We start from the raw sequence: 112,426 nt of genomic DNA on the forward strand, positions 1-112,426 counted from the left end.
GCACCGCCGAGCTCCGCCGGGCCGACGACATCACGTACATGAAGGGCGACGAGGCCTTCTGGCGGGCCTCCATGACCTCCCAGGGCATGCCCCCGGCCCAGATCGACACCGTCGTGGAGCTCGTCAAGGGCCGCTGGCTGAAGATCGCCCCCGGTCAGGCGGGCAGCGGCGACCTCAGCGGCGTCTGCGACCTGAAGGGGCTGCTCGCCGACCTCGACGACGACAAGGCGGACCGCGCCGGGCTGGTCCGGGGGAACGACGGCGAGGTGAACGGCACACCCGTCGCCACCCTCGTGCAGAAGAAGGCCGACGGCGAGACGACCACCGTCTCCGTCTCCCAGGAGGGCAAGCCGTACATCCTCAAGATGGTCAAGACGGGCGGCGACGGCCCCGGCTCGATGGTCCTCTCCGACTACGACAAGCCGGTCCAGGTGACCGTACCGCCGGCCTCCGAGACCGTGGACCTCGCGAAGCTGGAGCAGGGCACCTCGACGTAACCGCAGCTCAGAGGCGTACACGGCGGGACTGTCAGTCGGCCCCGTTAGCCTCTTTGGGGTGACCATCGCACGTATCGGCGACCCCGAGGAGCTCAAGGAGCTGCTCGGCATCCCCTTCACCCCGGAGCAGACGGCCTGCATCACCGCGCCGCTCGCCCCGCAGGTCGTCGTGGCCGGAGCCGGTTCCGGCAAGACGACGGTGATGGCCGCCCGCGTGGTCTGGCTGGTGGGTACGGGACAGGTGGCCCCCGAGCAGGTCCTCGGCCTCACCTTCACCAACAAGGCCGCGGGCGAGCTCGCCGAGCGCGTCCGCACGGCCCTGGTCCGCGCCGGAGTCACCGACCCCGACGTCATCGACCCCGACAATCCTCCGGGCGAGCCCCGCATCTCCACCTACCACGCCTTCGCCGGGCAGCTCCTCACCGACCACGGCCTCCGCATCGGCCTGGAGCCCACCGCGCGGCTCCTCGCCGACGCCACCCGCTACCAGCTCGCCGCGCGCGTGCTGCGCGAGGCCCCCGGCCCGTACCCCGCCCTGACGAAGTCCTTCGCGACCCTCGTCACCGACCTCCTCGCGCTCGACGGCGAGCTCGCCGAGCACCTCGTACGGCCCCAGGAGCTCATGGCGTACGACTCCGAGCTCCTCACCGCCCTCGCCGGGGCCAAGCTGACCAACGCCGAGCTGCGCAAGATCCCCGAGGCCACCGCCGCCCGCCGCGAGCTCCTCGACCTCGTCGCCCGCTACCGCGCCGCCAAGCGCTCCCGCGACCTGCTCGACTTCGGCGACCAGATCGCCCTCTCCGCCGAGCTCGCCACCACCCGGCCCGAGGTCGGCACGATCCTCCGCGACGAGTTCCGGGTCGTCCTGCTCGACGAGTACCAGGACACCTCCGTCGCCCAGCGGCTGCTGCTCTCCGGCCTCTTCGGCCGCGCCCCCTCCGGTACGGCCACCGGCCACGCCGTCACCGCCGTCGGCGACCCCTGCCAGGCCATCTACGGCTGGCGCGGCGCCTCCGTGGCCAACCTCGACGACTTCCCCGAGCACTTCCCGCACGCGGACGGCACCCCCGCGAGCCGGTACTCGCTCTCCGAGAACCGCCGCAGCGGCGGCCGCCTCCTCGACCTCGCCAACCGCCTCGCCGCCCCCCTGCGCGCCATGCACGCGGGCGTGGAGGCGCTGCGGCCCGCGCCGGGCGCCGAGGCCGACGGCAGCGTGCGCATCGCGCTCCTGCCCACCCACGCCGAGGAGATCGACTGGCTCGCCGACTCCCTCGCCCATCTCGTCCGCACCGGCCGCGAGCCCGGCGAGATCGCCGTCCTGTGCCGGACCGCCACCGACTTCCCCGCGATCCACGCCGCCCTCGTCGCCCGTGACGTGCCGGTCGAGGTCGTCGGCCTCTCCGGTCTGCTCCACCTCCCCGAGATCGCCGACCTCGTCGCCGTCTGCGAGGTCCTCCAGGACCCCGGGGCCAACGCCTCCCTCGTCCGCCTCCTCACCGGCCCCCGCTGGCGCATCGGCCCCCGCGACCTCGCCCTCCTCGGCCGCCGCGCCCGCCTCCTCGTCCACCGGGGCGGCGACGCGCCGGACCCCGAGCAGCGGCTCGCCGCCGCCGTCGAGGGCGTCGACCCCGCCGAGGTGATCTCGCTCGCCGACGCGCTCGACACCTTCCTCGACTCCGGCGGCGCCACCGACGACGGCCTGCCCTTCTCCGCCGAGGCCCGCGTCCGCTTCGCCCGGCTCGCCGCCGAGCTGCGCGCCCTGCGCTCCTCGCTCGCCGACCCGCTCATGGACGTCCTGCACCGGATCCTCGGCGCGACCGGCCTGGAGGTCGAGCTCTCGGCCTCCCCGCACGCCCTGGCCGCGCGCCGCCGCGAGACCCTGTCGAACTTCCTGGACATCGCCGCCGGCTTCGCCTCCCTCGACGGGGAGGCGAGCCTGCTCGCGTTCCTCGGCTTCCTGCGGACGGCCGTCCAGTTCGAGAAGGGCCTCGACAACGCGCTCCCCGGCGGCGAGAACACGGTGAAGGTCCTCACCGCCCACAAGTCCAAGGGCCTGGAGTGGGACGTCGTCGCCGTCCCCGGCCTCGTCGCCGACGCGTTCCCCAGCGCACGCGCGCGCGAGGCGTGGACCTCGCAGCCGCAGGTCCTCCCCCACGCCCTGCGCGGGGACGCCCCGACGCTCCCCGCGATCGACACCTGGGACGCCAAGTCCCTCACGGCCTTCAAGGCCGCGATGAAGGACCACCAGCACACCGAGGAGCTCCGCCTCGGCTACGTCACCTTCACCCGCCCGCGCTCCCTCCTCCTCGGCTCCGCCCACTGGTGGGGCCCGGCGCAGAAGAAGCCGCGGGGCCCCTCGGAGTTCCTCCAGGCGCTGTACGAGCACTGCGAGACCGGCCACGGCGACATCGAGGCCTGGGCGGAGGAACCCGAGCCGGACGCCGAGAACCCGTCCCTGACGGAGAACCTCCAGGACCAGGCCTGGCCGCTGCCCCTGGACGAGGAGGCGCTGCGGTGGCGCCGCGCGGCGGCGGAGGCCGTACACGCCAAGCTGTGGGCCGTCGCTCCGCAGGGCGGAACAAGTGGGCACAACCCCGGTAGCGCAGCGCCCGACCTCCAGGACCCGCACCCTGAGGACCTGTGGCCGGACGAAGACGAACCCGTCTGGGACGAGGACGAAGAGGCCCTCCCCGAGGACACCCACAGGGACGCCGTCCCCGCACCCCGGGGCGAGGTCAGGGAGCCCGAGCCGCCCTCGGAGCCGTACGAGGAACAGGCGCCCGACCTCACCCCCGAGGACGCGAGAACCATCGCCTCCTGGGACCGCGACCTCACCGCCCTCACCACCGAGCTCCGCCGCACCCGCGCCACCACCCGTGACGTCCTGCTCCCCGCGTACCTCTCCGCCTCCCAGGTGCTGCGCCTCGCCGACGACCCCGACGGCTTCGCGCGGGACCTGGCCCGCCCCATGCCCAAGCCGCCGCAGCCGGCGGCCCGCCGGGGCACCCGTTTCCACGCGTGGGTGGAGTCCCGCTTCGAGGAGCTCCCGCTGCCGTTCCTCGGCCCGGAGGAGCTGCCCGGCGGCGAGGACTTCGCCGGGGAGCCCGAGATCCTCGACGAGCGGGACCTCGACGCCCTCAAGGAGGCCTTCGCCCGCACGCCGTACGGCCACCGGACCCCGTACCGCGTGGAGGTCCCCGTCCACCTGACCCTCGCGGGCCGGGTGGTCAGGGGCCGGATCGACGCCGTCTACCGGGACCCGGAGTCGGGGGCGTACGAGATCGTGGACTGGAAGACCAGCCTGCACCGCACCGCCGACCCCCTCCAGCTCGCGATCTACCGCCTCGCCTGGGCCGAGCAGCACGGCCTCGCGCCCGAGGAGGTCACGGCCGCCTTCGTGTACGTCCGAACGGGTGAGGTCGCCCGCCCGGCGCGGCTCCCCGGCCGTGCCGGGCTCGAAGCGATCCTGCTGGGCGGGGCACCCCCGGAGGGCGGCTAGGCTCGTGGGCATGAGCGAGACCCCGGACAGCGTCGTCCACGCCGTACGCACGTACATCGAGCAGCACCGCGCCGCCTTCCTCGGCGACCTGGCGGAGTGGCTGCGCATCCCCTCCGTGTCGGCGCAGCCGGACCGGGCGGGAGACGTGCGGCGCAGCGCCGAATGGCTGGCCGGGAAGCTCAAGGACACCGGCTTCACCGCGGTCGAGGTGTGGGAGACGGACGGCGCCCCGGCGGTCTTCGCCGAGTGGCCCTCCGACGAGCCCGGCGCCCCGACCGTCCTGGTCTACGGCCACCACGACGTGCAGCCGGCGGCCCGCGAGGACGGCTGGCACACGGAGCCCTTCGAGCCGACGGTGGCCGACGGCCGGATGTACGCGCGCGGTGCGGCCGACGACAAGGGCCAGGTGTTCTTCCACACACTCGGCGTCCGCGCCCACCTCGCCGCGACCGGCCGCACGGCCCCCGCCGTCAACCTGAAGCTGCTGATCGAGGGCGAGGAGGAGTCCGGCTCGCCGCACTTCCGCGCGCTCGTCGAGGAGCGCGCCGACCGGCTCGCCGCCGACGCCGTGATCGTCTCCGACACCGGCATGTGGTCCGAGACGACCCCCACCGTGTGCACGGGCATGCGCGGGGTCGCCGACTGCGAGATCGAGCTGTACGGCCCCGACCAGGACATCCACTCCGGCTCCTTCGGCGGCGCCGTGCCGAACCCGGCGACCGTCGCGGGCCGGATCGTCGCGGCCCTCCACGACGAGAACGAGCACGTCGCGATCCCCGGCTTCTACGAGGGCGTCACCGAGCTCTCCGACGCGGAGCGCGCCCTCGTCGCCGAGCTGCCCTTCGACGAGGACGCCTGGCTGCGCACGGCCAAGTCCCACGGCACCCTCGGCGAGGCCGGCTTCTCCACCCTGGAGCGCGTCTGGGCCCGCCCGACCGCCGAGGTCAACGGCATCGGCGGCGGCTACCAGGGCCCCGGCGGCAAGACGATCGTCCCCGCCTCCGCCCAGCTGAAGCTGTCGTTCCGCCTCGTCGCGGGCCAGGACCCCGACAAGATCGAACTGGCGGTACGGGAGTGGCTCGCGGGCCTCGTCCCCGCCGGCATCCGGTACGAGATCGTCTTCGGCGCCCCGACCCGCCCCTGCCTCACCCCGCTCGACCACCCCGCCCTCAAGGCGGTCGCGGGCGCGATGAGCCGGGCCTTCGACGGCGCCAAGGTCCGCTACACCCGCGAGGGCGGTTCGGGCCCGGCCGCCGACCTCCAGGACGTGCTGGACGCGCCCGTCCTGTTCCTCGGCATCTCCGTACCGTCCGACGGCTGGCACGCCCCCAACGAGAAGATCGAGCTCGATCTCCTCATGAAGGGCGTCGAGACGACCGCGTACCTGTGGAGCGGTGACCTGCCCGCCGCCCTCCACAGCGCCCAGCGCTGAAATAACACACCGATCCGGGGGAGTTGGAAGCACCTGTGAGCACCTTGAAGAACACCTCGACGGGCGACCGGCCGGACCGCCCGATCTCGCTCACCGCGCCCAGCGGCATCGACCGGGCCGCCCACCACCGCCTCGACGAGGCGTGGCTCGCGGCGGCCTGGAGCCACCCCACCACCCGGGTCTTCGTGGTCTCCGGCGGCCAGGTGCTCATCGACGACCGCGCCGACGGCACGACCGAGCTCGTCATGACCCCGGCCTTCGAGGCACCGGTCACCGAGACCCACCGCTACTTCCTGGGCACGGACGCCGAGGGCGTCTCGTACTTCGCGCTCCAGAAGGACACCCTGCCGGGCCGCATGGACCAGTCCGCGCGCCCCGCCGGGCTCCGCGAGGCGGGCCTCCTCCTGTCCGACCGGGACGCGGGCCTCATGGTGCACGCGGTGGCCCTGGAGAACTGGCAGCGGCTCCACCGCTTCTGCTCGCGCTGCGGCGAGCGCACGGTCATCGCGGCGGCCGGCCACATCCGCCGCTGCCAGGCCTGCGGCGCCGAGCACTACCCGCGGACCGACCCGGCCGTGATCATGGCCGTCACCGATGAGGAGGACCGCATCCTCCTCGGCCGCCAGGTCCACTGGCCCGAGGGCCGCTTCTCGACCCTCGCGGGGTTCGTCGAGCCCGGCGAGTCGATCGAGCAGTCGGTCGTCCGCGAGGTCTTCGAGGAGGCCGGCGTCACGATCGGCGAGGTCGAGTACATCGGCAGCCAGCCCTGGCCGTTCCCGTCCAGCCTGATGCTGGGCTTCTTCGCCCGCGCCACCTCCGCGGAGATCAACGTCGACGGCGAGGAGATCCAGGAAGCCCGCTGGTTCTCCCGCGAGGAGCTGGCGACCGCCTTCGAGACCGGCGAGGTCCTCCCGCCGTACGGCATCTCGATCGCCTCCCGCCTGATCGAACTCTGGTACGGCAAGCCGCTCCCGAAGCCGGGCGACGTGGTCTGAGGCGCGTCGGGCGCGCGGGAGGTCAGCCGAGCCAGAAGCGCCAGCGGGCGTGCGGAGGCTCGCAGTCCCCGGCGCCCACGGCCGCGTAGTACCCCCGCTCGACGGCTTCGTCCTGCTGGGCGGGGGGCCCGAAGGTGGTCACGGCATAGGAGCAGTCGGGTCTGACGGTCTCGCCGGCGTACCAGCCGACGGACCCGGCGACGAGGGCCGTGACCGCGCAGGCCACGAGGAGGAGCCGACGCGTGTCGGCGGGCAGGGAAGAGAGCATCCGCGCATCGTACGAGTGCCCTCGGACACACGAGCGCCCCTGGACGCGCGAAAGCCCCCGGACACGCGAGAGCCCCCGGCCGTGACGGCCGGGGGCTCTCGTGTCGTCGCGTCGGCGCGGTCTCAGACCGCCAGCGCCTGCTTGACCTGGGCGAGCGACGGGTTGGTCATCACCGACTCGCTGCCCTGGGGGGAGACGACCAGGACGGTCGGGACCGTCTGGTTGCCGCCGTTGGCTTTCTCGACGAACGCCGCCGAGTCGGGGTCCTGCTCGATGTTGATCTCCGTGTACGCGATGCCCTCGCGGTCCATCTGGCTCTTCAGCCGACGGCAGTAGCCGCACCAGGTGGTGCTGTACATCGTCACAGTGCCCTGCATGGCCTGGCGCTCCTCTTGTTCGCGGACGGGTGCCGAGAAGGAGAACGTACGACGCCGCGACCCCATTCCCTCAATTCGTATGACCGGCGTCTCCCGCCTGTGGACAACGCGCGGCCCGTGCCGCGGGGGACCTGGCAGCATGGAGAGCGTGACAGCAGCAACGCACTCCACTCTCTTCCCGCAGGTCCCGGAGACGGCCGACGCGGTGCTCGACGGGCTCGACCCCGAGCAGCGCGAGGTCGCCACGGCCCTGAGCGGCCCGGTGTGCGTGCTGGCGGGAGCCGGCACGGGCAAGACGCGGGCCATCACGCACCGGATCGCCTTCGGGGTGCGGTCGGGCATACTCCAGCCCGCCAGCGTGCTCGCCGTCACCTTCACCAACCGGGCCGCCGGAGAGATGCGCGGGCGGCTCCGGCAGCTCGGCGCGGGCGGTGTCCAGGCGCGGACCTTCCACTCCGCCGCCCTCCGCCAGCTCCAGTTCTTCTGGCCGAAAGCCGTCGGTGGCGATCTGCCCCGGCTCCTGGAGCGCAAGATCCAGCTCGTGGCCGACGCCGCCGCCCGCTGCCGGGTGCGGCTGGACCGCAACGAACTGCGGGACGTCACGGGCGAGATCGAGTGGGCCAAGGTCACCCAGACCGTCCCCGCCGACTACCCGGCGGCGGTCGCGAAGGCCACCAGGGACGCCCCGCGCGACCCGGCGGAAATCAGCCAGATCTACGCGATGTACGAGCAGCTCAAGCGCGACCGCTCGGTGATCGACTTCGAGGACGTGCTCCTGCTCACCGTCGGCATCCTCCAGGACCGGCACGACATCGCGGACCAGATCCGCCGCCAGTACCAGCACTTCGTGGTGGACGAGTACCAGGACGTCTCGCCGCTCCAGCAGCGGCTGCTCGACCTGTGGCTCGGCGAGCGCGACAACCTCTGCGTGGTCGGCGACGCCAGCCAGACGATCTACTCGTTCACCGGCGCCACCCCCGACCACCTGCTGAACTTCCGCCACCGCCACCCGAACGCGACGGTGGTCAAGCTCGTCCGCGACTACCGCTCCACCCCGCAGGTCGTCCACCTCGCCAACGACCTCCTGAACCAGGCGAGCGGCCGCGCCGCCGAGCACCGCCTGGAGCTGATCTCCCAGCGCGACCCGGGCCCCGAGCCGGTCTACACGGAGTACGCCGACGAGCCCGCCGAGGCCGAAGGCACCGCCCGCCGCATCCGCGACCTCATCGCCGCCGGCGTCCCCGCCGGGGAGATCGCCGTCCTCTACCGGATCAACGCCCAGTCGGAGGTCTACGAGCAGGCGCTCGCCGACGCCGGCGTGCCGTACCAGCTGCGCGGCGCGGAGCGCTTCTTCGAGCGCCAGGAGGTACGGGAGGCGGGCATCGCCCTGCGCGGCGCGGCCCGCGCCGGGGGCAACGACTCCCTCCTCGACGACGCCGAGGACCTCCCCGCGCAGGTCAGGGCCGTCCTCTCGACCAAGGGCTGGACCACTCAGCCGCCGTCCGGCTCCGGCGCCGCCCGCGACAAGTGGGAGTCCCTCGCCGCCCTCGTCCGGCTCGCCGAGGACTTCGCCCGCGCCAAGCCCGGCGCCACCCTCTCCGACCTGGTCGCCGAGCTCGACGAGCGGGCCGCCGCCCAGCACGCCCCGACGGTCCAGGGCGTCACGCTCGCCTCGCTGCACTCGGCGAAGGGCCTGGAATGGGACGCCGTGTTCCTCGTCGGCCTCAGCGAGGGCATGATGCCGATCACGTACGCCAAGACGGACGAGCAGGTCGAGGAGGAGCGTCGCCTGCTGTACGTGGGCGTCACCCGGGCCCGGCTCCACCTCGCGCTCTCCTGGTCGCTCTCCCGCGCCCCCGGCGGCCGCGCCTCCCGGCGCCCCACCCGCTTCCTCAACGGCCTGCGGCCCGGCTCGGGCTCCGCCGGCCGGAGCAGGCCCCTGGCCGTCGGCGGCGTCGAGCGGAGCCTCGGAACGGCCCGCCGCAAGCCGCGAGGCCCGGTCCTGTGCCGGGTCTGCGGGGTGACGCTCACCGAGGCCGGCGCCATGAAGCTGCTGCGCTGCGAGGACTGCCCCTCGGACATGGACGAGGGTCTGTACGAGCGGCTCCGCGACTGGCGCGCCGAGCAGGCCCGCGAGCTCGCCCAGCCGGCCTACTGCGTCTTCACCGACAAGACACTCATGGCCATCGCGGAGCGTGTCCCCACCACCGACGGAGAGCTCTCGGCCATCTCCGGGGTCGGCACGCGCAAGCTCGTCCGCTTCGGGGCCGACGTCCTGGCCATCTGCGCAGGTGGGGAGGGAGGGGCGGGCGAGATCGAGGTCTCTTGAAAACTCGTGGGAAAAATAGTTTGCGCCTGCCCCGTCAAGCGCCATAGGTTCTTAACCACGGAAACGGCGGCTTCTTCGAAGCCCTGTCTTCGTGCTGTACTTGTCCAAATAAAGACTTGAGGGTCCGGCTCGCACCCGAGCCCTCCGAGACGCCGAGAGGAGGCGATTCCCCGTGATCAGCAGCTGCATCAAGACCCGCACCGTCAGCTCCGCCGACGTTGCCGTCGTTGCCGCCAACGCCAAAATGACCGATCGCTCGATCGTCTCCGCCCGCACCCTCGGCCTCTCCGCCTCGGCCTTCATTGGCACCGGTCTGTCCGTCGCCGGCTCGTCCGCCGCCGCTCTGACCGTCGCCCATGTCCCGGCCACCGGTCTGCCCGTCGCCGGTCTGCCCGTCGCCGTTCTTACCGGCCGCGGCTTTGCCGTCTCCGTGGAGCGGGGCAATGAGCGACCGACCAAGGCACTGGAAGCAGCTGCAGGCAAGGCCACGGCGTATGGCTTTGCGGCGACCGGTGCCGGCAAGCAGCAGACGCAGCAGACGACGACGCACGACCACATGATGTGGGCCTTCCGTGGGCTCGAACCCTGGAGTGATCCAGTCTGATCCAGGATCAGACAGGCGCCTTCAGGGCCGCGGAACCCCACCCGGGATCCGCGGCCCTTTTGTTTGTCCCCGAACGGGGACGACGGAGCGAAGGGGCCTCGGCCGAAAACCCGGTACCAGCCGAAACCCCGGCCAACAGGCCGGAACGACCAGACGAGGAATGACCACCGTGCATCTCGAAGCGCACGCCCCGTCCGTACCGCCTTCCGACTCGAACTCCCTGCCCGGCCTCACGGAGGACCCCGCTTTGACCCCCCTTACCGCGCTCACCGCGCTCGACGACGCCATCGAGAACCTCGGCGTCCCCGTTCCCTGTCGCACCTTCGACCCCGAGGTCTTCTTCGCGGAGTCCCCGGCCGACGTCGAGTACGCGAAGTCCCTCTGCCAGACCTGCCCCCTCGTCACCGCCTGCCTGGCCGGCGCGAAGGAGCGCCGCGAGCCCTGGGGTGTCTGGGGTGGCGAGCTCTTCGTCCAGGGCGTGGTCGTCGCCCGCAAGCGGCCCCGTGGCCGTCCGCGCAAGAACCCGGTCGTCGCGGCATGAACGGCACCGGAACCATCGACCGCCCCCTCACGCACGATCCCCAGAAGCAGGACCCGATGACCTCTTCCGCCAGTGAGCCCCTCGGCTCCGCGACCTCACTCTTCTCCACTGCCGGCGCGCCCGCCTCGCGTCAGAACAGGACCCGCGAAATGCAACTCATCCCCGAAGCCCTGGCCCGTGCCCATATGCATGAGCGACACCGCGAGGCCGAGGCGGAACGCCAGGCCGTGCGCCTGGTCGCCGCCCGGCGCATGCAGCGTCGCGCCGAGCGCGTCTCGCTGCGCGCCCGCCGCGCCCTGGCCATGGCCGTCATGAACTGACCCTCACGGGTCGGAGCCACGCACACCCCGCGCCCCTCCGGGGCGCCCCCACGGGGGCCGGTCCGAACGGACCGGCCCCCGCGGTGCGTTGACCGCTCCGCGGACCGCCCGCCGGGCTATCGTCACGAGGATGAACGACGCCCGTACCCCCGAGGCGCCCCTCGCCTGCGCGCGCTGCGGAAAGACCGCCGACACCCTCCCCCTGACCTGGACGTGCTCCGTGGAGAACGGCCGGCGCGAGTACTTCTGCGAGGAGTGCGCCCGCGCCAACATCCGCGCGATCGAGGGCCGACTCGACTCGGCCTGGTGGTGACCCCGGAAGGGCGGCCTCAGCCGGCGTCCGGGGCGACGAAGCCCGGCAGCCACTCCTCCAGCTCGTCCCGCAGCCGCACCGTCGCGTTCAGCTGACAGAGCACCCCGATCGTGCTGAGCGTCACACGGTGTATCAGCAGGTACGACGGAGGCAGGTTGAGCTGCTTGCCCAGCTGGTGCGCGGGGGAGCGGGGATCGGCGATCCGGGTCGCCTGGGTGCGCAGCCAGCCGCGCGTGAAGAGGAAGGACTCCTCGTCGGCCGGTTCGATGATCGGCAGCAGGTACTCCAGGACGGCGTCCGGGTCGAGGGCGACGGACTCCTTGACGAAGCCCTCCCCGCGCAGCAGCTCGTAGACGGTCTCGGCCTCGCCGCCGAGCGCTCCGCGCAGACAGACGCCGATCGTCTCCGGCAGCCCGCCGGGCAGCCGGTCCACGGTCCCGAAGTCGAGGACGCCGAGCCGCATGCCCGCCGGATCGTCCTCGCCCCCGGGCCCGGGCAGCAGCCGGAAGTTCCCCGGGTGGGGGTCGGCGTGCAGCAGCCCGGTTCGCGAGGGGCCGGAGAAGAGGAAGCGGGCCAGGAGCTGCCCGGCCCGGTCCCGCTGGGCCTGCGTGCCGTCCGCGATCACCTCCGAGAGCGGGGTCCCGTCCATCCACTCCGTCACGAGGACCTGCTCCGACTGGTGCACCACCGCCGGCACCACCACGTCGGGGTCCGCCGCGAAGGTCTCCGCGTGCGCCCGCTGGGCCGAGGCCTCCAGCTCGTAGTCCAGCTCCTCGGCGACCCGGTCCCGCATCTCGGTGATCAGCGGCTTGATGTCCATCCCCGGCACCAGCGGCCCGAGGAGCCGGGCGAAGCGGCTCAACTGTGTCAGGTCCGAGAGCAGGGCCTCCCCGGCGCCCGGGTACTGCACCTTGACCGCGACCTCGCGCCCGTCGTGCCAGACGGCCCGGTGCACCTGACCGATCGAGGCGGCGGCGGCCGGCTTGTCCTCGAACTCCAGGAACAGTCCCCGCCAGTCCTCGCCCAGCCGCTCCCCGAGCACCGTGTGGACGGTGCTCGTCGGCATGGGCGGCGCCGCTTCTTGAAGCTTCGTCAACGCCACCCGGTACGGCCCCGCGACCTCTTCCGGAAGGGCGGACTCGAAGACGGACAGCGCCTGTCCGAGCTTCATCGCCCCGCCCTTCAGCTCGCCCAGGGTCTTGAACAGCTGGTCCGCCGTCCGCTCCTTGAGCTCACGGGCCACGAGCTCGGCGGACTTCCCGCCGATCCGCTTGCCCAGACCCCAGGTGGCCCGGCCGGCGAAGCCCAAGGGCAACGCGGCCAACTTGGCGGTCCGGGTGACCGCCTTCCGGGGAAGATCAGACATTGCGCCCCTCCAAATCCCAGACTGCCGTGTCCCGCAGGGCTGTTACCCCGCCATTGTGTCCTGCGCGCCTCGGGCCCCGGTGGTGCCCTCCCGCTCCGCGCCGCGCGCAGCCCCGCAGGGGCAGGCCGGGTGCGGCCGCAGCTGTTCGGCACGCCACTCCAGCAGCGGCAGGGACACCTCCCACCGGGTGCCGGTGCTCGCGGGCAGGTCCCCGTCGAGGAAGGCGAGCGCGTGGGCCGCGGCGAGCCCCGCCACCGCCGTGGCGAGCGCCAGGTCACAGGCGGGCAGCGGGTGCGGCGGCCCCGAGCGCCACTGCGCGAGCAGCAGTGGCCGGAACGGCTGCCGGTCCGTCAGGTGCTCCTGGAGGCAGCGGGCGCAGCCCGTCCCGCCGGGCAGGACGAGCGGCCCGACCGTCCCCGTCGCCTCCACCACACCCGCGTACAGATGGGGGGTACCGGTGGCGATCCACGGCTCGGCGGGGAGCGGGTCGGGGACGTACGCCCCGAGCCCGTCCCGGGGTGTCACCACGACGAGTGACAGCGGGGGAGCGCCGCGGTCGCCGTCCTTCCGGGGCGGGCAGCCCCGGCCGGTGTTCCGGCCGGTGCCCCGACTGGTGCCCGGTCCGGTGCCCGGTCCGGTGCCCGGTCCGGTGCCCGGTCCGGTGTCCCGGGCGAAGCCCCGGGCCCAGCGGCCGACCAGGCGTCGGGCGGCCGTCACCCGGCGCTCGCCGACGGACTCGGCGGGCAGTCCGCCGGGGGCCGTCTCCCAGGGCTCCACGCGCCCGGAGTCCACCACCTCGACCGCTCCCACCCCCGCCGCCGAGAGCAGGGCCGCGACCATCGTCCCGACCCGCCCGGCGCCCCGGACCTGGACGCGCATCGCCCGCCGGGCGCCCAGCGTCCGTACCGCGCTGTCCGGCTCGCGGTGGACGACGGAGAGGGAGGCGAGGTCCGCGCGGAGCGGGTCGAGCGCGGTGTCCACCGCCCCGGCCCCCGGACCCGCCCTGCCCGGCCGCCCGGTCGCCGCGTCGGCGAGGAGCCCGGAGGCCGCGAGCCGGTCGACGCACTCCTCCAGGTGTCCGTCCGGCACCCCGAGCTCCCGCGCCTCGGCCCTCAGCCGCTCCATCCCCCGGGTGCCGTCGAGCAGCCCGAGGACCGCCCCGGTGTGCGTCGTGACCGGACTCATCACCACCGCGTGCGCGGGAGTGATCCCGAACTGGACGCACCGCAGACCCCGCCAGGCGCGCCGCAGCGCCGGCTTCACCATCGGATGCATTTCCCCCGCCCCCGCTCTGACCTTAGGTTTCGGACCACATTTCATGATCGGCAACGGTCGTTCCGTCGCTCTGAGGAGAGAATGCCCCGGCGTCACGACGGGCGCCGAAAGTTGTCCACAGGGCAGGGGAATAGTCATTCAAATGATCAATCTGGGGGTCGTGGCCTCCCCGAAAACCGCCCGGAACCGACCCGGAGACGGGACTTCCGCCGCCATCGCCGGGTAACGTCGGGGCCGTGCCCGCCGACCCACAGCGCAGCGTGACCAGTCAGCCGCCCCGCGGCTCGGGGACGAACGCGGTCGAGGTCCGCAGAAGCCCACGGCGGAGCAGAACCGTCTCGGCCTACCGCGAGGGCGACCGGACCATCGTGCTCATCCCGGCCCGCATGTCCGAGGCCGAGGAACGCCGCTGGGTCACCGTCATGCTCGACAAGCTCGCCGCCCAGGAGAGCCGCGGCGTCCTCGGCGACCGCGAGCTCACCGAGCGGGCCCTCAGCCTGTCGGAGCAGTACTTCGGCGGCAGGGCCCGCCCCCGCTCCGTCCGCTGGGTCACCAACCAGAACACCCGCTGGGGCTCCTGCACCCCCTCCGAGGGCAGCATCCGCCTCTCCCACCGGCTCCAGGGCATGCCCGAGTACGTCGTCGACTACGTCCTCCTGCACGAACTGGCACACCTTCTGGTCCCCGGCCACGGCCCCGGGTTCTGGCGCCTCCTGGAGGCCTACCCCCGCACCGAGCGCGCCCGGGGCTATCTGGAGGGCGTCGTCGCCGCCTCCCGCCTCCCGCACCTCCCGGCCGCCCGCGAGGAGTGACGGCGCGGATACCCCGAGGTGAGAGCGAGTGCGTCAAGTTCGCGATTCCGTACCGATAAACGACCCGCCCTGTCTCAATGTCGTACTCAGCCGTTAGCCTGGCGCGAACATTCGCCATTCGGGATGGGGGACGGTCGTTACGCATGGCCAGGGAATTCCAACGCGGCCACAAGGCCAAGATCAGTGATCTGACCGCCGGAACGGATCTGTACGTCGGCGTGCAGATCGCGGCGCCCGGACTCACCTTCGACATCAGCTGCTTCGGGCTCGACGCGGAGGAGCGGCTCTCCGACGACCGCTACTTCGTCTTCTTCAATCAGCCGAAGTCGCCCGAGGAGTCCATCCAGCTCCTCGGTGCCCAGTCCGGTGACACCGAGTCGTTCCGCGTCACCCTCGACCGCATCCCCGCGAACATCCACAAGCTGTCGTTCACCGCGACCATCGACGGCGCGGGCCAGATGTCCCAGATCGGCCCCGGCCACCTGCGGATCGTCGCGGGCGGCGAAGAGGTCGCCCGGTACGCGTTCACCGGCTCGGAGTTCAGCACCGAGCGCGCCGTGATGCTCGGCGACTTCTACCTGAAGGACGTGTGGCGGTTCGCCGCCGTCGGCCAGGGCTTCGACGGCGGCCTGGACGCGCTCCTGCGGAACTTCGGCGGCGAGGTCGCCGAGGAGGAGCCGACGGCTCCTCAGGCCCAGGCCCCGGCCCCCGGTTTCGCCGCGCCGCCGCAGGCCGCGGCACCGCCGGCCTTCGGCGCGCCCCCGGCCCCGCCCGTCGCCCCGCAGGCCCCCGCGCCCGCGTTCGGCGCCCCGGCCGCGCCCGCGCAGCCGGTCCACGCGGCACCGACGATGGTCGCGCCCGTCGCACCAGCGCCCGTCCCGCCGCAGGCCCCCGCCCCGTACGGGCAGCCGCCGCAGCAGCCGTACGGCCAGGTCCCGGGCCAGATCCCCGGTCAGATCCCGGGCCAGTACCCGGGCCAGGGCCAGCCGCCGCAGCCGTACGGCCAGGCCGCCCCCGCCCCGTACGGGCAGCAGCCCCCGGCCTTCGGCCAGCAGCCCCCGGCGTACGGCCAGCCGGCCGGCGTCCCGCAGGGCGTACCGGCCACCGGCGCGGGCCTCGCCGCCGCGCTCGCGCCGTACAAGGAGACCGCGACCGGCGCCCGCTGGACCCCGCAGAACCAGCAGCTCATGCGGGTCGACCTCGCCATGGGCGGCGTCCCCGTCCTGGCCCGCCAGGGCTCCATGGTCATGTACCAGGGCAAGGTCGACTTCTCCTACAAGAGCGCGGGCTTCTCCGGCCGGATCGTCGGCAACGCCACCGGCCAGGAGATGCAGCTCATGAAGTGCACCGGCCGCGGCCAGGTCTTCCTGGCCGAGGAAGGCGCGCACCTCCACCCGATCGAGCTCCAGGGCGACGGCATCTGCGTCTCCGCGGAGAACGTCCTCGCGTTCGACGAGTCCCTCCAGTACGAGGTCCGCCGCATCGAGGGCCACGGCATCCCCGGCGGCGCCCTCTTCACCATGCAGTTCCAGGGCACCGGCACCGTCGTCGTGAAGACCCACGGCGTCCCCGTCGTCCTGCCCGTCACGCCGACCACCTTCGCCGACTGCAACGCGGTCGTCGCCTGGTCGTCCGCGGCCCAGGTCATCCTCTCCAGCCAGGTCCGGCTGCGCCGCAACGCGTACCCCGGCCACAGCGGGGAGACCGTCAACCTCCAGTTCCGGGGCGCCCCCGGCAACTTCATCGTCGTCCAGCCCTACGAGGTCTGAGGGAGCCCGAAGTCATGAACCAGCAACTCGCGGGCTACGCCCCGACCCCCGTCGCGGCCCGGATGGAGAACCACGGCCGCACCATGCTGAAGGTCGCCATGGCCTCCGGCCAGGACCTGTACGCCCGAGCCGGCTCGATGGTCGCCTACGAGGGCTACATCACGTACGAGCCCAACCCGCCCGCCGCCCGCCAGGTCGCGAAGGAGTGGGCCACGGGCGAGGGCGCGCCGATCATGAAGTGCTCCGGCGACGGCCTGCTCTACCTCGCCGACTACGGCGCCGACGTCGTCGTGATCAACCTCCAGAACGACTCCCTGTCCGTCAACGGCACCAACCTGCTCGCCTTCGACGCCCACCTCCAGTGGGGCGTCGAGCGGGTCAAGGGACTCGCCAAGTTCGCCGGCCAGGGCCTGTTCAACGTGGAGATCGCCGGCACCGGCTGGGTCGCGCTCACCTCGCGCGGCACGCCGATCGTCGTCGACTGCGGCCGCGGCGACGACGAGACGTACGTCGACCCCGACGCGCTCGTCGCCTGGTCCCCGGCGCTCAAGGTCAAGGCCAAGCGCAGCTTCAAGGCCTCCTCCCTCATCGGGCGGGGCAGCGGCGAGGCCATGCAGATGGCCTTCTCGGGCCAGGGCATCGTCGTCGTACAGCCGAGCGAGGACAGCACCGACCGCCTCCGGGTCCGGGGCTGAGGGGGAGCGAGAACACACCATGCAGAGCCCGCTTTTCAACCACGCCGAACAGCAGAGCCAGGAGCGGTACGTCATCCAGAACCCGCAGCTCCTGCGGGTCGCCCTGAACGGGCAGGAGGACATCCTCGCCCGCAAGGGCGCCATGGTCGCGTACCAGGGACTCGTCGACTTCGACGGCGAGTACCAGACCCCCAGCCAGCGCCGGGCCCGCGCCCGCACCGGCGAGGGTCTCGACCTGATGCGCTGCTCCGGCCAGGGCACGGTCTACTTCGCCAACCTCGCCCAGCACATCCACGTCGTGGAGGTCGAGCAGGAGGGCCTCACCGTCGACAGCGCGTACGTCCTCGCGCTCGACTCGACCCTCCACACCGAGGTCATCGCCGTGGACAGCCAGTACGGCATCTCCGGGTCCGGCAAGTACCAGCTCAACATCTCCGGCCGGGGCAAGGTCGCGCTGATGACCTCCGGGCAGCCGCTGATGATGCACGTCACGCCCGACAAGTACGTGAACGTCGACGCGGACGCGATCGTCGCCTGGTCCACCGGGCTGCGCGTCCAGATGCAGGCGCAGACGACGAACTCCAGCGTCATGCGCCGCCGCGGCAACACCGGCGAGGGCTGGGAGCTCAGCTTCCTCGGCCAGGGCTTCGCCCTGGTCCAGCCCAGCGAGGTCATGCCCCCGCAGAACGCGGGCATCGGACAGGGCATCGCCGCCCAGTTCGGCGCCGGCCAGCACGGCTCCCACGCCCAGAACCAGAACAACGCCTGGAACTGAGCGGGTACGGAAAAGGGGCGGCCTCCCACGCGGGAGGCCGCCCCTTTCCCGTACTCAGGAGAGACGCGCGAGCGTGCCCTTCAGCAGCTCCACCACGGACTCGTCCGCGACCCCCGCCACCTCGTCGTAAGCGAACCAGCGCAGGTCCAGCGACTCGTCACTGATCGCCGCCTCGGCGCCGGCCGGCGCCAGCGCCGCGTACTGCACGTCCAGGTGCCAGTTGCAGGGCGCCGGGATCGGGTGCCGGTCGAGCCGCACGGGGCCGCCGGGCAGCAGGGTGAGCCCCGGAATCCCGGACTCCTCCGTCGCCTCCCGCAGCGCCGCCGACTCCACCGTCGTGTCGTCCGCCTCGCAGTGGCCGCCCATCTGCAGCCACATGTTCAGCTTCTTGTGCAGCGTGAGCAGCACCCGGCCCCGCGAGGGGTCGATGACCAGCGCGCTGGAGGTCAGGTGCCCCGCCTCGCACGGCTTGTACATGCCGTCGGGGTGCTCGGCGAGATGCGCCAGATAGACATCGCGCAGCTCCGGCTGGCCCTCGTACCCCTTCAGGACGAGGACCGCGTCGTCGTACAGGCTCACTTCTCGGCGTCCCCGTCTTCCTCGCCGTCACCCTTGGCGGCCTCGCCGAGCAGCTTGTCCAGCTCGGAGAAGTCGAGGGTCTCGCGGTGCACGAAACCGTCCGGGTCGTCCAGGTCCGTCGCCGTCGGCAGCATGTCGGGGTGCTCCCACAGCGCGTCCCGGCCGTCGGCCCCGCGCGCGTCCGTCAGCGAGGCCCACAGGCGCGCCGCGTCCCGCAGGCGCCGCGGACGCAGCTCGAGACCGATCAGGGTCGCGAAGGTCTGCTCGGCGGGACCGCCCGAGGCCCGGCGCCGGCGCAGTGTCTCGCGGAGCGCGTCCGCCGAGGTCAGACGCGACTTCGCGGCCTCGTGGACCACCGCGTCCACCCAGCCCTCGACCAGCGCGAGCGCCGTCTCCAGACGGGCCAGGGCCGCCTTCTGCTCCGGGGTGTCCTCCGGCTGGAACATGCCCTGCTGGAGCGCCTCCTGCAGCTGCTCCGGGTGCGTCGGGTCGAGCTGACCGACGGCCTCCTCCAGCTTCGAGGTGTCGACCTTGATCCCGCGCGCGTACCCCTCGACCGCGCCGAAGAGATGGGCCCGCAGCCACGGCACGTGCGCGAAGAGCCGCTGGTGGGCGGCCTCGCGCAGGGCCAGGTAGAGCCGCACCTCGTCCGAGGGAACGCCCAGGTCCTTGCCGAAGGCCTCGATGTTCAGCGGGAGCAGCGCCGCGCGCCCGGCCGGGCCGAGCGGCAGACCCACGTCGGTCGAGCCGACGACCTCGCCCGCGAGCGCGCCGACGGCCTGCCCGATCTGCTGGCCGAACATGGCGCCGCCCATGGAGCGCATCATGCCGATCAGCGGGCCGGCCATGGCCTGCATCTCCTCCGGCAGGACGTCGCCCATCGCCGCGCCGACCCGCTCCGCGACCGGGTCCACGAGCTGCTGCCACGCCGGCAGGGTCGCCTCGACCCACTCCGCGCGGCTCCACGCCACCGCCGTGTTCGCCCCGGAGGGCAGCGAGGTGACCTGGTCGAGCCAGAGGTCGGCGAGGCGCACGGCCTCCTCTACGGCGGACTTCTCCGCCGGGCCGACGCTGGCGTCCTTGGTGCCGTCGGGGGTGCCCTGGGCCACCACCTGGCGGGCGATCTGCTTGGCCATGTCCCAGTTCACGGGACCGCCCTCGTAGCTCAGCATCTGGCCGAGCTGCTGGAAGGCCGCGCCCAGGTCGTTGGGGTTCAGCGAGCCGAACATCGCCGCGAACGGATTGTCCGCGCCGCCGCCCGCACCGCCCATGCCCGGCAGCCCGCCGAAGCCGAAGGGGTTCGCCCCGAAGGGGTTGCCGCCCTGGCCAGAGGAGCCCTGGCCACCGCCTGCGGGGTCCTTCTTCTTGCCCTCGTCGCCGTTCTCCGGCTCCTCCGGCGGAAGGCCGAATCCGAATGGGGTGTCACTCACAGGTTTCCTCGGCTCGTAGGGCCGCCGGCCTTCTGCCGACGGCGACTGCCCGACCAGGCCTGTCAGACAGACCCGCACACCACCAGCGTAGACATCCGGGCCGGAAATAGGCTCGGTGCTCCGCCGGGGCGTGCCCTGCGGCAGGATGGACGCCACCTGGTCCGTACGCGTCATGCGGCGTACGTACTGAAGACAACCGCTGGAGACGCCCGGTGAGTTCCCCAGATCCTCAGGTTCGCGGAGCGCGAAACCCCTCAACCCGGTCCGCCGCGCGCGGACCCGTCGTCGCGGTCACCGGCGCCGCGTCCGGCGTCGGTGACCTGCTGACCAGGCGCCTGGCCGCCTCCGACGAGATCAAACAGGTCGTCGCCATCGACGAGCGCCGGGGCGAGGTCACCGAGGCGACCTGGCACATCCTCGACGTGCGCGATCCGGCCATCGCCGAGAAGCTGCGCGGCGCGGACGTCGTCGTCCACCTCGCCGTCGACCTCGACCTGGAGACCGACCCCGCCGCCCGCACCGCCTACAACGTGCGCGGCACGCAGACGGTCCTGACCGCCGCCGCGGCCGCCGGCGTCCACCGCGTGGTGCTCTGCACCTCGGCGATGGTCTACGGCGCCCTGCCCGACAACGACATCCCGCTCTCCGAGGACGCCGAGCTCCGGGCGACGGCGGAGGCCACCGGCGTCGGCGACATGCTGGAGATCGAGCGGCTCGGCCGCCGCGCCCCCCGCGCGCACCCCGGCCTGAACGTGACCGTCGTCCGGCCCGCCGTCCTCGTCGGCGGTACGGACACGGCGCTGACCCGCTACTTCGAGTCGCCGCGCCTGCTCGTCGTCGCCGGATCCCGTCCGACCTGGCAGTTCTGCCACGTCGACGACCTGGTGAGCGCCCTGGAGTACGCGGCCCTGGAGAAGGTCGACGGCGAGTTCGCGGTCGGCTGCGAGGGCTGGCTGGAGCAGGAGGAGGTCGAGGAGCTCTCGGGGATCCGGCGCATGGAGCTGCCCTCCGCCGTCGCCCTCGGCGCGGCGGCCCGGCTGCACCGGATCGGGCTCACGCCCTCCCCGGCGGGCGACCTCGCGTACACGATGCACCCCTGGGTGGTCAGCGTCGGGCGGCTGCACGACGCCGGCTGGCGGCCGAAGTGGACGAACGAGGAGGTCCTCACCGCGCTCCTGGAGGAGGCCGCGGGCCGTCACACGGTCGCGGGCCGCCGCCTGGGCCGCAAGGACGCGACGGCGGCGGGCGCGGCCGGCGCGACGGTGGCCCTGCTCGGCACGGCGGCGCTGGTCCGGCAGATGCGGAAGCGGCGCGGGCTGTGAGCGCGCGCTTCTTGTAGGACCCTCCTACGGAGGGTCCCGTCCACAGGTCGAAAGCTCTTCTACCGGATCGTCGGTGCCGTACGGCACCATGGGCACATGGCGCACAAGCACGACCACCCCGGTGAGCAGGCGGCGGACGACCCGATCAAGCTGCTCGCGATCCGTGACACCCCGCTCTCGGTCGACGAGGTCTTCCGGGCCGTCGGCGACGACGCCTCCGGCGGTACGACCCTGTTCGTCGGCACCGTGCGGAACCACGACGGGGGCGCGGACGTCGACGCGCTCGGGTACTCCTGCCACCCCACGGCCGAGGAGGAGATGCGGCGCGTCGCCGAGAAGGTCGTCGCGAACTACCCGGTCCGGGCCCTGGCCGCCGTCCACCGCGTCGGTGACCTGCGGGTCGGCGACATCGCGGTCGTCGTCGCCGTCTCCTGCCCCCACCGCGGCGAGGCGTTCGAGGCCTGCCGGCAGCTGATCGACGACCTGAAGCACGAGGTCCCGATCTGGAAGCACCAGACCTTCTCGGACGGCACCGAGGAGTGGGTGGGCGCCTGCTGAGGGGTTCCGCGGAGAGCTTCCGCGGAGAGCTTCCTCGGAGGGCAAGGCGACGCGCCGACAGCGTGTAGCCGAACGCCCGATTTGCGTAACCGGCCCCCAGGCGCGAGCGTTGATGCCACAGATGAATAATCTGCTGATCAACTCTCTGGGGATGGGAGGTCGGGATGGCAGCGCTGGCCTGGTTGCTGATTCCGCTTTTCGCAGTCGTCGGCGCGGCGATATGGGGAAGCTGGGCATCGAGGAACAGGACGATAGGCGACGGCGCCGAGCTCGCCGGATACGCCAGGTTCAGGGACGCCATGGAGCGGTCCCACACCCCCACGGCCACCGGATCCGCCCCTGTGGAGCGTGAGACGGCCGCGGCCGCGACCCCCGTCCCGACGGTCCCCTCCGGCTGACACTCCGGCCGATTCCGGTCGATCCGGCGCCCGGCCGCCCCGTACGGACCGCCCCAGGGGTGCACCCACAGACGAGTCCCGTACTGTCGTTCCATGCCACGCCGCACCGCGACGATGCTCGCCTCCACCCTGGTGTTGATCTGCCTGCTCATCGCGGGTGTCCTGATCCCGGTGCCGTACGCGGAGATGAGCCCCGGACCGACGGTCAACACGCTCGGAGAGGCCAGGGGAGAGCCCGTCCTCAAGATCTCCGGTCACAAGACCTACCCGACCGACGGTCACCTCAACATGACGACGGTCCGCGTCACCAGCGCGGACTACAAGATGAACGCCGTCGAGGCCGTCTACGGCTGGCTCGCCCACGACAACGTCGTGGTGCCGCACGACACCCTCTACCCGGACGGGAAGACCGAGGAGGAGTCGAGCCAGGAGAACGCCGAGGAGTTCAGCCAATCCCAGGAGAGCGCCAAGGTGGCGGCCCTCGGGGAGCTGGGCATCCCGGTCACCAGCCGCGTCGTCGTCGCGACCGTGGTCAAGGGCTCCCCGGCCGAGGGCAAGCTGCACGCCGGTGACGTCATCAAGGCCGTCGACGGCGTCGCCGTCACCGAGCCGGGCGACGTCGCCAAGCAGGTCACCAAGCGCAAGCCCGGCCAGGACGTGGTCTTCACGATCGTCCCCGCCAAGGAGGCCGCCGAGGCCGAGAAGGCCGGCAAGGAGCCGACCGTCACCCGGAAGGTGGTCATCAAGACCGCCACCTCGGAGGAGGGCGACCGGGCGATCGTCGGCATCCAGGCCGGGACCGACCACGTCTTCCCGTTCACCATCGACATCAACCTGGCCGACGTCGGTGGCCCCAGCGCCGGTCTGATGTTCGCCCTCGGCATCGTCGACAAGCTCACGCCGGAGAGTCTCACCGGCGGCAAGTTCATCGCCGGCACGGGCACCATCGACGACAAGGGCCGGGTCGGCCCGATCGGCGGCATCGAGATGAAGCTCGTCGGCGCGCGCGACGCGGGCGCGGAGTACTTCCTCACCCCGGCCGACAACTGCGCGGCCGCCGCCTCCGACACGCCCGACGGACTGACCCTGATCAAGGTCGACACCATCGACGACGCCACGAAGTCGCTGGAGAAGCTCCGCAAGGGCGACACGGCGGGCCTGCCGCACTGCGCGAAGGGCTGAGGGAAGGCCGGGAGACGAAAAGACGCGACACGCGCGAGGGGCGCCCGTTCGGCCGACCGGGCGCCCCTCGCGCGCGTGGTGCGGGACGACTCAGGAGAAGGTCGCCGCCAGCGCCTCCGCGAGCCCCGGCACCAGGTCGGGGCCGGTGAGGACCTCGGTCGCCGTGTCCTTCTCGCGCAGCCGGATCGCCGCCTCGCGCGCGCCGCTCCGCAGCACCGCCACGGTCATCCGGACCTCCTGGCGGTCCGGGTGGGAGGCCACCCACTTGGCGAGCTGCTTCTCGTTCAGCCCCTGCGGGACCTGGGCCTCGGCCGACGGAGGCAGCATCAGCCGCTCCACCGTGAGGGCGCAGCCGGCCACGCCGTCCGGCCAGGCGATCGTGCCGAGGAAGTCGTCGAGGGGCTTGCCGCGCGGCAGCTTGTCCTGCTCGATCGGGGTGTAGGCGGTGGTGGTGGCGTCGGCGGACAGGCCGAGCTGGGAGGCGAGCCGGGGCTCCTGCGCGCGCAGCCTCGCGGTGTCGACCAGGGCGAAGAGGCGGGCGGGCTGGTCCCAGCCGAGACCCGAGGCGTACTCGTCGATCTCGAGCACCGCGCGGGTGAGGGGGCTCGCGGCCATCGCCGGGCCGGAGGGGGAAACGTTGGACATGACCAATATCCTGCCTCGTCTTCCACGGAACACGGGAACTAGGTAAAGCCTCAGTAAGTTGCACCAGTGGGCTCTACGATCGCGGGGCCTGCATTCAGACCCATCAAGACCCATCAAGACGCATCAACATCGAGGGGCGCACGTTGGCTTTCCAGATGCCGGACCGCGGCGGGAGCCCGTCCGGGCCGAGGGTGAGAGTCGGCCGGCCGTCCCGGCGGGCCCGCACCCTGCTCATGACACTCGGGGTGCTGGCCGTCCTGGCCATGGCGTTCGTGATGTTCGCCGGGTTCTGGACGGACTGGCTCTGGTACCGCTCCGTCAAGTACTCGTCCGTGTTCACGACCACCCTGTGGACCAAGATCGGACTCTTCGCCGTCTTCGGTCTCCTCATGGGGCTCGCGGTCGGTTTCAACATCTGGCTGGCGTACCGGCTGCGGCCGCCGCTCAGCGCGATGTCGGCCGAGCAGCAGAGCCTCGACCGCTACCGCATGGGCGTCGCCCCCTTCAAGAAGTGGGTGCTCCTCGCGGTCACGGTCCTGGTGGCGCTCATCGCCGGCGCCTCCGCCTCGGGCCAGTGGCGCACCTGGCTCATGTGGGTCAACGGGGTGAAGTTCGGCCAGAAGGACCCGCAGTTCGACCTCGACGTGGCGTTCTACGCCTTCGACCTGCCCTGGTACCGCTTCCTTCTCGCCTTCGGCTTCGCCGCCGCCGTCCTGTCGCTGATCGCCGCCGCGCTCACGCACTACCTGTACGGCGGACTGCGGATCTCCAGCCCCGGCGCCCGCGCGACCGCCGCCGCCACCGGTCACCTCTCGGTGCTCCTCGGCGTCTTCGTGTCGCTCAAGGCCGTGGCGTACTGGCTCGACCGGTACGGCCTCGCGGTGAAGTCCAGCGACTTCAAGGCCACCGGCAACTGGACGGGCCTGCGGTACGTCGACGCCAACGCGTACCTGCCGGCGAAGACCATCCTGTTCTGCATCGCGGTGATCTGCGCCGTGCTGTTCTTCGCGACGCTCTGGCGCCGCACCTGGCAGCTGCCGGTGATCGGCTTCGGCCTGATGGTCCTGTCCGCGATCCTGATCGGCGGCCTGTACCCGGCGATCGTGCAGAAGTTCCAGGTCCAGCCGAACGAGCAGGCCAAGGAAGCGCCGTACATCCAGAAGAACATCGACGCGACCCGCAAGGCGTACGCGATCGACGGGACCAAGCCCGAGAACTATTCGGGCAAGTCGACGGTGAAGAACAAGGACCAGCTCCGCACGGACGCCGACACGGCGGCCAGCTACCGCGTCCTCGACCCGAACATCGTCTCGCCGACGTTCCAGCAGCTGGAGCAGAAGCGGAAGTACTACCAGTTCCCGACGACCCTGGACGTGGACCGCTACCAGGGCCAGGACACCGTCGTCGGCCTCCGCGAGCTCAACATCAAGGGCATCCCGAAGCGGAACTGGATCAACGACCACTTCACCTACACCCACGGCTACGGCGCGATCATGGCCAAGGGCACGCAGACCGACGCCAACGGCTCCCCGGTCTTCACCGAGTCCGGCCTGCCGACCACCGGTGACCTCGGTACGTACCAGCAGCGGATCTACTACGGCGAGAAGACCGACCAGTACTCGATCGTCGGCGGCCCGCAGAAGGAGCTGGACTACGAGGACAACGGCGAGAAGACCACCAGCTACAAGGAGAAGAGCGGCGTCAGCCTCTCCGGCGCGTTCAACCGCGCCGCCTACGCGGTGGCCTTCAGCGAGCCGCAGATCCTCTACTCGGGGGCCATCGGCGAGGGTTCCCGGATCCTCTACAACCGCACCCCCAAGGAGCGCGTCGAGGCCGTCGCCCCCTGGCTGACCATCGACGGCGACGCCTACCCGGCGGTCGTCGACGGCAAGATCCAGTGGATCGTCGACGCCTACACGACGACGAACGGCTACCCGTACGCCTCGCGCACCACGCTCGGCGACACGACGGCCGACTCCCTGACGGTCGGCAACCAGCAGCGCGCGGTCGTCGCCCAGCAGAACCAGGTCAACTACATCCGCAACTCGGTGAAGGCCACCGTCGACGCCTACGACGGCACGGTGACCCTCTACCAGTGGGACACCCAGGACCCGGTCCTGAAGACCTGGATGAAGGCGTTCCCGGACACGGTCAAGGCCAAGTCCGAGATCAAGGGCGACCTGATGGCGCACCTGCGGTACCCGCAGGACATGTTCAAGGTCCAGCGCGAGCTGCTGACCCGCTACCACGTCACCGACCCCGCGCAGTTCTACAGCGGTTCGGACGCCTGGCAGGTGCCGGACGACCCGACCAACAAGGACGGCAACGCGGTCCCGCCGTACTACCTGAGCATGAAGATGCCCGGGGACACGGCGCAGCGCTTCTCGCTGACGACGACGTTCACGCCGAACGGGCGGCCCAACCTGGGCGGCTTCATGGCGGTCGACGCCGACGCCACCAGCAAGGAGTACGGGCGGCTGAGACTGCTGCGGGTCACCGAGGACGTGCCGGGCCCCGCCCAGGTGCAGAGCAAGCTCAACGGCCTCCCGGACGTCGCCCAGTTCGTCCGGGACATGAAGGGCGCCGACTCTGACATCCAGTACGGCAACCTGCTCACCGTGCCCCTCGACGGCGGCTTCCTGTACGTGGAGCCGGTGTACGCCCAGGGCCGCAACGCGCTCTACCCGCTCCTGAAGAAGGTCGCCGTGTCCTATGTGGACGCGGACCAGCCGGACGGTGACACGACCAAGGACACGACCGTGTTCGAGGACAACCTCACCGCGGCGCTGAACGCGGTCTTCGGGGTGGAGGGGCCGACGAAGCCCACGACCCCGCCGAAGGACGGCACCACGCCTCCGCCGGCCACGTCGAACGACGCCGCCCTGAAGTCGGCGATCGCCGACGCGCAGAAGGCGTACGACGCGGGCGAGGCGGCGCTCCAGAAGGGCGACTGGACGGCCTACGGCAAGGCGCAGGAGGACCTGCAGGACGCCCTCCAGCGCGCGGCGGAGGCCGGAGCGAAGCTCAAGACGACGGGGGCAAGCGGCTGACCTGAGGTTTTGCCCCCTCGCGTCGTGATACTGTGGTTTCACCGACGCGGGGTGGAGCAGCTCGGTAGCTCGCTGGGCTCATAACCCAGAGGTCGCAGGTTCAAATCCTGTCCCCGCTACTCAGAACGAGGGCCCGGATCCTTAAGGATCCGGGCCCTCGTCGTGTGTCGACGTGACGGAGGGCGCGAAGGGCGGTGCGGAGGGGGCGGGTTGGCGTGAGCCGTGTTTGACTTGTCTCTCTGTGGGCATGTCGACAAAACGCTGAGGGACCTCACTGGCTGCGGTATACCAGGTGTGCTCGGGTTGCGGGTGGTGCGACGATGGTATTTATGGGGGACAGGGCAACTCTGTTGGAGACAGGGCGGTTTGTGCAGCGGCATGCCAGAAACGCCGCGGACGAGATCATCGAGACGGTGGCGGCCGTCGACGCTGCCGTCCACACCGCCACCCAGGCCGCGAGCAAGGCCGCTGCCGACGACGTCACCGATACCGACACCGACACCGACACCGACACCGAGACGGAAACCGAGAGCGAGGCGCGGCACCGGCGTGCCGCCGAGCGCGGTGACGTCGCCGCGATGAGCGCGCTCGGCGCACTGCTGCTGCGCCGCGGCGACCTCGACGGCGCCGAGCCCTACCTGCGCGGTGCCACGGCCGAGGGGGACCGGGCCGCCGCCAACAACCTGGGCGTCCTGCTGCACCAGCGCGGATACGCCGACGAGGCCGCCGGCTGGTGGCGGGTCGCCGCCGTCGCGGGCTCCGCGCCCGCCGCCCACGCGCTGGGCCGCCACCACCGCGAGCGCGGCGACGAGCCGGCCGCCGAGTACTGGCTGCGCCAGGCCGCCGAGCAGGGCCACGCCCTCGGCGCGTACGCCCTCGCCGACCTCCTGGAGCACCGCAGCGACGTCGGCGCCGAGCGCTGGCTGCGGGCCGCCGCCGAGCAGGGCCACCGCGAGGCCGCGTACCGGCTCGCCCTCGCCCTGGAGCGCCGCGCGACCGAACCGGGCCGCGGGCCGCACGACACGGGCCGCCCCGACGGCGGCCGCCCCGGCGCGGGCGTCGTCGGCACGCCCGCGGGCGTACTCGGCGCGGTTCCGCCCGCCGGCGCAGCGCCCGGGGGAGTGACGGACACCCAGCCGCCCAAGGGCGAACTCACCGAGGCCGAGCAGTGGTTCCGCCAGGCCGCCGCCCGGGGGCACCAGCGCGCCGCGCTGCACCTCGGCGCCATCCTGGAGAAGCGCGGTGAGCTCAAGGAGGCCGGCCGCTGGTACCTGAGCTCCGCCAAGGAGGGCGAGTCCAAGGCCGCCTGCGCCCTCGGCTTCCTGCTGCGCGACGCCGGTGACCAGGAGAGCGCCGCCGTGTGGTGGCTGCGCGCCGCCCAGGACGGCGACGGCAACGCCGCCAACGCCCTCGGCGCGCTCCACGCCGCCCGCGGCGAGCAGCAGACCGCCGAGCGCTGGTACCGCGCCGCCATGGACGCGGGCGACGTGAACGGGGCGTACAACCTCGGGCTGCTCTGCGCCGCCCAGGACCGCATCCCGCAGGCCGAGCAGTGGTACCGCCGCGCCGCGTACGCGGGCCACCGCGAGGCCGCCAACGCGCTCGCCGTCCTGCTCCTCCAGGCCGGGGACGCGGGCGGCGCCGAGCCGTGGTTCTCCAAGGCCGCCGAGGCCGGCAGCGTCGACGCCGCCTTCAACCTGGGCATCCTCCACGCGGGCCGCGACGACGACCGCAAGGCCCTCGACTGGTACGAGCGGGCCGCCGCCGCGGGCCACACCGAGGCCGCCCTCCAGGTCGGCATCGCCGCCCTCCGCGACGGCGACGAGCGGACCGCCGAGCGCCACCTGCGCTGCGCGGCCGGCGGCGGCAGCGCCGAGGCGGCCTTCCGGCTCGCCACCGTCCTCGACGCCCGCCGCCCCGAGCCCGGCCCCGCCGTGCTCGGCGCGCCCCGGGAGGAGAAGACGGAGTGCGAGGAGTGGTACGAGCGGGCCGCCCAGCAGGGCCACCGCCGTGCCCAGGTCCGGGTCGGCATGCTCGCCGCCGGACGCGGCGACCTGGTCGAGGCCGACCGCTGGTACCGGGAGGCGGCCGAGGCCGGCAGCCGTAACGGCGCCTTCAACCTCGGTCTGCTCCTCGCCCGCGAGGGCAGCGAGCGCGAGGCCGCCCTCTGGTGGACCCGCGCCGCCCGGGCCGGGCACGGGCGCGCCGCGCTCCGGCTCGCGCTGCTCGCGGCGCGCCGGGGCGAGCTCACCGAGGGGCGCCACTGGTGCGCCCGCGCGGTGGAGCTGGGCCCGGCGGAGGTGGCCGAACGCGCGGCCCGGCTGAGCGAGGCGCTGCGCGAGGAGCTCACCGCTTAAGCGATTTGCTCTGTCCTGACCAGTCCCGTAAGGTTGTGTTTACCGACGCGGGGTGGAGCAGCTCGGTAGCTCGCTGGGCTCATAACCCAGAGGTCGCAGGTTCAAATCCTGTCCCCGCTACTCAGTAGCAACGAAGGCCCGGATCGTGAAGACGATCCGGGCCTTCGTCGTATGCGCATAGGGCGAAGCACGAAAAACGAGCCCCCTGAAGGGGCTCGTCTTCGTGGAATCTCAGGCCGTCGTCGCGCAGTTCGGGCAGAGGCCCCGGTACGTGACCTCGACGTTGGAGATCGTGAAGCCGAAGCGCTCGGTGTCGGGCAAGTCCGCCAGCGGGTCGCCCGACGGGTGCACGTCGCGGATCGCGCCGCAGTTGCCGCAGACCAGGTGCTGGTGCGGGCGGTGGGCGTTGGGGTCGTACCGCTTGGCGCGGCCGTCCGTCGCGACCTCGATGACCTCGCCGAGCGTCACCATCTCACCCAGCGTGTTGTACACGGTCGCGCGCGAGATCTCGGGCAGCCTCGTCACGGCGCGCGCGTGGACCTCGTCGGCGGTCAGGTGCACATGGTCCCCGTCGAGGACTTCGGCCACGACACGCCGCTGCGCGGTCATCCGCCAGCCGCGTCCGCGCAGTCGTTCCAACAGGTCACTCATGGGGGCCAGCCTAACAGTCGGGGGACACCTGTCCCGAACGGGTGTGACTTTGGAAGTTCACTTGACTTAGACATTGTCCATTGTAGGATCGAACCCGGCACTGGCCAAGGACCCGAGGAAGGGTTCCCGGGCTGAGGGACAGGACGGGCAGGACATGACGCAGGAGGCGCACGTGACGCAGGGACCGCTCACCACGGAGGCCGGCGCGCCGGTGGCCGACAACCAGAACAGCGAGACCGCCGGCCTCGGCGGCCCCGTTCTGGTCCAGGACCAGCTCCTCCTGGAGAAGCTCGCCCACTTCAACCGCGAGCGCATCCCGGAGCGCGTGGTCCACGCGCGCGGCGCGGGCGCCTACGGCACCTTCACGCTCACTCGTGACGTCTCGCAGTGGACGCGCGCGAAGTTCCTGTCCGAGGTCGGCAAGGAGACCGAGACCTTCCTGCGGTTCTCCACCGTCGCCGGCAACCTCGGCGCGGCCGACGCGGTCCGCGACCCCCGCGGCTGGGCGCTGAAGTTCTACACCGAGGAGGGCAACTACGACCTCGTCGGCAACAACACCCCGGTGTTCTTCATCAAGGACGCCATCAAGTTCCCCGACTTCATCCACACCCAGAAGCGCGACCCGTACACGGGCTCGCAGGAGGCGGACAACGTCTGGGACTTCTGGGGCCTCTCGCCGGAGTCGACCCACCAGGTCACCTGGCTCTTCGGCGACCGCGGCATCCCCGCCTCGTACCGCCACATGAACGGCTACGGCTCGCACACGTTCCAGTGGAACAACGAGGCCGGCGAGGTCTTCTGGGTCAAGTACCACTTCAAGACCGACCAGGGCATCAAGAACCTCACCCAGGACGATGCCAACCGCCTGGCCGGCGAGGACCCGGACTCGCACCAGCGCGACCTGCGCGAGGCCATCGAGCGCGGCGACTTCCCGACCTGGACCGTGCAGGTCCAGATCATGCCCGCGGCCGACGCGGCGACCTACCGCTTCAACCCGTTCGACCTCACCAAGGTGTGGCCGCACGAGGACTACCCGCCGATCGAGATCGGCAAGCTGGAGCTCAACCGCAACCCGGAGAACATCTTCGCCGAGGTCGAGCAGTCGATCTTCTCCCCGGCGCACTTCGTGCCCGGCATCGGCCCGTCCCCGGACAAGATGCTCCAGGGCCGCCTGTTCGCGTACGGCGACGCCCACCGCTACCGCGTCGGCATCAACGCCGACCACCTGCCGGTGAACCGCCCGCACGCCACCGAGGCGCGCACCCACTCCCGCGACGGCTTCCTCTATGACGGCCGCCACAAGGGCGCGAAGAACTACGAGCCGAACAGCTTCGGCGGCCCGCACCAGACCGACCGGCCGCTCTGGGTCGGCTCGGCCGTCACCGGCGTCACCGGTGACCACGCCGCCCCCTCGCACGCCGAGGACGACGACTTCGTGCAGGCGGGCAACCTCTACCGCCTGATGTCGGAGGACGAGAAGGGCCGTCTGGTCGCGAACCTGTCGGGCTTCATCGCCAAGGTCTCGCGCGAGGACATCGCCGAGCGCGCGATCGAGAACTTCCGCAAGGCGGACGGAGACTTCGGCAAGCGGCTCGACGCCGCGGTCCAGGCCCTGCGTGGCTGAGGGCGCTTGCCGTAGGTAGGGACCGGGCCGGACTCCGTGAGGGGGTCCGGCCCGGACTCGTTCAGCGCCCCGCGACGCTGTGCGCCGGGATCCAGCAGCGGATGATGTCGCGTACGGAGACCATGCCGACCGGCCCGTGGCCGTCGAGCACGACGAGGTGGCGGAAGCCGCCGTGGGTCATGGCCTCGGCCGCCTCCGCCAGGGTCCAGCCGGGTGCGGCGAAGACGACCTCGTGGGTGGTGTGGGAGCCGGCGGTCTCGACGTCGGGGTCCTGGTCGTGGGCGAGGGAGTTGAGGATGTCGCGCTCGGTGATGATCCCGAGGCCGCCGGCGTCGGTGTCGAGGACGACGGCCGCGCCGACGCGCCGTGTCGACATCAGCCGGGCGGCCTGGCGGAGGGTGTGGGCGGGGCCGATGGTGAGGATCACGGTGCTCATGGCGTCACGGACGAGCATGGGCGGAGCCACCTCCTTGGTGAATCCTTCAAGAAGAACGGATTCACAAGTTCACAAGTGGGGGGACTCTCAGAGTGGCACCGGGGGAGGGGCCCGACAAGGGGGCGCGCGAGGCGCCCCCGGGGTGTGAGGAGGGCGCTCAGCCCTGCGTGCCGTCCACGCTCTCCTGGTTCAGGTAGCTCAGGAGTTCGCCGTGGAGCAGGCCGTTGGACGCCGCCGCGTTCCCGCTGTGCGGGCCGTGCCGGCCGTCGAGACCCGTGTACGTGCCGCCGGCCTCCTGCACCACGATCGCCACCGCCGCCATGTCCCACAGCGACAGCTCCGGCTCGGCGCAGATGTCCACGGAGCCCTCGGCGACCATCATGTACGGCCAGAAGTCGCCGTACGCCCGGGTCCGCCAGCACGCGCGCGTGAGGTCGAGGAAGCCGTCGAGCCGCCCCTGCTCCTCCCAGCCGCTCAGCGAGGAGTACGCGAAGGAGGCGTCCGACAGGGACGCGACCTGGGAGACGCCCAGCCGGGTCGCCGAGGAGAGGCTGCGGCCCGTGTACGCCCCCAGGCCCTTCGCCGCCCACCAGCGGCGGCCCAGCGCCGGGGCGGAGACCACGCCCACGACCGGCTGGAAGCCGTTCTCGCCGGCCTCCATCAGCGCGATCAGGGTCGCCCAGACGGGCACCCCGCGCACGTAGTTCTTGGTGCCGTCGATCGGGTCGATCACCCAGCGGCGCGGGCCGGTGCCCTCGACGCCGTACTCCTCGCCCAGGATCGCGTCGCGGGGCCTCGCGCGCTGGAGCTGACCGCGGATCAGTTCCTCGGCGGCCTTGTCGGCCTCGCTGACCGGGGTCATGTCCGGCTTGGTCTCGACCTTGAGGTCGAGCGCCTGGAACCGGTCCATGGTGGCCGCGTCGGCGGCATCGGCGAGGACGTGGGCGAGACGCAGGTCATCGTGGTAATCGGCCATGGTCGGCACTCTATCCCCGAGCTGTGAACGCGCGGAGAACCGTCCATGACGGGCTCCACGACGGGTCCACGGCGGGTTCACGGCGGGTTCACGGCGGAGGCCTCGGCCATGTGTTCGCCCGTCGCCCGGGACCTTGACAGGGTGCGGACCCCTGCCGAGGCTGGGCGGAGAACCGTTCCTCCCGGAGGTGGCGATGGCGCGTGCCCGCGAGGCCCTGCTCGACGCCGCGCTCGCCGCGCTCGCGCACGACGCCTGGTCCGCCGTCCGCATGGCCGACCTCGCCGCCGGAGCCCGCGTCTCGCGCCAGACGCTCTACAACGAGTTCGGCAGCAAGGAAGGGCTCGCCCGCGCGCTCGCCCGCCGCGAGGCCGACGCCTATCTCCAGGGCGTACGGCGGCTGCTCGCCGCCCCGGCGCCGCCTGAGCGGAACCTCGTCGCCGTCGCCGAGTGGACCGTCACCCGCGCCGCGACCCGCCCGGTCCTGCGGGCCCTGCTCACCGGCGCCTGGAACGAGCGGCTCCCCGCGCCACGTCCCGCGCGGCCGGGCGCCCGCCCCGCCCCCGTACCCGCCCAGAGGCGTGCCGACGCCGGGCCGCCCGCACCGGGCGAGCTGGTGGCGGAGACGGCGGCGCGCGCGGGGGAGCGGTGGGCGGCCTGCTGCGAGCTCGCCGTGCGGCTGGCCCTCAGTCATGTGGTGGCCCCGGCCTCGCCGCTTGGCACCCGGCGCGCGCAGCCGGACGGTCGGCGCCCGGAGCCGGACGGTCAGTGCGCGGAGCCGGAGAGCTGGAGTCCGATGACCCCCACGATCACCAGGCTGATCGAGACGATCTTGAGCGTGGAGACCACGTCGCCGAGGAAGATCATCCCGTAGATCGCGGTCCCGGCCGCGCCGATCCCCGTCCACACCGCGTACGCCGGACCGACGTCCAGCTTCCGCAGCGCGAGGGTGAGCAGACCGAAGCTGCCGAGCGCGAAGGCGGCGAACGCGATCGTCGGCCAGAGCCGGGTGAACCCGTGCGAGAGCTTGAGGCAGACCGCGAAGCCGGTCTCCAGGATGCCCGCCACGACCACCAGCAGCCACGCCATCGTCAGTGCCTCCCACGCCTTCGGTGACCGCATGTCGCATGTGTCGCAGTTGGTGCGATTATGCACTTACCGAGAGTGGGCTGGTGTCAACCGACGGCGATCAGTCGCCCTCGCGTCGCTCGCGCGTCGCGAGGAGCCGCCGCAGCGAGTAGAGCCGCGCCGGGTCGGCGTGCCCCTCCGCCACATAGGCGTCGAGCGCGCAGTCCGGCTCGTCGTGGCTGCACGCGCGCGGGCAGTTCTCCGTGCCCGGCTCCAGGTCGGGGAAGGCGTGGATGACCCGGGACGGGTCCACGTGGTGCAGACCGAAGGAGCGCACGCCGGGCGTGTCGATGACCCAGCCGTCGGCCGCGTCGAGCGGCAGCGCGAGCGCCGAGGTCGTGGTGTGCCGGCCGCGTCCGGTCACCGCGTTCACATGGCCGGTGATCCGCCGCTTCTCCTCCGGCACCAGCGCGTTGACCAGCGTCGTCTTTCCGACACCCGAGTGACCGACGAAAGCGGTGACCCGGCCGTCCAGGTACTCCCGTACGCGGTCGGCCGCCCCGCCGTCGTACAGCTCGTCGCGGTTCACGACCACGTGCGGAATGTCCAGGTCCCCGTACAGCTCCAGGAGCTTTTCCGGCGGGGCCAGGTCCGACTTGGTCATGACGAGGAAGGGTTCGAGCCCGCCGTCGTACGCCGCCACGAGACAGCGGTCGATCAGCCGGGGCCGCGGCTCCGGGTCGGCGAGCGCGGTGACGATCGCCAGCTGGTCCGCGTTGGCGACGACCACCCGCTCGTACGGGTCGTCGTCGTCGGCCGTGCGCCGGAGCACCGAACTGCGCTCGCCGATCCGCACGATCCGGGCCAGCGTGTCCTTCTCGCCGGACAGGTCGCCGACGATGGACACGCGGTCGCCGACCACGGCGGCCTTCCGGCCCAGCTCACGGGCCTTCATCGCGGTGATGATCCGGTCGTCGACCAGACAGGTCAGCCGGCCCCGGTCGACGGTGAGGACCAGGCCCTCGACGGCGTCCTCGTGCTTGGGACGGATGGTCGTACGGGGACGGGTGCCCTTGCGGTTGGGCCGCTGGCGGATGTCGTCCTCGTCGGTGTGCTTGCCGTAACGCCGCATGTCAGACCCCGAGCATTTCGGTCCACATCGTCGGGAAGTCCGGCAAGGTCTTCGCCGTCGTCGCCACGTCCTCGATCTCCACGCCCTCGACCGCGAGGCCGATGACCGCCCCCGCCGTCGCCATGCGGTGGTCGTGGTACGTGTGGAAGACCCCGCCGTGCAGCGGGCGCGGACGGATGTGGAGGCCGTCCTCGGTCTCCGTCACGTCCCCGCCCAGTTCGTTGATCTCCTTGGTGAGGGCCGCCAGGCGGTCCGTCTCGTGGAGCCGCAGGTGCGCGACCCCGCGCAGGGTCGAGGGGGAGTCGGCGAGCGCGGCGACCGCCGCGATGCCGGGGGTCAGCTCGCCGACCTCGCCGAGGTCCACGTCGATGCCGTGGATCCGGCCCGTGCCGGTGAAGGTCAGACCGGCCTCGGTCAGCTCGCAGACACCGCCCATCTCGGTGAAGATCCGGCGCAGCTCGTCGCCCGGCTGGGTGGTCCGCGCCGGCCAGTCCGGGATCGTCACCCGGCCGCCGGTGACCAGCGCCGCCGCCAGGAAGGGCTGCGCGTTCGACAGGTCCGGCTCGACGACCAGGTCGCGGCCGCGCAGCGCCGAGGGCGCCACCCGCCAGACGTTCGGCTCGCCGCCGTGCTCCGGCTCGTCGACCCGGGCGCCGACCGCGCGCAGCATCTCGACCGTCATCCGGATGTGCGGCAGCGAGGGCAGCTTCGCGCCCACGTGCCGTACCTCGACGCCCTGGTTGAAGCGGGGCGCGGAGAGCAGCAGGGCGCTGACGAACTGGGAGGACGAGGAGGCGTCGATCTCGACCGTGCCGCCGTCGAGACCGCCGGCGCCGTGCACCGTCAGGGGCAGCGCGCCCCGGCCGTCGTCCTCGATCCGGGCGCCGAGCGCGCGCAGCGCGTCGATCACGCCGTGCAGCGGGCGCTCGTGGGAGCGGGGGTCGCCGTCGAACCGGACCGGGCCGTCGGCGAGCGCGGCGACCGGCGGCAGGAAGCGCATGACCGTACCCGCGTTGCCGACGTCGACGGAGGCCGGGCCGCGCAGCGGGGCGGGGATGATCCGCCAGGCCTCGCCGGTGCCGTCGGGGCCCACGCCTTCCTCGATCCGGACGCCGAGGGTGCGCAGCGCCTCGGCCATCAGGAGGGTGTCGCGGGAGCGCAGCGGGCGGCGCAGCCAGCCGGGCTCGGCGGCGAGCGCGGCGAGGACCAGACCGCGGTTGGTGACCGACTTCGACCCCGGCACGGTGACGGTCGCGTCGACGGCGCCCGGGGCGTACGGGGCGGGCCAGAGGTCGGCGGAGGCGTCGGGACGCGAGGGGTCGGAGGGCGCGGAAGCTGCTGCGGTCATGGACTCACTGTACGGGTGAGTCAGAAGCCCAGGAGCCAGCGCCCGCCGCCGATCAGGGCCGAGATCGAGACCGTGTGGAAGAAGAGGAGCCACACCCCCGGGTGCACGTGGGTGAGGCGCGCGAGCTGGTCCGCGTCCGAGTCGGGCGCGCCGCCGTGGCGCCGCTTCGCCTGGAGCTCGAAGGCCGGCCGGACGCCGCCGAGCAGCAGGAACCAGACCACGGCGTACGCGAAGAGCGACTGCACCTCCGGGCCGGTGAGCCAGGAGACGAGGAGGAAGGTCGCGCCGGTGAGCAGGACGGTGAGGATCCCGTACGCGTTCCGCACCATCACCAGCATCGCGAGGAGCAGCGCGGTAGCGAGCCAGAGCAGCAGGGTGACCAGGCCCGAGCCGAGCAGGGCGGCGCCGCCGAGCCCGAGGAGCGGGGCGGCGGTGTACCCGGCGGCGAGGGTGAGGACGACGCCGATGCCGGTCGGGCGCCCGCGGGTGACGGTCACGCCGCTGGTGTCCGAGTGGAGCCGGATCGCCTCCAGGCGGCGGCGCATGGTGAGGGCGACGAGCGCGTGGCCGCCCTCGTGGGCGATGGTGATCGCGTTGCGGGCGAGGAGCCAGACCCGGCGCGGCACGGTGACGGCGAGGGCGGCGACCCCGGTGGCGACGACCAGCCAGGCGGCCGGGGCGGCCTGCGGGCTGAAGAGATCGAGCGCGAGGTCCATCGTTCGGTCCGCTCCTCGGGGGGTCGGGGATCGTGGCAGTGTGGCACGTATGTGCGGACGGTATGCGGCGAGTCGGCGGCCCGAGGATCTGGTCGGGACGTTCGGGATCGAGAAGTGGGAGCCGGAGGAGACCCTGGCCCCCGACTGGAACGTGGCCCCCACCAAAGAGGTCTGGGCCGTACTGGAGCGTCCTCTGAAAGACGCCGAATCACGGCGGCCGGTTCGCCAGCTCCGCGCGCTGAAGTGGGGACTCGTGCCTTCCTGGGCGAAGACGCCCGAGGGCGCCGCCCGGATGATCAACGCGCGCGCGGAGACCGTGCACGAGAAGCCCTCCTTCAAGCGCGCGTTCGCGTCCCGCCGCTGCATCCTCCCCGCCGACGGTTACTACGAGTGGGTGACGGGCGCGGGGGAGCGGGACCTGGAGGTCGAGGGGAAGAAGAAGCGGCCCCGCAAGCAGCCGTACTTCGTCACCCCGGCCGACGGCTCGGTCTTCGCGATGGCCGGGCTCTACGAGTTCTGGCGCGACCGCACCCTCCCCGACGCGCACCCCGACGCCTGGTGGGTGACCTGCTCGGTCGTCACCACCGAGGCCGAGACGGGCCCGCTGGGCGTGGCCCCGGCCGAGGGCCCGCGGTCGCTCGCCGACATCCACCCCCGGATGCCGCTGATGCTGACGGAGGACCGCTGGGACGCCTGGCTCGACCCGGCGCGCACCGACCCGGAGGAGCTGCGCGGGCTGCTCGCGGCGCCGCCGGAGGGGCTGATGCGGGCCTATCCGGTCTCGACGGCGGTCAGCAACGTCCGCAACAACGGCCCCGAGCTCCTGACGGAACTCTCCGGCCCCGAGGAGGGCACGCTGTTCTGAGGGACGGGCGGGGATGATGGGGGCGTGACCGAGCAGACACAGCACGAGACGGTTCCCACCGACGCCGGAGAGGCGCGCGTCACCTGGCACGCCGGTACGGACCCGTGGGCCGTCCTCGCCCTCGGCCACGGCGCCGGCGGTGGCATCGAGGCCCGCGACCTCAGGGCCCTCGCCGCCGCCCTGCCCGCCCACGGCGTGACCGTCGCCCTCGTCGAGCAGCCCTGGCGGGTCGCGGGCAAGAAGGTCGCGCCCGCGCCGAAGACCCTCGACACCGGCTGGCGCGGCCTCTGGCCGGCCCTCGCCGCGCCCGGCCTGCCCGTGGTCGCGGGCGGCCGCAGCGCCGGGGCCCGGGTGGCCTGCCGCACCGGCGCCGAGCTCGGCGCCCGCGCCGTCCTCGCGCTGAGCTTCCCGCTCCACCCGCCGGGCAAGCCCGAGAAGTCCCGGGACGGGGAGCTCCTGGCCACCGGGCTGCCCACGCTCGTCGTCCAGGGCGGCAACGACCCCTTCGGGCGGCCCGAGGAGTTCCCGGACGGCCCGTACGAGCTCGTCGAGGTCCCGTACGGGGACCACGGCTTCGCGGTCCCGAAGCGGGCGCCGCTGACGCAGGACGAGGCGCTCGCGGGGCTGGTGGACGGCGTGACGAAGTGGATCACCACCCTGAGGTGACGGTCAGGGGGTGGGCGCCGCCCGTTGCGCCGTTCCCGCCGCCCCCTGCCCCGTACCCCCTGCCCCCACCCCTGTCATCCCCCTGACGCGCCTCCGGGTTTCCCCTCACCTGTCCCCGGTCCCTTCTCACGCATCATCATTTTTCTGCCGCCCCGGGAATGTCCGGCGCGTGACCTCTGTTGTGCGGAGAGTCGGTGTGAGAGCCAAGGAGAGGGAGTCCGTCGCATGGGATCGACCATCTGCCCCGAGCGCGCGCAGGCCGCTGACCTCGACTGGACAGTGCTGCCCGCGCCCAAGGCCGCCCCGATTCGGGCGGCGGGCGGAGCGGTTCCTCGTCTATCCTCCGAAACGAGCGGGTCCGCCCTCGGACTCGCCGTCGCGCTGGAGGAGGTGGGTCCGGTCACTGGGACCGACACAGGGACCGACGACGGCCCCGAGGAGACGACCGAGGAGCGCAACGCGCGCTTCGAGCGGGACGCCCTCGGCTTCCTCGACCAGATGTACTCCGCCGCGCTGCGCATGACGCGCAACCCCGCGGACGCCGAGGACCTGGTGCAGGAGACCTACGCGAAGGCGTACGGCTCCTTCCACCAGTTCCGTGAGGGCACCAACCTCAAGGCCTGGCTCTACCGCATCCTCACGAATACCTTCATCAACTCGTACCGCAAGAAGCAGCGCGAGCCCCAGCGCAGCGCCGCCGAGGAGATCGAGGACTGGCAGCTCGCCCGCGCCGAGTCGCACATGTCGACCGGTCTGCGCTCCGCCGAGTCGCAGGCGCTCGACCACCTGCCCGACTCGGACGTGAAGGAAGCCCTCCAGGCGATCCCCGAGGAGTTCCGCATCGCCGTCTATCTGGCCGATGTCGAGGGCTTTGCCTACAAGGAGATCGCGGACATCATGGGGACACCCATCGGTACGGTGATGTCCCGACTGCACCGGGGCCGTCGCCAGCTGCGCGGCATGCTCGAGGACTACGCCCGTGACCGCGGGCTGGTTCCCGCGGGCGCCGGAGAGTCGTCGAACGATCTGAAAGGCTCGGGCTCATGAGCTGCGGAGAGCCGCACGAGACGGATTGCTCTGAGGTCCTGGATCACCTCTACGAGTTCCTCGACAGAGAGATGCCCGACAGCGACTGCACCAAGTTCGAGGTGCACTTCGAGGAGTGCTCCCCGTGCCTGGAGAAGTACGGCCTGGAGCAGGCGGTCAAGAAGCTCGTCAAGCGCTGCTGCGGCAGCGACGACGTGCCCACCGACCTGCGTTCCAAGGTGATGAGCCGGATCGACCTGATCCGCGCGGGGTACGTCGTGCCCGAACAGGACGTCTCCGCGGCGGCCCCGCAGGCCGCCCCGGCACCGCAGGAGTAGGTGCGCGAGCAGGCGCGGGAGCAGGTGGGGGCTTCCGCCCCGCGCATATATCAGCTTGTATCACCCGATGGTGCGAATCAACCGCAGCGTCTCCTTTCGGACCGCCCAGCTCGCTAGCGTGACCGCTGTGATGGGCGTGAAGGTCATTCCGCGGGTGGCGCGCGTGTACATCGGCTGCGCGACGCTCGCCGCCGGTGCGTCCTTGCTGCCCGCGTTCTGCCCCGACGCCGCCGTCCCCTGGGGCGCGGTCGCGCTGCTCGCCGCGCTGTACACGCTCTGCGAGCTGCCCGCGGGCAACCGGCTCCTCGGGCGTGCGCTCGGCGGCTCCGTCCCCGCCGGCGGCATCGGCTCCTTCTACCCCGTGCTGCTCGCCTCCGCGCTGCTGCTGCCGCCCGCCGCCGCCGCGCTCGTCGCCCTGCCCGGCAGCCTGCTCGCGCGCGTGCACGAGTCGCCGGCCGGGCCGCGCCGCGTCTGGCGGGCCGCGGCGACGGTCCTCGCCGTCTGGGCCGCCGCCCTCGTGGCGCAGGCCCTGGGCGGCTCCGCCGCCCTCGGCGGCGGAGCGGACGCCCCCGACCTCCCGTACGCGCTGCTGCCCGCCGGCGCCGCCGCGCTGACCTTCTGCATCGTCCTGACCGCCCTCGACGGCGGCATCCGGGCCACCGCCGACGGCGTCCCGGTCGGCGCCGCCTGGCGCGGCCTCCTCGGCCGGGCCCTCGCCCCGCACGCCGTGCACGGCCTCGCCGGGCTCATGATGGCCGTCCTCTGGCGGAGCACGTACGGCCCCGCCTCGGCCCTCTTCGTCCTCCTGCCCATGTACATCTCCTGCTGGGTCTTCGCCCAGTACCACCGCGAGCGCGCCGCCCACCAGGCCACCATCCGCGCCCTCGTCCAGGCCGTCGACATCAAGGACCGCTACACCCGCGGCCACAGCGAGCGCGTCGGCCAGGCGTCCGTCCTCATCGCCCGTGAGCTCGGCATGGCGGACGAGCGGCTCGACGTCGTGCGGTTCGCCGGCATCCTCCACGACGTCGGGAAGCTCGGCGTGCCCACGCGCGTCCTGCGCAAGGACGGGCCGCTCACACCGGAGGAGCGCCGGGTCATCGAGCTCCACCCCGAGTACGGCCACGAGATGGTCCGCGGCATCGGCTTCCTCGGCGAGGCCAGGGACGCGATCCTCCACCACCACGAGCGGATGGACGGCAGCGGCTACCCGTACGGCCTCCAGGGCGACCAGATCCCCGAGTTCGCCCGGGTGGTCGCCGTCGCCGACGCCTTCGACGCCATGACCTCCACCCGCTCCTACAGCCGGGCACGGCCGGTGCCGACGGCCCTCGCCGAGCTGGAGCGGTGCGCGGGCAGCCAGTTCGACCCCCGGATGGTCACCGCCCTCGTCAGGGCCCTGGCCCGGCACGGCTGGCAGGCGTCCGTCACCGCCGACGAGACGGAGCGCGGCGAGGACCCCCGCGACCCCTCCCAGCCCGCCCCGCCCCGCGATCCCTCGCAGCCCCTGCCGCTGCCCAGAACACAGGAGTCCCGCGCGATGGAACCGCGCGTCCCGCAGGCCGCCCGTCGGAAGGAGCGCGCGTGAGTCGGCGGACCCCCCGCACCCCGGGCCCCCGCATGCCCGGATTCACCACTCCCGGCTTCACCACTCCAGGTCTCACCCCTCCCGGCTTCGCCACCCAGGGCTACGCCGTGCCCGACGCCGTCGCCCCCGGAGCCTCCGCGCGCCCGCACGCCGTCCCCCGCCCCGGCACGGCCAGGCGCTCCCTCCGGCCCGGCTCGCTCACCGTCGGCGCGCTCTACACCAGCGCCCTGCTGCTCAGCCTCGCCGGCTTCGCCAGCACCCTCTGGTGGGGCATCGACCAGCCCGCCAACGCGCTCGCCTTCGGCATCCTCGTCGCCGCCGGCGAGCTCGCCCGCTGGGGCGCCACCCCCGGCGAACGGGAACCCGCGCCGCTCGCGTCCGCCGGGGCTCTCGCGTACGCCCTGCTCGGCATGGACGCCGGGGCCTTCACCACCCACGGCGTGCTCCAGATCATCGCCGTCGTCGTCGCCGGCGGGCTCGTCGGCATGGTGCCGCACCTCGCCAGGGGCCGCGGCCCCGGCGCCGACCACCTCGCCCGCCGCGTCCTCACCGTCGCCTTCGTCGCGCTCTGTTTCCAGCCTCTCTACAACTCAGGGGCCCTCGTCGGGAATCTCGGCCAGGGCCCTCTGTACGCCCTCTTCCTGCTGCTCGTCCTCGCCCTCACGGCCCTGTGCGACGCCGTCCTCGCCGCGCTCGTCCTCCGCGCCCGCACCGGATACCCGTACGGCCCCCTCCTCCGCGACGAACTGCGCGCCCTCCTCGGCATCGGCTCCGCCGTCTGCGCCACCGGCACCGTCATGGCCCTCGGCGTGGCCGCCGCCGGCCTCTGGGCGCTGCCCGTCCTCGCCGTACCGCTGCTGCTCACCCAGGTCTCCTTCCGGCGGTACGCGGCCGTCCGCACCGTCAACCGGCAGACCATCGCCTCCCTCGCCCGCGCCACCGAGATCGCCGGCTACACCTCGCCCGGCCACGCCCACCGGGTCGCCGCCCTCAGCGGCGCCGTCGGCCGTGAGATGGGCCTCTCCGGGGGCGAGCTCACCGTCCTGGAGTACGCGGCGCTCATGCACGACATCGGACAGCTCTCCCTCGTCGACCCGGTCGACGGCGGCGCCACCGCTCTCCTCCCGGCCGAGGAGCAGCGCCGTATCGCCCTCCTCGGCGGCGAGGTCGTCCGCAGGACCGGCGTCTGCGCGACCGTCGCCGTCGTCGTCGAGCGGCAGGCCGACCCGTACCGCGACCAGCCGCTGCCCGCCCGGATCATCCGGGTCGTGAACGCGTACGACGACCTCGCGGGCGAGGGCGCGGGCGCCGCGTTCGCCGCCCTGGAACGGCTCCGGCTCGGTGCCGCCCGCGACTATCACCCGGATGTCGTCGAGTCCCTGGCCAGGGTCCTGGCACGCGGGGGAGCCCCTGGGGTGACCCCTGCCGTCACGGGGTAACCCATGGGTAATGAGCGCGCGTCCGACCGGGCATGGTTGGATGCGAACAAGAGGGTGAAAGCGACCGGCAGGCGGGAATCGTGAGGATCTTCGGGAAGGTACGGCATCGGCCCTCCGCCTCGTGGCGGCAGGCCACCGACCGCGCGTTCACGCTGATCGGCGACGGCCGGTACGAGGACGCGGGCGCGCTGCTCACGCGTGCGGCGGACCTGGAGCCCTGGCTCTCGGAGTCCTGGTTCAACCTGGCCCTGCTGCACAAGTTCCGGCACGACTGGGAGCAGGCGCGGGCCGCCGGCCTGCGCGCCGTCGCGCTGCTCGACAAGGAGACCGGCGCCCCCGACTGGTGGAACGTCGGGATCGCCGCCACCGCGCTCCAGGACTGGCCGCTGGCCCGCCGCGCCTGGCAGGCGTACGGCCTCAAGGTCCCCGGCGCCGCCGCCGGCACCGGCGAGCCCGTCGGCATGGAGCTGGGCAGCGCCGCCGTCCGGCTCTCGCCGGAGGGCGAGGCCGAGGTCGTGTGGGGCCGCAGGCTCGACCCGGCCCGGATCGAGATCCTCAGCATCCCGCTGCCGTCCTCCGGACGCCGCTGGGGCGAGGTCGTCCTCCACGACGGCGTGCCGCACGGCGAGCGCACCACCACGGCCGGCCCGTCCTACCCGGTCTTCGACGAGATCGAGCTGTGGGCGCCGTCCCCCGTCCCCACCTGGGTGGTTCTCCTGGAGGCCGCCACCGAGGCCGACCGGGACGCCCTGGAGCAGCTCGCCTCCGACGCGGGCTTCGCCGCCGAGGACTGGTCGTCCTCCGTACGGCTGCTCTGCCGCGCCTGTTCGGAGTCGACGATGCCCAGCGCCGAGGGCGAGGGCGAGCACTCCGACCCGCACGACCACAGCGAGCCCGGCCACCCCGGCCCGCTCGGCCACCGCTCGCCCGGCGAGCTGTGGGTCCCCGAGCGCGAGTGCGGCATCGCGGCCCCGCCCGGACTCGTGCGCGGGCTCCTCGACGGCTGGGTCGCGGACAGCCCGGACAGCCGTGAGTGGCGGGATCTGGAAGAGGTCTGCTGACGACTGCCCGTAGGCTGTACGGGATCGTTTACTGGGGTTCCGAGGAAGGCACGCGCCGGACATGACGCAGCAGGACACTGACGAGCAGACGCAGATCAACGACGGCTACGTCGTGGACACGGAGGACTGCGAGGCGCGCGAGCTCGCCTACCGCGAGCGCGGCACGGCCCGGCCCATCACCGTCGTCGGCAACCCGGTGCTCCACAAGGAGTGCCAGGACGTCACCGAGTTCGACGACAAGCTCGCCGCGCTGATCGACGACATGTTCGCCAGCCAGAAGGCCGCCGAGGGCGTGGGCCTGGCCGCGAACCAGATCGGTGTCGACCTCAAGGTCTTCGTCTACGACTGCCCGGACGACGAGGGCGCCCGCCACACCGGCGTCGTCGTCAACCCGGTCCTCCAGGAGCTCCCCGCCGACCAGCGGGTCCTGGACGAGTCCAACGAGGGCTGCCTCTCCGTCCCGACCGCCTACGCGGAGCTGGCCCGCCCCGACTACGCGGTGGTCCACGGCCAGGACGCCGAGGGCAACCCGATCAAGGTGCGCGGCACCGGCTACTTCGCCCGCTGCCTCCAGCACGAGACGGACCACCTCTACGGCCGCCTCTACATCGACCGCCTCTCGAAGCGCGACCGCAAGGACGCCCTGAAGCAGATGGCCGAGGGCACCCCGCGCTACGAGACCGTCCCGAACGACTGACGGCGTTCCTCGCCTCTCGCGCACACGGCGCGGTGGCCGGCCCAGCCGGCCGCCGCGCCGATCGCGTACCAGAACAGGTCCGGCGCGTTGAACGTCGTGCCGAAGACCAGCCGCGCCAGGGTGCTGTGCGCGGACATCGCCGCCGGCAGCCCGGTCAGCTGGAACAGCTCCATGCCCCAGCTGAACCCGAGGGCGACCCCCGCCGCGACCGAGGGCCGCACCCGGGGCGCGACCAGCACCACCAGGGCCGTGACCAGCACGGTGTAGAGCGCGTCCCCCGCGTACTTGGCGACCTCCCCGGTCGCCACCGCCCTGATCCCCAGCCCGGCGCCGACCGCCGCCAGGGCCGCCGCTCCGGCCAGGACACGGGTCCGTACGAGATCGCCCATGTCCGGCAGCCTATGCGGAAGGGCCCCGCACTCCAGGAGTGCGGGGCCCTTCTCCGTACAGGCGTGACGAGCGGGGCGGACTAGAAGTCCTCGTCGAGGTCCACCGAGCCCTCGACCGCCACCTGGTAGGCGGACGGGCGGCGCTCGAAGAAGTTCGTGAGCTCCTGGACGCCCTGGAGCTCCATGAACGCGAACGGGTTCTCGGAGCCGAAGACCGGGGCGAAGCCGAGGCGCTGGAGGCGCTGGTCGGCGACGCACTGGAGGTACTCGCGCATCGACTCGGTGTTCATGCCCGGCAGGCCGTCGCCGCACAGGTCACGGCCGAACTGGAGCTCCGCCTCGACGGCCTCCTTCAGCATGTCCGTGACCTGCTGCTGGAGTTCGGCGTCGAAGAGCTCCGGCTCCTCCTTGCGGACGGTGTCGACGACCTCGAACGCGAAGTTCATGTGCATGGTCTCGTCGCGGAACACCCAGTTGGTGCCGGTCGCCAGGCCGTGCAGCAGGCCGCGGGACCGGAACCAGTACACGTACGCGAAGGCACCGTAGAAGAACAGGCCCTCGATGCACGCGGCGAAGCAGATCAGGTTCAGCAGGAAGCGGCGGCGGTCGGCGGCCGTCTCCAGCTGGTCGATCTTCTCGACCGAGTCCATCCACTTGAAGCAGAACTGCGCCTTCTCGCGGATGGAGGGGATGTTCTCGACGGCGTCGAACGCGGCGGCGCGGTCGTCCGGGTCGGGCAGGTACGTGTCCAGGAGGGTCAGGTAGAACTGGACGTGCACGGCCTCCTCGAAGAGCTGGCGCGACAGGTACAGGCGCGCCTCCGGGGAGTTGATGTGCTTGTACAGCGTCAGGACCAGGTTGTTCGCCACGATCGAGTCGCCCGTCGCGAAGAACGCGACCAGACGGCCGATCATGTGCTGCTCACCGGGGGTGAGCTTGGCGAGGTCGGCGACGTCCGAGTGGAGGTCGACCTCCTCCACCGTCCACGTGTTCTTGATCGCGTCCCGGTAGCGCTCGTAGAAGTCCGGGTAGCGCATGGGGCGGAGAGTCAGCTCGAAGCCAGGGTCGAGCAGGTTCTTCTTCTCGGAGGAGCTGGTGGTGCTCATTACTGGCAGGCCTCGCAGGACTCGGGGTTCTCAAGGGAGCAGGCGAGCGCGTCCGCGTCGGTGGTCGCCTGCTGGACGGGGATGGGGGCCGAGGCGGCGGCCGTCGCCGACGCCTGGGCGGCGCGGGCGATCCGGGTCGCGGGGCGCGAGCGCAGGTAGTACGTGGTCTTCAGACCCTGCTTCCAGGCGTACGCGTACATCGACGACAGCTTGCCGATGGTGGGCGTCTCCATGAACAGGTTCAGGGACTGCGACTGGTCGAGGAACGGCGTACGGGCCGCCGCCATGTCGATGAGCCCGCGCTGCGGGATCTCCCAGGCCGTGCGGTACAGCTCGCGCGTCTCGGCCGGGATCCAGGAGAAGTCGGCGACGGAGCCGCTGGAGTCGCGGAGCGCGTCACGGGTCTGCGCGTCCCACACGCCGAGCTTCTTCAGCTCGTCGACGAGGTACGAGTTGACCTGGAGGAACTCGCCGGACAGCGTCTCGCGCTTGAAGAGGTTGGAGACCTGCGGCTCGATGCACTCGTAGACGCCCGCGATCGAGGCGATGGTCGCCGTCGGCGCGATGGCGAGCAGGAGGCTGTTGCGCATGCCGACCGCGGCGATCCGCTCGCGCAGGGCGGCCCAGCGCTCCGGCCAGTTCAGCTCGACGTCGTAGTGGTCCGGGTGCAGGACACCGCGGGCCGCGCGGGTCTTCTCCCAGGCGGGGAGCGGGCCGCTGCGCTCGGCGAGGTCGGCGGAGGCCTCGTACGCGGCGAGCATGATCCGCTCGGCGATACGGGTGGACAGCGCGCGCGCCTCGGCGGAGTCGAACGGCAGCTTCAGCTGGAAGAAGACGTCCTGGAGGCCCATGGCGCCCAGGCCGACCGGGCGCCAGCGGGCGTTGGAGTTGCCCGCCTGCTCGGTCGGGTAGAAGTTGATGTCGACGACGCGGTCGAGGAAGGTGACGGCCGTGCGGACGGTCGCGTCCAGGCGGTCCCAGTCGATGTCCGAACCGACCACGAACGCGCCGAGGTTGACCGAGCCGAGGTTGCAGACCGCGGTCTCGTCGTCGTTCGTGACCTCGATGATCTCGGTGCAGAGGTTCGAGGAGTGCACGACCGAGCCCGGCTCGGCCGTCTGGTTGGCCGTGCGGTTCGAGGCGTCCTTGAAGGTCATCCAGCCGTTGCCGGTCTGGGCGAGGGTCCGCATCATGCGGCCGTAGAGGTCGCGGGCCGGCATCGTCTTGCGGGCCAGGCCCTTGGCCTCGGCGGCGCGGTAGGCGGCGTCGAACTCCTCGCCCCACAGGTCGACGAGCTCGGGCACGTCCGAGGGGGAGAAGAGCGACCACTCGGCGTCCGCGTTGACCCGGCGCATGAACTCGTCCGGGATCCAGTGCGCGAGGTTCAGGTTGTGCGTACGGCGCTGGTCCTCGCCCGTGTTGTCGCGGAGCTCCAGGAACTCCTCGATGTCCGCGTGCCAGGTCTCCAGGTAGACGGCGGCGGCGCCCTTGCGGCGGCCGCCCTGGTTCACGGCGGCGACGGAGGCGTCGAGGGTCTTCAGGAACGGGACGATGCCGTTCGAGTGGCCGTTGGTGCCGCGGATCAGCGAACCGCGGGCGCGGATGCGGGAGTAGGAGAGCCCGATGCCGCCGGCGTGCTTCGAGAGACGCGCGACCTGGTGGTAGCGGCCGTAGATGGAGTCCAGCTCGTCCTGGGGGGAGTCCAGGAGGTAGCAGGAGGACATCTGCGGGTGGCGCGTGCCCGAGTTGAAGAGCGTGGGGGAGGAGGGCAGGTAGTCCAGACGGCTCATCAGGCCGTAGAGGGCCGCCACCTCGTCGAGCGCGCGGGTGCTGTCGTCCTCGGCGAGACCGCAGGCCACGCGGAGCATGAAGTGCTGCGGGGTCTCGATGACCTTGCGGGTGATCGGGTGGCGCAGCAGGTAGCGCGAGTAGAGGGTGCGCAGGCCGAAGTAGCCGAAGCGGTCGTCGCCGGCGGCGTCGATCGTGGCGTCGAGGCGCTCGGCGTGCAGCGCGACGAACTCGGCGGTGCGGTCGGCGATCAGGCCCTCGCGGTGACCGACGGCCACGGAGGCGGAGAAGGAGACCGCGCCCTGGCCGGCCGCCTCGTCGGCGATGGTGATCGTCAGGAGCCGGGCCGCGAGCCGGGAGTAGGCCGGGTCCTCGGCGATGAGACCGGCGGCCGCCTCGGTGGCCAGCTCGCGCAGCTCCGCCTCGTCCGACGTGGCGCTGCGGCCGCGGAGCGCGGCGGCGGCGATCTTGCCGGGGTCGGTGTCGGGGAGATCGGCGGTGAGATCGGTCAGGGTCCGCAGCAGCACGGTGCCGGGTCCGTCGCTGTCGATCTCCGTGGCCGGATCGGCGGGCGCGATGGTCACGTGGGGGCTCTCCCTCGCTCGGCTCCTGGCCGCGACGGGGGAGGGCGGGCGAGGCGATCCGTACGCACGGATGCCCGCGTCCACCGGCCCACTCCGCGAGGCCCGGACGTCAGTGACACCCGGAACGGACGGACCGGGTGGGCTGCCGGCAGGTCGTCGGACTCGCTCCGTACCGAAAATCCGCACGAAGCACACCGTTGCGGGACAGTTCCGGATTCGCGCCGGATTTCCCTGCGTCGACAGCGAGGTCGAGCATACATGTGGGGGGCGCCGGAGTTGGCGCCCCCCACATGTTGTGTCGTCAGGTTTTACGTGCCCGTCGTGTGGAACTCCAGCGCGTACGTCTTCAGGGTGAAGCCGGGGACCGGCTCCCAGTCCCGCCCGGGGGTACGGACGAAGCCCATCCGCTCGTAGATCCGGTGCGCCGCGACCATGCTCGGGCCCGTGGAGAGCACCAGCCGGGCGCACTCCGGGACGGCCCGCGCGCGGTCCACGCAGGCCCGCACGAGCGCCTCTCCGGCACCCCTGCCGCGCGCCTCGGGCCCGACCACGAGCATCCGGAACTCGGCCTCGCCGGGGACGGCGATGTCGGCCCAGGTGGTGCCGCCGAGGGCGAAGGTCACGCCGCCGATGATCCGGCCGGTCTCCTCGTCGACGGCGACGAGCACCTCGGCCTCGCGCGCCCGGCGCTCGGTGTCCCGCAGCACCGCCAGGTAGTAGTCGTCCTCGCCGTCGAGCAGCAGCCCGTCGCCCAGGTACGTGAACCCGGTGAGGTCACCGAGTTCCTCGTACTCCTCGGGCCGTACCGCCCTGATCGTGAAATCCATGCGATCAGTGTGCCCCGGCACCGACCTTCGACGACTTCCCGCCGGAGACGGGGTCGCCGGCGTCGGCCGTGTAGTCCTCCGGGGAGGTCTCGTCGACGCCCTCGGGGGCCTTCACGGCCTTGAGGACGAAGGTCAGGACGACGGTGACGACGACGTTGAGGACGAAGGCGGTGAGGCCGATGTAGCCGATCTCGCCGATGCCCGGGATCTCGGCCGCCGAACCGCCGAAGTGCTTCTGCGTCGGGCTGGCGACGCCGTACGCGGCGAACGTGCCGTAGACCATGCCGACGGCCCAGCCGGCGAGCAGCGCCCAGCGGTGGAACCAGCGGGTGAAGAGGCCGCCGACCAGCGCCGGGAAGGTCTGGAGGATCCAGATGCCGCCGAGGAGCTGGAAGTTGATCGCGACCGTCTTGTCCATGGTGAGGACGAAGACGAGCGCGCCGACCTTCACGAGGAGCGAGACCAGCTTGGAGACCTTGGTCTCCTGCGCCGGGGTCGCGTCCTTCTTGAGGAAGTCCTTGTAGATGTTCCTCGTGAAGAGGTTGGCGGCGGCGATCGACATGATCGCGGCCGGGACCAGCGCGCCGATGCCGATCGCGGCGAAGGCCACGCCCGCGAACCAGGCCGGGAACATGTTCTCGAACAGCTGCGGGATGGCGAGCTGGCCGTTCTTGACCTGGATGCCGGCGGCGATCGCCATGAAGCCGAGCAGCGCGAGCAGGCCCAGCATCAGCGAGTACAGCGGCAGGATCGTGGTGTTGCGGCGGATGACCTCGCGGCTCCGGGACGACAGGGTCGCCGTGATGGAGTGCGGGTACATGAAGAGCGCGAGCGCCGAGCCGAGCGCCAGGGTCGCGTACGTCCACTGGCCGGCCTCGCCCGGGACGAGCGCGCCGCGCGGCTTGCCGGTCGCCGGGTTGGTCTGCGCGTAGGCCTCGCCGGCCTTGGCGAAGATCTCGTCGAAGCCGCCGAGCTTGATCGGGATGTAGATGATCGCGACGGCGATCACCAGGTAGATCAGGGTGTCCTTGACGAAGGCGATGAGCGCCGGGGCGCGCAGGCCCGAGGAGTACGTGTAGGCCGCGAGGACGCCGAAGGCGATGAGCAGCGGCAGGTCCTTGACGAACCAGTGGGTGTTCTCGCCGCCGCCGACGCCCATCACGTCCAGGACGGCCTGGATGCCGACGAGCTGGAGCGCGATGTACGGCATGGTCGCGAGGATGCCGGTGACGGCGACCGCCAGCGACAGGCCCTTGGAGCCGAAGCGGCCGCGCACGAAGTCGGAGGTGGTCACGTAGCCGTGCTTGTGCGAGACCGACCACAGGCGCGGCAGGAAGGTGAAGATCAGCGGGTAGACGAGGATCGTGTACGGCACGGCGAAGAAGCCGGCCGCGCCCGCCGCGTAGACGGCCGCCGGGACGGCGACGAAGGTGTACGCGGTGTACAGGTCGCCGCCGAGCAGGAACCAGGTCACCCAGGTGCCGAAGGACCGGCCGCCCAGGCCCCATTCGTCGAGGCTGTTCTCGTTCTCGGCCCTGCGCCAGCGCGAGGCCAGGAAGCCCATGACCGTCACGGCCAGGAAGAAGAAGACGAAGACGCCGAGCGCCACGCCGTTCACGCCGTCCGTCATCGCGCGTCACCAGCCTTCCGGTTGCGCTGGTCGAGCTGCCACAGCTTGTACGCGATCATGGTGAGCGCGGTGGAGATCAGCACCCAGAGCATCTGGTACCAGTAGAAGAACGGGATGCCCGCGAAGAGCGGTTCGACTTTCGCGTAGGAACTCACCCAGAGCATCGCCACGAAGGGCGCGAAAAGGCAGAGTCCGATCACCACCCTCAGGGGTGTGACGGTCGGTTGTTTCCCTTGTTCCCGCTGTGCTGCTTCGGACATGGCGACTCGTCCCCTCGCTGATCACCTGGTTAACGGGTCGGCAATCTAGGGGACGGTTTCGCCTGACGGAACCCCTGTCCGCATAACGGATGACGTGAGGGGCCGCCGAATTCCGGCGGCCCCTCACGTGAAATGCGATAAATCCCGATTTGCTTAGTCGGTGGGGCGCTTGAGGCGCGCCACGAACTTGTACCGGTCGCCCCGGTAGACCGACCGCACCCATTCCACCGGTTCGCCCTGGGCGTCCAGCGAGTGCCGGGAGAGCATCAGCATCGGCAGGCCCACGTCCGTACCGAGCAGGCCGGCCTCGCGCGGGGTGGCGAGGGAGGTCTCGATGGTCTCCTCGGCCTCGGCGAGGTGGACGTCGTAGACCTCGGCGAGGGCCGTGTAGAGCGAGGTGTACTTCACCAGGGAGCGGCGCAGCGCGGGGAAGCGCTTGGCCGAAAGGTGCGTGGTCTCGATCGCCATCGGCTCGCCGCTCGCGAGGCGCAGGCGCTCGATGCGCAGCACCCGGCCGCCGGCCGTGATGTCGAGCAGTCCGGCGAGCGTGTCGTCGGCGGTGACGTACCCGATGTCGAGGAGCTGCGAGGTGGGCTCCAGGCCCTGCGCGCGCATGTCCTCGGTGTACGAGGTGAGCTGGAGCGCCTGGGAGACCTTGGGCTTCGCCACGAAGGTGCCCTTGCCCTGGATGCGCTCCAGGCGGCCCTCGACGACCAGTTCCTGCAGGGCCTGGCGCACGGTCGTGCGCGAGGTGTCGAACTCGGCGGCGAGTGTGCGCTCCGGCGGGACCGGCGTGCCGGGCGGCAGGGTCTCCGTCATGTCGAGCAAATGCCGCTTCAGTCGGTAGTACTTGGGCACGCGCGCGGTGCGAGTGGCGATCCCGCCCTCGGTCTCCGTGCTGCCCGCGTCCGTGGCCATGGCCTGCCTTCCCGACTCTTGCGCTGCTGCCGTCACCGGCTCCTCCGTCTGTAGCGCCTCACATGGTGGCACGGACCGGTCACGGGTCGTCGGCCTCCCTCAGGTGTCGGTCCGATAACGGACGCGACTGCCCTTCTTATACACCCTTGACACCCCTAAAGGTCTAGGCCAAGCTCCGGGTACTGGTCTAAACCATTAAAGACCAGGTCCCAGCCCCACGAGCTATATCCGACGTATGTCTTCGCGCGGTGGGCAGGGGTTGCAGGCATCCCTGAGGAGGGTGGCGTGAAGCGCAAGCTCATCGCGGCGATCGGCGTCGCGGGCATGATGGTCTCTATCGCTGCGTGTGGCGGTTCTGACAGCGGCGACAAGGGCAAGGACACCGCCAAGGAGTCCGCCGGTGGCAACAAGACCCTGACCGTCTGGGTCATGGACGGTTCCGCGCCGGACGCCTGGATGGCGGAGGTCAACAAGGCGTTCGAGGCCAAGCACCCGGGCACCAAGGTCAAGGTCGAGAAGCAGGTCTGGAACGGCATCCAGGAGAAGGTCACCACCGCCCTCTCCGAGAACACCCCGCCGGACGTCCTGGAGCTCGGCAACACCCAGACCGCCGGTTACGCGGTCACCGGCGGTCTCGCCGACCTGACGGGCGACAAGGCCACGCTCGGCTACGACGCCTGGAACAAGGGCATGGTCGCCTCCAACGAGCTGGACGGCAAGCTCTACTCCGCCCCGTGGTACGCCGCCAACCGCGTCGTCGTCTACGACAAGGCCGCGTTCAAGAAGGCCGGCGTCACCCCGCCGAAGACCCGCGCCGAGTGGCTCGAGGGTCTGAAGAAGCTGAAGGCCGCCGACCCCAAGGGTCAGGCCATCTACCTGCCGGGTCAGTCCTGGTACGTCCTCGCCGGCCTCATCTGGGACGAGGGCAGCGACCTCGCCGTCAAGGACGGCGACAAGTGGAAGGGCAACCTGTCCTCCCCCGAGGCCGTCGCCGCCATGAACTTCTACAAGGAGCTCTCGGCCTACACGACCGCCCCGAAGGACAAGGACGAGGCGACCCCGCAGCAGTCCACCGACGTCGTCCCCAAGGGTGGCGTGGCGTCCTGGGTCGGCCTCGGCTGGGAGGCCGGCGGCGCGATCGACGCCATCAAGAAGGCCGGCAAGACCGCCGACTTCGGCTACTTCCCGATCCCGGGCAAGACCGCCGACAAGCCGGGCTCCGTCTTCCTCGGTGGCTCGAACCTCGCCATCGCCGAGCGCTCGCAGAACAAGGAGCTCGCGAAGGAGTGGCTGGCGCTCGCCGCCGGCAAGGAGTTCATGACGAAGTACGCCGCGGCCACCGAGGGCGCGCTGCTTCCGAACCAGGACGCCGCGCAGTTCAAGCCGGCCGCCGGCTCCTTCGCCGAGGCCATGGCCGCGTCCTCCGCCTCCGGCAAGGTCACCCCGGTGACCCCGGGCTGGGCGAACGTCGAGACCGTCCCGAACCCGATCAAGGACTACATGACCAAGGTCCTGAAGGGTGGCGACACCAAGGCTGCCGCCGAGGCCGCCGACAAGGTCATCAACGAGCGCATCAACCAGCAGTAATCCGTAGCCCCGGGGGTGCGGCCGGTGTCGCACCGGCCGCACTCCCGGCGCGTTCGCAGCGACGTCGCAGCGATGCGGTGATCTCGCAGCGATGCAGTGATCAACGGCCCGCTCCCCCGGGCCGTGCCCCGGTGGGCGCGGGAGCCCCAGAACCGCGAGGAATGAGACCATGACCGTGGACTCCCAGGGGACGGCGAGCGCCGCTCCTCAGGACGCGCCCGGGAGGGCGGCAGAGAAGTCAGAGAAGTCCCTGACTCCGCCGACCCCTTCCGGCTCGAAGGAAGTCCTTCAGCCCTCGCGACGCAGGAGCTCCCTGCCCAGCGGGCTGCTGCCCTATCTGCTGGTCGCGCCGGCGCTGCTGTCGATGGCAGGCCTGCTGCTCTACCCGCTGATCCGCAATGTGATCCTCTCCTTCCAGGGCTTGAACCGGAAGGAATTCATCACCCGCGAGACGGTATGGGTCGGGTTCGACAACTACACGAACCTGCTGAAGGACGAGCAGTTCTGGACCGTCGCCGTCCGAAGCGTCGTCTTCACCGCCGTCAACGTCGCCCTGATCATGGCGATCGGCACCGGCATCGGCCTTCTCCTGAACCGCCTCGGCAAGAAGATGAAGCTCGTCCTCTCGCTGGCGCTGATGTTCGCCTGGGCCATGCCGATCATCGCCTCCGTGACCGTCTTCCGGTGGCTCTTCGACGAGCAGTTCGGTGTCGCGAACTGGGTCATGCGCACGCTCGGCTTCTCGGGTTACGACCAGCACAGCTGGTTCGAGACCGGCTTCTCCACGCTGGTCATCATCCTGATCCTGCTGGTCTGGGGCTCCGTCCCGTTCGTCGCCCTCAACATGTACGCCGCCCTGACCACCGTCGGGACCGAGCTGTACGAGGCCGCCAAGATGGACGGCGCGAGCGGCTGGCGCACCTTCTGGGCCGTGGTCTTCCCGAACCTGAAGTCCTTCTTCATGATCACGACGTTCCTGGAGATCATCTGGATCTTCAAGGCGTTCGCGCAGGTCTACGCGATGAACCAGGGCGGCCCCGACCACGGTTCCGAGACCCTCCCGGTCTTCGCGTACGTCGAGGGCGTCGGCCAGTTCCACTACGGTGTCGCCGCCGCCATCTCCATCCTGACGATCGTGATGCTGATCGCGGTCATGTCCTTCTACTTCCGCCTGATCCTGAAGCAGGAGGAGGAGCTGTGAGCACCACCACCGGCACCGCCGCACCCCAGACTCCGCAGAAGCTGCGCAAGAGGAAGCCGCTGACGGTCGGCGTCGTCGCCAAGAACGTCTCCGCCCTGGTCCTCGCGGTGATCTTCGTCTTCCCGGTCTACTGGATGTTCTCGTCCTCGCTGAAGCCGCAGCACGAGATCATGACCAAGGACCCGGTCTTCTTCTTCACGCCGACCTTCGACAACTATGTGACCGCCACTGGTGTAGACCTCTTCTGGACCTACGTTCGGAACAGCCTCGTGGTCACCGTCGGCGCCGTGCTCCTCGCCCTCCTCGTGGCCCTCGCCGCGAGCTTCGCGATCGCCCGCATGAAGTTCAAGGGCCGCAAGGGCATCGTCCTCATCGTGATGATGGCGCAGATGGCCCCCTGGGAGGTCATGGTCATCGCGATGTACATGATCGCCCGCGACAGCGACATGCTGAACAGCATCCCGCTGCTGACGCTCATCTACTTCGTGATGGTCCTCCCCTTCACCATCTGGACCCTGCGCGGCTTCATCGCCGCCGTCCCGGTCGAGCTGGAGGAGGCCGCCCAGATCGACGGCTGCACCCGTGGCCAGGCCTTCCGCAAGGTGATCTTCCCGCTCCTCGCCCCCGGCCTCATGTCGACCTCGCTCTTCGGCTTCATCACCGCCTGGAACGAGTTCGCCATGATCCTCATGCTGAACAAGGAGCGCGAGTCGCAGACGCTGACGCTCTGGCTCACCCAGTTCCAGACCGCGTTCGGCAGCGACTGGGGCGCCACCATGGCCGCCTCCACGCTGTTCGCCCTGCCCGTGCTCATCGTGTTCCTCTTCCTCCAGCGCAAGGCCGTCGGCGGCATGACCGCCGGCGCGGTGAAGGGATAACGACGTCTCATGACCACACTCGTACACGGCGCCGACACCCTCACGCGGGACGCGCTCACGGTGCTCCAGCCGGGCTTCGAGGGCACCACCGCCCCCGACTGGCTGCGCCGCCAGATCGGCGAGGGACTCTCCTCGGTCGGCCTCTTCGGCCGGAACATCGTCAGCCCTGAGCAGCTCGCCGCGCTCACCGCCCAGCTGCGGTCCGAGCGGGACGACGTCCTCGTGGCCATCGACGAGGAGGGTGGCGACGTCACCCGCCTCGAGGTCAAGCAGGGCTCCTCCTTCCCCGGCAGCTACGCCCTCGGCAGCGTCGACGACGTCGAGCTCACCCGGGCCGTGGCCCGCGAGCTCGGCCGCCGGCTCGCGGCCTGCGGAGTGGACCTCAACTGGGCCCCGTCCGCCGACGTGAACTCCAACGCCGAGAACCCGGTCATCGGCGTCCGCTCCTTCGGACCGGACCCCGACCTGGTCGCCCGGCACACCGTGGCGTACGTCGACGGCCTCCAGGGCGTCGGTGTCGCGGCCTGCACGAAGCACTTCCCCGGACACGGCGACACCAACGTGGATTCCCACGACGCCCTGCCCCGGATCGATGTGGACCTCGCCACACTGCACGCCCGTGAGCTGGTACCTTTCCGCGCCGCCATCGCCGCGGGTACCAAAGCGGTCATGAGCGCGCATATCCTGCTCTCCGCGCTCGACCCGCACCGTCCGGCCACCCTGAGCCCGCAGATCCTCACCGGTCTGCTGCGTCAGGAGCTGGGCTTCGAGGGGCTGATCGTCACCGACGGCATGGAGATGCAGGCCGTCGCGGCGACGTACGGCATCGAGCGCGGATCCGTCCTCGCGATCGCCGCGGGCGCCGACGCCATCTGCGTCGGCGGCGGGCTGTGCGACGAGGGCACCGTACTGCGGCTGCGCGACGCGCTGGTCAACGCGGTACGGACCGGTGAACTGCCCGAGGAGCGTCTGGCCGACGCGGCGGCGCGCGTGCGCGCCCTCGCGTCCTGGACCCAGGCGCACCGGGCCAGGGGGGCTGGATCGACGCCGGGCGCGGCAGTGCAGGAGGGGACCGCGCCCGGTGTCGATGTCGGACTCGTGGCGGCCCGCAGGGCCCTCAAGGTGACCCGTGGCGCCCACCCGCACACGCCCGTCACCGAGGCCCCGTACGTGGCCTCCTTCACCCCGGTCGCGAACTTCGCGGTCGGCGACGAGACGCCCTGGGGCATCGCGGCGGAGCTGGAGCGCCTGCTGCCCGGCACGGAGACCGGCTCCTACGCCGACGCCTCCGTGGACGCCGTCCTCGCGGCGGCGGGGGAGCGCCGGATCGTCGCGGTGGTCCGCGACGCCCACCGCCACCCGTGGATGATCGCGGCCCTCGACGGGCTCCTCGTGGCCCGCCCGGACACGATCGTCGTCGAGATGGGCCTCAACGAGGCGGAGCCCCGCGGGGCCCTGCACATCGCCACGCACGGCGCCGCCCGTGTCTGCGGCCGCGCGGCGGCCGAGGCCGTCGTCGGCTCCGGAGCCTGACGGACCAGAGGTACGAGAAAGGGGCCCGGCACCGTGGAGGTGCCGGGCCCCTTTCTCGCGTCTCGCGCTGTCTTCTAGATGCCCTGCCAGGAGGGCTTGTCCGCGAAGGTGTGGCGGAAGTAGTCCGCGAGCTTCAGCTTGGACGCGGCGGCCTCGTCGACGACGACGGTGGCGTGCGGGTGCAGCTGGAGCGCGGAGGCCGGTACGAGCGCCGCCACGGGCCCCTCGACGGTCTGCGCGACGGCCTCGGCCTTGCCCTCGCCGGTGGCGAGCAGGACGAGGTGACGGGCCTCCAGGATGGTGCCGATGCCCTGGGTGATGACGTGGTGCGGGACCTGCTCGATGTCGTTGTCGAAGAACCGCGCGTTGTCGATCCGGGTCTGCTCGGTGAGCGTCTTGATCCGGGTGCGGGAGGCGAGCGAGGAGCACGGCTCGTTGAAGCCGATGTGCCCGTCGGTGCCGATGCCGAGGATCTGGAGGTCCACGCCGCCGGCCGCGGCCAGCGCCTTGTCGTACGCCTCGCAGGCCGCCTGGACGTCCTCCGCGGAGCCGTCGGGGCCCATGAAGGCCTCCTGGGACAGCCCGAGCGGCTCGACGACCTGGCGCAGGACGGTGGAGCGGTACGACTCCGGGTGCCCGGACGGCAGACCGACGTACTCGTCCAGCTGGGCGATCCGGGCCCGGGAGGCGTCCACGGCGCCGTCACGGACCTGGGCGGTCAGGGCGTCGTAGATCGGGATCGGAGTCGAGCCCGTGGCCACGCCGAGCAGCGCGTCGGGCTTGCGGCGCAGGAGGTCGGCGATGCCGTCCGCGATGAGCTCGCCGCCCGCCTTGGCGTCCTTGACGATGACAACTTCCACGCTGTGCCTGCCGTTCTGGGGAGGGCCTGCTGAGGGACCTGGTGGTATAGACCAATCAAAGCCAAATCTAGCAGAGGAGAGCCCCTCTCCCCATGCCGTTCCACGGCGCGGGACGACATCGCCACCATCGTCGGTCGCGCGGGATTCGTCAGCCACTCGTGAGGCCCATCGGGGAGAAAACGCCCCCGGAAACACCCGCGGGCCGCGGCGCCTGACGGGACCCTCAACCCGTCCGGCACCGCAGCCCGGAGTTGCTCGGCCGGGGGTGTGCGGTCCCGCGGCCGTGTGGGAGGTCTCGACGCAGTCAGGGCAGAGAGCGTCGGGAACCTCGTCCACCCTCCTGTGCGGGGAGGATGGAGGCTTGTTGCGTTCATTGTGGACTAGACCATTCTCGTCTGTCCATCCACTTGAACGCGGTGGTTACCGGCCTATCCTCCAACACGGAAGCCCGGAGATCCAGGTTCACCGCCCCTGCAATTCCGCAGGTACCCTCGCACCGTGCCCTCCATGAACGACCTCGTCCGCCAGCACACAGCCCTGAGCGACTCCGACCTCGAGTGGCTCCACCTGCTGGTGTCGGAGTGGCAGCTGCTCTCCGACCTCTCCTTCGCCGACCTCGTCCTCTGGGTCCCGACCCTCGACGGCACGCGGTACGTCTCCGTCGCCCAGATGCGGCCCAACACCGGCCCCACCTCCTACCAGGACGACATGGTCGGCCACCTGGTCCCGCGCGGCCGCCGGCCCCTGCTCGACGCCGCCCTCGACGAGGGCCGGATCGTCCGGGAGGGCGACCCGGAGTGGCGCGAGGAGGTCCCGGTGCGGGTCGAGTCCATTCCCGTACGGAGGGAGGGCCGGGTCCTCGGCGTCATCGCCCGCAACACCAACCTGCTCACCGTCCGCACCCCCTCGCGCCTGGAGCTCACCTATCTCCAGTCCGCCTCCGACCTCGCGCAGATGATCGCGGCCGGAACGTTTCCCTTCCCGGGGGAGCAGGTCGACATGGACTCCTCGCCGCGCGCCGGCGACGGACTCGTCCGCCTCGACGCCGAGGGCATCGTCCAGTACGCCTCGCCGAACGCCCTCTCCGCGTACCACCGCCTCGGGCTCGCCGCCGACCTGGTCGGCCAGCACCTCGGCCAGATCACCGCCGAGTTCGCCCCCTCCCGGGGCCCCGTCGACGAGGCCCTGGTCAAGCTGGCCTCCGGCTACGCGCCCCGCGAGTTCGAGGTCGAGGGCAACGGGGGAGTGATCCAGCTCCGCGCGATCCCGCTCAAGCCCAAGGGCACGCGCATCGGTTCGCTCGTCCTGCTCCGCGACGTCACCGAACTGCGCCGCCGAGAGCGGGAGTTGATCACCAAGGACGCCACCATCCGGGAGATCCACCACCGGGTGAAGAACAACCTCCAGACGGTGGCGGCCCTTCTGCGCCTCCAGGCCCGCCGGATGGACTCCGACCGCGGCCGCGAGGCGCTCAACGAGGCGGTCCGTCGGGTCGGCTCGATCGCCATCGTCCATGAGACGCTGTCCCAAAACCTGGACGAGCGCGTCGAGTTCGACGAGATCGCCGACCGCGTGATCGCGATGGTCGCGGAGATCTCCCCGGGCAAGGTCACCTGCCGGCGCAACGGCCGCTTCGGCATCCTGGACGCCGAGGTCGCCACCCCGCTCTCCATGGTCCTGACGGAGATTCTGCAGAACGCCCTGGAACACGCCTTCTCCCAGGGCGAGCAGGGCACCGTCGAGGTCACCGCCGTCCGCGGCGAACCCCGCCTGGACGCACGGCTCCTGATCACCGTCTCCGACGACGGCTGCGGCCTGCCCGAGGGATTCGACCCGCAGCGGGCCGGAAACCTCGGCCTCCAGATCGTCCGGACGCTGGTGGAGGGGGAGTTGGGCGGCACCTTCGACATGGTCCCCGGTGCCGAGCGCGGCACGAAGGTCATCCTCGACATTCCCGTACACCCGCAGAAGTAGCCGGGGCGGGGGTCGCCCGCCCCCGCACAGCAGCGAGCCCCGGACCGAAGGGAATCGGTCCGGGGCTCGAATGCTGTGGGTTACTGCTGCGCGCTGCTACACGAGGGCGGTGATTGCATACGCGATGTATGCGCCGACGGCCTCAGGCTGTGGGGGTGCTTCAGGCGCTGGCGTTGCGCGCCCGGTTGCGAGCGGCGCGGCGCTTCATCGCGCGGCGCTCGTCCTCGCTGAGGCCACCCCAGACGCCGGAGTCCTGGCCGGACTCGAGCGCCCACTGCAGGCACTGCTCCATGACGGGGCAGCGGCGGCAGACGGCCTTGGCTTCCTCGATCTGCAGCAGCGCAGGACCGGTGTTGCCGATGGGGAAGAACAGCTCGGGGTCTTCCTCACGACAAACGGCGTTGTGACGCCAGTCCATGGCTGCTACCTCTCTTGGTGTGACATGCATGTTGCTTGTGAATGTGAACGCTTTCACGAATCCCCCCGCAAGGGAAGGGCCGACTGCCAGATGAACTGGTGTGGTCCAGGTGTTGAGGAGGGGTTCTGGCTCTCAGTGGAGGCCGGTGTTGCGGGCCGTCCCGATCGCCAAGAAGAGACTCGCAAACCTCGGCAACGGATACAACCCCTTCCGGAAAGTTTTTTTTGATTCCTCGGTGTCGGCTAGGTCACAGCCGTACTTCTAAGGGGTGGATGCCAGCCTAAACGTTCGAGTGAAAGGACTTTGGGCCCTTCCACTCACACAATCACACGCAGTGCATGGCGTACGCCTGTGAACGTCACGCTCGTACGCAGTCCCAGGTGGTCTCCGTCCATCTGGAGAGGGAGCGGGACCTTGGAATGCAAGGTGAAGTCGGTCAGGTCGTGCAGAGTCACGGCGTGCTTGCCCCGGGGACCCCGTTCGGGCGTGGAAGTGAGCAGCTGCGTGCCGTACCGGGCCACCGCCGGCGTGGAGAGACGGCTCAGACCGAGCACGTCGAGGGCGGTCTCGAAGGAGGCCTCCGGAGACGCGTACACCGGACGATTGCCCAGGTAGGTCCAGGGGGAGGTGTTGCAGATTATGGAGAGGACGAGGTCCTCGACCGGCTCCGCGCCGGGCCGCTCCAGGGTGATCGTGCCGTGCCGCCGGTTCGGCTCCTCCAGGAACTGGCGGAACACCTGGCGGAGGTAGAGGGCGTGCGTGGATCTCCGCCCGCGCTCCCTCTGCTGTTCGACTCGTCCGATGACGCTCGCGTCGAACCCGAGTCCGGCGCAGAAGGTGAACCAGCGCGAGGGCACCGACTCGTCCTCGGTCCCCGGCGTCCCCGAGGCCTGCCCGAGGCTCACCGTGCGTGCCCGCCGCTCGCGCAGCGCGTCCAGGAGGGCGCCGGTCGCCTCCACCGCGTCGTTCGGCAGACCGAGCGCGCGGGCGAAGACATTCGTCGAACCGCCCGGGACGACCGCGAGCCCCGGCAGCCGCTCCGGATCGGGGCCGTCGTGCAGCAGCCCGTTCACGACCTCGTTCACCGTGCCGTCGCCGCCGAGGGCGACGACCAGGTCGATGTTCCCGGAGTCGGCGGCCCGCCGCCCCAGGTCGCGCGCGTGCCCGCGGTACTCGGTGGTGACCGCCTCCAGCTTCATCTCGCTCGCGAGGGCGTGGATGAGCACGTCACGGGTGCGGGCACTGGTGGTGGTGGCTGCCGGATTGACCACGAGAAGTGCGCGCATGACCGTCAGCGTACCTACCCGGCGGTACCGGGCGCAGTCCTGCCCGGTCGGTGGACGGTCACCGGGGGCCGCCCCCGGGCCGACGGGCCCCGGCTACCCTGCCCTGTATGAGCAGCAGTACGGAGCAGACCGCCGCCCCCACGAGCCCTGGCCGCCCCACCCGCCTCGCCGCGGCGGCGGCCGTGGCCGGAATCGAGGCCCTCGGGCTCCTCGCCGGAGGCGTGTACATGCTGGTGCGGTCCCTGTCGGACGGGACCGGCGACCTCACCGGCGCGCTGACCGGCGCCGTGACGCTCGTCGCACTCGGCCTGATCCCGCTCGCCGCCGCCCGCGGCCTGTGGCTGGGCCGCAGCTGGAGCCGCGGCCCGGCCGTGATCACCCAGATCCTGGCGCTGCCGGTCGCCTGGCAGATGGTCCAGGCGAACAGCGCGATGATCCCGGTCGGCATCGTCCTCGGCGTCCTCGCCGTGACCGGACTCGTCCTCCTGGTGAACCCGGCCACGACCGAGGCGCTCGGCATCCGACGCCCCGGTCAGTAGGACCCGGCCCTCACTCCTCGACGAGAAGTTTCTCGCGCAGCGACGCCAGGGTCCGAGCCAGCAGCCGGGAAACGTGCATCTGGGAGATGCCGACCTCCTGCGCGATCTGCGACTGGGTCATGTTCCCGAAGAACCGCAGCAGCAGGATCCGCTTCTCCCGGGGCGGCAGGTCCTCCAGGAGCGGCTTGAGCGACTCCCGGTACTCGACGCCCTCCAGGGCCTCGTCCTCCGCGCCCAGGGTGTCCGCGACCGCCGGCGACTCGTCGTCCGTGTCCGGGACGTCCAGGGAGAGCGTCGAGTAGGCGTTGGCCGACTCCAGCCCCTCCAGGACCTCCTCCTCGGAGATCCCGAGCCGTTCCGCCAGCTCGTGCACCGTCGGCGAGCGGCCGTGCTGCTGGGAGAGCTCGGCCGTCGCCGTGGTCAGCGAGAGCCGCAGCTCCTGGAGGCGGCGCGGCACGCGGACCGCCCACCCCTTGTCGCGGAAGTGGCGCTTGATCTCGCCGACGACGGTCGGGGTCGCGTACGTCGAGAACTCGACCCCGCGCTCCGGGTCGAACCGGTCCACCGACTTGATCAGGCCGATGGTCGCGACCTGGGTCAGGTCGTCGAGCGGCTCGCCGCGGTTGCGGAAGCGCCGGGCCAGGTGCTCCACGAGCGGCAGGTGCATCCGTACCAGCCGGTTGCGCAGCTCGGCCTTCTCCGGGGAGCCCTCGGGCAGATCGCGGAGCTCGACGAAGAGGGCGCGGGCGCCGCTCCGGTCCGTCGGGGCCGGGACGTCCTCGGGTACGGAGTCGGCCTCGGCCTCGGCCTCAGTGCCGGTCCCCGCCTCGGCCTCGGCCTCGGTCCCGGCCTCGGAGCCGTCCGCTTCGGCGGCGCCCTCCCGGGCAACCCCGGCCGCCTCGACGGCCCCTGCGGCCTCGACCGCCCCGACGCCGTCGGTCGAGGGCTCGGGCGCGCCGGAGACGCCGGGCGCCCCGGAAACCTCGTCGTGCTGTGCGTGCTCGCTCATCTGGTCCGCCTGCTCCGTAGCGACCCTCTTCGGCCGCGCCTGCTGCTCAGGGATGCCGGCCGTCGCGTCCCCGCTCCTCACGCCGGGCCTGGCCCCGCGCCGCGCTGTTTGTACAGGCTGATCGAGACCGTACGGTCGTCCGCCACCGTCGACTCCACCTTCCCGGCCAGCGCCGACAGCACCGTCCAGGCGAAGGTGTCCCGCTCCGGCGCCCGGCCGTCGGTGGTCGGGGCGGAGACGGTCACGTCGAGCGAGTCGTCCACGAGCCGGAAGACACAGCTGAGGACGGACCCCGGCACGGCCTGCTGGAGCAGGATGGCGCAGGCCTCGTCGACCGCGATCCGCAAGTCCTCGATCTCGTCGAGGGTGAAGTCCAAGCGCGCCGCGAGGCCGGCCGTGGCCGTACGCAGCACGGACAGATAGGCACCCGCAGCCGGCAGTCGGACTTCCACGAAGTCCTGGTTCCCGGGCTCGCCTGTGATCTGGGACACCCTCACCTCCAAGGTGGCACAAGCTCATTCGGGGTCCGGGGGGAGTGGCCCCGGACCGGGCGGTGCGCAGGGGGCTGCGCGGTCCGCCGTGACGCTATCGCGATCCGTCCCGTCGTGTCGTCGCGAGCACCGGCCCCCGACCACGACCCGTCACCCATGGTAGGGCCACGGAAGCGGACAGTGGACAGGGGTCTGCGGGGCCGAGAACGAGCGACGGGCGGAGGGGTGACGTACCCAGCCGCGGACCGCCCGAACCGTCGGGCGGCCCGGCTCGTCCCGCTCGTCCGGATCGCCTCAGACGATCGACCCGTCCACGAAGCACCAGCGCCAGGCCTCGCCCGGCTCGAAGGTCCGCATCACCGGATGTCCGGTCGCGGAGAAGTGCCCCGTCGCGTGCCGTCCGGCCGACGAGTCGCAGCACCCGACGTGCCCGCAGCTCAGACAGAGCCGCAGCTGGACGGGGTGCGTCCCGTCAGCGAGACACTCGGGGCAGGTGTCGGCCAGCGGCGCCGGTTCGGGGCGCGGCATGTCGGCAACGTGCGGGCACTCGCTCATGATGGCCAGGTTACGTTGCGGCAGAAGACGGGGACGGGCATGGACGCACTGCAACTGGTGGGGCTGGTGGCGGTGAGCGCCGCGATCGCGGGGCTCGCCCGCAGGACACCGGTGCCCGCGCCCCTGCTCCTGGTCGCGGCCGGCCTCGTCGCCTCGTACGTCCCCGGGGTGCCGGACTACGCCCTCGACCCGCACATCGTGCTCCCGCTGATCCTGCCGCCGCTCCTCTACACGGCCGCCGTCGAGTCCTCGTACCTCGACCTGCGGGCCAACATCCGGCCCGTCGCCCTGCTCTCGGTCGGCTACGTCCTCTTCGCCACCGTGGCCGTGGGCTGGCTCGCGTACAAGCTCGTCCCCGACCTGCCGCTGACCGCCGCGCTCGTCCTCGGCGCGGTCGTCGCCCCGCCGGACGCGGTCGCCGCCACGGCCATCGCCCGCAAGCTCGGGCTGCCGGGCCGGATCACCACGATCCTCCAGGGTGAGTCCCTGGTGAACGACGCCACCGCCATCACCGCCTACAAGGTCGCCCTCGCGGCGGCGGTCGGCGAGGGCATCAGCTGGGCCGGCGGCATCGGCGAGTTCGCGCTCGCGGCCCTCGGCGGCATCGGCGTCGGCCTCGTCCTGATGGTCCCCATCCACCTGCTCCGCCGCGGTCTGCGCGACTCGCTCCTCCAGAACACCCTCTCCCTCCTCATCCCCTTCATCGCCTACGCGGCGGCCGAGGAGGTCGGCGCCTCCGGCGTGCTCGCCGTCGTCGTGGTCGGCCTCTTCCTCGGCCACCGCGCGTGGGAGGTCGACTTCGCCACCCGGCTCCAGGAGGAGGCCGTCTGGAAGATGGTCGCCTTCATCCTGGAGTCCGCCGTCTTCGCGCTGATCGGCCTCCAGCTGCCGTACGTCGTGCAGGGCCTCGGCCGCTACAGCGTGGGGGAGGCCGTCTGGTACGCGGTCGGGGTCTTCGTCGCGGTGGTCGTGGTCCGCTTCGTCTGGGTCTACCCGGCGACCTTCCTGCCCCGCTGGCTCTCCGCGGGCGTCCGGGAACGCGAGCCGGGGGTGGACTGGAAGGCGCCGCTCATCGTCGGCTGGGCCGGCATGCGCGGCGTCGTCTCCCTCGCCATCGCCTTCTCCATCCCCGTCGTCACGGACGGCGTGGAGTTCCCGGCGCGCAACCTCGTCCTCTTCCTCACCTTCACCACCGTCATCGGCACCCTGGTCGTCCAGGGCCTCACGCTCCCGCCCCTCATCCGCGTCCTGAACCTCCCCGGCCGCGACCGGTACGCCGAGACCCTCGCCGAGGCGCAGGCCCAGAGCGAGGCCTCCCGGGCCGCCGAGGAGCGCCTCGACGAGCTCCTCGCCGACCGGCGCAACGCCCTCCCGCAGCCCCTGGCGGACCGGCTGCGCACGGTCCTGGAGCGGCGCAGGAACTCCGTGTGGGAGCGGCTCGGGGCGGTCAACGAGGTGACCGGCGAGACCGTGGACCACACCTACCGGCGGCTCTCCCGGGAGATGATCGACGCCGAGCGCGAGGTCTTCGTCCAGCTGCGGGACGCCCGCCGGATCGACGACGAGATGATGCGGACGCTGCTCCGCCGCCTCGACCTGGAGGAGGCGGCCGCGTACCGCGAGGAGGAGGCGGACTAGGGCCTGCCCGGCGGAGATCAGGCTCTAGGGGGCGCCCGGGGGCTCGGGGGCGCCCGTCACGACCGCCGCGAGCCGGGTGCCCTCCGGGAACGCGCCCTCCTCGGCGAGGGTGACGAGCCCGTACAGCATTTTGGCCACATACAGCCGCTCGATGGCGAGTCCGTGCCGCGCCTCGAAATCCTGCGCGAACGCGTCGAGGGCCGGGCTCGTACGGGCGTAACCGCCGCAGTGGAAGCGCTCGTCGAGCGCCCACTCCCCGCGTGGCCCGCCGAACGCGGCCTCCTGGAGGGCGCGGACCTCCCCGCCCAGGAAACCGCCCTTGAGGACCGGCACGCCGATCGCCCGCTGCCCGGGGGCGAGCCCGCCCGCGAGGCCCGCGAGGGTGCCGCCCGTGCCGCAGGCGACGGCGACCACGTCCGCGGCCCCGGCGAGCTCGCGGCCGAGCTCCACGCACCCGCGTACCGCCCGCGCGTTGCTGCCGCCCTCCGGGACGACGTACGTCCCCTCCGGGGCCCGCTCCAGGAGCGCGGCGAGCGTCTCCGGGTCGTTCTTCGCGCGGTACGTGGTCCGGTCGACGAACTCCAGACGCATGCCGTCCGCCGCGCACCGCGCCAGGGAGGGGTTGAGCGGTCGCCCCGCCAGCTCGTCGCCGCGCACGATCCCGATCGTCGGGAAGCCGAGGAGCCGGCCGGCCGCGGCCGTCGCGCGCAGGTGGTTCGAGTACGCGCCGCCGAAGGTCAGCACGGGCCGGCCGTCGGCGGCGGCCAGGTTGAGCGCGAGCTTGCGCCACTTGTTGCCCGGCAGGTCCGGGTGGATCAGGTCGTCGCGCTTGAGGAGCAGCGTGAGACCGCGCCGGGCGAAGCGCTCGTCCTCCACCGGCTCCAGGGGCGAGGGGAGCCGGGGCCGCAGGCGGGAGAGGTCGAACGCGTTCACCCGGCCATTGTCGTCGCCGCTCCCCGGCGGGGCGGCCTCGGGGCGTCAGCGCAGCCGGTCGGCGATCCGTTCGCGCATCGAGGCCATCGTGAAGCCCCGCGGGTCCACCTTGCCCGGCTGCCACTCCAGGTGGCCGATCACCGAGCGGTGGGTCCAGCCGTGCACCCGGCACACGGCGGCCGCCGCCTTCGCGATGGCGTCCAGCTGGACCTTGGGCCAGGGGTCGAGGCCGTCGCCGAGGTTCTCGCACTCGAAGCCGTAGAAGTGCCGGTTGCCGTCGGTCGTGGACTCGTCGTCGGGCGGCAGGCCCTGCTCCGCGACGACCGCGCGGAGCACGTCGTCGTCGCCGAGGCCGGCGTGGTTGGCGCGGCCGTACCCGACGAGGTGGACCGTGCCGTCCTTGGCGACGACCCCGTGGCAGAGCGGCCCCGGGAGCCCCTCGTAACCGTCTCTGCAGATACGGACGGTGGACTCGGTGCCCCGCGTGACGGTGTGGTGGATCATCACGCCGTGCACCGGGCCCCAGGCGCCCTTGTGGTTGCGGTTGTGGGTGGTCCAGTCGCCGACCTGGACGACCGTCAGGCCCTCGTCGCGCAGCGCGTGGAGGAACCTGTTCGCGGACATGGGGGAGGCCATGGACGACTCCTTCCGGAGAACGGGGTTTCCTCCGGAGTACCGGAGCGCGCCGCTCCGCGACCATCCGTTCGGACGGTGTGCGATCCGATCCGGACAGGGGCCCGCGGGACCCGTGTGGCGCCGCTGTTCGGAGGGGAAATCACGCGACTTGCCCCGAAGATCGTCGAACAGTCCCACCCGTTTGTGTAATGGCGCACGCACAGTCCGTGCTGGAAGGCTTCTCCCGACACTCAGTCATACGAGAGGGAGTTCCATGTCCGTTGGTTCGGTTGGCGACGAGGTCCGCGTGGACCAGGCACCGCAGCAGAGTCTCGGTACCGCCGCCGCGCGGAACCTCGCCACGACCACCAAGTCCGCCCCCCAGATGCAGGAGATCACCTCCCGGTGGCTGCTGCGGATGATGCCGTGGGTGCAGGTGCAGGGTGGTACGTACCGGGTGAACCGCCGGCTCAGCTACTCCGTGGGCGACGGCCGGGTCACCTTCGTCCAGACGGGGCAGCGTGTCGCGGTCATCCCCGCCGAGCTCGGCGAACTCCCCGCCCTGCGCGGATACGAGGACGAGGAGGCCCTGACCGAGCTCGCGTCCCGCTGCACCCAGCGGGAGTACGCGGCGGGCGAGGTCATCGCCACCCGCGGCGCGGAGAACGACCGCGTGGTCCTCCTCGCCCACGGCCGCATCGAGCAGATCGGCGAGGGTCCCTACGGGGACGAGGCCGTCCTCGGCGTCCTCGCCGACGGCGCCTACCTCGGCGAGTCCGCGCTCGTCGACGACGCCGCCGTCTGGGAGTGGACCGCCCGCGCGGCCACCGCCTGTACGGTCCTGGAGCTCACCCGCGCCGACGTGCGCAACCTCGCCGACCGCGCCGTCTCGCTCGCGGCCCAGCTCGCGGCCGCCGCCGCCCTGCCCGACCAGCGGACCAACAGCTACGGCGAGGCCGCCATCGACCTCTCCGCCGGCCACGTCGGCGAGGCCGTCGTCCCGCACACGTACGTGGACTACGACGCCAAGCCCCGCGAGTACGAACTCAGCGTCGCCCAGACCGTCCTGAAGGTCCACAGCCGCGTCGCCGACCTCTACAACCAGCCGATGAACCAGACCGAGCAGCAGTTGCGGCTCACGGTCGAGGCGCTCCGTGAGCGCCAGGAGTACGAGCTGGTCAACAACAAGGAGTTCGGCCTCCTCGCCAACTGCGACTACGGCCAGCGCCTCCAGCCGCACGACGGCGCCCCCAGCCCGGACGACATGGACGAGCTGCTCTCCCGCCGCCGGGGCTCGAAGCTCTTCCTCGCCCACCCGCGCGCCATCGCCGCCTTCGGCCGCGAGCTCAACAAGCGCGGCCTGGTGCCCGAGACGATCGACATGAACGGCAACCGCATCCCGACCTGGCGCGGTGTCCCGATCTTCCCCTGCAACAAGATCCCGGTCTCCGACGCCCGGACCACCTCGATCATCTGCATGCGTACGGGCGAGGCCGACCAGGGCGTGATCGGTCTGCACCAGACCGGCCTGCCCGACGAGATCGAGCCCAGCCTCTCCGTCCGCTTCATGGGCATCGACGAGCAGGCGATCATCTCCTACCTCGTCACCGCCTACTACTCCGCCGCCGTCCTCGTCCCGGACGCCCTCGGCGTCCTGGAGAACGTCGAGGTCAGCCGCTGGCGCTGAGTGGCCGACGGCCCGGGGCGGGGGGACCGTACCCTCCCCGCCCCGGGCGTTTCCCGCACCCTCGCACCAGCGTGAAGGACACGAAGGAAGAGCCCGTGACGATGACCAGCGCGGACGCGACGACCGAAGGCCACGGGGCCGCGAGGCTCCTGGACCGCACACGGACCGCCGTCGACCCCCAACTCCGCTCCACCGTCGAGTCCCTGCCGGCGGGCTCCATGCGGCGGGTGGCGATGTACCACTTCGGCTGGGAGGACGCGGACGGCTCCCCGGCCGCCGGACCGGCCGGCAAGGCGATCCGCCCGGCCCTCGTCCTCGCGGCGACCCGCGCGCTCGGCGCCGAGGAGGCCCCGGCCGTGAAGGCGGCGGCGGCCGTCGAGCTCGCCCACAACTTCACCCTGCTCCACGACGACATCGTCGACAAGGACCCGACCCGGCGCCACCGCCCCACCGCCTGGACCGTCTTCGGCATCCCGGACGCCCTCATCGCCGGCGACGCCATGAACGCGCTCGCGCTGCGGCTGCTCGCCGAGGACCCGCACCCGGCGTCGACCGCCGCCGCCGCGCGCCTCGCCGCCTGCGTCATCGAGCTCTGCGCGGGCCAGGCCGCCGACTGCGCCTTCGAGCAGCGCGGGCCGCGGGACATCTCGCTCGACGAGTGCGTGGCCATGGCCACCGCCAAGACCGGCGCCCTCCTCGGCGCCTCCTGCGCCATCGGCGCGCTCTACGCGGGCGCGGGGGAGGAGGAGGTCGCCTCGATGGACGCCTTCGGCCGGGAGGCGGGCCTCGCCTTCCAGCTGATCGACGACCTCATCGGCATCTGGGGCGACCCGGACCGTACGGGCAAGCCGGCCGGCGCCGACCTGGTCGCCCACAAGAAGTCGCTTCCCGTGGTCGCCGCGCTCGCCTCGGGGACGGCGGCGGGCGAGGAGCTGGCCGAGCTGTACGCCCTCCCGACCCTCGACGCGGCGGCGGTACGGGCGGCTGCGGACGCGGTCGAGCGGGCCGGCGGCCGGGACTGGGCGCAGGCCCAGGCGGCCGAGCGCATGGGCCGCGCCGTGGAGCACCTGGCGGGGGCCGTGCCGGACCTGGCGGCGGCGGGCGACCTGCTGTCCCTGGCGGAGTTCGTCACGCGACGCACCCGATGACCCGCCCGGCGGGTCACCTCTCGGCGGGTCACTTCTCGGGGGCGATCCGCTCGACCGCCATCTCCACGAGGTCGTCGAGATCCCGCTCGCCGTGCAGTCCCGGCACGGTGAAGTGGTCGAGCAGGAGCCCGGTGAGGGCGAAGTAGAGCACCCGGACGGTGTCCCCGTCCCCGGGCATCCCGGCGTCGGTGTGCAGCCGGATGTTCAGTGCGAGGTCGTCCCTGAGTACCTCGGTGAACCGCTTCCGGAGTTCCGGGCGGCGGGCGGCCTCCAGCCGCAGTTCGAAGAGGCCGAGGTAGCAGGTGCGCTCGGCGGCCATGCGCCGGGCCAGCCACCGCATGAGCTCGACGAGGAGCGCGCGGCTGGGCTCGGGGGCCATGGCGGTGTCGACGGCCCCCGGCTCCGGGGCCAGCCGGACGAAGATCCGGTCGGCGACCTCGGAGAGGAGCCGATCGCGGTCGCTGAAGTAGTTGGACGCGGTGCCCGTGGGGACGCCCGCCCGGCCGTCGACGGCGCGGAAGGTGAGCCCTCGGGCGCCTTCGTCCGCCAGCACCTCGATGGCGGCGTCGAGCAGGGCCGTACGACGTCCGGGATTCCGAGCCACGCGCATGCCTCCGTAGATTCCTCTTGCGTAACCACTACAGGTGAAGCACTATAACTGTCGTGGTTACGGCCACGATCATGCCCCCGAGGAAACAAGAGGACCGGTTTGCGCAAGCTCACCTACTTCGTCGCCTGCTCCATCGACGGCTTCATCGGAGACCCCAAGGGTGACGCCACCTCCACGTACGCCTACGTCATGGGCGAGTACCTGGAATACCTGAAGACCGAGTACCCCGAGACGATCGCCGCCCCCGGATGGCCCGTCCTCGGCATCGAGCCCGGCACCGAGAGCCGCCACTACGACACGGTGATCCAGGGCCTCGGCAGCTACCGGATCGGCCTGGACGCCGGTGTGACCAGCCCGTACGCGCATCTGCGCGAGTACGTGGCCACCCGCTCGCTGACCGAGGCACCCGACCCGAACGTCGAGCTGATCGCCGACGACCTCGTCGGCCGCGTCCGCGAACTCAAGGCCGAGGACGGCCCGCTCGGCATCTGGCTGTGCGGCGGCTCCACGATCGCGGGCGAGCTCGTCGAGGAGGTCGACGAGCTGGTCATCAAGACGTACCCGCAGGTCTTCGGCTCCGGCATGCCGATGTTCGGCGCCGGCTTCGAGCCCCGGGACTTCGCGCTCGGCGCGGTCCGCGCCTTCGACAACGGCGTCCTCGTCCGTACGTACACGCGGAAGCGGTGACGCGCGCTCCGTCCTACCCTGGAGACATGGGTGACGAGGCGTCCCGCACGACACGTGACCCGCTGACCGAGCGCCACTGCCCGGCCTGCGGCCGACTGCTCGCCGTGCTTGCCACCCGGCACAAGGTCCTCGGGGCCTGGGTGCCGGAGTGGGAGGTGCAGCCCTGCCGCAACCCGGAATGCCCCCTCCACGAGTCGGGCCGGGACGGCACTAGCACGCAGATGACCGGCAAGAACGGCGAGATCGGGAGAAGTCCGACCACCGGGTGACCGGCCGCGCGCCGAAGCCGGTCATGCCGCTACAGTCCGCGCATGTCATCGGAGTCGACAGAAGTCTGGACCGGTTGGTACCGGGACCGCAGCGGCGCGGAAGCGATCGTCATCACGATTGACGGGCGGCGCGTCGCCACCCGGATCAGGGGGATCGAGTACAGGGGCGAGGGCTTCGCCACGCTTCGGGCGGAGGGCGAGGGCGGGCAGGCCCTCACCGGCTGCGTACTGGAATGGGACCTGCCCCTCCCCGTCGTCCTGGACGGCGAGAGCCAACAGGCCACGCTGGCCTGCCTGCTGACGCTGGGGGACCGGTCGGACCTCAGCCTGACGCTCCACCACGGGGGCGCGGCCTACGAATCGTGCGTCGCCGGCGGCGACTTCGAGGGGGCGCTCGACCGGGTCCGCCGCCAGCTCCCACCCGGCGCGGACTTCGCCCGCCGCCTCCTCCAGACGACCTGACCTCCCGGAACGGCGGCACCTCAGCGGGGTGGCCGCCGTCATCATGACCCCATGAACGCACACGAGGTACGACCCGCGCGGCCCGAGGACCTGCCCCGGGTCGTCGAACTCATCGCGGAACACGCGGAGTACGAGAAGGCCCCGCCCCCGCCCCCGGACCTGGCGTCCCGCCTGACCGCCCTCCTCTTCACCCCGTCCCGCCCCCGCCTCCGCTGCCTCGTGGCCACCCTCCCCGACGGCACGATCGCGGGCTACGCCACCTGCTCCTCCGAGATCTCCACGTGGGACGGCACCGAGTACCTCCACATGGACTGCCTCTACCTGACGGAGGCCTCCCGGGGCCACGGCCTGGGCCCCCTCCTGATGGCCGCCCTCACGTCCGAGGCCCGCGCCCTGGGCCTCACCGAGATCCAGTGGCAGACCCCCACCTGGAACGAAGGCGCCATCCGCTTCTACGACCGCCTGGGCGCCACCTCGAAGGAGAAGCGCCGCTACTCCCTCCGCGTGGAGAACTAGAACGCAAAAGACCGCACCCGGACCGCGGGGGCGCCGACATGTGTCGTACGGCGTCCTGCGGACCGGGTGCGGTCTCGGGCGGGACCGAAGGTCAGGCCTTCTTGGTCTCCCAGAAGATGCGGTCGATCTCGGCGATGAGCTCCAGCGCCTTCTCGCCCGTCTTCGGGTCGGTCGACGCCTTGGCGGCCGAGAGGGCCTTCAGGGTGTCGTTGATCAGAACGTGGAGCTCGGGGTACTTCTCGAAGTGCGGGGGCTTGAAGTAGTCGCTCCAGAGCACCGAGACGTGGTGCTTCGCGAGCTCCGCGCGCTGCTCCTTGATGACCGTGGCGCGGGCACGGAAGTGCGCGTCCTCGTTGGCCAGGTACTTCTCCTGGACAGCCTTGACCGACTCGGCCTCGATGCGGGCCTGGGCGGGGTCGTACACGCCGCAGGGGAGGTCGCAGTGGGCGCTGACCTTCACCTTGGGGGCAAACAGGCGGGAGAGCATTGAGCCGTCCTTCCTCGTGATCGTCTTCTCAAGTGGGAGATTACTCGGTGAGAAGGGCGTTTTCGCGAGCGCCCCCATGGGCTTAGGTCAAAAGTCCAGGGTTGGCGGGGGACTCGTGGACGAGTGGACGAGTCGACGCGTCGATGTGCGTGTGCGTGAGGGGCATGTGGCTGTGGTGAGGGAAGTGCGGGACGAGCGGATCGTGGGCGAGGGGGCGCCGTTCGGGATCGCCGAGGTGACGGGGGTGTCGATGGTGCCCACGCTGCTCCACGGCGACCGGCTGCTCGTGCGCTACCGGGGGAGGCTGTCGCCCGGCCGGGTCGTCGTGCTGCGGCATCCGCTTCAGCAGGATCTGCTGATCGTGAAGCGGCTGGTGGAGCGCAGGGAGGGCGGGTGGTGGGTGCTGGGGGACAACCCGGGCGCCGAGGGGGACAGCCGCGTCTTCGGGGCCGTACCGCCCGAGCTGGTTCTCGGGCGGGTGCTGGTCCGGTACCGGCCGGTGACGCCGGGGCGTCAGCGGTCGGCCGGGGTGGTGCTCTCCTGGCTGTTCTCGGCGGTCAGGCCCGTCTGGTCGGCGCGGTCGGCAGGGTCGGTGTCGCGGTCGGGGCGTTCCGCCTCCAGGCGCTTGCGGGCCCGGTAGGCGGCCACGTTGGCACGGGTCGCGCAGCGGTCGGAGCAGTAGCGGCGCGAGCGGTTCGTGGACGTGTCCAGGTAGGCGTTGCGGCAGGGCGGCGCCTGGCAGAGGCCGAGCCGGTCCGCGCCGAACTCCGTCAGGTGGAAGGCGAGGCCCATCGCCGCGATGGCCGCGTATCCCGCGGTCGCGTTCGAGGGGTGGTCGGCGAGGTGCATGTGCCACCGCGGGCGGCCGTCCTCGTCGAGGTAGTCGTGGCCCGAGATCTGCGGGCTGACGGGGAACTCCAGGAGCAGGGAGTTGAGGAGGTCGACGGCTCCCGTGTGGTCGCCCTCGTCCGCCGCCGTGAACACCGCCCGCAGCCGTGCCCGTACCGAACGGAAGCGTGTCACGTCGGAGTCGGTCGCCCTCCGGGCCATCTGGGTGGCCGGGCCGAAGAGCTCCCTGAGCACCTCGACGGAGGTCAGGGCGTCCTTGTTGCGGGCCGGCTCCTCGGTGTTGACCAGACGCACGGCATAGTCCGAGTAATAGGCCAGTTCCACTTGTAGTCCTTACTCCGGCGGGCTAGGGTCACGGGCGAAAGGGGGTAACGGCTGTTTCCCCTTCGAGGGTATTACGACGCAGGGAGGGTGCGGTCATGACCGAGACCTACTGGGCGGACTGGCAGCGGAGCTGGGACCGCCAGCAGGAGTGGTACATGCCGGACCGCGAGGAGCGGTTCCGCGTCATGCTCGACATGGTCGAGGCGCTCGTCGGGCCGAAGCCCCGCGTCCTCGACCTCGCCTGCGGTACGGGAAGTATCACGGATCGCCTCCTCCAGAGGTTCCCCGAGGCGACCAGCGTCGGCGTCGATCTCGATCCGGCGCTGCTCGCGATCGCCCGCGGCCATTTCGCGGGGGACCCGCGCGTCACCTTCGTCGACGCCGACCTCAAGGACCCCGCCTGGACCGAGGCGCTGCCGTACGACACGTACGACGCCGTCCTCACCGCCACCGCCCTCCACTGGCTGCACAGCGAGCCCCTCGCCACCCTCTACGGGCAGCTCGCCGGACTCGTCCGCGCCGACGGTGTCCTCATGAACGCCGACCACATGATCGACCCCGCCACCCCCCGCATCAACGCCGCCGAGCGCGCCCAGCGGCACGCCGTCATGGACCGCGCCAAGGCCGGCGGGGCCCTCGACTGGGCCGAGTGGTGGGCCGAGGCCGCGAAGGACCCGGTCCTCGCCGAGCCCACCGCCCGCCGCTTCGAGATCTACGGCGAGCACGCCGACGGCGACATGCCCGCACCGCGCTGGCACGCCGACACCCTCCGCGCCGCCGGCTTCGGCGAGGCCAGGGTCGTCTGGGCCTCGCCCTCGGACACCCTCCTCCTCGCCGTGAAGTAGCCGGGGCACGAGGAAGGGGCGGTACGGGGCCTTCGCCCGTACCGCCCCTTCCTCGTTGTCCGTGCCTACAGCACCTTCGACAGGAACGCCTTCGTCCGGTCGTGCTGCGGGTTCGTCAGGACGTCCCGCGGGTTGCCCGACTCGACCACCACGCCGCCGTCCATGAAGACCAGCGAGTCGCCGACCTCCCGGGCGAAGCCCATCTCGTGCGTGACGACGATCATCGTCATGCCCGACTCGGCCAGGTCCCGCATGACGTCGAGGACGTCACCCACGAGCTCCGGGTCGAGCGCCGAGGTCGGCTCGTCGAAGAGCATCAGCTTCGGCTCCATCGCCAGCGCGCGGGCGATCGCCACGCGCTGCTGCTGGCCGCCGGAGAGCTGCGACGGGTAGTTGCCCATCTTGTCCCGCAGGCCGACCCGGTCGAGCAGCCGCTCGGCGCGCTCGCGCGCCACCGACTTGGACTCGCCCTTCACCTGGACGGGCGCCTCCATCACGTTGGCCAGGGCCGTCATGTGGGGGAAGAGGTTGAAGCGCTGGAAGACCATGCCGATGTCACGGCGCTGGACCGCGACCTCGCTGTCCTTCAGCTCGTACAGCTTGTCGCCCTTCTGGCGGTAGCCGACCAGCTGGCCGTCGACCGAGAGCCGGCCGCCGTCGATGCGCTCCAGGTGGTTGATGCAGCGCAGGAAGGTCGACTTGCCGGAGCCGGACGGGCCGACCAGGCAGAAGACCTCTCCGTTGCGGACTTCGAGGTCGATGCCGCGGAGGATGTGGGCCGCGCCGTACGACTTGTGGACGCCCTCCGCCTTGACCATGGGCTGGCCGGTCATGCCGATCCCTCCGGAGAGCGCTTGAACGTGGTGATGTTCGCCTTGACCCGCTGCCACGGTGTGGGGGGCAGGGTACGGATCGAACCGCGGGCGTAACGGCGCTCCAGGTAGTACTGGCCGACGCTGAAGACGCTGGTCAGCGCGAGGTACCAGAAGGAGGCGACGAAGAGCATCTCCATCACGGCGCCGGCCGTGTTGCCGATGTTCGAGGCGGACCTCAGGAGCTCGGTGTACTGCACGGCCGAGACCAGCGAGGAGGTCTTGAGCATGTTGATGAACTCGTTGCCCGTCGGCGGCACGATCACGCGCATCGCCTGCGGGAGCACGACGCGGCCCATCGTCTTCGTCTGGGACATGCCCAGCGCGTGCGCGGCCTCGGTCTGGCCCTCGTCGACCGACTGGATGCCGGCGCGGACGATCTCCGCCATGTACGCGCCCTCGTTGAGGCCGAGGCCGAGGAAGGCCACCATGAACGGCGTCATGACGTCCACGGTCTCGTTCTTGTAGATCGGCCCGAGGTCGATGTACTGGAAGATCAGCGACAGGTTGAACCAGACGAGCAGCTGGACGTAGACCGGCGTGCCGCGGAAGAACCAGATGTAGAGCCAGGCGACGGCGCCCGTGACCGGGTTCTTCGAGAGCCGCATGACGGCGAAGAGGATGCCCAGCACGAGGCCGAGCGCCATGGCCGCGACGCTGATGACGATCGTGTTCCACAGACCGCTGAGGATCGACGGGTCGAACAGCTTGTCCCAGACCGTGTCCCAGATGATGTTGCCCTGGGAGAAGGCGTAGACGAGCCAGCCGAGCAGGGCCACGACCACGACGGCGCTGATCCAGCGGCCGTAGTGGCGTACGGGGATGGCCTTGATCGCCTCGTAAGGGGTGCCCGAGGGGGCGGGCCCGGCCGGTGAGGCGGCCGGGTCCTTGCTGAGCTTGTCAGTCATGACGACTGCCCTTCAGTGGTACTCGGTGATGCGAGGAGGGGTCACTTACCGGCGTTGATCGTGGCCGACTTGACCGCGCTGTCCTCGACGTCCCACTTCTTCAGGGCCTCGGCGTAGGTGCCGTCCTTGATGATCGCGTCGAGGGCTTCCTTGACGGCGTCGCGGAGCTGGGTGTTCTCCTTCGAGACGCCGATGCCGAAGAGGCCGACGTCGCTCTGGCTGCCGACGACCTCGAAGTCGTTGCCGCCGCCGGAGGTCTTCGCGATGTACGCGGCCACCGGGTAGTCGTTCAGGTCGGCCACGGCGCCGCCGGCCTTGACGCGGGTCTGGGCCTCGGCGTCGGAGTCGAAGGCCTGGATCGTGAGCTTCTTGTCGCCGCACTTCGTGGCCTGGGCCTTGAAGGTGTCCTCGTAGATCGTGCCGCGCTGGACGGCGACGGTCTTGCCGCAGAGGTCGTCGAGGGAGTTGACGCCCTGCGGGTTGCCCTTCTTGACCAGGAGGGAGACGCCGGAGCTGAAGTAGTCGACGAAGTCGATGCCCTTGCCGATCTTCTTCCCGTTGTCGTCCAGGCCCTCCTGACGCTTCTTGTTGTCCGTCATCGAGGACATGATCAGGTCCTGGCGGCCGGTGTAGATCGAGGTGATCAGGCCGTCGAAGGTGCCGGAGACGAACTCGAACTCGACGCCGAGCTGCTTGCTCAGGGCCTGGGCGATGTCGGGGTCGACGCCGACGATCTTGCCGCCCTCGGTGAACTCCATGGGGGCGTACGAGGCGTCCGTACCGACCGTGATCTTGCCGGCCTTCTGGATGTCGGCCGGGAGCTTCGAGAAGAGCGGGGCGGCGTTGGTGGAGGCCGTGTCACCGGACTTCGACGGGGCGGGGGTGCTTCCACCCTCGGTCTGGTCGCCACAGGCGGTCAGCAGCATGGAGCCGGCGACCGCGATGGCGGCGACCGCGGCAAGACGGGAGGTGCGGGTCTTGGCGGTCGTACAGCGCGTGGAGCGTGCGGTCATGGTGGGGTTCCTCCGGCGTGTGAGGGGGAGCTGCCAGTGGTCGCGGACGCGTCTTCGAGTGTCGCGACCTCGTGTGATTACGGCATCTTGCCATTCGGACCGCATCAAACCGACGGCCTCGGATGTCAAAATCGGGTAACGGGTGACCGCCGAAACGCGACAGCCCGGTACATCAGGGCCGGATCTTCTTCGGGATCGCCTCGCGAAAGCCGGAAGATCTTCGGCGAGTCTCGCCATTCGGACGAGCCGAACGCGGCCATTCGGACGCGGTCGGACTCTTTCGGGACATCGGGTGACGTGTCCGTCTCCGTCCGTGTCCGGACGCGCTGGGTATGAGTCGCGTCACCGAGCGGTTATGGACTCGTCTGCGGTGCCGTCCGTCCGGTAAGAAGGATCCTTACACCCCTCATCCGGGGCTCAGGGCGCGTTGTGCGGCGTGCCCGAGCGGCTGCCCGACAAGGCGGCCGCGGTGCCTCCCCACCCCTCCTTAACCAGGAGTGGCCACCCTCAAATGAAACAGACCTAAGGGGTCAACCCAATGGCAGCGGAGATCGTCAATCCTCGCAATGACAGTGGTACGGAAGGGGCTCCCGGCGAGCCCTTCGATCCTGTCTTCGCCCTCCACCGGGGCGGCAAGATGGCCGTGCAGGCCACCGTGCCCGTCCGGGACAAGGACGACCTGTCCCTCGCGTACACGCCCGGCGTCGCCAAGGTGTGCACCGCGATCGCCGAGCAGCCCGAGCTGGTCAACGACTACACCTGGAAGTCGAACGTCGTCGCGGTCGTGACCGACGGGACGGCCGTGCTCGGACTCGGCGACATCGGCCCGGAGGCCTCCCTCCCGGTCATGGAGGGGAAGGCCATCCTCTTCAAGAACTTCGGCGGCGTGGACGCGGTCCCGATCGCCCTCGCCACCACCGACACCGACGAGATCATCGAGACCGTCGTCCGGCTCGCCCCCTCCTTCGGCGGGGTCAACCTGGAGGACATCTCGGCGCCGCGGTGCTTCGAGATCGAGCGCAGGCTCCAGGAGCGCCTCGACATCCCGGTCTTCCACGACGACCAGCACGGCACGGCGATCGTCACCCTCGCCGCCCTGCGGAACGCGGCGAAGCTGACCGGCCGGACCCTCGGCGAGCTGCGCGGTGTCATCTCCGGCGCGGGCGCGGCCGGTGTGGCCATCGCGAAGTTCCTCCTGGAGGCCGGCCTCGGCGACGTCGCCGTCGCCGACCGCAAGGGCATCGTCAGCCGGGACCGCGAGGACCTGACGGACGTCAAGCGCGAGATCGCCGACCTCACCAACAAGGCAGGCCTGAGCGGCTCCCTGGAGAGCGCCCTGGCCGGCGCGGACGTCTTCATCGGCGTCTCCGGCGGTACGGTCCCCGAGGAGGCCGTCGCCTCCATGGCCCCGAACGCCTTCGTGTTCGCCATGGCCAACCCGAACCCCGAGGTCCACCCCGACATCGCGCACAAGTACGCGGCCGTCGTGGCGACCGGGCGCTCGGACTACCCGAACCAGATCAACAACGTCCTCGCGTTCCCCGGCATCTTCGCCGGCGCGCTCCAGGTCCGGGCCTCCCGGATCACCGAGGGCATGAAGATCGCCGCCGCGAACGCCATCGCGGACGTCGTCGGTGACCAGCTCTCCGCCGACTGCGTCATCCCGTCGCCGTTCGACGAGCGGGTCGCCCCGGCCGTCGCGGCCGCCGTGGCCGCCGCCGCCCGTGCGGAGGGCGTCGCGCGCCGCTAGTTCGTACGGCTCGCGCGGGCTGGTGCGGCTCGTGCGGGCTTGTGCGGCTCGTACGGCCAGTGCGGCTCGTACGCTCGTACGTGAGTGCTCAAGGGCCCTGTTCCGCGTTCCGCGGGGCGGGGCCCTTTCCCGTGCTCTGTCACTGGGGGGTGTGTCACACGGGTCCGTTGTTCCGTCACGGACCCGGCGGACCCTAGGGTCGAGGCCATGTTCGCTGCCTACGCTGCCCGAATCGACCGCGACCAGCCCCTGAACGGGCTCGAATTGGGCGAACGCCCCGAGCCCGAGGTCCGTCCCGGCTGGACCACCGTCACCGTCAAGGCCGCCTCGCTCAACCACCACGACCTGTGGTCGCTGCGCGGGGTCGGACTGCCCGAGGAGAAGCTGCCGATGATCCTCGGCTGCGATGCCGCGGGCATCGACGAGGACGGCAACGAGGTCGTCCTCCACTCCGTCATCGGCCAGACCGGCCACGGAGTCGGCCCGGACGAGCCGCGCTCCATCCTCACCGAGCGGTACCAGGGCACCTTCGCCGAGCGGGTGACCGTGCCCCGCTGGAACGTGCTGCCCAAGCCGAAGGGGCTCTCCTTCGAGGAGGCCGCCTGCCTGCCGACCGCCTGGCTCACCGCCTACCGCATGCTCTTCACCAACGCCGGGGTACGGCCCGGGGACTCGGTGCTCGTCCAGGGCGCGGGCGGCGGCGTGGCCACCGCCGCGATCGCCCTCGGCAAGGCGGCCGGCCTGCGGGTCTTCGCCACCAGCCGGGACGAGGCCAAGCGGAAGCGGGCCGTCGAACTCGGTGCCGTCGAGGCGTACGAGCCCGGGGCGCGGCTGCCGCAGCGGGTGGACGCGGTCATCGAGACCGTCGGCGCGGCGACCTGGTCGCACTCGGTGAAGTCGCTGCGGCCGGGCGGCACGCTGGTCATCTCCGGCGCCACGAGCGGGGACCGGCCGGCGCACGCCGAGCTCACCAGGATCTTCTTCCTCGAACTCAAGGTCGTGGGCTCGACGATGGGCTCCAAGGACGAGCTGGAGGACCTGCTGTCGTTCTGCGCGGCGACGGGTGTCCGGCCGGTCATCGACGACGTCCTGCCGCTCGACCGGGCGCGGGAGGGCTTCGAGAAGCTGGCCGCCGGCGAACTCTTCGGAAAGATCGTGCTGACGACCTCTTGATAACTCACGGGTAGCGCTGATGGGATCTCCGGCACGCGAAAGGTGAACATCGTTCATCTCTTCTCCTGTCTCTTCCCGTGCTGGAGGTCCCCTTGTTGCGCACCACTCTCGCCGCGGCCGCCGTCGTGGCCGCGCTGCTCGCCCCGACGGCCGCGCACGCGGAGGCCGCCGGGGCGAGCGGCATCCCGGCCCTCACCGACGACCGCGGGCGCGTGCTCACGCTGCGCGGCTGGAACGTCGGCGACAAGGCCCACACCGGCGACCAGGCCCTCTCGGGCATCACCGAGAAGCACTTCCGCGACATGCGCGCCAAGGGCTTCAACCTCGCCCGGGTGCTGGTCTTCTGGGACGACCTGGAGCCGAGCCCCGGCCGGTACAGCGAGGCGTACCTCCGCAAGATCGAGCGGGTCCTCGACTGGGCCCAGCGGTACGACGTCAAGGTCGTCCTCGACGCCCACCAGGACGTCTTCGGGCCCGCGTTCGACCACCGGGGCATCCCCGCCTGGGCGACCAGGACCGACGGACTGCCCTTCACCGCCCACCCGGAGGACTGGTTCTCCGAGTACTTCGAACCGGCCGTGCAGCGCGCCTTCACCCACCTCTACGAGGACGAGGACCTCCAGCGGGCCCAGGCCCGCATGTGGAAGGTCCTCGCCGAGCGCTTCGAGGACCACCCGGCCGTCTTCGGCTACGACCTGATCAACGAGCCGATGGGCGAGCTGCGGGAGGGCGAGGACCTCGCGACGGGCGCGCGGCGCATCGAGCGGGAGCAGATCACCCCGATGTACAACCGGATCGCGGACGCGATCCGTTCGGTCGACGACGACAACTGGCTCTTCGTCGAGCCGACCCCGATCGTGGGCGAGGGGGTGCCCACCGGGCTCGGCCGCGTCGACGACCCGAAGGTCGTCTACGCCCCGCACTTCTACAACGGCGTCATGGAGGCGGGCGGCGACTACGACCCGGCCGCCCGGTGGATCGAGAACTACGAGGCGGCCGTCACCCTGTACCCGAAGGAGTACAAGGTGCCGGTGCTCGTCGGCGAGTGGGGACCGCTCAACAACGCGCAGCCGAACATGAACCGCTTCTACCGCGAGGCCATGGCCTCCCTCGGCCGCTACAGCTCCGGCTTCGCTGGCTGGGAGTGGTGCTACGGCGGCGGCTACTGCGCGGTGGACGGCGCGGGCGCCTTCCGGCCGAACAAGGAGCTCACCGCCGAGCCGTACGCGGAGGCCGTCGCCGGCACGGTCCGCTCCACCACGTACGACCCCGGGACCGGCGTCTACCGTCTCGCCTACGAGGCCTCCGGCCCCCGCGGCTCCCGCCTCACCGAGCTGTCCGTGCCGCCCGGCGACTGGCGGGTCACCGCCCGGGGCGGCGTGGTGCTCCGCAAGGACAAGGGCAGGGCCTGGGTCGTCGCACCCCCGCGCGCGAAGGTCACGGTCACGGTCACCCGGGGCTGACGGCTCGGCCACGGCTCGGCCACGGCCCGGCCCGTGGCCGGGCCTCGCCGCTCAGTGCTTCCGCAGCGGGTTCAGCACCTCCGTGATCCGGGCCGCCGCCGTCGACAGATGGCGGCGGGCTTCGGTCAGTTGGGTGTCCGTCACGCCGTGGTCGCGGGCCGCGTCGCGGATCTCGTCACGGAAGCGGTCGAGCAGCCGGTCCAGGTCGCGGGCCGGGTGCCCCGTGGGGGTGGCGTCGGCGGCCCACTCGGGTGCTTCGGGTGCTTCGGGTGCCTCGGAGGTCTCGTCGACCTCGGGGGCCTCCGGGGCCTCGGAGCTCGACGGGGCCGCGGGGGCCCCGGCGGCCTTGGCGGAGGCCTCCGACGCCTTCGGGTGGGTCGAGGCCGCGACCAGACCTCCCAGCTGGGCCGTGATGCCCGAGAGACCCTCCCAGACGCCCTTGGGCCAGTCGCCGCGGCCGAAGCGGTCCTGGACCTCCTCCTGGACCTGCTGGGCGATCCGCTGGAACTCCTTCGCCTGGTGGCGGGCCGACTGGGCCTCCGCCTTGGCCTGGCGGGCCTGCTCCTTCCACTCCGCCTTGGCCCGGCGCAGCTCCTCCTTCGCCTCGGCGAACGACGAGCCCTCCGTCGTCCGCGTCCGGCCCGCCGCCGCGCGCATCTCGCTGCGCACCCGGCCCGCCGCGCCCCGCACGTCGTCGCGGATCTCCGCCGCCAGTTCCGAGACCGACTCCCGGATCTCCCGCTCCAGGTCGGTCAGTTCGGCACCCCGGCCGGCGAGCTCGGCGCGGCCCGCGTCCGTGATCGAGTAGACCTTCCGGCCGCCCTCGCTGGCGTGCGTGACGAGCCCCTCGGCCTCCAGCTTGGCCAGTCTCGGGTAGACCGTGCCGGCCGACGGTGCGTAGAGCCCCTGGAAGCGCTCCTCCAGGAGGCGGATCACCTCGTAGCCGTGGCGGGGGGCCTCGTCGAGCAGCTTGAGCAGGTAGAGGCGGAGGCGGCCGTGGGCGAAGACGGGCGGCATGTCAGAGCACCTTTCCGGTCGTGGGGGAGCCCGCGGGGGCGGACTCGGTGGCCGTGGCGTCCTCCGCCCGCTCGGGGCGGCGGAGCAGCGTCAGGGAGCCCGAGACCGTGGTCGCCTTCAGCGTCCCCCGGCCCGAACCGAGGGTGCCGGTGATGGACTTGGTGCCCCACTGCCCGGCCACCCGCAGGTCCTCGAACCCGTTCGTCACGGAACCGCTCGTGGTGCTCGCCTCGACGCGCGCGTCGGCCGGGTGCGGCAGCCGGACCGCCACCTCGCCGGAGACGCTGGTGAGCCGGATGTCGGCCGGCGGGCCGTCGGTGCCGGCCGCCTGGTCGAGGTCGATGACCATGTCCCCGCTGACCGTCTCGGCCTTCACCGAGGCGCTCGCGCCCTCGATCACCGTCACGGAGCCGGTCACGGACGAGATCTTCAGCGCGCCCGTCACCGACTGCGCCTCCAGGTTCCCCGAGACGCTCTCGGCGCGGACCGGTCCGGAGAGCCCGAGGAGCGTCGTGTCGCCCGTGACGCCGCGCACCTCCGTACGCCCTCTGATGCCGGAGACGACCGTCTCCGCGCCGACCGCGCCCACCTCGACGTCGGCGCCCGCGGGGACGGCGACGGAGACGACGGCGCGGCGCCGGTGGCCCTTGCGGTCCAGCCACTGGAGGACGTTCTTCCACTGGAGGTCCTCGTACGTCACGGTCAGCGTCGAGCCGTCCCGCGTCACGATCAGCGGCGGTCCCTCGATCTCGGAGATCTCCACGCGGGCGGAACTCTCGTCCGTGCCCACCACGTTCACCGTGCCGTTGACGATCCGGACCCGCAGGCGCGTCACGGGCTCGGCCGGCGCCAGTTTCGTCGGCTCGGTGACGGACCACTCTTCCATGGTGCTGACCTCCCGTATCGGCAACGCAACATATCGCGACTCTCGAAAACACGATATATCGCGGTGTGGCGAAGTCAACCCTGACTCATCCCTGATACGCGGAGGGCAATCGAGGCCGTACACGGACAAATTGGCTAGCGTGGGGGCCATGAACGCGACATCCGGAACGAGCACCTCGGGCGCGCTGCTGCTCTGCCGCGCCGATCCTTCGACCGTCAGGCCGCCGGCCCAACTCCTGAGGGAGCGCCTGCTCCTGGCCCCGGCGGGCGACGACTGGAGCGTGCTCGTACCGGAGGGGAAGCCCTGGCTGCACGGCGGCGAGCCCGTCGAACAGGTCGTCACCGGCTGGTCCACCGCCCTCGCCGTCTCCGCCGCGACCTGGCCCGTCCTCGCGCTCTGGTGGGACCGCGACCGGGCCGGCATCACGCTCGCCGCGGGCTTCCGCCGCACCGTCGGCTACACCTGGCTCGCCGACGGTACGCCCGTCGGCGAGGACGAGGCCATGCGCACCTTCGCCGCCCGGCTCGCCCTCGACCCGGTCCTCGACATCCAGGCCCTCGAACCGCTCACGAAGCCCGACCCGGACGCCGACGCCCACACCCGGCTCCTCGGAGTCGTCGCGATCCTCGGCCGCATCGGCCTCGACCTGCCGACCGGACTCGTCCCCGGCGACAGCGCCGACCGGCTCCGCTCCGTCGCCCTCTCGCAGGGCGCCGAGCAGCTCGAATGGCCCGGCTGGCGCGATGCCGTCCGGGCGGAGCTCGACATGGTGGAAGAGGGGCCCCTCGGCCCGTACCTGCGCGGCCCCAAGGCCCGTGTCCTGGGCGGGGCGCAGCTCGCGGCGGGCCTGCCGCTGCTGATCTGGGGCATCGGTCGGCGCAGCGGCGGCTGGGCGACGGCGGGGGCGCTGCTCGTCGCGCACGGCGCGCTCGGACTCGCCTACGACCGGCTCAGGGAGAACTGACCGGCTCAGGGAGAACTGACCGGCTGAGGGCGAACCGACCGGCTCACGGGGAACCGGCCGGCCGGGGGAGCGCCGGCCGGTGCTCCCCGCTCGTCGTCACTCGTCGTCGTCCTCGTCGTCGTCCAGGCGGGCCAGCCAGGTCGCGAGGCGCTCGACGGGCACCTCGAAGTCGGGGTTGAGGTCGACGAAGGTCCGCAGCTGCTCGGCGAGCCACTCGAAGGTGACCTCCTCCTCGCCGCGCCGCTTCTCCAGTTCCTCGATGCCACGGTCGGTGAAGTACATGCGATCAGGATAGGTCGTGACCAGGGGCCGCCGTTCCCGTCCCCCGGTCGGCGCTCTGTCCTCTGTCAGTCCCACCGATTAGCCTTCTCCATCATCGTTTCGTGGAGCGGGGGGCCGCTGTGGCACACGGGATCGCTCGAATTCGGCTGGACGACGGCACGCCCGTGTGGGCGCGGATCAGCGAGGCGCAGGAGCTCGACACGGGCGGCGGGTTCCAGGACACCGGCGTCAAGGACAGGGTCGTCTCCATGGCCGGGGGACTCACGGACGTCGTGCGCGGCGTGGTCGGCTCGCTGCGCGCCGGGCTCGACCCGCAGGCGCCGGTCGAGGTCGCCGTCAGTTTCGGGATCGAACTGTCCGCGCAGTCCGGCAAGGTCGTCGGCGTCCTCGCCGACGGCGCCGGCAAGGCGTCCGTGAACGTCTCCCTGACCTGGACGGAACCGGGACCCGCCGCCCCCGGGAGAACCCCGGCGACAGCCCCCGAGACAGCCCCCGAGGGGCGCCCGGCGGCCGATGAGCCCGTATGAGCGCCTTCGACGCTCTCGTGCGCCCCGCACTCGTACGCATCGCGGCCCCGGGGCGCGGGTATGACCCGCTAGGCGACCGGTACTGGGGCACCGGCTTCTTCATCGCCCCCGGCTGGGTGCTGACCTGCGCCCATGTCGTGGCCGAGGGGGGAAGCGCGGTGTGGAGGAGCGAGCCGGTCGTCGGCGTCGTCTGGGAGGACGGCAAGACCACCCGGGAGACCACCGGTGAGGTCGTGCTCGCCCTGCCGCGCCCCGACCGCCCCGAGGACCCGCCGCAGCGGTGGGCCTTCCCCGACATCGCCCTCGTCCGCGTCGCCGGTACGCAGAAGGCGCACTGCGTCCGCCTCAGCGAGCGCCCGGCGGTCTGGCCCGCGACGGTCAGCCTGCACGGCTGGTCCCGCGAGACCGGCGAGCTCGGCATCCGGCACGTCCACGGCACCCTCAACGGCAGCGACGGACAGGCCCTCGTCACCGACGGCGTCATGCCCGTCGAGGGCTGCTCGGGCGGCCCCGTCGTCGACCACGCCCAGGGCGCCGTCGTCGGCCTCAACAAGGGACGCGGCCGGGACGGCGGCGCCGTCGTGCCCGTCACCGCCCTGCGCCGGCTCCACGACCTGCCCGGCGGCGCCGCCATGGGGGAGGCCCTGCGCGCCCACGACCGCTACCACCTCGCCCGCTACCGCTCCCTCGACGACCGCCCCGACTGGACCCGCGCCCAGCTCCTCTTACCCGGCGTCCACGGCACGGGCCCCGGCCTGCGCACCCAGCTCTACGGCCACTTCGCCGAACTCCCCGCGCCCACCGCGCCCGGGGAGATCATGAACCTCATCGACCAGGTCAAGGCCTGGATCAGGGACGACGGCCTCCCGGACGCCCTGGAGGACGACCCGCGCACCTGGAGCGAGGGCGCGGGCCTCCTGCGCGGGCTGCGCGCCCCGCGCCGCGGCGAGGCCCGCGACCTCGACCTCGACGCCGTGCTCCTGTACGCGGCCCACGTCGTCCGCCACCTCGCCGGCCGGTACGGCGAGCGCGCCCGCACCCAGGAGCTCACCCGCTGGATCGTCGACGAGTCCGGCGACGCCGACCGGCACCTCCGGCGCGAGATCGACCGGCTCGTCACGCCCGGCAGGCCGGCGCCCCTCTCCGTACGCGAACCACGCGCGCGTGCCGACGTCCTCCTGGAGATCGACACACCGCGCTACGACCGCCGCTACCCCTGGCGGGTCAAGCTCCTGCTCGACGGGCACACCGTCAGCCCGCTCCACTGCGACGACCGGGGCGTCGAGCGCGCCCGGCTCAGGGAGACCCTCCGCGAACCCCTCGCGGACGCCCTGCGGCGCGGCGACAGCGGAGCCCATCTCGCCGCCGTCGAGGCGGTCCTGCCGCGCGAGCTCTTCGACGAACCCCTCGACACCTGGCGGCTCGAACCGTCCCAGGAGCCCGAGGACGCCTGGTCCGCCACGCTCGGCCAGCGCAGGATCGTCGTCATCCGCGACGCCCGCCGGCACGACCGGGAACCGGCCCCCGAGTGGCGCGACCGCTGGGAGGCGGCCGAGCGCGGGCCACTCCGCGCCGCCCCGCTGCGCGCCGAGGTCCCCGGCGCCGGCCGGGACGCCCACACCGCGCGCGTGCGCCGCGAGACCTGGGCGGAGACGTACGACCGGCTCCGCGAGGCCGGCGGCGGCACCGTTCCCGTCTTCTGCGGCCCGGTCGGCACGGGCGAGGGCCTGATGGCGATGAACGCGGCGCTCACCGCCGGGCACCCGCTCGCCCTCTGGCGCACCGGCGCCCACGACCACGCCGACTGCGAGGAGTTCCACGAGCGGACCCGCAGGCTGCTCGCCAAGGCCGCCACCGCGCAAGGGCTGCGCGGCCCCGTCCGCTCGCTGCGCACGCGCGCGCCCGACCGGGCCGCGCTCGCCTGGGCGGAGTCCCTCGCGGTCCTCTACGACCCGCCCGACCGGCCGCCCCACGGCGGCCGCCTCGAAGTCCCGCCGCTGCTCGGACCGGAGGACGAATGACGGGGGTCCGGGGCGCCGGGCGAAGGGGCCGGATCGTGTGCAGGCAGGCTCCACCGCCGGGCAGTACGGTCGACAGGCCCGGCATCGACACCACAGCCAGGAGGAGTCCATCGTGAACGATTGGCGGATCTACCGTGGTGCCGGTCTTCCGCACGACGAGATTCGGCGCCTGCCCGCCCCGCCGCCCTGGCGCGACTTCTCGGCCGGCGCCGCCGACGACACCCTCGCCGGCTCCGACCGCCGCCTCGGCGTCCGGCGCCGGCTCGTCCAGAACCACCACCCGCGGCCGGCCGAGACCGACGCCGTCAACGCCGCCCTCTATCTGCGGCGGCCGCTCCTCGTCACGGGCAACCCCGGCACCGGGAAGTCCACCCTCGCCCACGCCGTCGCCCACGAGCTGCGCCTCGGCCGCGTGCTGCGCTGGCCCATCGTCAGCCGGACGACCCTCCAGGACGGCCTGTACCGGTACGACGCCATCGGACGCCTCCAGGACGTCCAGCTGGAGCGCGCGCAGACGGGATCGCCCGGCTCCACCGCGGCGGCCCCGGCCGGCATCGGCTCGTACATCCGGCTCGGCCCCCTCGGCACCGCGCTGCTCCCCTCCGAACAGCCCCGCGTGCTGCTCATCGACGAGCTCGACAAGAGCGACCTCGACCTGCCCAACGACCTCCTCAACGCCCTGGAGGAGGGCGAGTTCGCCATCCCCGAGCTGGAGCGGCTCGCCGACCGCGAACCGGTCGTCGAGGTGCTCAGCGACGACGGCCGCAAGGTGCCGGTGTACGGCGGCCGGATCCGCTGCACCACCTTCCCCTTCATCGTCCTCACCTCGAACGGCGAACGGGACTTCCCCGCCGCCCTGTTGCGCCGCTGCATCCGCCTGGAGCTCGAAGCGCCCGGCGAGGAGCAGCTCGGCGCCATGATCGAGGCCCACCTCGGGGCCGACGCGGCGGCGGGGGAGGAGGAGCAGGACATCGTCCGCCGGTTCCTCAACCGCCAGCCCGGCGAGGTGATCGCCACCGACCAGCTGCTCAACGCCCTCTACCTGACCCAGCACGCCTCCCGCGCCGAACGGGTGACCAGGGAGCGCATCGAGGACATGCTCATGCAGCCGCTCGACCAGCCGAGGTGAAGGTCGGATGCACCGGACGGATCTGGAGGACCTCACCCGCAGGCTGAGAGCGGGCGGCCAGGACCCGACCGCGGTGGACATCGCGGACGCGATCTGGCTGGCGGCCTGGCTTCCGGGCGCGTCCGGAGGAAGGGACGCGCGGGACCCGGAGTTCCAGTCCCAGCACGGGGAGCGGGCGGACCCGGAAGTCCGGGCCGCCGACGCCGACGCCGACACGGGCGGCGCCGGGCGCTCCGCCGAGGGGCGGGATCCGGCCACTCCCGGCGCAGAGGGGGAAGGGCACGAGGGTGGTGCGGCGAAGGCCGACTCCGTCTCCCTCGTCACGAGCACCGGAGACGCCACCGGAGACAGTACGGGCGACGGTACTGGCGACGGCACCGGCGGAGCCCGTACCGGGGACCGGGCCGCCGCCCGTCCCTCCCGGGGCGCGACCCTGCCCGTCCGCGCCCCCGGCGCCAACGCGCTCCCCGGACTCCTCGGCCTCCAGAAGGCCCTGCGCCCCCTGCGCGGCTACGCCCTCGTCCCGCACCACCCCGGCGAAGGCACCCTGGACGAGGAGGCCACCGCCGAGCGCAGCGCCGCCGCCGGCATCCTCACCCCCGTCCTGCGCCCGCCGGCCGGCCGCCGCCCCGACATCCAGCTCCTCATGGACACCGGCCCCGCCATGGCCGTCTGGAGCCGCATGGTCGAGGAGCTCCGCCAGGCCTGCCAGCAGTCCGGCGCCTTCCGCGACGTCCAGGTCCACCGCCTGTACGACACGGGCGACGGCCCCCCGCTGGTCACCACCACCTCCGGGGCCGACGGCAGGCCCCGGCTCCGCCCCGTCGACCAGCTCCACGACCCCACGGGCCGCCGCCTCACCCTCGTCGTCAGCGACTGCGTCGGCCCCCTCTGGCAGCGCGGCGCGGCCCAGCGGTTCCTGCGCCAGTGGCCGCGCCGTTCCCCACTGGCCGTGGTCCAGCCCCTGCCCCCGCGCCTGTGGCCGCGTACGGCCCTGCCCGCCGAACCCGGCACCTTCCAGCGCTCCGCGGCCCCCGGCGGACACGCCCGCTTCCGCTCCGACGACGACCCCTGGGGCCCGCCCGTGCCCGGCCGCAGGGCCGTGCCCGTGCTCACCCCCACCCCCGAGGCCTTCGCCTCCTGGGCCCGGCTCCACACCGGCCACGGCGGCGACGCCGTGCGCGGCTGGGCCGCCTGGCTCGACCCCGCGGCCGACCGGCCGCGCGCGCCCCGCACGCCCCGCGCCGCGCGCGCCGACGAGGACCTCCTGCGCGCCTTCCGGGCCAGCGCCTCGCCGGGCGCGGTCCATCTCGCGGTCCATCTCGCGGCGGCCCCGCTGACCCTCCCCGTGATGCAGCTCGTCCAGCGCGCGATGCTGCCCGACACCGGCCCCATGGAGCTGGCCGAGGTCCTCCTGAGCGGTCTCCTGCGCCGACTGCCCGGCCCGACCCCGTACCCCTGCTTCAGCTACTCGCCCGGCGTCCAGCAGCACTTCCTCGGCTCGCTCGACCCGAGCGCCGCCGCCCTCGTCCTCAAACACTGCTCGGCGTACGTGGAGCGCAACTTCGGCCAGGGCACGCGCAACTTCCCGGCCCTCGCCGCCGCCCGCCTCGCCGGTACGGGCACGGGCACGGGCGCCGGTACGGGTGAGGCCGGCACCGGCCACCCGCACGAAGGGGAGCCGGACGGCCTGCCCCTCGTCCCCGGGGCGGCCGAGCCGCCCGAGGCCACCGACGAACCCGTCGGCCCCGAGGGCGCCGAGACCGAGCTCTTCGCCCGCATCCCCGCGCGCGTGCTCCGCTTCTACCACCCCGACCTCATCACCCCCGATCCGCTCACCGAGGCCCGCGGCCTCCTCGTCCAGGGCCGCACCCACGCCGACCCCGCCCTCCTCGCCGGAGCCCGCGAGCGCGCCGAGGCCGCCCTCCCCGCCGCCCCGGTCGAGGCCCGGATCGTCCTCGGCCTCGTCCTGTACGCCGAAGCGGGCACCGCGCTCGCCCGACGGCGCCCCCAGCGGCGCGCCGAACTCCTCGGCCAGGCAGCCGAGATGCTCGCCCACGCCGCCGAACTCGCCCGCCCCGGCGGCGAGCCCTGGGCCGAGGCCCGGCTCGAACTCGCCGCCGTACGCCACGCCCTGTGGCGCGACACCGACGACACCGGCCACCTCGACGCCGCGCTCACCGCCCTCGCCGAGGAGGCCGACCGCTGGCCCGAGACGGCCCGGCACACCCTCCACCTGCGGCGCGGCCGCCTGCTCCTCGCCCGAGGCGACGGCGAGGCGGCCGCCGCCGAGCTCGCCGCCGCGCTCTCGCTCCGGGAGAGCGCCGCCACCCTCCTCGACCTCGCCGACGCCCTGCGCCTCACCGAGGCCGACACGGCCAGGATCGGGGCCGTACTCGACCGCGCGGAGCCGCTCCTCGGCGACGGGCGGGCGCTGCGGCTGCGCTTCACCACCGCCAGGGCCCGGCTGTACGACGCGGCGGGGGACGGGGCGGCAGCCGACGCGGCCTTCGAGGAGGCCACCCTGCTCGCCCCCGGCGAGAGCGACCAGCGCGGCCTGCTCCTGCTCGACTGGGGCGAGTCGCTGCTGCGCCGCGCGGGGGACGGCACGACCGGCGGCAGGGGCACCAGCACCAGCACCAGCACCGGAACCGGCGTCGGCACCGACGCCGAGACCGCCTCCGTGGACCGGGCGGAGGGGGTCCTGCGGGAGGCCCTCACCCGGCTGCCGGCCGACGCGCCCGAGCGGGCGGCGGCGCGGACCCTCATCGGCAGCGTGCTCGCGCTCCGCTTCCACCGCGCCGGATTCCTGCCCGACCTCTTCGAGAGCCGCCACCTCCTCGAACAGGCCGTGCGCGGCACGGACGACCCGGGACCGCGCTCCGAGGCGTGGCTGCAACTGGGGCGGGTGCGGCTGGAGTTGTCCGAGACCGCGCGGGACGGCTCCATCGGCGACGCCCTCGCCGCGTACCGCAGCGCCTGGGACGACGCCCGCGCCGCGTACGGCGACTCCCCGGGCACGGTCACGGGCGCCCGCGCGTTGCACGGACAGGGAGCCGTCCTGTGCCTCATGGGCCGCCCCGCGCTCGCCCGGGCCGCACTGCGGGCCGCCGACGAGCAGTGGCGGCGCCTCACGGGCCGCCTCGTGGACGTGGACTGGGACGACGTGGACCGCACCAAGGCACTGCTGAGGGAGACGGAGGGCGCGACGGGACGGGACTACGGGCGGGGCTCGGCCGAGGAGCGGCGCAGGATCGCGCCGCCGTGGTGGCCGTGGAACGGCGCAGCCGGGTGACCACCTTCGAGCCGCTGGACAACGGGGGCGTGAATGGGCGCAGTTGAATCGAATGGGTTTCCGGTCTCATGGCGTCGGGAAGAACCGCAGCGCCGCTACGACCGTGGGGGACGGGCATCAGTGAGGAGGAGCCGAGAGTGTTCGAGCGTACGGAGTGGGCGACCGGTGCCGGCCCGAGAGCCGGCCGTTCTCCGGAGCTTCCCGATCTCGCGGCCGTCGACCTGTGGACCTTGCGCGTCACGGACGACGCCGCCGTCGGCGCCGAGGTCGAGAGAGTCCTGCGCCACCCCTCGGAGCTGTCCGCCGCCTGGCTCGAGGACTTCACCACGCCCTGACCTCCCGGCACGCCTTGGCCTCTCGGTACGCCCTGACCCGTCGGCGCGCCCAGCTCCCTCGGCACGCGCGCGCCGGAGCGGCGCGCCGACGGGGCCCCGGCCGTGATCGCCGCTCCGCCGCCTCCCGCGGCCTTCGCGGCGCTCGCGTCGACCCGGCCCACCCGCGCGGACGCGGCGTTCCTGCGGTCCGGTGCGCACGCCCGCCGCCTGCTGCTGCTCAAGGCCCTGCTCGTCCGCGTCCGGCGGTGCCGCGCCGAGGTCGCGCCCGAGGTCCTGCGCGGCTTCGAGGAGGCCTGGCTGCTCCTGGAGGGCACCGAGCGGGTCGCCCCCGCCGTGGTCCGCGCCGTCCTCGCCTACCCGACCACCGGATCCTGGCTCGCCGCCGCCCTGACCGAGTCCCCGGGACCCGCCCTCGACCGGCACCTCACCCGCCTGGAACTGATCGCCGCCACCGCCGCCCTCCGCGCCGGCCGGCCCCTCGACCTCACCGTCCAGGCCCCCTCCGGCGCCCTCTCGCTCCCCGGCGTGGGCAGCGCCCTCGTGGCCCCCGGGCCGGTCCGCCTCACCTCGGGCCCCCGGGAGTTACGGCTCCGCACGGACGGTGCGCCGCCCGTCCTCGTCCGCCGCACCGGTACGGGCACGGGGCCCGGCTGGCGCGGCCTGCGCCCCCTGGCCGGCGGCGCCGCCAGGATCGACGACCTCGACCCGTACCGCGTACCGCCCGGCGGCGTCGGCACCCCGGCCCGGCTCGCCGCCGAGCGGCCCGACGTCGACCACACCGCCTGGGCCGGGCACTGGAGCGCCGCCCGCGCGCTGCTCCGCAGGACCGATCCCGCGCGGGCCGCCGAGGTCACCCGGACCGTCGGCGCGCTCGTGCCGCTCGTCCCGCAGGGCCCGCGCTCCGTCGGTGCCACGCTCGGCGTGGCCCCCGGTGCCGTCCTCATGACGCCCTCGGCGGACGCCGCCGACATGGCGGAGACGCTCGTCCACGAGCTGCACCACAGCAAGCTCTCCACCCTCCACGAGCTCGTGCCGCTCTACCGGCCGGGCCGGGGCGGCGGGCGTCCCGTGCTGCACCGGGTCGGCTGGCGCCTGGACGAGCGGCCGGTCGCCGGCGTCTTCCAGGGGACGTACGCGCATCTCGCGCTGGCCGACCTGTGGCGCAGGGCCGCGGACACCACCGGCGTACCGCGCGCGTGGACCACCAGAGCCGCGCAGCAGTTCGACCATGTCCACGATCAGGTGGGCGCGGCGCTCGCACTGCTGCTTGAATCCGATGAACTGACCAACGAGGGCAGGGAGTTCGCGCGTCGAATGAGGCAGCTCCATGCGAGCCTCGGCGCGAGCCCCAGGGTCCGTGGGTAACACTGTGCCCACGGCACATGACACTGCGTTGCGCGTGAGCGGGACGGGAGACGTTACAGATGGCGGAACAGCGGTCGGGCCCCAGCGCGGAGAGCAACGGCGGCAGGGCGACGCCGCCGCACGTCCTGGTGGTCTTCCCCGGATACCACCGGCCCTGGGCGGCCTGGATCAACCAGCGCCTCGAAGCCCACGGCGCGCGCGCCACCCTCCAACGCTGGGACCCGCCCCGCGAAGTCCCCCTGGAGGACGCGCTCGGCGACCTGCTCCTCGCGCGCGGACAGGTCCTCCTCGTCCTCAACGACTGGTTCTTCGAACTCGGCCCCCGCGCGGCGGGCGAATGGAACGACGTCCTGCGCGGCTTCGTCGCCGCCCACGCCGAGCGGTTCGCCGCCGTCAACCTCACCAACCGCCCCCTGCTCCTCGCCACGGCGGTCCTCGAACCCGTCAGCCTCTGGGGCGTCGGCGAGGAGGAGGCCGAGGCGCGGCTGCTCAGCCGCCTCGGCATCGAACCCCGCCGCACCGCCGCCCGCCGCCTCCCGGCCGGCGCCCTCGCCCGCTACCCCGACACCCCGCCCGAGATCTGGGGCGACGTCCCCCGCCGCAACCCCCGCTTCACCGGCCGCGACGACCTCCTCACCAGCCTTCAGGAACGGCTGATGGACGCCGAGCGGGGCAACGCGGCCTGCACCCTGCTCGGCATGTCCGGCATCGGCAAGACCCAGATCGCCGCCGAGTACGCCCACCGCTTCAGCCCCGACTACGACGTCATCTGGTGGGTCAACTCCGACGACCGCAACGTCCAGCGCGACCGCTTCGGCGAGCTCGCCGTCCCGCTCGGCCTCCCCACCGGCCGCGAGCCCGGCGAACGCATCCGCGCCGTACGGGAGGCGCTCCGCCGGGGCGACCCGCACGGCCGCTGGCTCGTCGTCTTCGACGGCTGGGACGACACCGACGGCATCGACGTCATGCTGCCCCAGGGCCCGGGACACGTCCTCATCACCTCCCGCAACCGCGGCTGGCGCGAGCACACCGACGTCCTGGAGATCCCCAGCTTCGACCGCCGCGAGTCCACCGGCTACCTCATGCGCCGCGCCCCGCAGATCAGCGCCGTCGAGGCCGACGAGGTCGCCGCCGAGTTCGGAGACGTACCCCTGCCGCTCGTCCAGGCCGCCGCCTGGCTCGGCGAGTCCGGCATGGACGCCCCCGAGTACCTCCGCATGGTCCGCGAGGGGCGGTACTCCACCGTCGACGAGCCCACCTTCGGCGACGGCATGCCCAACGCCTCCCTCACCTCCTGGTCGATACTGATCAACCGGCTCCGTCGCACCCAGCCGCAGGCCATCGACATCCTCAGCCTGTGCGCCTCCTTCGCCCCCGGACGCATCCCGCTCGGCATCGTCCGCGCCTACCCGCAGGCCCCCCTGCCCGAGGACCTCCGCTGGATGGCCACGGACCTGCCCGCCTGGACCCGCGCCCTCGACACGCTCGTCAACTACTCGGTCCTCACCCGCGAGACCGGCGGCGCCCGCGCCGCCGACGAGGCGGCGCCGCACCAGGAGTCCATCCACATGCACCGCCTGGTCCACGACATCGTGTCCCGGCTCACCGACGGCGAGCACCGCGAATCCCACCGCAAGGCGGTCCGCACCCTGCTCGCCGAGGCCGACCCCGGCAACCCCACCGACAGCCGGTACTGGCCCCGCTACTCCGAACTCCTCCCGCACCTGGAACCCTCCGGAGCCCTCCGCTCCACCGAGCCGCGCATCCAGGTCGCCGTCCTCAACTGCCTCCGCTTCTGCGGCAGCAGCGGCGAGTACAAGACCGGCATCCGGCTCGGCCGGCAGATCCGTGACGAGTGGACGGCCTTCATGGAGCCGCTCGCCCCGCACATGCAGGAGCTCACCGCCCTCGAAGGCGACATCCTCCGCCGCCACGGCCTCTTCCGCGAGGCGTACGACCTCGACCTCGCCCAGCGCGACCGGCTCGCGGCCCACGGCGGCTCCGACGCCCTCGGCGATCTCCAGACCAAGATCTCCATCGCCCGCGACCTGCGCTTCCTCGGCCAGTACCAGGAATCCGAGCGGCTCCAGCGCGAAGCCCTCGACGAGGCCCGGAGCCTGCTCGGCGAGACCCAGTTCCTCACCCTCGTCGCCCGCAACAGCCTCGGCGTCGTCCTGCGCATGCTCGGCCGCTACCAGGAGGCGTACGAGCAGGACACCGACACCCTCGCCCGCTGCGAGGCCGCCCTCCACCCCCACCACGCCACGACGCTCAACTCCAACAACAACGTCGCCCAGGACCTCCGTCTCCTCGGCCGCTACCGCGAGGCCCTCGGCCGCCAGGAGGCCAACGTCCGGCTGCACGTGAAGGTCCTCGGCCCCCAGCACCTCCACACCCTGTACGCGCACAGCCAGCTGGCCCTGTGCCGGCGCAGGGAAGGCGGCCAGCAGGACATCGGCTCCATGATGTCCAGCGTCCTCGACCACCTGGAGCAGGCCTACGGACGCGCGCACTACGTCACGCTCTCGGCGGTCACCAACTACGCCAACTTCCTCCGCGAGCACGGCGACCTCGACCTCGCCCGGGAGCTCATCACCGAGGCCGAGGCCGGCTACCGCGCCCTCCTCGGCCCCGCCCACCCCGTCTCCACGGGTGTCCTCGCCAACACCGCGCTCGTCATGCAGGCGGCCGGCGAGCGGTCCTCCGCCCTCACCATGCTGGAGTCGGCGTTCGCCGGACTCACCGCCTCCCTCGGCTCCGACCACCCGTGGGTCCTGGGCTGCGCCCTCAACGCCACCGCCGCACGCAACTTCAACGGGCGCGTGGTCGAGGCCGCCGAGCTCAGCCGCGACACCCTGCGCCGGGCCCGGCACACCCTCGGCAACGAACACCCCCTGACCCTCTCCTGCCAGGTCGCGCTCGCCACCGACCTGCGCGGCCTGCGCGAGATCGAGGAGGCGGGGAAGCTGGAGGAGGACGCCCTGTCCACCCTCACCAGGACCCTCGGCGCCCAGCACCCGCACACCCTCGCGGCCCGCCAGCGCAACCGGCCGTACTGGGACTTCGAGGCCAACCTGTAGGCGCACCGGAAACGCCGGAGGCCCGGCACCCCGAGGGGGTGCCGGGCCTCCGCACGTATGACCGGTCTATCAGGCCTCGAAGACCTCGTTGACCAGCTGCTGCTGCTCCGCCTGGTGGCGCTTGGCCGAGCCGACCGCCGGGGAGGAGGAGTGCGGACGCGAGATCCGGCGCAGGCGCTCGCCCGCCGGGATGTCCGCGCCGACCGCCAGGTCCAGGTGGTCGATCAGGTTGAGCGCGATGAACGGCCACGCACCCTGGTTCGCCGGCTCCTCCTGCGCCCAGATGTACTTCGCGGCGTTCGGGTACTTGGCGATCTCGGCCTGGAGCTCGGCACCCGGCAGCGGGTACAGGCGCTCCAGACGGATGATCGCGGTCTCCGTGTCGCCACGCTTCTGACGCTCGGCCTCCAGGTCGTAGTAGACCTTGCCGGCGCAGAAGACGACCTTGCGGACGTCGGCCGGGTTGACCGTCTCGTCGCCGATCACCGGGCGGAAGCCGCCGGTGGTGAACTCCTCGACCTTCGACGCCGCCGCCTTCAGACGCAGCATCGACTTCGGGGTGAAGACGATGAGCGGCTTGTGGTGCGGGTTGTGCACCTGCCAGCGCAGGAGGTGGAAGTAGTTCGACGGCAGGGTCGGCATGGCGACCGTCATGTTGTCCTGGGCGCACATCTGGAGGAAGCGCTCCGGGCGCGCGGACGAGTGGTCCGGGCCCTGGCCCTCGTAGCCGTGCGGCAGGAGCAGCGTGACGCCGGAGGTCTGGCCCCACTTCTGCTCGGCCGAGGAGATGAACTCGTCGACGACGGTCTGCGCGCCGTTGACGAAGTCACCGAACTGGGCCTCCCAGATGACCAGGGCGTCCGGGCGGGTCAGCGAGTAGCCGTACTCGAAGCCCATCGCCGCGTACTCGCTGAGCAGCGAGTCGTAGACGTTGTAGTGGGCCTGGTCCTCGGCGAGGTAGAGCAGCGGGGTGTAGTCCTCGCCGGTCTCCTGGTCGACGAGGACCGCGTGGCGCTGGCCGAAGGTGCCGCGGCGGGAGTCCTGGCCCGAGAGACGGACCGGGGTGCCCTCCATCAGCAGGGAGCCGATGGCGAGGGTCTCGCCGAAGCCCCAGTCGATGGTGCCGTCGTCGATGGAGGCCGCGCGGCGCTGCATCTGCGGCATCAGACGCGGGTGGACCGTGATCCGCTCCGGGATGCTGACCTGCGACTCGGCGATCCGCTTCACGACCTCGGCGGAGACCGCGGTGGTGACGGCGACCGGGAACTCGGCCTTGGCGTCCGGGACGGTCGCCGACGCCGGGGCGGCGGTGGCCTCGCGGACCTCCGCGAACACCTTCTCCAGCTGGCCCTGGAAGTCCTGGAGCGCCTGCTCCGCCTCTTCGAGGGTGATGTCACCGCGACCGATGAGCGACTCGGTGTACAGCTTGCGCACCGAACGCTTCTTGTCGATCAGGTTGTACATCTGCGGGTTGGTGAACTGCGGGTTGTCGCCCTCGTTGTGACCGCGGCGGCGGTAGCAGATGAGGTCGATCACGACGTCCTTGTTGAACGTCTGGCGGAACTCGAAGGCGAGCCGCGCGACGCGGACCACGGCCTCCGGGTCGTCGCCGTTCACGTGGAAGATCGGCGCCTCGATCATGCGGGCCACGTCGGTCGCGTACATCGAGGAACGCGAGGACTCCGGGGCGGCGGTGAAGCCGACCTGGTTGTTGATCACGATGTGGACCGTGCCGCCGGTGCGGTAGCCCCGCAGCTGCGACATGTTCAGGGTCTCGGCGACGACACCCTGGCCGGCGAAGGCCGCGTCACCGTGGAGGGCGACGGGCAGGACGGTGAAGTCCGTGCCGCCCTTGTTGATGACGTCCTGCTTGGCGCGGGCGATGCCCTCCAGGACCGGGTCGACCGCCTCCAGGTGGGAGGGGTTGGCGGCCAGGGAGACCTTGATCTGCTCGCCGTCGAGGCCCGTGAAGGTGCCCTCGGCGCCCAGGTGGTACTTGACGTCGCCGGAGCCGTGCATCGACTTCGGGTCGAGGTTGCCCTCGAACTCGCGGAAGATCTGCGCGTACGACTTGCCGACGATGTTCGCGAGGACGTTCAGACGGCCGCGGTGGGCCATGCCGATGACGACCTCGTCGAGGCGCGACTCGGCGGCCGAGTCGATGACCGCGTCGAGCAGCGGGATGACGGACTCGCCGCCCTCCAGGGAGAACCGCTTCTGGCCGACGTACTTCGTCTGCAGGAAGGTCTCGAAGGCCTCCGCCGCGTTGAGGCGGCGCAGGATCCGGAGCTGCTCCTCGCGCTCCACACGGGCGTGCGGGCGCTCGACGCGGTCCTGGATCCACTTGCGCTGCTTCGGGTCCTGGATGTGCATGAACTCGACGCCGGTGGTGCGGCAGTACGAGTCGCGCAGGACGCCGAGGATGTCGCGGAGCTTCATCATCGACTTGCCGGCGAAGCCGCCGACCGCGAACTCCCGCTCCAGGTCCCACAGGGTGAGGCCGTGCTCGGTGATGTCCAGGTCGGGGTGCTTGCGCTGCTTGTACTCCAGCGGGTCGGTGTCGGCCATGACGTGGCCGCGGACCCGGTAGGAGTGGATGAGCTCGAAGACGCGCGCGGCCTTGGTGACGTCGTCGTCGTGCGACGCGTCGATGTCCTTGAGCCAGCGGACCGGCTCGTAGGGGATGCGCAGGGCCTTGAAGATGTCGTCGTAGAAGCCCTCCTCGCCGAGGAGGAAGTTCGCGACGATCCGCAGGAACTCGCCGGAGGCGGCGCCCTGGATGACCCGGTGGTCGTACGTCGAGGTCAGGGTCATGACCTTCGAGATGCCCAGCTTGTTCAGGGTGTCCTGGGACGTGCCCTGGAACTCGGCGGGGTAGTCCATCGAGCCGACGCCCATGATGACCGACTGTCCGGGCATCAGACGCGGCACGGAGTGGACGGTGCCGAGGCCGCCGGGGTTGGTCAGGGAGACCGTGACGCCGGTGAAGTCGTCCATCGACAGCTTGCCCACGCGGGCCCGCTTCACGATGTCCTCGTACGCCTGCCAGAACTCGAAGAAGTTGAGCGTCTCGGCCTTCTTGATGCCCGCGACGACGAGCTGGCGGTCGCCGTTGGGCTTCACCAGGTCGATGGCGAGACCGAAGTTGACGTGCTCCGGCTTGACCAGGGTCGGCTTGCCGTCCTTCTCCGCGAAGGAGTAGTTCATCGACGGCATGGCCTTGATCGCCTGCACCATCGCGTAGCCGATCAGGTGCGTGAAGGAGATCTTCCCGCCCCGGGCGCGCTTCAGGTGGTTGTTGATCACGATCCGGTTGTCGAAGAGCAGCTTCACCGGCACGGCGCGGACGGACGTGGCCGTCGGCACCTCCAGCGAGGCGTTCATGTTCTTCGCGACCGCGGCGGCGGGGCCGCGCAGCGTGATCAGCTCGGGGCCGGCGGGAGCCTCGGCGGCGGGCTTCGCGGCAGCCGGCGCGGCAGCAGGGGGCGCGGCATTGGCCGCTCCTGTGGAGCCGGTGCCTGCACCGGGGGCCTTCACGGGAGCCGGGGCCGGGGCGGCCTTCACGGGAGCCGGAGCCGGGGCCGGGGCCGCGGCGGGAGCCGGGGCGGGCGCGGGGGCCGGAACGACGGCGGGAGCCGAAGGCGCGGCCTGTGCGGGGCCCGCCTGCGGCGCGACCGGCGCGCTCTGCGTGGTGGTGGCGGCCGGGGCGGTCGGGGTCTCCGAGGCCGCTCCCGGCTTGTAGTCGGCGAAGAAGTCCCACCAGGCACGATCGACCGAATTCGGGTCCTGGAGGTACTGCTGGTAGATCTCGTCGACGAGCCACTCATTGGCACCGAAGGCGTTGGCAGGGTTCTGACCCTGCCCGTCTTGGTCGGTCGGGGAGCTCGGGGTACTGGGGGACTGAGACGACACGGCGGCAACCGCCCTCTTCCGCTTCACAAGGTGATGGACAGCGGAAATAAAGGCTACGCCTGTCCGGCCGGGAGGTGCAGGCCGGGCCGTCCAACGTCGCGCAAGTCACACTTGACGGGGTGTTTCGGGGCCGTGAATGGCGGGAAACAACCCTGGTTCCGCATGCGTGAGGGTACGGAAAAGCGCGGGCACGGCCCCCTTCGGCCGCATCCCTGATCGCCCTCCGCTCACGTGCGCGGGGCTCCCGCACACGTACACGCAGAACGTGCACTTCCGGTTCGAACCCTACGTCAATCTCGCGGAGGAAGGCTGCCCGGAAGAGTGACCCGGATGCGGCAGCCCCGTGCTGATTCGGCCACGCCGATCTCGCCACCGTGCAGTTCCACGGCCCAGCGGGCGATCGCGAGGCCGAGGCCGGTGCCGCCGTCGCTGCCCGGACCCTGCCGGTCCGGGGCCTTGCCCCGGTTGAACCGCTCGAAGACCTTGTACCGCTCCGCCTCCGGGATGCCGGGGCCCTCGTCCTCGACCTCCAGCTCCAGCGAGCCCGGGTGGCCGCCGCGCCGGGCCCGTACCGTCACCCGGCCGTGCGGCGGCGAGTGCTTCACCGCGTTGTCGATCAGGTTCGCGAGGACCTGGTGCAACCGCTCCATGTCCGCGTGGGCGATCAGCTCCGGCGGCGACACGTCGAGGCGCAGATGGACGTCCGTGCGGTGGTGGAGTCCCGAGGTCGAGAAGAGACCGCGCTGGGCCGCGGCGAGGTTCGCCTCCCGCAGCACCCCCGACAGATAGGGCCACACCTCGAAACGGCTCACCCGCAGCGCGACGACACCGTTGTCAAGACGTGACAGGTCGAGCAGCGTCTCGACCAGCCGGCCGAGCCGCTCCGTCTGCTTCAGCGCCGACCGCATCGTCTCCGGATCCGCCTCGGACACCCCGTCCACGACGTTCTCCAGGACGGCCCGCAGGGCGGCGATCGGCGTCCGCAGCTCGTGCGAGACGTTCGCCACGAGCTCCTTGCGGTTCCGGTCGACGGCCTCCAGGTCGTCCGCCATCCGGTTGATCGTCCCGGCGAGGTCGCCCAGCTCGTCCCGGCGGTCCGCGCCCCGCACCCGGCGGCTGAAGTCGCCGCGCGAGATCGACCGGGCCACCGTGTTCATCTCGTCCAGCGGCGCGGTCAGCGACTGCGCCACGAACTGGGTGATCAGCAGGGTCGCGATCATCGCGAAGATCGTGATGTACCGGAACTCGGTGGAGGTCCGGATCGCCACCAGGGCGAGGCAGGACGTCAGCAGGACCGCTCCGACGACGAGCGCGCCCAGCTTCGTCTTGACCGAGACGGCGATCCGGCGGCGGCCCCGGGCGCCCGGTCCGGCGGCGGTGCCGGGCCGGGGAGTGCCGGGGCGAGGGGCGCCGGGCCGTCTCCGCCCCTGGGGGAGGCTCACGGCGCCGGGGTCTCCAGCGCGTACCCGACGCCGTGGACCGTACGGATGCGCTCGGCCCCGATCTTCCGGCGCAGCGCCTTGATGTGGCTGTCCACGGTCCGGGTGCCCGAGGCGTCCGCCCAGTCCCAGACCTCGGCGAGGAGCTGCTCGCGGGAGAGGACCGCCCGCGGGGTGCCCGCCAGACAGACGAGGAGGTCGAACTCGGTCGGGGTCAGGTGCACGTCCTCGGAGCGGACCCGGACCCGGCGCTGCGCGTGGTCGATCTCCAGCTCGCCCAGGCGCAGGATGCCGCTGCGCGGGGTGACGGCCGCGAGCGCGGCCCGCTCCACCCGGCGGAGCAGGACGTGGACCCGGGCGGCCAGCTCCCGCATCGAGAACGGCTTGGTCATGTAGTCGTCCGCGCCGACCCCGAGCCCGACCAGCATGTCGGTCTCGTCGTCGCGGGCGGTGAGCATGAGGACCGGGACGGGCCGCTGGGCCTGGACCCTGCGGCAGACCTCCAGGCCGTCGAAGCCCGGGAGCATCACGTCCAGGAGCATGAGGTCCGGCTGCCAGGCCTCGGCGGCGTCGACGGCCGAGGGGCCGTCCGCCGCGGTCTGGACGAGGAAGCCCTCGGCGCGCAGCCGGGCGGAGATCGCTTCCGCGATCGTCGCGTCGTCCTCGACCACCAGGACCCGACGCTGGGCCCCGGGAGTGGCCGCCGCACCGTGGTGATTGGTGTGTGTCTGGTCCATTGCCCCGCCTCGCGTCGCCGATGTCGGTGCAGCAGCCTAGAGGTACCGGCGGCGTCCCGGCTATCCAGGAGTGCTCCCGGGTCCGTCCGGGGGCGGTCAGGGACGTACGGCGAGGTGGACGACGTCGGGGACGCCCCGGGCAACGGGGATCTCTTCGGTCCGTACCCCACGGAATCCGGCATTCCGCAATGAGTCTTCGAAATCGCCGGACGGCCGCGCCGACCACACGGCGAGGACCCCGCCGGGGCTGAGGCGGGCCGCGCAGGCCGCCAACCCCTGCGCGGAGTACAGGTTTTCGTTGTCCTCCGTAACCGTCCAGTCCGGCCCGTTGTCGATGTCCAGGCAGAGGGCGTCGTAGGTGTCGGAACTCGTACGGAGGTACTCCACGAGGTCCGTGTGCAGGATCACGGTCCTCGGGTCGCCGAGCGCGCGCCCGGAGATCGCGGACAGCGGCCCGCTCCGGTGCCAGTCGATGATCGCCTCCTCCCGCTCGGCCACCACGATCCGCCCCCAGCGCGGGTCCGCCGCCGCGTGCGCCAGCGAGAACCCCACCCCGAGGCCGCCGAGAAGGACCGAGGCGCCCGCGCGGGACTCCTCGGGCAGGGCGTCGAGGGCGGCGTCGACGAGGAGCCGTTCCGAGCGCCCGTCGGAGGTGTCCATGAGGAAGGTGCCGTTGGCGATGATCTCGAAGTGGTGCTCCGCGCGGCGGCGCAGCACCACTTCGCCGTACGGCCCTTCGCGGCGGTCGAGGGTCAGGGGGGAGGACGTCGAGGACATGGTCGTACTCCGCTCGTGTCTCGGCCGGCCGGCGGGCTGCCGGCCGGGGTGAACACCTTACGGAGTCGGGCGATCATGGCGCGCGCTTTTCCCGGGGAGTCACGGGCGCGGAGCCCCGTGCCTGACGTACTGCTCGATCCGGTTCAGCTCGCGGCGGGCGTCGACCGGGGAGCCGTACGTCCGGTCCCAGGTGATCGGGGCGACCGTGACGTGGCCCTTCTCGAACAGCCAGGTGGAGTCGGCGTCCTCGCGGGTCTCGGCGCACTCCTCCGCGGCGCCCTCCTCGCAGAAGCCGAGGGCGATGTCGAAGGAGTCGCCGTCGCCGCGCTGCTCGAAGGCGTGGAAGACGACGGCGCCGTCGCCGACCCGGGTCCAGACCGGGGACTTGGCCGGGACGCCCGCGCTCACGTCGGGGTAGTCGACCTTGAGGGCGAACTTCGGGGTCAGCAGACCGCGCTGCTTGAGGCCGGCGACGAACCGGGCGCCGAACTCGGCGTTGGCGCGGTAGTTGCCCCGGGGGAAGGACATCTGGCTCTCGTCGCCCGAGGAGGAGAAGGCGACGGCCGGGACGCCCTGGTCGACGGCGGCGACGGCGGCGCCGACCGTTCCGGAGTCGTTGACGTTGGCGGAGACGTTCGGGCCGGAGTTGATGCCGGTGAGGACCAGGTCGGGGGCCCCGTCCCAGCCGACCTTGGCCTTGAGGCCGCCGCGCAGGGCGAGCTTCACGGTGTCGGCGGGGGTGGCGCTCGGGGTGTCCTTGGCGCAGGGGCCGTCGGAGAGGCAGACGCCGAAGACCGCGCCGTGCGAGGGGGCGCCCGAGCAGTCGTTCTCGTACCCGGCGGGCAGGGCGGTGCGGCGCTGGGCGGTGACGACGCCGCCGTTGGTGACGGCGGTGCCCTTGCCGGACTGGACCTGCCAGGGGGCCATGACGACCACGTCGGCGCCGGCGGCGCACATCGAGCGGCGGAGCTCGTACAGGCCGAGGCCGTCGGAGTTGCTCGCCTTGGCGGCCTGCATCGAGTCGTCGTTGGAGATCAGGATCCGCATCCCGGCGAGGGGCCGGCCCGCGGGGGCGGCGCTGTCGGCGGTGGAGGCGTAGGCGGTGGCGCCGAGGCCGGCGAGCAGCGCGGCGGCGGAGGCCAGGGCGACGTACTTGCGCATGGAGAACCCTTCAGGTGCATGACATGCGGGAGGGGGAAGATCCGGGGCCCGGCCCCCCACGGGCAGGCCCCGGATCTTTCGCGGGGCCTGTCAGGTACCCCGCGGTCTGTGGGCGCGCCGCTACAGCGGCGGGTTCAGCTCAAGCCCGTGGCCGTGCGCGAACACCGGGTCGGCGGTGTCGTTCGGCACGTCAGGACGGGCCGCCTCGACCGCCGCCATCGAGCGCGGCAGCTCGAAGGGCAGCCGCCCCTCGGCCCGCGCGCGGCCGAAGGCCACGTCGAGCAGCGCCTCGTCGCTCGCGCCGAAGTCGGCGATCAGGGCCGCCGCGCCCGCGGCGATCTCCGGCAGGACCGCCGGGCGCTCCAGGTTGACGCAGACGACGGTCGGCACGGCGGCGAGCAGACCGAGGATCCGGCTCAGCTCGGGCTCCGGGAAGGCGAGCGAGCCGGAGTGGAAGAAGGACTCGAAACGGTTGGGGCGCTCCTCGTACGGCGTGCGGAGCCGCAGCACCGCGAGCTCGGCGTCGGCCGGATCGGCGACGACCTCGCCGTACGCCTCCGCCGTCGCCGGGTCGACGTTCTCCACGTACAGCCTCGGCCGCCCGGAGAGCGGGAGCGGGCCGTCGGTGAGGACGGTGAGGGAACGGCGCTGGGCGGCGGCGCCCGCGGCGGTGAAGTCGGCGCGGCCGACGGTCTCCGCGGCCTCGTCGGGGTCGACGTACCGGCGCCCGTCGAAGAGGCCGAGGACGAACTTCTCGCGCAGCAGACGGCGTACGGAGGCGTCGACGCGCTCCTCGGAGATCCGGCCGGAGGCCATCAGCTCCACGATCACCTCGGGGCACTCCTCGCCGCCGAACTGGTCGACGCCCGCGTCCAGCGCCTTCGCGGTGCGCTCGGCGACGCTCAGGTGCTCGACGCCCCAGGCGCGGGCCACGTGCGGCTCGCCGAAGATCTCCGAGTCCGTCAGCAGGCCCCAGTCGGTGCAGACGATGCCGGTGAAGCCGAGCTCCTCACGGAGCAGCCCGGTGATGACGCCCTTGTTGAAGCCGAAGCCGACCTCTTCCCAGTCGGTGCCGATCGGCTGCCCGTAGTACGGCATCATCTGGCGGCAGCCGGCCGCGACCGCGTGCCGGAAGGGCTCCAGGTGGTGCTCCCGCAGGCCGCCCGGGTAGACCTGCTCCTTGCCGTGCGCGAAGTGCGGGTCCTCGCCGTCCTTCTGCGGGCCGCCGCCGGGGAAGTGCTTGACCATCGCGGAGACCGACTCGGTGCCGAGGGTCTCGCCCTGGAGGCCGCGGACGTACGCCTCCACGAGCTCGCCCGTCAGCTTCGCGTCGGAGCCGAAGGTGCCGGACTGGCGGGACCAGCGGGGCTCGGTCGCGAGGTCGATCTGCGGGTGGAGCGCGGTGCGGAAGCCGACGGAGAGGTACTCGCGGCGGACCGTGTCGGCGAAGCGGAAGACGAGCTCCGGGTCGCCGATGGCGGCGAGACCGAGGGCCTCGGGCCAGGCGGAGAAGGCGCCGGCGTTGAAGGAGGCGCCGATGTTCTCGGTGAACGAGTGGCGCGGGTCGGTGGAGAGCGACACGGGGATGCCGAGGCGGGTGGACGCCGCCATCTCCTGGATCGCGTTGTGCCAGAGGGCCATCTCGCGGGCGCCGTAGCTGCCGAGGAGGTTGAAGTGGGTGAGCCGGCGGCCCTCGATGAGCTGCGGGGTGGTGAGCTCGCGGCGCGAGCCGCCGCCCTCCGGCTCGGTCACCGGGGTGCCGTCCGCGTTCATCATCAGCATCGAGTGGAAGAGCTGACCGGCCTTCTCCTCCGGCGTCATCCGGCCGAGGAGGTCCTCGACGCGCTCGTCCACGGAACGGCTGGGGTCCTGGTACGGGTACATGTCAGGGCTCCTGTGGGTGGGGCGCGGTGGCGAGGTCGGTCGGACGGCCACAGGCTAAGCGTGAAAACCGAGTAGGTACTAGGTTTCTGGAATGTGACCTGGGTCACCGGCCGGGGAGGGTCCGGACGGGCCCCGCTAGGGTGAGGTCATGCCGGAGAAGAAGGACCCCGCACCCCGCAAATCCGCAGGCCGGGGCAGCTACGCGGTCGGGGACGCGCGCCGCCTGAAGATCCTGGACACCGCCGTCGACCACTTCGGGCGCTGGGGCTTCCACGCCTCCTCGCTCGCCCGCATCGCCAACGACTGCGGGATCACCCAGGGCGGACTGCTCCACCACTTCCGCAGCAAGGAGGACCTCCTCCTCTCGGTCCTCGCGCAGAGCGAACAGCACGACATGGAGCGCCTGTTCAGCGAGAAGCCGGAGTCGTACGCGGCCTACCTGGAGACCCTCGTCGCCCTGATCGAGGAGAACACCCGGCGCCCCGGCATCGTCCGGATGTTCAACGTCCTCGTGGGCGAGTCCGGCAACCTCGGCCACCCCGCCCACGAGTACTTCAAGGAGCGCTACGCGCGCGTGCTCCGGCACATGGTCGAGCTCCTGGAGGACGGCGTACGGAGCGGGGAACTGCGCCCCGACACCGACTGCCGCGCCGTCGGGCAGGAGCACCTGGCGATCATGGACGGACTCCAGATCCAGTGGGCCCTGGACCCGGAGTCGATGGACATGCCGGCCCGGGTGCGGTCGTACCTGGAACGGCAGTACGCGGGGATCGCGGCGCGCGACTGACGCACGCGCGCCCGAGCCGCCTGGCGGGCCCGAGCCGACTAGGCGCCGTCGCGCCGTGCGCCCCGCCACGCGTACAGCCCCGCGCCGGCCGCCAGGCAGACGATCGCCGCCGCCCACGCCCCGCCCTCCGTCCCGGGGCGCGCCACCCACGCCCACACCCACCGGGCGGTGCCGCCGTCGATGGACCCCGTGGGGGCGGCCACATGGGCCGCGCCGATGACGAGGACGGGCGGGAGCCAGCTCAGCCGGGCACCGAGGAAGACGGCGGAGGCCGCCGCCAGGCCGACGAGACCCAGCGTGTTCCGTACGGCGGCGGGGGCGCCGAACCCCTCCGTGCCCGGCGGCACCACGAGCGCGAACAGGGCGGCGGCGAGGGCGGTCGGCCCGAGGAGATGGGCGGCGCGGTACGGCCACCAGGCCCGTACCGCCGTACGGTCGAGCTCGGCGCCCGGCGCGTACAGGCCGGTCCCGATCGCGCCGGACACGAGCAGCGGACCGAAGACGGCCGTCAGCCGGACGGCCTCCGCGAACTCCGGCCGCGCCCCTGCCCACGTCGTCCCCCAGGCGGCGGCCGCCGCCGTGCAGAGCAGGGCCGCCAGCGTGCCGGGCAGGCCGCGGGAGCGCAGGTAGAGCAGGGGGCCCGTCATGGGACCGGCACCTCCTCGGGAGAGCAGGGGTCGGCCGTCAGATAGCGGGCGAGGTAGGCGCGCCGGGCGTCCGGCGACTTGGCCGTGAGGCGGTCGAGATGCGGCCGGGTGTCGGCGGGGATCCTGATGTAGGGCGGCGCGGGGGCCAGCCACATGACGACGGCTTCGTGGATGGCGTTCGCCCGCTCGTCGGCGGCGCTCGCGATTCCGCCCGGCGGGCAGCTCCGCAGGACCAGGCGCAAAGCCGCCTCGTACCGGAACGCGGCTGGCTGGGTGAGCGGGCCGGGCAGCGGGCTGAACTCGGGCAGCGAGCGATCCCCCGGGCGGGACGCTCCCCCCGGACCGGCCACCCAGCGGGCCGGGGCGCCCGGCACCCCCTGGAGGCGGGCGTTCAGCGGGGCGAGCGCCGCCGACACCGCCGACAGGCGGGCCGCGTCGAGCGCCGACACGCACACCTGCGGCGTACCGGAATCGCAGACCGGCCTGATCAGGGCCGGGTCGGGGCGCCAGGGCCCCTCGTCCGGCGGCAGCCGCAGGATCAGCGTCGCCGCGCCGACCGCCACCGCGAGCGGCACCAGCGCGAGCGGCCGCAGGCGGGCGGGGCGGAGCCCGTACGCGAGGAGCGCGGCGCACGCGAGCCCCGCCGTCCACGCCATGGACACGGGCGCGAACCACCACACCGCGCTGTCCCAGGAGAAACGGTGCTCACCGGCCGGACCCAGCCAGCGCAGGCCGCTCTGCGTGAACGCGCCGAAGGCGATCACCACGTACCCGACGACACCCAGGAGCGGGGCCGTGAGCCGCCACCGGATCGCCCGCCCCGCGACGTGACCGAGGAGGCCGAGGGCGCCGACGGCGACCGCGTCGGCGGCGAGGAGCTCGACGTACACGCGGCCGCCGGAGATGTTCGGCCAGATGCTCACGAGGCAGACGGTGTCGGCGAGCAGCACCCCGGCGACGGGCCAGAGAGCCGACGGGGCGGCGGCGACGAGCAGCCGGCGCAGCGAGGAGCGGGGCACGGACTCCCACAGCTCCGTCGTCCCGCGCCGCCGGTCCCGGCCGCCGTGCCAGCAGCCCGCCGCGAGGGCGAGGGGTCCGGCGACGGCGCCGACGACGAGGTGCAGCTCGTTGGTGGCGTCGGCCCACCGGCCGTGCCAGTACGACAGCATGCGGAACATCCCGATGAGCACGGTGAGCGCCACGGCGACGGCGGTCCAGGGCCCGATGCCGCGCCTGAGCTCGGTGCGGAGGGCGGAGGAGGGAATCGAGGAGGGGATCAGGGTCATCGGAGGGCCTCCGCGCGGTGCCGGCGGTGGGCGCGCAGGGCGGTGGTGTACCCGCGCTCGACGGCACTGGTCGTGGTCTCGGCCGCGTCGTCGGAATCGGCTCCCAGGGAGGAGAGTTCGGCGGTCGTGCCCCGGAAGGCGAGGCGGCCGGCCTCGATCAGGGTCACGTCCGTGCAGGCGGCGGCGACGTCCTCGACGAGGTGGGTGGAGACGACGACCGTGGCCTCCGTGCCCAGCTCGCGGAGCAGGGCGCGGAACTCGACCCGCTGTTCCGGGTCGAGACCGGCCGTCGGTTCGTCGAGCAGGAGCAACTCCGGTTCGTTGACGATGGCCTGGGCGATCCCGGCCCGGCGGACCATGCCGCCGGACAGGGTCTTCATGCGGGCGTCGATCCGGTCGGAGAGCCCGACGCGTTCGACGGCCCGCTCCACGGCGGCCGGGGCGCGGTCGGCCGGCATCTCCTTGAGCCAGGCGACGTACGCGACGAACTCGCGGACCGTGAACGCCGGGTAGTAGCCGAACTCCTGCGGCAGGTAGCCGAGTCGGCGCCGGATGGCCGTACGGTCCCGGTGGTTCGTGGCGTCGCCGCCGAGCAGCTCGACACGGCCGGAGCGGGGCGCGGCGACGGTCGCGAGGACCCGGATGAGGGAGGTCTTTCCGGCGCCGTTGGGTCCGAGGAGGCCGTGGACGCCGGGGGAGAGGGAGAGGTCGAGCGCGTCGAGGGCGACGGTACGGCGGTGCCGGACGGTCAGCCCCGCGACCTTGACGGTGGAGGTGGCGGTGGAGGTGGCGGTGGCGCGGGCGGGAGGCGAGAGGGAGGTCATCGGGTCTCCAGGTGGTCGAAGGAGCGGCGCCGGAGGACGAGCAGGGCCGCGCAGGCGAGTGCGGCGGCGGCCCAGGCGGACTGGGTGGCGGGGCCGGAGAAGTAGCGGAAGAGGTCGACGTCCTCGGGGGCCCCGCCCCCACTGCCGAGGAAGGGGTCCGCCACGGCGAGCAGCCACCCGCCGCCGAGCACGGCGGAGGACGTCCGGCAGCCGATGAACGACCCGAGGGCGAGGGCGGCCAGCGTCAGCGCGAGCCCCGGGAGCAGCCAGGCGGCGGCCCCCGGAGTCCCGGCGGCGGCCGGGAGCAGCGCCCCGCCCAGGGTCAGCAGGGGGACACAGACGGCGAGTACGGCGGCGGTACGGGTGAGCAGCAGGCGCAGACCGCCGGACGGGGTGGCGGCGGCGATCTCGTACAGCGGATCGGCGTGCCGCCCGTACGAGAGCCCGACGCCGAGCAGCGGCAGCGCGGGCGACAGCGCGAGCAGCAGCCCCCTGGCGCCCGGGACCCCGGCCCCGTACCCGAGCCCGAACGCCCCCGCGACGACGAGCACGACGGCCAGGACCCAGGCCCCGCGCAGCGCGGGCCCGACGGCCCACCAGAGCCGGGAGGGGGAGAGGGCGGGGCGGCGGGGGTCTCCCCACGCGGCGGGGCTGCCACCGCGCGGGGAGGCGGTGGCGGTGGCACTGGCGTCGGCACCGGCACCGGCACCGGTGTCGAGGGGGAGGGCGGGCGTGCCGTCGGCGCCGCTCGCGAAGGCGGCAGTGCGGCCGGTCGTGGCGGGGTGCGGGGCGTCCGCCCCGGTCGTGGCGGGGGTGACGGCTTCTGTCTCCCGTGCGGCGGCTCCCGTCGCCCCTGCGGCGGCGGCCTTTCGACCCGCCGCCCCGACCGGTGGTGGCGCGGCGGCGACGGCGCCCAGGACGTGGGCGCGTACCGAGGCCAGGGACGGTCCCGAGCCCCCCGCGCGGACCGCCG

The 112,426-nt window shown here is 72.2% G+C and carries 102 protein-coding genes, 2 tRNA genes, 1 pseudogene and 1 riboswitch (2 of these 106 only partly in view); of the genes and pseudogenes, 57 read left to right on the forward strand and 48 right to left on the reverse strand.

What is annotated here, in order from left to right; translation table 11 throughout:
- The 4 genes in view from ACFC0Z_RS11605 to nudC are tightly spaced (at most 58 nt apart) and all read left to right on the forward strand, a layout consistent with a single transcriptional unit that may run on beyond the window.
- A protein-coding gene (locus tag ACFC0Z_RS11605; RefSeq protein ID WP_376435474.1) for a hypothetical protein crosses the window boundary here: on the forward strand, window positions 1–497 show its 3' portion. It extends 361 nt beyond the left edge of the window; only the last 497 of its 858 coding nucleotides appear in the window; its start codon lies off the left edge, out of view; it ends in the stop codon at window positions 495–497.
- 58 nt (window positions 498–555) lie between these two features.
- Window positions 556–3,996, forward strand: a complete 3,441-nt coding sequence (locus tag ACFC0Z_RS11610) for a UvrD-helicase domain-containing protein (RefSeq protein ID WP_376435476.1) — start codon at window positions 556–558, stop codon at window positions 3,994–3,996.
- Window positions 3,997–4,006: 10 nt separating this feature from the next.
- A complete protein-coding gene (locus ACFC0Z_RS11615) occupies window positions 4,007–5,428 on the forward strand; it encodes a dipeptidase (protein ID WP_376435479.1) in 1,422 nt (473 codons plus the stop codon).
- 35 nt (window positions 5,429–5,463) lie between these two features.
- Entirely contained in the window at window positions 5,464–6,423 is a 960-nt protein-coding gene (nudC, locus tag ACFC0Z_RS11620; RefSeq protein ID WP_376435482.1) for an NAD(+) diphosphatase, read from the forward strand.
- A 22-nt stretch (window positions 6,424–6,445) separates the two neighbouring features.
- Here the strand turns inward: nudC and ACFC0Z_RS11625 are convergent, their stop codons facing one another.
- Window positions 6,446–6,691, reverse strand: coding sequence for a hypothetical protein (locus tag ACFC0Z_RS11625; RefSeq protein ID WP_376435485.1), 246 nt, complete (start codon window positions 6,689–6,691; stop codon window positions 6,446–6,448).
- 122 nt (window positions 6,692–6,813) lie between these two features.
- The gene (locus ACFC0Z_RS11630) at window positions 6,814–7,068 is read right to left on the reverse strand and encodes a mycoredoxin (RefSeq protein ID WP_116158971.1); all 255 of its coding nucleotides are present in this window, start codon (window positions 7,066–7,068) and stop codon (window positions 6,814–6,816) included.
- Between the two features lie 148 nt (window positions 7,069–7,216).
- Here ACFC0Z_RS11630 and ACFC0Z_RS11635 point away from each other — a divergent pair, with 148 nt between their 5' ends.
- From ACFC0Z_RS11635 to ACFC0Z_RS11655, 5 genes are all read left to right on the forward strand, one after another.
- Window positions 7,217–9,397 (forward strand): ATP-dependent DNA helicase UvrD2, encoded by a 2,181-nt coding sequence (locus tag ACFC0Z_RS11635; RefSeq protein ID WP_376435487.1) that lies wholly within the window; start codon window positions 7,217–7,219, stop codon window positions 9,395–9,397.
- Between the two features lie 244 nt (window positions 9,398–9,641).
- Entirely contained in the window at window positions 9,642–10,001 is a 360-nt protein-coding gene (locus tag ACFC0Z_RS11640; RefSeq protein WP_376436644.1) for a hypothetical protein, read from the forward strand.
- A gap of 169 nt (window positions 10,002–10,170) precedes the next feature.
- Complete coding sequence (locus tag ACFC0Z_RS11645) at window positions 10,171–10,542, forward strand: WhiB family transcriptional regulator (RefSeq protein WP_376435489.1); 372 nt, start codon at window positions 10,171–10,173, stop codon at window positions 10,540–10,542.
- Window positions 10,539–10,862, forward strand: coding sequence for a hypothetical protein (locus ACFC0Z_RS11650; protein WP_376435492.1), 324 nt, complete (start codon window positions 10,539–10,541; stop codon window positions 10,860–10,862). The genes ACFC0Z_RS11645 and ACFC0Z_RS11650 overlap by 4 nt, the downstream gene beginning before the upstream one ends.
- Before the next feature lie 130 nt (window positions 10,863–10,992).
- The gene (locus tag ACFC0Z_RS11655) at window positions 10,993–11,175 is read left to right on the forward strand and encodes a hypothetical protein (protein ID WP_360809215.1); all 183 of its coding nucleotides are present in this window, start codon (window positions 10,993–10,995) and stop codon (window positions 11,173–11,175) included.
- 16 nt (window positions 11,176–11,191) lie between these two features.
- Here ACFC0Z_RS11655 and ACFC0Z_RS11660 read toward each other — a convergent pair whose 3' ends face one another.
- Together ACFC0Z_RS11660 and ACFC0Z_RS11665 are read right to left on the reverse strand one after the other, a co-directional pair.
- Window positions 11,192–12,541 carry an ABC1 kinase family protein gene (locus tag ACFC0Z_RS11660; RefSeq protein ID WP_376435495.1) on the reverse strand — a complete coding sequence of 450 codons (1,350 nt, stop codon included), beginning with the start codon at window positions 12,539–12,541 and terminating at the stop codon, window positions 11,192–11,194.
- Between the two features lie 42 nt (window positions 12,542–12,583).
- Window positions 12,584–13,816 carry a TOMM precursor leader peptide-binding protein gene (locus ACFC0Z_RS11665; protein WP_376435498.1) on the reverse strand — a complete coding sequence of 411 codons (1,233 nt, stop codon included), beginning with the start codon at window positions 13,814–13,816 and terminating at the stop codon, window positions 12,584–12,586.
- A 236-nt stretch (window positions 13,817–14,052) separates the two neighbouring features.
- Here ACFC0Z_RS11665 and ACFC0Z_RS11670 point away from each other — a divergent pair, with 236 nt between their 5' ends.
- From ACFC0Z_RS11670 to ACFC0Z_RS11685, 4 genes are all read left to right on the forward strand, one after another.
- Entirely contained in the window at window positions 14,053–14,628 is a 576-nt protein-coding gene (locus ACFC0Z_RS11670) for a M48 family metallopeptidase (protein WP_376435501.1), read from the forward strand.
- A gap of 143 nt (window positions 14,629–14,771) precedes the next feature.
- Window positions 14,772–16,397, forward strand: coding sequence for a TerD family protein (locus tag ACFC0Z_RS11675; protein ID WP_376435503.1), 1,626 nt, complete (start codon window positions 14,772–14,774; stop codon window positions 16,395–16,397).
- Between the two features lie 14 nt (window positions 16,398–16,411).
- The gene (locus tag ACFC0Z_RS11680) at window positions 16,412–17,092 is read left to right on the forward strand and encodes an AIM24 family protein (protein WP_376435506.1); all 681 of its coding nucleotides are present in this window, start codon (window positions 16,412–16,414) and stop codon (window positions 17,090–17,092) included.
- Window positions 17,093–17,111: 19 nt separating this feature from the next.
- Window positions 17,112–17,867, forward strand: a complete 756-nt coding sequence (locus ACFC0Z_RS11685; RefSeq protein WP_376435508.1) for an AIM24 family protein — start codon at window positions 17,112–17,114, stop codon at window positions 17,865–17,867.
- Between the two features lie 54 nt (window positions 17,868–17,921).
- On the opposite strand, the gene ACFC0Z_RS11690 is transcribed toward ACFC0Z_RS11685, so the two are convergent.
- Both ACFC0Z_RS11690 and ACFC0Z_RS11695 read right to left on the reverse strand, forming a co-directional pair.
- On the reverse strand, window positions 17,922–18,446 hold the full coding sequence (locus ACFC0Z_RS11690) for an NUDIX hydrolase (protein WP_376435511.1): 525 nt from the start codon (window positions 18,444–18,446) through the stop codon (window positions 17,922–17,924).
- A complete protein-coding gene (locus ACFC0Z_RS11695) occupies window positions 18,443–19,876 on the reverse strand; it encodes a zinc-dependent metalloprotease (protein ID WP_376435514.1) in 1,434 nt (477 codons plus the stop codon). The genes ACFC0Z_RS11690 and ACFC0Z_RS11695 overlap by 4 nt, the downstream gene beginning before the upstream one ends.
- A 212-nt stretch (window positions 19,877–20,088) precedes the next feature.
- Between ACFC0Z_RS11695 and ACFC0Z_RS11700 the strand changes: the two genes are divergently transcribed.
- The 3 genes from ACFC0Z_RS11700 to ACFC0Z_RS11710 all read left to right on the forward strand — a co-directional run bounded on the left by ACFC0Z_RS11700 (window position 20,089) and on the right by ACFC0Z_RS11710 (window position 23,336).
- The gene (locus tag ACFC0Z_RS11700) at window positions 20,089–21,198 is read left to right on the forward strand and encodes an SDR family oxidoreductase (RefSeq protein WP_376435516.1); all 1,110 of its coding nucleotides are present in this window, start codon (window positions 20,089–20,091) and stop codon (window positions 21,196–21,198) included.
- Between the two features lie 96 nt (window positions 21,199–21,294).
- Window positions 21,295–21,756: a molybdenum cofactor biosynthesis protein MoaE gene (locus tag ACFC0Z_RS11705; protein WP_376435519.1), complete on the forward strand. Its 462-nt coding sequence runs from the start codon at window positions 21,295–21,297 to the stop codon at window positions 21,754–21,756.
- A gap of 491 nt (window positions 21,757–22,247) precedes the next feature.
- A complete protein-coding gene (locus tag ACFC0Z_RS11710; RefSeq protein ID WP_376435521.1) occupies window positions 22,248–23,336 on the forward strand; it encodes a PDZ domain-containing protein in 1,089 nt (362 codons plus the stop codon).
- A gap of 90 nt (window positions 23,337–23,426) precedes the next feature.
- Here the strand turns inward: ACFC0Z_RS11710 and ACFC0Z_RS11715 are convergent, their stop codons facing one another.
- Complete coding sequence (locus tag ACFC0Z_RS11715) at window positions 23,427–23,981, reverse strand: PPA1309 family protein (RefSeq protein ID WP_376435523.1); 555 nt, start codon at window positions 23,979–23,981, stop codon at window positions 23,427–23,429.
- Between the two features lie 155 nt (window positions 23,982–24,136).
- On the opposite strand from ACFC0Z_RS11715, the gene ACFC0Z_RS11720 reads away from it, so the two are divergent.
- The 4 genes from ACFC0Z_RS11720 to ACFC0Z_RS11735 all read left to right on the forward strand — a co-directional run bounded on the left by ACFC0Z_RS11720 (window position 24,137) and on the right by ACFC0Z_RS11735 (window position 29,508).
- Window positions 24,137–27,031 (forward strand): UPF0182 family protein, encoded by a 2,895-nt coding sequence (locus ACFC0Z_RS11720; RefSeq protein ID WP_376436647.1) that lies wholly within the window; start codon window positions 24,137–24,139, stop codon window positions 27,029–27,031.
- Window positions 27,032–27,076: 45 nt separating this feature from the next.
- A tRNA-Met gene (locus ACFC0Z_RS11725) sits at window positions 27,077–27,150 on the forward strand.
- A 201-nt stretch (window positions 27,151–27,351) separates the two neighbouring features.
- Window positions 27,352–29,388, forward strand: coding sequence for a sel1 repeat family protein (locus ACFC0Z_RS11730; RefSeq protein WP_376435526.1), 2,037 nt, complete (start codon window positions 27,352–27,354; stop codon window positions 29,386–29,388).
- Between the two features lie 46 nt (window positions 29,389–29,434).
- Window positions 29,435–29,508, forward strand: a tRNA-Met gene (locus ACFC0Z_RS11735).
- 111 nt (window positions 29,509–29,619) lie between these two features.
- Here ACFC0Z_RS11735 and ACFC0Z_RS11740 read toward each other — a convergent pair.
- The gene (locus ACFC0Z_RS11740; RefSeq protein WP_376435529.1) at window positions 29,620–30,039 is read right to left on the reverse strand and encodes a Fur family transcriptional regulator; all 420 of its coding nucleotides are present in this window, start codon (window positions 30,037–30,039) and stop codon (window positions 29,620–29,622) included.
- Window positions 30,040–30,193: 154 nt separating this feature from the next.
- Here ACFC0Z_RS11740 and ACFC0Z_RS11745 point away from each other — a divergent pair, with 154 nt between their 5' ends.
- Complete coding sequence (locus ACFC0Z_RS11745) at window positions 30,194–31,663, forward strand: catalase (protein WP_376435532.1); 1,470 nt, start codon at window positions 30,194–30,196, stop codon at window positions 31,661–31,663.
- A 61-nt stretch (window positions 31,664–31,724) separates the two neighbouring features.
- Here the strand turns inward: ACFC0Z_RS11745 and ACFC0Z_RS11750 are convergent, their stop codons facing one another.
- Together ACFC0Z_RS11750 and hisN are read right to left on the reverse strand one after the other, a co-directional pair.
- A complete protein-coding gene (locus ACFC0Z_RS11750; protein ID WP_376435534.1) occupies window positions 31,725–32,117 on the reverse strand; it encodes a cyclic nucleotide-binding/CBS domain-containing protein in 393 nt (130 codons plus the stop codon).
- A gap of 139 nt (window positions 32,118–32,256) precedes the next feature.
- Window positions 32,257–33,075 (reverse strand): histidinol-phosphatase, encoded by an 819-nt coding sequence (hisN, locus tag ACFC0Z_RS11755; protein ID WP_376435537.1) that lies wholly within the window; start codon window positions 33,073–33,075, stop codon window positions 32,257–32,259.
- Window positions 33,076–33,268: 193 nt separating this feature from the next.
- On the opposite strand from hisN, the gene ACFC0Z_RS11760 reads away from it, so the two are divergent.
- Window positions 33,269–33,946, forward strand: coding sequence for a TetR/AcrR family transcriptional regulator (locus tag ACFC0Z_RS11760; RefSeq protein WP_376435540.1), 678 nt, complete (start codon window positions 33,269–33,271; stop codon window positions 33,944–33,946).
- Here the strand turns inward: ACFC0Z_RS11760 and ACFC0Z_RS11765 are convergent.
- From ACFC0Z_RS11765 to ACFC0Z_RS11780, 4 genes are all read right to left on the reverse strand, one after another.
- The gene (locus ACFC0Z_RS11765) at window positions 33,838–34,161 is read right to left on the reverse strand and encodes a DMT family transporter (protein ID WP_376436650.1); all 324 of its coding nucleotides are present in this window, start codon (window positions 34,159–34,161) and stop codon (window positions 33,838–33,840) included. The genes ACFC0Z_RS11760 and ACFC0Z_RS11765 overlap by 109 nt on opposite strands.
- Window positions 34,162–34,261: 100 nt before the next feature.
- Window positions 34,262–35,272 (reverse strand): ribosome small subunit-dependent GTPase A, encoded by a 1,011-nt coding sequence (gene rsgA / locus ACFC0Z_RS11770; RefSeq protein WP_376435543.1) that lies wholly within the window; start codon window positions 35,270–35,272, stop codon window positions 34,262–34,264.
- Between the two features lies 1 nt (window position 35,273).
- Window positions 35,274–36,620, reverse strand: a complete 1,347-nt coding sequence (gene aroA, locus ACFC0Z_RS11775; RefSeq protein ID WP_376435545.1) for a 3-phosphoshikimate 1-carboxyvinyltransferase — start codon at window positions 36,618–36,620, stop codon at window positions 35,274–35,276.
- A 20-nt stretch (window positions 36,621–36,640) separates the two neighbouring features.
- On the reverse strand, window positions 36,641–37,336 hold the full coding sequence (locus ACFC0Z_RS11780; protein ID WP_376435548.1) for a M50 family metallopeptidase: 696 nt from the start codon (window positions 37,334–37,336) through the stop codon (window positions 36,641–36,643).
- A 49-nt stretch (window positions 37,337–37,385) separates the two neighbouring features.
- On the opposite strand from ACFC0Z_RS11780, the gene ACFC0Z_RS11785 reads away from it, so the two are divergent.
- From ACFC0Z_RS11785 to def, 8 genes are all read left to right on the forward strand, one after another.
- Window positions 37,386–38,201, forward strand: coding sequence for an SOS response-associated peptidase (locus ACFC0Z_RS11785; protein WP_376435551.1), 816 nt, complete (start codon window positions 37,386–37,388; stop codon window positions 38,199–38,201).
- Between the two features lie 24 nt (window positions 38,202–38,225).
- A complete protein-coding gene (locus ACFC0Z_RS11790) occupies window positions 38,226–38,867 on the forward strand; it encodes an alpha/beta family hydrolase (protein ID WP_376435553.1) in 642 nt (213 codons plus the stop codon).
- Window positions 38,868–39,257: 390 nt separating this feature from the next.
- Window positions 39,258–39,914, forward strand: a complete 657-nt coding sequence (locus ACFC0Z_RS11795) for a sigma-70 family RNA polymerase sigma factor (RefSeq protein WP_187282890.1) — start codon at window positions 39,258–39,260, stop codon at window positions 39,912–39,914.
- Complete coding sequence (gene rsrA / locus ACFC0Z_RS11800; RefSeq protein WP_376435554.1) at window positions 39,911–40,231, forward strand: mycothiol system anti-sigma-R factor; 321 nt, start codon at window positions 39,911–39,913, stop codon at window positions 40,229–40,231. Before ACFC0Z_RS11795 ends, rsrA begins: the two co-directional genes overlap by 4 nt.
- Window positions 40,232–40,367: 136 nt before the next feature.
- Complete coding sequence (locus ACFC0Z_RS11805) at window positions 40,368–41,819, forward strand: HD-GYP domain-containing protein (protein WP_376436653.1); 1,452 nt, start codon at window positions 40,368–40,370, stop codon at window positions 41,817–41,819.
- Window positions 41,816–43,258: an HD-GYP domain-containing protein gene (locus ACFC0Z_RS11810; protein WP_376435557.1), complete on the forward strand. Its 1,443-nt coding sequence runs from the start codon at window positions 41,816–41,818 to the stop codon at window positions 43,256–43,258. Before ACFC0Z_RS11805 ends, ACFC0Z_RS11810 begins: the two co-directional genes overlap by 4 nt.
- Window positions 43,259–43,338: 80 nt before the next feature.
- Window positions 43,339–44,319, forward strand: a complete 981-nt coding sequence (locus ACFC0Z_RS11815; RefSeq protein WP_376435559.1) for a tetratricopeptide repeat protein — start codon at window positions 43,339–43,341, stop codon at window positions 44,317–44,319.
- 61 nt (window positions 44,320–44,380) lie between these two features.
- Window positions 44,381–45,016, forward strand: a complete 636-nt coding sequence (def, locus tag ACFC0Z_RS11820) for a peptide deformylase (RefSeq protein WP_376435561.1) — start codon at window positions 44,381–44,383, stop codon at window positions 45,014–45,016.
- Here def and ACFC0Z_RS11825 read toward each other — a convergent pair.
- The 7 genes from ACFC0Z_RS11825 to ACFC0Z_RS11855 all read right to left on the reverse strand — a co-directional run bounded on the left by ACFC0Z_RS11825 (window position 44,992) and on the right by ACFC0Z_RS11855 (window position 52,518).
- Window positions 44,992–45,405 carry a DUF2809 domain-containing protein gene (locus tag ACFC0Z_RS11825; protein WP_376435563.1) on the reverse strand — a complete coding sequence of 138 codons (414 nt, stop codon included), beginning with the start codon at window positions 45,403–45,405 and terminating at the stop codon, window positions 44,992–44,994. The genes def and ACFC0Z_RS11825 overlap by 25 nt on opposite strands.
- Window positions 45,406–45,485: 80 nt before the next feature.
- Window positions 45,486–46,511, reverse strand: coding sequence for a ribonucleotide-diphosphate reductase subunit beta (locus tag ACFC0Z_RS11830; RefSeq protein WP_376435565.1), 1,026 nt, complete (start codon window positions 46,509–46,511; stop codon window positions 45,486–45,488).
- Entirely contained in the window at window positions 46,511–48,883 is a 2,373-nt protein-coding gene (locus ACFC0Z_RS11835; RefSeq protein ID WP_376435566.1) for a ribonucleoside-diphosphate reductase subunit alpha, read from the reverse strand. The genes ACFC0Z_RS11830 and ACFC0Z_RS11835 overlap by 1 nt, the downstream gene beginning before the upstream one ends.
- Before the next feature lie 129 nt (window positions 48,884–49,012).
- Window positions 49,013–49,173: riboswitch (cobalamin riboswitch) on the reverse strand.
- Window positions 49,174–49,191: 18 nt separating this feature from the next.
- Window positions 49,192–49,710 (reverse strand): GNAT family N-acetyltransferase, encoded by a 519-nt coding sequence (locus ACFC0Z_RS11840; RefSeq protein ID WP_376435568.1) that lies wholly within the window; start codon window positions 49,708–49,710, stop codon window positions 49,192–49,194.
- A 4-nt stretch (window positions 49,711–49,714) separates the two neighbouring features.
- Complete coding sequence (mctP, locus tag ACFC0Z_RS11845; RefSeq protein WP_376435571.1) at window positions 49,715–51,340, reverse strand: monocarboxylate uptake permease MctP; 1,626 nt, start codon at window positions 51,338–51,340, stop codon at window positions 49,715–49,717.
- Window positions 51,337–51,600, reverse strand: coding sequence for a DUF3311 domain-containing protein (locus ACFC0Z_RS11850; protein WP_376435573.1), 264 nt, complete (start codon window positions 51,598–51,600; stop codon window positions 51,337–51,339). The genes mctP and ACFC0Z_RS11850 overlap by 4 nt, the downstream gene beginning before the upstream one ends.
- Before the next feature lie 153 nt (window positions 51,601–51,753).
- Complete coding sequence (locus ACFC0Z_RS11855) at window positions 51,754–52,518, reverse strand: GntR family transcriptional regulator (RefSeq protein WP_360809146.1); 765 nt, start codon at window positions 52,516–52,518, stop codon at window positions 51,754–51,756.
- A gap of 285 nt (window positions 52,519–52,803) precedes the next feature.
- On the opposite strand from ACFC0Z_RS11855, the gene ACFC0Z_RS11860 reads away from it, so the two are divergent.
- From ACFC0Z_RS11860 to ACFC0Z_RS11875, 4 genes are all read left to right on the forward strand, one after another.
- Window positions 52,804–54,105, forward strand: a complete 1,302-nt coding sequence (locus ACFC0Z_RS11860; RefSeq protein ID WP_376435576.1) for an extracellular solute-binding protein — start codon at window positions 52,804–52,806, stop codon at window positions 54,103–54,105.
- 169 nt (window positions 54,106–54,274) lie between these two features.
- Window positions 54,275–55,306 carry a carbohydrate ABC transporter permease gene (locus ACFC0Z_RS11865; RefSeq protein ID WP_376435579.1) on the forward strand — a complete coding sequence of 344 codons (1,032 nt, stop codon included), beginning with the start codon at window positions 54,275–54,277 and terminating at the stop codon, window positions 55,304–55,306.
- 41 nt (window positions 55,307–55,347) lie between these two features.
- Entirely contained in the window at window positions 55,348–56,184 is an 837-nt protein-coding gene (locus ACFC0Z_RS11870) for a carbohydrate ABC transporter permease (RefSeq protein ID WP_376436655.1), read from the forward strand.
- 9 nt (window positions 56,185–56,193) lie between these two features.
- Complete coding sequence (locus ACFC0Z_RS11875; RefSeq protein ID WP_376435582.1) at window positions 56,194–57,717, forward strand: glycoside hydrolase family 3 protein; 1,524 nt, start codon at window positions 56,194–56,196, stop codon at window positions 57,715–57,717.
- A 74-nt stretch (window positions 57,718–57,791) separates the two neighbouring features.
- Here the strand turns inward: ACFC0Z_RS11875 and nagB are convergent, their stop codons facing one another.
- A complete protein-coding gene (gene nagB, locus ACFC0Z_RS11880; protein ID WP_376435585.1) occupies window positions 57,792–58,577 on the reverse strand; it encodes a glucosamine-6-phosphate deaminase in 786 nt (261 codons plus the stop codon).
- 507 nt (window positions 58,578–59,084) lie between these two features.
- Between nagB and ACFC0Z_RS11885 the strand changes: the two genes are divergently transcribed.
- Window positions 59,085–60,551: a sensor histidine kinase gene (locus ACFC0Z_RS11885; protein WP_376436658.1), complete on the forward strand. Its 1,467-nt coding sequence runs from the start codon at window positions 59,085–59,087 to the stop codon at window positions 60,549–60,551.
- A gap of 160 nt (window positions 60,552–60,711) precedes the next feature.
- Here ACFC0Z_RS11885 and ACFC0Z_RS11890 read toward each other — a convergent pair whose 3' ends face one another.
- The gene (locus ACFC0Z_RS11890) at window positions 60,712–60,969 is read right to left on the reverse strand and encodes a WhiB family transcriptional regulator (RefSeq protein WP_003953983.1); all 258 of its coding nucleotides are present in this window, start codon (window positions 60,967–60,969) and stop codon (window positions 60,712–60,714) included.
- 317 nt (window positions 60,970–61,286) lie between these two features.
- Window positions 61,287–62,255: a diacylglycerol/lipid kinase family protein gene (locus ACFC0Z_RS11895; protein WP_376435588.1), complete on the reverse strand. Its 969-nt coding sequence runs from the start codon at window positions 62,253–62,255 to the stop codon at window positions 61,287–61,289.
- A 107-nt stretch (window positions 62,256–62,362) separates the two neighbouring features.
- On the opposite strand from ACFC0Z_RS11895, the gene ACFC0Z_RS11900 reads away from it, so the two are divergent.
- On the forward strand, window positions 62,363–62,794 hold the full coding sequence (locus ACFC0Z_RS11900; RefSeq protein ID WP_376435591.1) for a hypothetical protein: 432 nt from the start codon (window positions 62,363–62,365) through the stop codon (window positions 62,792–62,794).
- 10 nt (window positions 62,795–62,804) lie between these two features.
- Here ACFC0Z_RS11900 and ACFC0Z_RS11905 read toward each other — a convergent pair whose 3' ends face one another.
- The 3 genes from ACFC0Z_RS11905 to ACFC0Z_RS11915 all read right to left on the reverse strand — a co-directional run bounded on the left by ACFC0Z_RS11905 (window position 62,805) and on the right by ACFC0Z_RS11915 (window position 64,849).
- On the reverse strand, window positions 62,805–63,884 hold the full coding sequence (locus ACFC0Z_RS11905) for an RNA polymerase sigma factor SigF (RefSeq protein ID WP_376435593.1): 1,080 nt from the start codon (window positions 63,882–63,884) through the stop codon (window positions 62,805–62,807).
- Complete coding sequence (locus ACFC0Z_RS11910; protein ID WP_376435596.1) at window positions 63,881–64,294, reverse strand: anti-sigma regulatory factor; 414 nt, start codon at window positions 64,292–64,294, stop codon at window positions 63,881–63,883. The genes ACFC0Z_RS11905 and ACFC0Z_RS11910 overlap by 4 nt, the downstream gene beginning before the upstream one ends.
- A 294-nt stretch (window positions 64,295–64,588) precedes the next feature.
- The gene (locus ACFC0Z_RS11915) at window positions 64,589–64,849 is read right to left on the reverse strand and encodes a UBP-type zinc finger domain-containing protein (RefSeq protein WP_360809129.1); all 261 of its coding nucleotides are present in this window, start codon (window positions 64,847–64,849) and stop codon (window positions 64,589–64,591) included.
- 39 nt (window positions 64,850–64,888) lie between these two features.
- Between ACFC0Z_RS11915 and ACFC0Z_RS11920 the strand changes: the two genes are divergently transcribed.
- Window positions 64,889–66,487: a Na+/H+ antiporter gene (locus tag ACFC0Z_RS11920; protein WP_376435599.1), complete on the forward strand. Its 1,599-nt coding sequence runs from the start codon at window positions 64,889–64,891 to the stop codon at window positions 66,485–66,487.
- A gap of 24 nt (window positions 66,488–66,511) precedes the next feature.
- On the opposite strand, the gene ACFC0Z_RS11925 is transcribed toward ACFC0Z_RS11920, so the two are convergent.
- Both ACFC0Z_RS11925 and ACFC0Z_RS11930 read right to left on the reverse strand, forming a co-directional pair.
- Complete coding sequence (locus ACFC0Z_RS11925; protein ID WP_376435602.1) at window positions 66,512–67,420, reverse strand: 1-aminocyclopropane-1-carboxylate deaminase/D-cysteine desulfhydrase; 909 nt, start codon at window positions 67,418–67,420, stop codon at window positions 66,512–66,514.
- Between the two features lie 45 nt (window positions 67,421–67,465).
- Window positions 67,466–68,056, reverse strand: a complete 591-nt coding sequence (locus ACFC0Z_RS11930) for an N-acetylmuramoyl-L-alanine amidase (protein WP_376435606.1) — start codon at window positions 68,054–68,056, stop codon at window positions 67,466–67,468.
- Window positions 68,057–68,309: 253 nt separating this feature from the next.
- On the opposite strand from ACFC0Z_RS11930, the gene ACFC0Z_RS11935 reads away from it, so the two are divergent.
- Both ACFC0Z_RS11935 and ACFC0Z_RS11940 read left to right on the forward strand, forming a co-directional pair.
- A complete protein-coding gene (locus ACFC0Z_RS11935) occupies window positions 68,310–69,722 on the forward strand; it encodes a family 2B encapsulin nanocompartment shell protein (protein WP_376435609.1) in 1,413 nt (470 codons plus the stop codon).
- Between the two features lie 101 nt (window positions 69,723–69,823).
- A complete protein-coding gene (locus tag ACFC0Z_RS11940) occupies window positions 69,824–70,870 on the forward strand; it encodes a family 2 encapsulin nanocompartment cargo protein polyprenyl transferase (protein WP_376436661.1) in 1,047 nt (348 codons plus the stop codon).
- A 28-nt stretch (window positions 70,871–70,898) separates the two neighbouring features.
- On the opposite strand, the gene ACFC0Z_RS11945 is transcribed toward ACFC0Z_RS11940, so the two are convergent.
- Window positions 70,899–71,474 (reverse strand): TetR/AcrR family transcriptional regulator, encoded by a 576-nt coding sequence (locus tag ACFC0Z_RS11945; RefSeq protein WP_376435612.1) that lies wholly within the window; start codon window positions 71,472–71,474, stop codon window positions 70,899–70,901.
- 105 nt (window positions 71,475–71,579) lie between these two features.
- Between ACFC0Z_RS11945 and ACFC0Z_RS11950 the strand changes: the two genes are divergently transcribed.
- The 4 genes from ACFC0Z_RS11950 to ACFC0Z_RS11965 are packed head-to-tail and all read left to right on the forward strand — an operon-like array spanning window position 71,580 to window position 73,414.
- Window positions 71,580–72,167: a dihydrofolate reductase family protein gene (locus ACFC0Z_RS11950; RefSeq protein WP_376435614.1), complete on the forward strand. Its 588-nt coding sequence runs from the start codon at window positions 71,580–71,582 to the stop codon at window positions 72,165–72,167.
- 26 nt (window positions 72,168–72,193) lie between these two features.
- The gene (locus ACFC0Z_RS11955) at window positions 72,194–72,436 is read left to right on the forward strand and encodes a hypothetical protein (protein ID WP_376435617.1); all 243 of its coding nucleotides are present in this window, start codon (window positions 72,194–72,196) and stop codon (window positions 72,434–72,436) included.
- Between the two features lie 42 nt (window positions 72,437–72,478).
- Window positions 72,479–72,898: a DUF6304 family protein gene (locus tag ACFC0Z_RS11960; protein ID WP_376435620.1), complete on the forward strand. Its 420-nt coding sequence runs from the start codon at window positions 72,479–72,481 to the stop codon at window positions 72,896–72,898.
- 51 nt (window positions 72,899–72,949) lie between these two features.
- Window positions 72,950–73,414, forward strand: a complete 465-nt coding sequence (locus ACFC0Z_RS11965) for a GNAT family N-acetyltransferase (RefSeq protein ID WP_376435622.1) — start codon at window positions 72,950–72,952, stop codon at window positions 73,412–73,414.
- A 91-nt stretch (window positions 73,415–73,505) separates the two neighbouring features.
- On the opposite strand, the gene sodN is transcribed toward ACFC0Z_RS11965, so the two are convergent.
- Entirely contained in the window at window positions 73,506–73,901 is a 396-nt protein-coding gene (sodN, locus tag ACFC0Z_RS11970; protein WP_376435624.1) for a superoxide dismutase, Ni, read from the reverse strand.
- Between the two features lie 76 nt (window positions 73,902–73,977).
- Here sodN and sodX point away from each other — a divergent pair.
- A pseudogene (sodX, locus tag ACFC0Z_RS11975) lies at window positions 73,978–74,373 on the forward strand (nickel-type superoxide dismutase maturation protease); the annotation flags it as partial.
- A 41-nt stretch (window positions 74,374–74,414) separates the two neighbouring features.
- On the opposite strand, the gene ACFC0Z_RS11980 reads toward sodX, so the two are convergent.
- The gene (locus ACFC0Z_RS11980) at window positions 74,415–75,074 is read right to left on the reverse strand and encodes a CGNR zinc finger domain-containing protein (RefSeq protein ID WP_376435627.1); all 660 of its coding nucleotides are present in this window, start codon (window positions 75,072–75,074) and stop codon (window positions 74,415–74,417) included.
- Between the two features lie 95 nt (window positions 75,075–75,169).
- Between ACFC0Z_RS11980 and ACFC0Z_RS11985 the strand changes: the two genes are divergently transcribed.
- Complete coding sequence (locus ACFC0Z_RS11985; protein WP_376435630.1) at window positions 75,170–75,919, forward strand: class I SAM-dependent methyltransferase; 750 nt, start codon at window positions 75,170–75,172, stop codon at window positions 75,917–75,919.
- Between the two features lie 65 nt (window positions 75,920–75,984).
- On the opposite strand, the gene ACFC0Z_RS11990 is transcribed toward ACFC0Z_RS11985, so the two are convergent.
- From ACFC0Z_RS11990 to ACFC0Z_RS12000, 3 genes are read right to left on the reverse strand one after another with little or no spacing between them, the layout of a single operon-like run.
- Window positions 75,985–76,752 (reverse strand): amino acid ABC transporter ATP-binding protein, encoded by a 768-nt coding sequence (locus ACFC0Z_RS11990; RefSeq protein ID WP_376435632.1) that lies wholly within the window; start codon window positions 76,750–76,752, stop codon window positions 75,985–75,987.
- Entirely contained in the window at window positions 76,749–77,699 is a 951-nt protein-coding gene (locus ACFC0Z_RS11995; RefSeq protein WP_376435634.1) for an amino acid ABC transporter permease, read from the reverse strand. The genes ACFC0Z_RS11990 and ACFC0Z_RS11995 overlap by 4 nt, the downstream gene beginning before the upstream one ends.
- Window positions 77,700–77,740: 41 nt before the next feature.
- Entirely contained in the window at window positions 77,741–78,712 is a 972-nt protein-coding gene (locus ACFC0Z_RS12000; RefSeq protein ID WP_376435637.1) for an ABC transporter substrate-binding protein, read from the reverse strand.
- Between the two features lie 538 nt (window positions 78,713–79,250).
- On the opposite strand from ACFC0Z_RS12000, the gene ACFC0Z_RS12005 reads away from it, so the two are divergent.
- The 3 genes from ACFC0Z_RS12005 to ACFC0Z_RS12015 all read left to right on the forward strand — a co-directional run bounded on the left by ACFC0Z_RS12005 (window position 79,251) and on the right by ACFC0Z_RS12015 (window position 83,098).
- Window positions 79,251–80,462 (forward strand): NADP-dependent malic enzyme, encoded by a 1,212-nt coding sequence (locus ACFC0Z_RS12005; protein ID WP_376435640.1) that lies wholly within the window; start codon window positions 79,251–79,253, stop codon window positions 80,460–80,462.
- 207 nt (window positions 80,463–80,669) lie between these two features.
- Window positions 80,670–81,635, forward strand: a complete 966-nt coding sequence (locus tag ACFC0Z_RS12010; protein WP_376435643.1) for a zinc-binding dehydrogenase — start codon at window positions 80,670–80,672, stop codon at window positions 81,633–81,635.
- 92 nt (window positions 81,636–81,727) lie between these two features.
- Window positions 81,728–83,098: a cellulase family glycosylhydrolase gene (locus ACFC0Z_RS12015; RefSeq protein WP_376435646.1), complete on the forward strand. Its 1,371-nt coding sequence runs from the start codon at window positions 81,728–81,730 to the stop codon at window positions 83,096–83,098.
- Window positions 83,099–83,149: 51 nt separating this feature from the next.
- Here the strand turns inward: ACFC0Z_RS12015 and ACFC0Z_RS12020 are convergent, their stop codons facing one another.
- Both ACFC0Z_RS12020 and ACFC0Z_RS12025 read right to left on the reverse strand, forming a co-directional pair.
- Window positions 83,150–84,115: a helix-turn-helix transcriptional regulator gene (locus ACFC0Z_RS12020; RefSeq protein ID WP_376435648.1), complete on the reverse strand. Its 966-nt coding sequence runs from the start codon at window positions 84,113–84,115 to the stop codon at window positions 83,150–83,152.
- A 1-nt stretch (window position 84,116) separates the two neighbouring features.
- Window positions 84,117–85,001 carry a DUF4097 domain-containing protein gene (locus ACFC0Z_RS12025; RefSeq protein ID WP_376435650.1) on the reverse strand — a complete coding sequence of 295 codons (885 nt, stop codon included), beginning with the start codon at window positions 84,999–85,001 and terminating at the stop codon, window positions 84,117–84,119.
- A 148-nt stretch (window positions 85,002–85,149) separates the two neighbouring features.
- On the opposite strand from ACFC0Z_RS12025, the gene ACFC0Z_RS12030 reads away from it, so the two are divergent.
- Window positions 85,150–85,965, forward strand: a complete 816-nt coding sequence (locus ACFC0Z_RS12030; protein ID WP_376435653.1) for a hypothetical protein — start codon at window positions 85,150–85,152, stop codon at window positions 85,963–85,965.
- 96 nt (window positions 85,966–86,061) lie between these two features.
- On the opposite strand, the gene ACFC0Z_RS12035 is transcribed toward ACFC0Z_RS12030, so the two are convergent.
- The gene (locus ACFC0Z_RS12035) at window positions 86,062–86,247 is read right to left on the reverse strand and encodes a DUF6104 family protein (protein ID WP_024761804.1); all 186 of its coding nucleotides are present in this window, start codon (window positions 86,245–86,247) and stop codon (window positions 86,062–86,064) included.
- 119 nt (window positions 86,248–86,366) lie between these two features.
- Between ACFC0Z_RS12035 and ACFC0Z_RS12040 the strand changes: the two genes are divergently transcribed.
- The 7 genes from ACFC0Z_RS12040 to fxsT all read left to right on the forward strand — a co-directional run bounded on the left by ACFC0Z_RS12040 (window position 86,367) and on the right by fxsT (window position 97,999).
- The gene (locus tag ACFC0Z_RS12040; RefSeq protein ID WP_376435656.1) at window positions 86,367–86,774 is read left to right on the forward strand and encodes a CU044_2847 family protein; all 408 of its coding nucleotides are present in this window, start codon (window positions 86,367–86,369) and stop codon (window positions 86,772–86,774) included.
- Complete coding sequence (locus ACFC0Z_RS12045) at window positions 86,771–88,795, forward strand: trypsin-like peptidase domain-containing protein (protein ID WP_376435658.1); 2,025 nt, start codon at window positions 86,771–86,773, stop codon at window positions 88,793–88,795. The genes ACFC0Z_RS12040 and ACFC0Z_RS12045 overlap by 4 nt, the downstream gene beginning before the upstream one ends.
- Window positions 88,796–88,907: 112 nt before the next feature.
- Window positions 88,908–89,924, forward strand: a complete 1,017-nt coding sequence (locus tag ACFC0Z_RS12050; RefSeq protein ID WP_376435660.1) for an AAA family ATPase — start codon at window positions 88,908–88,910, stop codon at window positions 89,922–89,924.
- Window positions 89,925–89,931: 7 nt separating this feature from the next.
- The gene (locus tag ACFC0Z_RS12055) at window positions 89,932–93,219 is read left to right on the forward strand and encodes an SAV_2336 N-terminal domain-related protein (protein WP_376435663.1); all 3,288 of its coding nucleotides are present in this window, start codon (window positions 89,932–89,934) and stop codon (window positions 93,217–93,219) included.
- 137 nt (window positions 93,220–93,356) lie between these two features.
- Window positions 93,357–93,554: a hypothetical protein gene (locus ACFC0Z_RS12060; protein ID WP_376435665.1), complete on the forward strand. Its 198-nt coding sequence runs from the start codon at window positions 93,357–93,359 to the stop codon at window positions 93,552–93,554.
- Between the two features lie 102 nt (window positions 93,555–93,656).
- Window positions 93,657–94,919, forward strand: a complete 1,263-nt coding sequence (locus ACFC0Z_RS12065) for an HEXXH motif domain-containing protein (protein WP_376435668.1) — start codon at window positions 93,657–93,659, stop codon at window positions 94,917–94,919.
- Window positions 94,920–94,978: 59 nt separating this feature from the next.
- Window positions 94,979–97,999, forward strand: a complete 3,021-nt coding sequence (fxsT, locus tag ACFC0Z_RS12070) for an FxSxx-COOH system tetratricopeptide repeat protein (protein ID WP_376435671.1) — start codon at window positions 94,979–94,981, stop codon at window positions 97,997–97,999.
- A 69-nt stretch (window positions 98,000–98,068) separates the two neighbouring features.
- Here fxsT and ACFC0Z_RS12075 read toward each other — a convergent pair whose 3' ends face one another.
- The 6 genes from ACFC0Z_RS12075 to ACFC0Z_RS12100 all read right to left on the reverse strand — a co-directional run bounded on the left by ACFC0Z_RS12075 (window position 98,069) and on the right by ACFC0Z_RS12100 (window position 107,909).
- A complete protein-coding gene (locus ACFC0Z_RS12075; RefSeq protein WP_376435674.1) occupies window positions 98,069–101,911 on the reverse strand; it encodes a multifunctional oxoglutarate decarboxylase/oxoglutarate dehydrogenase thiamine pyrophosphate-binding subunit/dihydrolipoyllysine-residue succinyltransferase subunit in 3,843 nt (1,280 codons plus the stop codon).
- Between the two features lie 290 nt (window positions 101,912–102,201).
- Window positions 102,202–103,254 (reverse strand): sensor histidine kinase, encoded by a 1,053-nt coding sequence (locus ACFC0Z_RS12080; protein WP_376436664.1) that lies wholly within the window; start codon window positions 103,252–103,254, stop codon window positions 102,202–102,204.
- A 95-nt stretch (window positions 103,255–103,349) separates the two neighbouring features.
- Complete coding sequence (locus ACFC0Z_RS12085) at window positions 103,350–104,087, reverse strand: response regulator transcription factor (RefSeq protein ID WP_376435677.1); 738 nt, start codon at window positions 104,085–104,087, stop codon at window positions 103,350–103,352.
- A 96-nt stretch (window positions 104,088–104,183) separates the two neighbouring features.
- Window positions 104,184–104,864 carry a spermidine synthase gene (locus ACFC0Z_RS12090; protein ID WP_376435680.1) on the reverse strand — a complete coding sequence of 227 codons (681 nt, stop codon included), beginning with the start codon at window positions 104,862–104,864 and terminating at the stop codon, window positions 104,184–104,186.
- Window positions 104,865–104,963: 99 nt separating this feature from the next.
- Complete coding sequence (surE, locus tag ACFC0Z_RS12095; RefSeq protein ID WP_376435682.1) at window positions 104,964–106,025, reverse strand: 5'/3'-nucleotidase SurE; 1,062 nt, start codon at window positions 106,023–106,025, stop codon at window positions 104,964–104,966.
- Window positions 106,026–106,145: 120 nt separating this feature from the next.
- Entirely contained in the window at window positions 106,146–107,909 is a 1,764-nt protein-coding gene (locus ACFC0Z_RS12100; RefSeq protein ID WP_376435683.1) for a glycoside hydrolase family 3 protein, read from the reverse strand.
- Between the two features lie 148 nt (window positions 107,910–108,057).
- Here ACFC0Z_RS12100 and ACFC0Z_RS12105 point away from each other — a divergent pair, with 148 nt between their 5' ends.
- On the forward strand, window positions 108,058–108,696 hold the full coding sequence (locus ACFC0Z_RS12105; RefSeq protein ID WP_376435686.1) for a TetR/AcrR family transcriptional regulator: 639 nt from the start codon (window positions 108,058–108,060) through the stop codon (window positions 108,694–108,696).
- A gap of 38 nt (window positions 108,697–108,734) precedes the next feature.
- On the opposite strand, the gene ACFC0Z_RS12110 is transcribed toward ACFC0Z_RS12105, so the two are convergent.
- The 4 genes in view from ACFC0Z_RS12110 to ACFC0Z_RS12125 are tightly spaced (each overlapping or abutting the next) and all read right to left on the reverse strand, a layout consistent with a single transcriptional unit that may run on beyond the window.
- Window positions 108,735–109,343 carry a hypothetical protein gene (locus ACFC0Z_RS12110; protein ID WP_376435688.1) on the reverse strand — a complete coding sequence of 203 codons (609 nt, stop codon included), beginning with the start codon at window positions 109,341–109,343 and terminating at the stop codon, window positions 108,735–108,737.
- Entirely contained in the window at window positions 109,340–110,629 is a 1,290-nt protein-coding gene (locus tag ACFC0Z_RS12115; protein ID WP_376435690.1) for a hypothetical protein, read from the reverse strand. Before ACFC0Z_RS12115 ends, ACFC0Z_RS12110 begins: the two co-directional genes overlap by 4 nt.
- Complete coding sequence (locus ACFC0Z_RS12120) at window positions 110,626–111,453, reverse strand: ABC transporter ATP-binding protein (RefSeq protein WP_376435693.1); 828 nt, start codon at window positions 111,451–111,453, stop codon at window positions 110,626–110,628. Before ACFC0Z_RS12120 ends, ACFC0Z_RS12115 begins: the two co-directional genes overlap by 4 nt.
- Window positions 111,450–112,426 carry the 3' portion of a zf-HC2 domain-containing protein gene (locus tag ACFC0Z_RS12125; protein ID WP_376435695.1) on the reverse strand. The gene runs 130 nt beyond the window's last position, so only the last 977 of its 1,107 coding nucleotides appear in the window; the start codon falls outside the window, past its right edge — the gene reads right to left on this strand; it ends in the stop codon at window positions 111,450–111,452. The genes ACFC0Z_RS12120 and ACFC0Z_RS12125 overlap by 4 nt, the downstream gene beginning before the upstream one ends.

The organism is Streptomyces sp. NPDC056144 (genome assembly GCF_042264145.1).
Lineage (GTDB): Bacteria > Actinomycetota > Actinomycetes > Streptomycetales > Streptomycetaceae > Streptomyces.

Coding starts and splice junctions, on each gene's coding strand:
- ACFC0Z_RS11615 (WP_376435479.1), top strand. CDS start 4,007: ATGAGCGAGACCCCGGACAGCGTCGTCCACGCCGTACGCACGTACATC.
- ACFC0Z_RS11625 (WP_376435485.1), bottom strand. CDS start 6,691: ATGCTCTCTTCCCTGCCCGCCGACACGCGTCGGCTCCTCCTCGTGGCC.
- ACFC0Z_RS11630 (WP_116158971.1), bottom strand. CDS start 7,068: ATGCAGGGCACTGTGACGATGTACAGCACCACCTGGTGCGGCTACTGC.
- ACFC0Z_RS11640 (WP_376436644.1), top strand. CDS start 9,642: ATGACCGATCGCTCGATCGTCTCCGCCCGCACCCTCGGCCTCTCCGCC.
- ACFC0Z_RS11650 (WP_376435492.1), top strand. CDS start 10,539: ATGAACGGCACCGGAACCATCGACCGCCCCCTCACGCACGATCCCCAG.
- ACFC0Z_RS11655 (WP_360809215.1), top strand. CDS start 10,993: ATGAACGACGCCCGTACCCCCGAGGCGCCCCTCGCCTGCGCGCGCTGC.
- ACFC0Z_RS11660 (WP_376435495.1), bottom strand. CDS start 12,541: ATGTCTGATCTTCCCCGGAAGGCGGTCACCCGGACCGCCAAGTTGGCC.
- ACFC0Z_RS11665 (WP_376435498.1), bottom strand. CDS start 13,816: ATGCATCCGATGGTGAAGCCGGCGCTGCGGCGCGCCTGGCGGGGTCTG.
- ACFC0Z_RS11675 (WP_376435503.1), top strand. CDS start 14,772: ATGGCCAGGGAATTCCAACGCGGCCACAAGGCCAAGATCAGTGATCTG.
- ACFC0Z_RS11680 (WP_376435506.1), top strand. CDS start 16,412: ATGAACCAGCAACTCGCGGGCTACGCCCCGACCCCCGTCGCGGCCCGG.
- ACFC0Z_RS11685 (WP_376435508.1), top strand. CDS start 17,112: ATGCAGAGCCCGCTTTTCAACCACGCCGAACAGCAGAGCCAGGAGCGG.
- ACFC0Z_RS11705 (WP_376435519.1), top strand. CDS start 21,295: ATGGCGCACAAGCACGACCACCCCGGTGAGCAGGCGGCGGACGACCCG.
- ACFC0Z_RS11710 (WP_376435521.1), top strand. CDS start 22,248: ATGCCACGCCGCACCGCGACGATGCTCGCCTCCACCCTGGTGTTGATC.
- ACFC0Z_RS11715 (WP_376435523.1), bottom strand. CDS start 23,981: ATGTCCAACGTTTCCCCCTCCGGCCCGGCGATGGCCGCGAGCCCCCTC.
- ACFC0Z_RS11720 (WP_376436647.1), top strand. CDS start 24,137: ATGCCGGACCGCGGCGGGAGCCCGTCCGGGCCGAGGGTGAGAGTCGGC.
- ACFC0Z_RS11730 (WP_376435526.1), top strand. CDS start 27,352: ATGGTATTTATGGGGGACAGGGCAACTCTGTTGGAGACAGGGCGGTTT.
- ACFC0Z_RS11740 (WP_376435529.1), bottom strand. CDS start 30,039: ATGAGTGACCTGTTGGAACGACTGCGCGGACGCGGCTGGCGGATGACC.
- ACFC0Z_RS11745 (WP_376435532.1), top strand. CDS start 30,194: ATGACGCAGGAGGCGCACGTGACGCAGGGACCGCTCACCACGGAGGCC.
- ACFC0Z_RS11750 (WP_376435534.1), bottom strand. CDS start 32,117: ATGCTCGTCCGTGACGCCATGAGCACCGTGATCCTCACCATCGGCCCC.
- hisN (WP_376435537.1), bottom strand. CDS start 33,075: ATGGCCGATTACCACGATGACCTGCGTCTCGCCCACGTCCTCGCCGAT.
- ACFC0Z_RS11760 (WP_376435540.1), top strand. CDS start 33,269: ATGGCGCGTGCCCGCGAGGCCCTGCTCGACGCCGCGCTCGCCGCGCTC.
- ACFC0Z_RS11765 (WP_376436650.1), bottom strand. CDS start 34,161: ATGGCGTGGCTGCTGGTGGTCGTGGCGGGCATCCTGGAGACCGGCTTC.
- rsgA (WP_376435543.1), bottom strand. CDS start 35,272: ATGCGGCGTTACGGCAAGCACACCGACGAGGACGACATCCGCCAGCGG.
- aroA (WP_376435545.1), bottom strand. CDS start 36,620: ATGACCGCAGCAGCTTCCGCGCCCTCCGACCCCTCGCGTCCCGACGCC.
- ACFC0Z_RS11780 (WP_376435548.1), bottom strand. CDS start 37,336: ATGGACCTCGCGCTCGATCTCTTCAGCCCGCAGGCCGCCCCGGCCGCC.
- ACFC0Z_RS11785 (WP_376435551.1), top strand. CDS start 37,386: ATGTGCGGACGGTATGCGGCGAGTCGGCGGCCCGAGGATCTGGTCGGG.
- rsrA (WP_376435554.1), top strand. CDS start 39,911: ATGAGCTGCGGAGAGCCGCACGAGACGGATTGCTCTGAGGTCCTGGAT.
- def (WP_376435561.1), top strand. CDS start 44,381: ATGACGCAGCAGGACACTGACGAGCAGACGCAGATCAACGACGGCTAC.
- ACFC0Z_RS11825 (WP_376435563.1), bottom strand. CDS start 45,405: ATGGGCGATCTCGTACGGACCCGTGTCCTGGCCGGAGCGGCGGCCCTG.
- ACFC0Z_RS11830 (WP_376435565.1), bottom strand. CDS start 46,511: ATGAGCACCACCAGCTCCTCCGAGAAGAAGAACCTGCTCGACCCTGGC.
- ACFC0Z_RS11840 (WP_376435568.1), bottom strand. CDS start 49,710: ATGGATTTCACGATCAGGGCGGTACGGCCCGAGGAGTACGAGGAACTC.
- mctP (WP_376435571.1), bottom strand. CDS start 51,340: ATGACGGACGGCGTGAACGGCGTGGCGCTCGGCGTCTTCGTCTTCTTC.
- ACFC0Z_RS11850 (WP_376435573.1), bottom strand. CDS start 51,600: ATGTCCGAAGCAGCACAGCGGGAACAAGGGAAACAACCGACCGTCACA.
- ACFC0Z_RS11855 (WP_360809146.1), bottom strand. CDS start 52,518: ATGGCCACGGACGCGGGCAGCACGGAGACCGAGGGCGGGATCGCCACT.
- ACFC0Z_RS11865 (WP_376435579.1), top strand. CDS start 54,275: ATGACCGTGGACTCCCAGGGGACGGCGAGCGCCGCTCCTCAGGACGCG.
- ACFC0Z_RS11875 (WP_376435582.1), top strand. CDS start 56,194: ATGACCACACTCGTACACGGCGCCGACACCCTCACGCGGGACGCGCTC.
- ACFC0Z_RS11885 (WP_376436658.1), top strand. CDS start 59,085: ATGAACGACCTCGTCCGCCAGCACACAGCCCTGAGCGACTCCGACCTC.
- ACFC0Z_RS11890 (WP_003953983.1), bottom strand. CDS start 60,969: ATGGACTGGCGTCACAACGCCGTTTGTCGTGAGGAAGACCCCGAGCTG.
- ACFC0Z_RS11895 (WP_376435588.1), bottom strand. CDS start 62,255: ATGCGCGCACTTCTCGTGGTCAATCCGGCAGCCACCACCACCAGTGCC.
- ACFC0Z_RS11900 (WP_376435591.1), top strand. CDS start 62,363: ATGAGCAGCAGTACGGAGCAGACCGCCGCCCCCACGAGCCCTGGCCGC.
- ACFC0Z_RS11915 (WP_360809129.1), bottom strand. CDS start 64,849: ATGAGCGAGTGCCCGCACGTTGCCGACATGCCGCGCCCCGAACCGGCG.
- ACFC0Z_RS11920 (WP_376435599.1), top strand. CDS start 64,889: ATGGACGCACTGCAACTGGTGGGGCTGGTGGCGGTGAGCGCCGCGATC.
- ACFC0Z_RS11930 (WP_376435606.1), bottom strand. CDS start 68,056: ATGGCCTCCCCCATGTCCGCGAACAGGTTCCTCCACGCGCTGCGCGAC.
- ACFC0Z_RS11935 (WP_376435609.1), top strand. CDS start 68,310: ATGTCCGTTGGTTCGGTTGGCGACGAGGTCCGCGTGGACCAGGCACCG.
- ACFC0Z_RS11940 (WP_376436661.1), top strand. CDS start 69,824: ATGACCAGCGCGGACGCGACGACCGAAGGCCACGGGGCCGCGAGGCTC.
- ACFC0Z_RS11955 (WP_376435617.1), top strand. CDS start 72,194: ATGGGTGACGAGGCGTCCCGCACGACACGTGACCCGCTGACCGAGCGC.
- ACFC0Z_RS11960 (WP_376435620.1), top strand. CDS start 72,479: ATGTCATCGGAGTCGACAGAAGTCTGGACCGGTTGGTACCGGGACCGC.
- ACFC0Z_RS11965 (WP_376435622.1), top strand. CDS start 72,950: ATGAACGCACACGAGGTACGACCCGCGCGGCCCGAGGACCTGCCCCGG.
- sodN (WP_376435624.1), bottom strand. CDS start 73,901: ATGCTCTCCCGCCTGTTTGCCCCCAAGGTGAAGGTCAGCGCCCACTGC.
- ACFC0Z_RS11985 (WP_376435630.1), top strand. CDS start 75,170: ATGACCGAGACCTACTGGGCGGACTGGCAGCGGAGCTGGGACCGCCAG.
- ACFC0Z_RS11990 (WP_376435632.1), bottom strand. CDS start 76,752: ATGACCGGCCAGCCCATGGTCAAGGCGGAGGGCGTCCACAAGTCGTAC.
- ACFC0Z_RS11995 (WP_376435634.1), bottom strand. CDS start 77,699: ATGACTGACAAGCTCAGCAAGGACCCGGCCGCCTCACCGGCCGGGCCC.
- ACFC0Z_RS12000 (WP_376435637.1), bottom strand. CDS start 78,712: ATGACCGCACGCTCCACGCGCTGTACGACCGCCAAGACCCGCACCTCC.
- ACFC0Z_RS12005 (WP_376435640.1), top strand. CDS start 79,251: ATGGCAGCGGAGATCGTCAATCCTCGCAATGACAGTGGTACGGAAGGG.
- ACFC0Z_RS12010 (WP_376435643.1), top strand. CDS start 80,670: ATGTTCGCTGCCTACGCTGCCCGAATCGACCGCGACCAGCCCCTGAAC.
- ACFC0Z_RS12020 (WP_376435648.1), bottom strand. CDS start 84,115: ATGCCGCCCGTCTTCGCCCACGGCCGCCTCCGCCTCTACCTGCTCAAG.
- ACFC0Z_RS12025 (WP_376435650.1), bottom strand. CDS start 85,001: ATGGAAGAGTGGTCCGTCACCGAGCCGACGAAACTGGCGCCGGCCGAG.
- ACFC0Z_RS12030 (WP_376435653.1), top strand. CDS start 85,150: ATGAACGCGACATCCGGAACGAGCACCTCGGGCGCGCTGCTGCTCTGC.
- ACFC0Z_RS12035 (WP_024761804.1), bottom strand. CDS start 86,247: ATGTACTTCACCGACCGTGGCATCGAGGAACTGGAGAAGCGGCGCGGC.
- ACFC0Z_RS12045 (WP_376435658.1), top strand. CDS start 86,771: ATGAGCGCCTTCGACGCTCTCGTGCGCCCCGCACTCGTACGCATCGCG.
- ACFC0Z_RS12055 (WP_376435663.1), top strand. CDS start 89,932: ATGCACCGGACGGATCTGGAGGACCTCACCCGCAGGCTGAGAGCGGGC.
- fxsT (WP_376435671.1), top strand. CDS start 94,979: ATGGCGGAACAGCGGTCGGGCCCCAGCGCGGAGAGCAACGGCGGCAGG.
- ACFC0Z_RS12085 (WP_376435677.1), bottom strand. CDS start 104,087: ATGGACCAGACACACACCAATCACCACGGTGCGGCGGCCACTCCCGGG.
- ACFC0Z_RS12090 (WP_376435680.1), bottom strand. CDS start 104,864: ATGTCCTCGACGTCCTCCCCCCTGACCCTCGACCGCCGCGAAGGGCCG.
- surE (WP_376435682.1), bottom strand. CDS start 106,025: ATGCGCAAGTACGTCGCCCTGGCCTCCGCCGCCGCGCTGCTCGCCGGC.
- ACFC0Z_RS12100 (WP_376435683.1), bottom strand. CDS start 107,909: ATGTACCCGTACCAGGACCCCAGCCGTTCCGTGGACGAGCGCGTCGAG.
- ACFC0Z_RS12105 (WP_376435686.1), top strand. CDS start 108,058: ATGCCGGAGAAGAAGGACCCCGCACCCCGCAAATCCGCAGGCCGGGGC.
- ACFC0Z_RS12110 (WP_376435688.1), bottom strand. CDS start 109,343: ATGACGGGCCCCCTGCTCTACCTGCGCTCCCGCGGCCTGCCCGGCACG.
- ACFC0Z_RS12115 (WP_376435690.1), bottom strand. CDS start 110,629: ATGACCCTGATCCCCTCCTCGATTCCCTCCTCCGCCCTCCGCACCGAG.
- ACFC0Z_RS12120 (WP_376435693.1), bottom strand. CDS start 111,453: ATGACCTCCCTCTCGCCTCCCGCCCGCGCCACCGCCACCTCCACCGCC.